This window comes from Pedobacter antarcticus, from assembly GCF_900112985.1.
Taxonomy (GTDB): domain Bacteria; phylum Bacteroidota; class Bacteroidia; order Sphingobacteriales; family Sphingobacteriaceae; genus Pedobacter; species Pedobacter antarcticus.
In genome coordinates this window covers 1-115,343 of the sequence record NZ_FONS01000001.1, presented here as the reverse complement: position 1 = coordinate 115,343, position 115,343 = coordinate 1, and the positions used below count along the sequence as shown (strand labels likewise).

Genomic DNA, 115,343 nt, shown 5'->3' with positions numbered 1-115,343 from the left:
TAAAGCAGCATTACAGGCTTCAATAACGTGTTTTCTGCTCAGTCCTATACCATTCGGTCCTTTATTCTCGGCTCCGAAAAACACCTTGCTGGATACTATAAAAGTATCTCTTTCCCAGCCATGGTTTTTTAGAGATTTGCCCATTACGATTTCTGATTTTCCTTCTGCATAGCCCTCAGCATTGTCAAAAAAATTGACTCCGGCATCATAAGCTACACCCATCAATTCATCTGCTGTCTCATCACTAATCTGCTGTCCGAAAGTCAGCCAGCTACCAAGAGATAATGCACTAACTTGTAATCCCGATTTTCCTAGTCTTCTGTATTCCATTTTCTAATTATTCTTTGTAAATTATTTGTATAAATAAATCATACCCGTATAAAACAGTCGGATTGCAGAATAAGTTTTTTTAACAGATGTTTTAACTGCGATGAAGCTTTTAGTATTGTTATGGTTTCGTTAAGGTTAATTCCGGAATTTGTCCGCCCTTTCTTCGGATTTCCTTCGGACTTCCTTCGGTTGGCCGCGAAAAAAGTCGGAAGGAAATTGGGGTGAAATCCGGACTTATGGTTGGCATGAATTAAACAGTGGTTAATAAATGCCGGATTAAATGTCTTTTTAGTTTATTTTTGGGATCTCAGTGTTATCGCGATGTAATTTTTGTGAAACGAAACACATGCTGTATATTTTAAATTCCTAATTTGTAGCCCAATTATGATTAACGCGTTCATCAGTATCGGGAATATATTTAACCGGCTATTAGTCAGGGAGAAGAATCCAATTAATCAGGCCCGTATAAAAATGCTTGCCTATATACTGGTTTTGTACACAATATTTACAGCTACCTTAATTGTAGCCTATATCTTGGGAGGAGAAACACTACATCTGATTCGGGTTAGTATAATTTTCGCCGCAAGTCCTTTACTTATTGCGATTGCCTATTATACCTACGCTTGGAAAATAGTGTCCCATATCGTCCTTGGCCTCATTACACTCGCAATATGGAGCAATCTGACTATTTATGTACAGGGGGTTAATATAGAAACGCTCCAGTTTATCTGGCTGGCCTGCGTATTGGGCTTTTATATGCATGGTTTAAAGTGGGGATGGTTTTATGCAGTTATTAATATACTTCCAGTTTTATTATATACCGCTACCGATTATAAAACTTATTTTTATTTAACATCAGGGCCCCATAAGGTAAGCCAGTTAACTTATCTTTTTGTTATTACTTATAATTTCTTTCTGATCCTTTTTCTTCATCATTATTTTTTTCAGGCTTTTAATCAGAATTTTATTACGCTTACGGAAACAAAAAATGAGCTGAAGGAGCTTAATGAAAAATTGAAAAACACGTTGTATGAGGTTGGTAAATTATCAAATGCAAGAATGGACTTCCTATCGACGATGTCTCATGAACTTAGAACGCCATTAAATGGAGTAATAGGTATTTCTAATGCCCTACTGCTGCAAAGCCCCCGGGAAGACCAAAAGGAGAATATAGCGGTGCTTAAATTTTCTGCAGAGAACCTGCTCTCACTTATTAATGATATTCTTGACTTTAACAAATTTGAATCCGGTAAGGTAGAGCTGGAAAATATTCCATTTGACCTGGTTGTTCTTATTAAAAACAATATCCTGAGTATCAAACCCAGGGCACAGGAGAAAATGTTAGATCTAAATCTGATCTACCCTGAAGAACTCGGACAGATCCGTGTAATCAGTGACCCTACGAGATTAACCCAGGTCTTATTAAACTTATTAAATAATGCAGTTAAATTCACAGAGAAAGGGACCGTTGAGTTAGCTCTTGTTATCATAAAACAGGTTGATGGGGAGGTCTCTGTACGTTTTAAAGTTACCGATACAGGTATTGGTATAGCTGCCGAGAAACAACAGGAAATTTTCGAACCGTTTATACAGGCCAGTTCCACTACAAATCGTTATTTCGGCGGTACCGGACTTGGGCTGCCGATCGTAAAAAAAGTTCTGACCATGTTTAATACCAGTATTCAGATTAATAGTACGCCAGATCAGGGCACACAGTTTTATTTTGATATTGACTTTATTTCTCAACCTGCAAGCAAATTTGTTTTGCCCGAGCATACGGCGACAGGGGAGGAACTTGCTGGTCTTAAGGTACTTGTTGTAGAGGATAATCCGGTTAATGTATTGGTGATCAGAAAAACACTAGAACAGTGGAATATCCAGCCAGTCATTGCAGAAAATGGGTTGATCGCCTTGAAATTATTGGAAACAATGGATTTTGATATTGTTTTAATGGATTTATATATGCCAGAGATGGATGGTTATGAGGCGACCACCTGCATCCGTAGTTTAAAGGATCCTATCAAATCTGCTGTGCCAATTATAGCCTTAACTGCGAGTTCAAATATAGATATTACAGATAAAGTCATTCAGGCAGGTATGAATGATTATCTGTCAAAGCCTTTTAATCCAGATCATTTATATCAGAAACTAACTCGGTTAATTAGGCCGAAGGGAACAGTTAAAATTCCTCTTCCAGATAAATCTCATGGACTAAAAACTTCACTTTAGCCAGTGGCTCAAGTAACTCGGTGATTTCTTCTGAATCTATAGGGTATATAGTTTCCTCAGAGTCAGGGATTTCAGAATCAGGGATCAGCTCGAAAAACTGCACCGGCAGACTACTCTGCAGTTCAACCAGTTTAATGTATTTCACGCCATTACTAATCCAGTCTTTTAAGATTTGATGGTTAAATTGCTGATATGGATTTCTTTCCTGGGACATAACACTGAATGGTTTAAGAGCGGGTAAAGCTAAATATTTTCCTGCTAACAGTGGTTCTTCAACAATCTTTTGTCTAATCCGGTATATTCGGGTAGCTTTATTATAAGTCAACAAAAATACCGGATCATGAAAATTCTAGTTATAGAAGATGAAAAGCCTTTGCAGGAGAGTATTAGCAGTTACTTTCAGGAAGACGGTTCTCGGTGCGAAGTTGCTTCGACATTTCGGGAGGCATCTGAAAAAATAGGATTATATCAATACGACTGTATACTTCTTGATCTTGGTTTGCCTGACGGCGACGGGCTAAAGTTATTGCAGGAAATTAAATCTCTAAAGAGAAAAGAAGGAGTGTTGATCATTTCTGCGAGACATTCTTTAGATGATAAGCTGGAAGGACTGGATATGGGGGCAGATGATTATTTGGTAAAACCCTTTCATCTTTCTGAGCTTCGTGCAAGAGTGGCGGCTATAGTTCGCCGTAAGAAATTTGATGGTCAGCAGCAGATCATTTTTCAAGAAATTCAGATTGAACTGAGTTCTATGCGTGTTCTGGTGCATGGAATGCCTGTGGTCTTAACCAAAAAAGAATATGATTTGCTAATCTATTTCATTTCTAATCAAGGAAAAGTTGTGACCAAAAATGCAATTGCAGAACATTTATGGGGAGATGATATGGACCTGGCAGATGATTACGATTTTATCTACAGTCATATTAAGAACCTTAGGAGAAAATTAACTGCTGCAGGCGCTATAGAATGCATACACTCGATATATGGGATAGGTTATAAATTTGGAATCTTATGAAACTTTCCAGTCGGTATAATCGCGTCAATCTCGTTATTTCATTGTTGGTTTTACTGCTTACTGGAATAATCTACTATTTTTTGATCCATCTGATTTTAAATGCCAAGCTTGATAAAGATTTGGAAGTAGAAGAAGAGGAAATTATACGGTATGCAGCAATTTACAAGAAATTGCCTCTGCCCGGAAACTATCTTGATCAACAGGTGTCTTTCAAGGAGCTACATCCTGCTGACACTGGCATCAGAGAATTTAAAAACACGGTTTACAAAAATGAGCCTGAACATGTTGTTGAGCCCGGCAGGGGGCTGGTTACCAGTTTGGATCTTAACGGCAAGACCTACGAAGTGACTATTATTAAATCCAGGCTGGAGTCCGAGGGGTTGGTAAGAATGATCCTGCTGATTACATTGGCAGTGACTGGATTGTTGTTATTTACTCTTTTTGTTATCAACAGATTTATATTGAGTCAGTTATGGAAACCTTTTTATGCTGTTCTTGATCAGATGAAAAGTTTCAATCTTGTTAAATCTCATCAGCTTCAGTTTAAAAAAGGCGAAGTAGATGAATTTGACGAACTTTTTGATTCTGCTAATCTGATGGCGTTACGTGTTCAGCAGGATTATAAAGAATTGAAGAACTTTACAGATAGTGCAGCCCATGAAATGATGACACCGCTGGCTATTATCAGATCTAAACTGGATACACTTTTACAAACAGGCGAATTTAATGATAAGCAGTATGGGTTACTGGATGATGTATATCGTGCTATAAACCGGACGTCTAGACTAAATCAATCCTTGCTTTTACTGACAAAGATTGAAAATAAACAACTTCCTGAAAGTAAAATTTATCCTATGCATGACCTTTTGCAGGAAAAAGCGCGACAGTTTGAGGAACTTTTCGAGAAGAAAAATCTCAGGCTCGATCTGGACATTAATCCCACATCTCTTGTCATGAGCCGTTATCTTGCCGATATATTTTTTAATAATTTATTGAGTAATGCAGTCAGGCACAATTATCAGGGTGGACGTGTATGGGTAAAGTCTTCAGGTGATTTCATTCTTATCGGTAATACGGGTAGGTCTGAAGAGCTTGATGAGAAGCACTTCCAAAGATTTTATAAAGCTGCAGATTCTGAGGGGACTGGTTTGGGGCTGGCTATCTGTCTTGAGATCAGTGTACAGTACGGCTATAAGTTTACTTACGAGATGATTGATGGAAATCATACTTTTAAGTTATTCAATCCAGCATCTCTATAAATCTTATACTTTGTTGCCGGTTCTGCTTTTGGGTTCTTGTGTCATTGTAAACAGAAACAGCTGGTTTTTTGTTATTACTTTTTAATACCCAGCTATGCAGAATCAAAAGAAGAAGATTAAAAGAACGGCGGTTCTTCTAAGTATCTTATCAAAATACGGTTTTGAAGAATTAATGGTTAGAACTAATTTTAGGCATCATTTCACTGTGGAGCCTCCTGCTGGTTCTGGCTTGGATTCTCAAGTGCCTTCTTTAAATGTTTATGAACGGATACGAATCGTCCTGGAAGAGCTAGGCCCCACATATATTAAATTTGGACAGGCTTTTAGTGACCGGGAAGACCTTTTGCCGGCAGAGCTAATTACAGAACTGAAGAAACTGCAAGACAAGGTCAAACCAGAAGAGTTGGACGTGAAGCAATGGGTCGCAGATGAACTGAATATTATACCGGAAGATTATTTTAGTGATATTGACCCTATTCCTATTGCCTCTGCGTCAATTTCACAGGTTTATACCGCAGTACTGATTACAGGAGAGAAGGTTATTATTAAGGTCAAAAGGCCAGGTATCCGGGAAATCGTAGAAGCTGATCTGCTGATTATGAAAGATTTCGCGCGATTACTTGTAAATTATAATGAGAGTTTCAGAAAAATAAATCTGGTGCAGGTATTGGAAGCTTTTGAAAAAGCTATCATTAACGAACTATCATTTTTGCGCGAAGAATCGAATATGGTACAGTTTGCCAGAAATTTTAAAGGCCACCAAAAGCTTCATCCCGTGCTGCCTTATCCGGAGTTATCGAATGATAATATCTTGTGTATGGAGTATATACACGGATTAAAAATTACAGACCGGGATGCACTGGTGAAAGAAGGATTCGATCCAAAAGAAATTGCGGCGACCGGATTGGATTTGTACCTGACTCAGATAATGGAGCATGGATTTTTTCATGCCGATCCACACGCTGGAAATCTATTCGTATTGCCTTCGGCCCAAATTGCATTTATAGATTTCGGTTCGATGGGAAGTATGATGCCTTCGGATAAAGAATTGCTTGAAAATTTTATCGCTCATTTCATGGCAAGGGATGCGAAAAGATTAATCCCTACGATTAAAAGGATGGCTGTTCGTTTTAATATCACCGATGAGAAAAAGTTAGAGCGTGACATCCATGGAGTTTTTGAGTTGCTCAGTGGAAATTCCCTGGCCAATATAGACGTAAAAGTAATTCTCAAAAGCTTCTCCGCAGTTCTGAATGATAATGAGATCCTGATGCCCGAGCATATTTACCTTCTGGTACGCGGAATTGTCTTGATTGAAGGAATAGGACGTAAGCTTGATCCTGAAATGAATATAGTGGAAAGTATGCGTCCCTATGTGGCTAAGATTATCAAAAAAAGATTAAGTCCGGAATATTTGATTGACAAGGGGATGGAGACATTGCGCACTTTTGGTGAAGGCCTGACAGAAATCCCTGAGAATCTGAAAAATATTGTGAACAAACTGGATAGTGGTGAGTTGAAGATAGTGCAGGAGATCAGAGATTTTCCAGCATTTAAGAATGCTGTAGTTAATGGTTTCAGTAAGCTTTCGTATGCATTGATCATTACTGGTTTTGCAATTGCCTCGTCATTAATTATACAGGCAGATAAAGGTCCGAAAATTTGGGAGATTCCAATTCTGGGCTTTGCAGGTATCTTGATTTCTGGTATAATGGGCTTAATATTCTTAATTTCATTCTGGAAAAAAGACAGTTAAGTGTGCATTGATTTGGCATTGGGGCCTTAATCGTATTCCAGCTGCCTGGTCTGCTTTGTATGTTGAATAAAATAGACTGAAATTAAGAAGAGTAAAATGCAGCAGCTTAACGGGACTGTCGAGATTAGCGTTACATGCATCCAGGTCTCCACGGTGGAATATGTACTCCAGCTGGCTACGCGGGTTTCGAATTCTACATAATTAACGGCATACCAATATATAACCAGGGCACCCGCATAGATGAAGGACTGCCTGCGTTTTGTAATTTTATTATTCTCAGCAAAGTAAAAAACTGAACTGATGATAACCACTGCATAAAGACACAAATACTCTATATAGGAAAGAGGAGACTGGTTCATATCAACCCCTGAAGGGGTATCCGGGGCGGCCCACAGTACTTCAATAAATGTAGTGGAAACGGCAGCCAGATTAAGTAAAAGTAGTTTTTTTAGCATGAATAGGTTCAGGATGCTTCTCAACCAAAATCATGCCTTTTTATAAAATTGGCTGATTTGTCAGTTTGTCTGAAATGCTGTTTTAAATAAAGTGTTGCGTAAATTTGATTTATCAGTTTAAATAATAACCGAAGAATTTAGAAAAGTTATAAAATATGAAAAACCTGAAAATAGGCTGGGTAGGCCTGGGAAATATGGGAAATGTCATGGCGGCAAATATTCTTAAAGCGGGGTACGAATTACAGGTTTTTAACCGCAGCAGGGGAAAGGAAGATGAACTTGTTTCTGCTGGCGCGGTTTCTGCGGCCGGATTAGAAGAATTGGCCCGGGATTGCGATATTGTGTTTACGATGTTAGCGGATGATAACGCTGTTAAATCTGTATATGAAGATGGGCTGCTTTCAGGTATCGGGCAAGGAAAACTACTGATTGATATGAGTACAGTAGCTCCGGCCACTTCTGTTTATCTGGCTGGATTGTGCCAAAGCCATGCAGTAAGTTTTCTGGATGCTCCAGTATCAGGTAGCGTGCAACCAGCCACTGAGGGTACTTTAATTATTATGGTAGGTGGCGAGTCTGAAGATTATCAGCAGGCCTTACCTTTATTTGAGGTGTTAGGGAAACTTTCTTTACATCTTGGTGGGCATGGGGCTGGCAGTTCTGCTAAAGTGGCAATTAACTACTTGTTGGCTGTCCAGACGCAAGCCCTGGCAGAGACAGTGCTATTCGCCCAGCGTAATGGTATTGATAAGGAGCGTATGCTTCAGATCGTTAACGAGGGGGCGTGTGGCAACAAGATGTCGCAATTAAAAACACCCTCTATAATTAAGGGTGAGTTCCCTGCTGCCTTTGCGCTGAAGTATATTGTAAAGGATCTCAAACTTGCCAAACAGGCAGGTCTTGATGCCCCGCTTGCAAATCCGGTACTGGATACTTTTTCCGCTGCGATGCAGTCGGGTTTGGGTAATGAAGATCTGATGGCTGTTGTAAAATATCTGGATAACAAAAAATAAATTTTACATTTCGCTTTCGCCCGTTAATTCAGAATTAATCCAGAATTGAGTTCTACTATTGCATAAAAGACCATCTTTATGTTTAATAGACTAATGAAAGGTAGATATAGCGTATTATTTGCGTTTATAGTTACCTTTTTACTGGTGTCATTTCTAGTGCGTACCGGATTACTGGTAGTTTCTGTCTCCAAAGCAAGTTTCAGCTTAACGGATATATTGCATTTGTACCTTCTGGGTTTTGTGTATGATTTTGGCGTTTCGCTATTTTTAACGCTGTTTTATAATCTTTATCTTCTATTTTTACCTGTGAGGTGGAATAATAGCAGAGGAAATAAAACGATAACTTACATTTTTATCTTCCTGTTATTACTCATCTCTTTCTTTTCTTTTTTTGCTGAACTCACCTTTTGGCAGGAGTTTGAAAGCCGATTTAATTTTATTGCTGTAGATTATCTCATTTATACTTATGAAGTTATCCATAATATCAATGAATCTTACCCGCTGCCTTTACTTTTCTCTGGCGTATTGCTGTTGGTGGCAGTGGTCTTATTTGTCTTTTCGGGAAAGCAGGTTTTTAGAAATTCTTTTCAATCAGTTATGCCATTTAAAAGCAGGCTGGGTATTTCATGTTCGTTATTAGGTATACTCATGCTGTATGTATTGTTTCTGAATAATTCAACGGCCGAATCTGGTGCCAACCGGTATAGTAATGAGCTTTCCAAAGCCGGGATCTATTCTTTCTTTGCAGCATTTAAGAATAATGAGCTGAACTATAATGATTTTTATGCTGTGATACCGGAGGATAAGGCCTATAAATTGATGAAAAATGATTTGCAGGATGGGAAATTTGTCGCTGTTGGCCATACTATTAAGAGGAATATAGCTGGAAATGGAATCCTTTACAAGCCAAATGTGATTATGATAACAGTGGAGAGTCTAAGCGCTGATTTCATGAAACATTTCGGAAATAATCAAAATCTCATGCCGGTTGTTGATGCACTTGCAGACAGCAATTTGCTCTTTACAAATATGCTGGCTACAGGGACACGGACGGTAAGGGGCATGGAAGCTCTTACACTTTCTATTCCGCCAACTCCAGGGAATAGTATTGTAAGAAGAGCACATAATGAAAATTTAAACACCGTCGGGGAGATTTTTAAAAATGCGGGTTACAGCCGTACTTTTTACTATGGTGGGGACGGGTACTTTGACAATATGAATGAATATTTTGGAAGTAACGGTTTTGACATTACTGACCGGGGACGAAATATTAAAATGGGTGATTCGTATCTGACTAAACGTACCCTTATTCAGGGCAAACAAGTGCATTTTGAAAATGCCTGGGGAATAAGTGATGAAGATCTGTTTGATGCAGTAATCAGGGGGGCAGACCAAGCTTATAAAACCAGGAAGCCGTTTTATAATTTCGTGATGACAACTTCTAATCATCGTCCTTTTACTTTTCCAGCGGGAAGAATTGATATAGCCGGGGGGAGCAGGGAGGCTGCTGTACGTTATACAGATTATTCAATTGGCAGGTTTCTGAAGCAGTTAGCTGAAAAGCCATGGTATGGAAATACAGTTGTGATAATCGTAGCGGACCATTGTGCCAGCAGTGCAGGTAAAAATGAGATAGATATCAGTAAATATCACATTCCTTGTTTGGTACTCAACCTGCCAGGAAAAAAAAAGCAGGTTATTGATAAACTTTGTTCGCAGATAGATCTTTACCCTACATTATTCAAGCTGTTTGGCTGGAGTTATCAAAGTAATCTTTTTGGGCAGGATGTGCTGGATCCGTCATACTCACCGCGTGCGGTATTTGGTACTTATCAAAAGTTAGCCTATCTTAAAAATGACAGCCTGGTTATTCTGGGGCCGCAGCAGAAAGTCGAAACATTTCTTTACCGGAAGAGCGGAAACGAACAGATACCTCATTCATTGCCCCCGGCTATAACAGACAAGGCTATAGCTTATTATCAGACCGCTTATGATTTATTTAAAACAGGTGGGCTTCGTCAGTAAACTGCACCTTATAAAAGGAGATTAATTAATACACCGGTTAATGCAGCAGACGCAAAACTAACCAATGTACCAACGAGTATATACTCAGTTTTAAGTTGGGTGTTTACTTCTTTTTCACTGAAACGGAGAATAGACTTTGCTGTCATTAGAAAACCAATCGCCGTATATTGTGCCATGAGTACGAATGTGAGAATTAGAATCCGTTCGCAGATACCAATCCATTTTCCGGCATTAGCAAGTCCAAGTTCCTGTTCTTCTGTTTTTGGTATTTCAGCTGGAATACTGTCTTCGATGATTAGCTGTTCCGGAGTTGTATTTCTGGTTTTCTCCCGGCTGATCTGATCTCTCCATTTTTGTGTTGCCTTCCCAATGATAATGCCCAGTGGCCAGCTGACAAAAGTATATCCGGTTGCCACGATCCAGAATAAATCCCTTTTAAATAACTGATGTGTAAACAGTGGAATTTCACCCCAGCGTCCTTCAACAGATAACCAAAGGATAATAATTACAAAAACATGGGCGATCTGATCTGCGATGAAGCTGGTGAAATTATCTTTTCCCGCTTTTGCTTTGATATAATCTATGCATAAATGCGTACTGAAAATGACTGTGGGGATTATCCAGTTATCGTATCTTCCGGATAAGATATAAGCGACTACTGTCGTCACTACGACATGAAGATAAAGCTTGCCCGATTTTCCCTTTTTTAATTCTCTGTCTTTCACCCAGCTGTTGGGCTGAAGAATGAAATCTGTCAACAGGTGTGCAATCAGTAATCTCAGTAACAGCGATATTTCCATTATTTCTGTGTAGCTAAATTTCCAATATAGTTAATGGCAGGTTCAAATTCTTTCCAGCCGGCAGATTTTAATCTGCTGTTTACAGAAGGCTGGGAGAGTGATAATGCAGCTGCAATCTCTTGCTGGGTATGACCGTCAAGCAGCATAAGGATAACCTCTGCCTGCCCGGTAGTCCAGCTGCCGATATATTTATTCATGAAGTTAAGAATAATTTCTATGCCTTTGTTCTTCTCCTGATCATTGGTATGTATGGTAAGATATTCATGTTCTTTCATCTTATCAAAATTTCTTCCTGACAAATGAAATGCTTCCCCGTCTGAACTCAGTACATTTTTCCCCTGATAGGAGATTGCTCCGATGCCTATAGAAATTCTGCTGCTTATGGATATATGAGCCGTAGGATCTGAGTTTGTTTTAAACCAGCAGATTAGTTGGATGCTTTTAATAATTGCTTTAGTCGGGTCGTCAAAAAGTACCTGGTAACTGTCTCCTCTGAACATTTCAGCATTGCTCTTTTTCTTTGTCCAGTTCTTGATCAGTATTTCTGTACTTTCAACCAATTGCTTTCTCTTTATCGGAGATAATTTAGTGAAATTGATAATATCTCCGGTAATTACTGCTTGTGTTTCCATCACGGTAAGTTAAATACAACAACAATATAGTGTTTTTAGTCTATATTTTGAATATATAGAGTAATTTATCTATAAATCTATATTATAGTGTTTTTGATCTATACATGATCATTTATATAAACATCATCTTTTGTCTCCCGGTAGCGGAAAAAAAAACAAGAAAAGTCTTTCTACATCGGATTATGTATCCTATATTCGCGCTGTTTATATTAAATCTAAATAAGGATAGAGCCTTAGGAGACATAATTGACAATGCGAACAAATTATAAAATAATATTATGAAAACAATTAAAACCTTATTGGTCCTGGCTGTCATGCTGGTTATTTCTAACTCTAGTTATGCGCACGCCCTGTGGATTGAAGCAAATTCAAATGGCCAGAAAGGAAAGAGCCAGGAAGTTAAGATCTTTTATGGTGAATTTGCTACTGGTGAGATCGAACCAGTTAATAAATGGTATTCGGATGTAAAAGAGTTTACATTATGGCTTATTGGTCCCGATCAGAAACGTGAAAAAGTCACTGTTAGCCAAAAAGATGATCACTTTGTAGCGCAGTTCACACCTGAAACAGATGGCGTATATTATCTGACTGTAGTACACGATGCGAAGGAAATTGCGGGTAAAACTAAATATGAATTTTCTTCTGTTGCTGCTGTCAACGTTGGTAAATCGGCTGTATCCGGACACAATCATATCGAAAATTCTTTAAAAGTTATTACTTCTCAAACGCAGGCTAAAGTGTCATCGCCAACGAAAATACAAGTGTTTATGGACGGAGCTCCACAAGCTAAGGGTAAAGTAATCGTGACTTCAGAAAACGGCTGGGCTAAAGAATTCACCGCAAATGAAGCGGGTGAAATAACTTTCTCACCAATTTGGAAAGGGAAATATGTTCTGGAAGCAACTAATTTCAAAAAAGGAGAGGGTGAGCTGCATGGTAACGCCTATGAAAGTACATGGCAGGGTGCAACAACAGTAATGTATGTGCTATAAATATTAATTCAAAGATCCCATGGAAAGAGACGGCAATCTCAAACCATGGGGCTCTCTATTCTGTAAGACAGCTGAAACTGTCGTACAACGCTTTTACAAGCGTCAACTCCTAAATGACATTAAAAGTTATATGCAAATTAAGCAATTATTACTTGTTATATTGTTGATCTTATTTCATAATCAGCAGTTAGTTGCGCAGCAGAATGCAACTCAAAAATTCTCAGGAACGGTAAGCTCGGACGATGGTTTACCTATACCTGGTGCTACTGTTAAAATCGGAGAATATATTCGGGTTACAGATAATAAAGGTGAGTTTTCCTTTGATCAGATCATACCCAAATCTTATACGATTTCTATTGTATATATCGGCTTTAAGCCTATTCGTAAGTCCATAACTATTGGCGAAAAACAAAAAAACAGAATTGAATTTGTAATGGATGCTACCACACATGAACTAAAGAATGTTGATGTAGTGGGCCGGACAAAAGTAACTGAAGTTAACAGGCAGGCTTTCAATGTGACGGCTTTAGATGCGACTAAAATGCATAATTCTACCCTGGATATTGCAGGTGCACTCGACAGGGTCGCAGGTGTCCGTGTCAGGGAAACAGGAGGCTTGGGTTCTAACTTTAATCTTTCGCTAAATGGTTTTTCTGGAAACCATATTCGTTTTTTTCTGGATGGTGTACCCATGGATAACTTCGGTTCTTCTTTTCAGATTAATAATATCCCGATTAATATTGCCGAGCGTATAGAGGTTTATAAGGGAGTCGTACCTATGTGGTTAGGTGCAGATGCACTGGGTGGAGCTGTTAACATTGTAACCGGAGACCGCTTTCGTAATTATATAGACGTATCCTATTCTATTGGTTCATTCAATACGCATAGAAGTGTTATTAATGCTGCGGCAACTTCCAAATCTGGATTTACAGTTCAATTAAATGCATTTCAGAATTTTTCTGACAATAATTATAAAGTTACTGTAGATGCGTCTGACATTAATACTGGACAATATTCTCCTGGAACAAGGGTAAAACGCTTTCACGATCAGTACCATAACGAAACTGTAATTGCCAATGTTGGTGTAGTGGACAAATCTTTTGCAGATAAATTATTATTTGGCGTAACGCTCGGGCAAAACTATAAAGAGATTCAGACCGGCGCCAGGATGGTCTCTGTTTTCGGACAATGGCACCGTCGTGGTAATATGATAATGCCTACGTTAAAATACCAGAAAAAGGATCTGATCAAAGGTCTGGATCTGAATTTTAATGCGAATTACAATTTCGGTAAAGAACAAAATATTGATACGGCTTATCGGCGATATGACTGGTTTGGAAATTACAAACAGTATGAGGGTAAAGGTTCTGAAAGAACAAGAACAATGTACAAATATGGTAATAACGCCGGTTTAGCAACAACGATGCTAAACTATAAGCTGAATGACAATCACTCTTTTGCTTTAAGTAACGTGTTTTCTACTTTCGACCGCAAGGGCTCTGATGAGATCAACCCATCCAATAATGCCTATGAGCAGAAGCAGAAAACAAATAAAAACATTTTGGGGCTGGGCTATATGTTTAATACGGCAGACCATTGGAGTTTAAATCTTTTCAGTAAATATATTATTCAGAATTCCATTGTAGGGCAGCAAAATTTGAATCAGACAACTACTCAAAGCCAATTTGGCTATGGATTGGCGACCAGCTATAATTTCAATAGAAATCTTCAACTGAAAGCATCTTATGAAAAAGCAAACAGGATGCCTGAAGCTACTGAGATATTCGGAGATGTAGAAAATTTTGAAGGAAATTCGAATCTGAAGCCAGAAGTTAGTGACAATGTAAATGTTGGTTTAATGTACTCATTTTCATTGCAGGATGTCAACAGATTCTCCATATCAGCAAATGCGATTTATAGGAATGCAAGCAACTTTATCTATTACCAGTTTAACCAGAACCAGAGCAAATTAGTTGCTGGCAACAGAGACGGGGTAACCAATTTTGGTGGCGATATAGAGGCCCGGTATTCTTTTAAAGACTGGCTTACAGCCGGTGTAAATGTAACCTATCAGAATATTATAAATCAACAGGAATATGAGGGAAATCCTCCGGTTTTAAGTCCGGTTTATAAGGACAGAATGCCTAATATTCCTTTCTTATATGGAAATGGTGACGTTGCTTTTTCATTTAAAAATGTAGGCAAAAAGGGCAATAACCTAAGTTTTGGGTACAATTTGCTTTACGTACATGCCTTTTATTTATACTGGCCCAGCAGAGGTACATCTGGTGATAAATATGGTATCCCTAAGCAATTATCACATGATGTCAATTTACTTTACAGCTTAAAAAATGGGCGTTATAACATTTCAGCTGAATGTAAGAACCTCAATGATGCCCTGCTTTATGATAATTTCAGTTTACAGAAACCAAGCAGAGCATTCTACCTCAAATTAAGATACTTCATTAACAAGACTGCCTAATAAACAACGGTCTCAAGACTAATACAAATCTCATCAAATACCATAACAATAAATGAAAATGAAATCTACTTTAAAAAATGCATGTTACGCAATGGCTCTTATAGCCGGAATTTCTTCTTGTTCAAAAGATAAATCGAATGATCTAATATCAGAGAATAAAGGGAATTATATATTAACAGTTACTCCGGTCGCCTCAACAGGAGTCGCAGATTATTTGCTTACAGCCGATAACTTAGAATCCGGTACACTTTCTACTGCTGGAAATGGTTTGGAGCAGGATGGTACGTTTCGTTATTATGTGACAACAAACAATAAATTTTTCAGCATGCTGTATGGCCAGGGAAACCCGGGTGCTGTAACTACCTATAATATTCAGAACGGGAAATTATCTAAATTATCTAATTTTCAAACTGAAACGGTTCAGGCATTTGCTCCGGTAAATAATGACCTTTTATTGGTGAAAATTCCGAGAACATATGGCAACAAAGCAAACTGGTACCAAGTAGATACAGATAAATTGCTAATTACTAGTGAAGGCCAGTTAGATGTCGCCAATTTAACAGGTAATGGCGAAACAGCACATTTCTCCTGGTTAAAACAAGTTAACAATAAGGTGTTTGCACCATATTTTTCTATTAAGGCTTGTTGTGCAGACGGCTTCGGTACAAATTATCCGGATAGTGCCTGGGTAGCTGTTTATGATTATCCGAGCATGAAACTAGAAAAAATTATCAAAGACAATCGTACCAGCTTCATCGGAAGATATTTCGTGGACGGCTTGGGCGTATTAGAAAATGGAGATACTTATGCATTTTCAAGTTCTGTGGCAACCACCGGAGGTGTATTTAGCTCTAAAAAGCCATCAGCAATTACACGTATTAATGCTGGTACTACAGAATTTGATCAAAACTATTACTTTAATTTTCAAGATGCATCTGGTGGAATGAACATAACAAACTGGATTTACATTGGTGGTGGGAATTTTGTAGTGAATGCAACTACAGCCGCAGAAAAAGGCGCATATAATACAGGCGTTCATATTGGGATCGTTAATGTAAATAATAAAACGTTTAAAGCGGTAACCGGTATGCCTGACCTTGATAAGATCGGAAGTGTAACTGATCATAACTTTACGCCTAAAGATGGCAGAACGGCTTATATGGGGGTAACATTAAAAGACGGAAGCAGCTTTGTATACAAAATTGATGCAGTGACAGCGACTGCTACGCAAGGACTTAAAGTTGAAGGCGGTACAATTACTTCCATCAGTAAATTATAAGAATTAATCTCTCTGTTCAATTGATTAGCCCGCTGATGTGAATTGGCGGGCTAATCATCATTTAAATCTTATGTATACTACAATCGTATTACTGCTTTTTGTTGCCTTTTTGCTCTTGTATAATCTTTCCAAAAAAAGCAAATGGGAAACGAAAACTGACTGGGTGGTTAAGATGGCCTCACAACCGGTGCTGACCAGAGTTATAAGTTTTTCAATGATGTTAATCTCCTGCCTGATTCTGATCTGTATAAATGGTTTGGCTTCAGGAATTTTTGGCTTTATTGTGATATTGATGGCCATGGGTAGTTTAATAGTCCTTTTATTTCCTTTCCATTATCTCTCGACTAAGCATGTAGTGATCTTATACGTGCTGTTTGCCGGTTTAGAACTTTTTATCTTTTAATATGCCTGCTAATAAAAAATACCTGACTAAATCTCCTGTCCAGAGGTTTCTTAAAATCACAGCTGGTGTAATCGGAGGATATGCAGTTATGATATCCTTTCATCATTTGTTCGGTTACATTTTTGAGCCTAAAGATGTAGTTATTACTGCCGGAATTACCGGATATATTCTTTGGGCGGTTCTCTTATTACTGGCTTTTTTAGCTGAAAAAGCTTGGAAAATATGGCTATACTATATATTGCTAACCGTCCTTTTCGCTCTTCCAATTTTATTGAAATTATAATCTAAATCATGAATATCAGAAAGTATAATATTTATTTTCACACCCATACGATAAGCGGTATTATTATCTGTGCTCTGCTTTATGTTATATTTTTTGCGGGCTCTTATTCCTTCTTTAAAAAAGAGATTTCAGCATGGCAAAGTAATACTTCCTACAGCGCACACGAGAATCAGCCTGTTGTTTACAATAAACTTCTGGACTCTTTAAATCAGAAACATAATCTGACCGGCAGGGACATCTCACTTTACTTTCAGCAACATACCTTTGACAGTTATGTGGATATGTCTGCCTCTAAAGACAGTACACTTGTACCGAAGAAAAAGCATGCTGAAGAAGTTGGAAAAGGAAGAGGCAGAGGTCGTGGCAGAGGCGGGGATGGTGCGTATTTTAAATACAACTTCATTAACGGCAATTCTTCAACTTATCAGCAATCTTATGATATGGGTGAGTTTTTATACAGACTCCATTTTTTAGCACAGCTAAATTCAGTACCTGTTAGATTAGGAACCCCTTTTGGTTATCTATTGGCGGGAGTGGTTTCATTTATCTTCTTGTTTGCCTTGATTACAGGTTTAATGCTGCACTGGGATAAAATTGTATCTAACTTTTTCATATTCCGGCCTTGGTCAAAGGTAAAGACCGTATGGACCGACGCACATACCGCATTGGGAGTGATTGGCTTCCCATATCAGTTTATTTACGCTATAACGGGTATTATCCTGATTTTTAATGTGGTAATAATTACGCCGTTCAGCACAATTTTTTACGGTGGAAAAGCAGATAAGCTGTATCAGGACCTAGGTTATTCTGATTCACGGGAATACAACTATTCTTATCATGCACTGAATAAGAAAGTAGATGTGAACTCTTATGTAGACCGTACTAAGAAGTTATGGAAGGACCCCTTCATTCAGAATGTTTCCATTAAAAACTATGGTGATACGTCTATGCATATCATTATAGAAGGTACTGCAAATAAAAAGGAAAGTTTTGCTGGTACCGGTAAAATTATTTATAAGGTAGAAAACGATCAGATAGTCTTTCATAAGTCACCTTTGACTGATGTAACGTATGTAGACAAGGTTCGTAGTCTGATTTACAGATTGCATTTTGGAGATTATGGGGGGTATGCATTGAAAATAATTTACTTCGTATTAGGTATAATGGGATGTGTGGTTATTATTTCCGGCATACTTGTCTGGCTAGTTGCCAGAGACAAAAATAATATTCCGGCCTACAAGCGTAAGTTTAATTTCTGGCTTGCAAATATATTTTTGGCCGGTTGCCTGGCTATGTTTCCTGTAACTGCATTAACCCTCGTTGCAGTAAAGGTTAATGGCGCAGCGGATCAGGACTTTATCTACCATTTCTATTTCTATAGTTGGTTGATACTTGGAATGTATTATGTTATTCGTAAAGATCTGAACCGCACAAACCGGGAAACGATTTTACTGGGAAGTATATTCAGTTTATGTATTCCAATAGCGAATGGAATTTGTACGGGTAACTGGATTTGGAATACCTATGCATCGGGTGCCGTGGATATTCTTTTTATCGACGTTTTTAGTATTGCACTGGCTATGATTGGTTTTATCAGCTTTTATAAGATTCGTCAGAGACAGAAAAAACAGGCTGAAACTACGTAGAGATATCTTATTAATAATTTCGTAAGGTGTGAGGTCAATAGGTGTATATTGAGCTCACACCTTTTTTCTTTGCAACATTTCAGGATTCGCTTTAATCGTATGTATTCAGTCGTTATTTTTTACATTTGAATTTAATCTGGCAAAATGAAAATAATATCGGTAAATGATTTCTATAAGGATGTTTCTGCCGGAGCACCGGATTTGAACAGCAAGGAAATCGGACATTTCGATGTGTTCGACCTTAAAGCACTTATTGCTCAAATGAAAGGTAAACCCGAAATGCCTTATAACCGCCGGGCATATTATAAAATCAGCCTGATTTGCGGGAAAGATACAGCTGAGTATGCAGATAAAATAATCGAGATTGATCAATACGCATTATTGTTCGCTACGCCTAAAATCCCCTATAACTGGATTCCTATGGGGCCAGACCAATCTGGTTATTTCTGTATTTTCACGGAAGATTTCTTAAATCCAGGCCGCAATGGCGTTTCCATTGACGAATTACCCATATTTAAAGCGGGAGGGTACCCAGTTTTCGAGGTTTCTTCGGAAAGAAGTGTTGAAATTGCACTGATCTTTAAAAAGATGATCAGTGAGTTATCATCAGCCTATACTTTCAAATTTGACTTGCTACGTAATTATATTTTGGAACTGATTCATTATGGTCAGAAATTACAGCCAGCATCTGCTTCATATCCAATGCATACTGCCTCTGCAAGGGTGTCTTCTTTGTTTGAAGAGCTCCTGGAGCGGCAGTTCCCAATCGAATCAGTCGGGCAGAAACTCCAGTTACGCACAGCTAAGGCTTATGCTGACCGGTTGTCTGTACATGTCAATCACCTGAATAAAGTTTTAAAGGAACAGACAGGAAAAACGACAACCGAAATTATATCAGACCGGATAATCAGGGAGGCCAAATTACTGCTTAGACAAACAGACTGGAACATTTCAGAAATAAGCTATTGTCTTGGATTTGAAGAGATTGCACATTTCTCCAATTTCTTTAGAAAACAAACCAAACTGTCTCCAGTAGAATTTCGTTCCTGATCTAAACCTGAATTTGATAATTTGAATTTTGCAAACAATGGATTGATGTTTGCAAGCAGCAATGTGGTAAAATATCGACTTTTGGGTTTATAATATCATTAATTCATATCAAATGGCAGTTTTAAACAAAATCGCATTAATTACTGGTGGGAGCCGTGGATTAGGCAAAGACATGGCAATAAGTCTTTCTAAAAAAGGAATAGACGTAATATTAACCTACCATTCTAAAAAGGACGAAGCGCAGGACGTCGTAGCCGAGATTGAAAAGAATGGACAGAAAGCACTGGCAGTCCAGCTGGATACAGGCAATGTAAAGAGCTTTGACTCCTTTTTTGTAGAGTTATCATCTCAGTTGCAAAATAAATTTCAGGCTGAAAAATTTGATTTTTTAATCAATAATGCGGGTGTCGGGCTCGGTGGTGCTTTTTTGGATACCACAGAAGATGAGTTTGACTTGTTATCGGCTATTCATTTCAAGGGTGTATTCTTTCTCACCCAAAAAGGGGTCGCACTGATTAATGATGGTGGTAGAATAATTAATATTTCAACAGGATTAACCCGCTTTGTGGGATCCGGACTAGCGGCATACGCGAGCATGAAAGGAGCAATTGAGGTGCTTTCAAAGTATATGGCTAAAGAGTTGGGTAAAAGAGGTATCGCTGTAAATGTTGTCGCTCCAGGAGCTATTGAGACAGATTTCGGAGGTGGAGTTGTACGGGATAATACACAGGTCAATCAATATCTGGCTAATGCTACTGCACTAGGCAGGGTAGGGCGCGCAGATGATATTGGTGGGGTTGTAGCTTTTCTTTGTACTGCAGATGCAAAATGGGTTAATGCTCAGCGTATTGAAGTTTCTGGTGGTATGAATCTGTAAAGTACGGGACAAAGGGCCGGAAGTAGAATACAGATTTTCTCCATAATTGGCATATAGTTTAGCGGTAAATCTTGTATTTATGCGTATTAAACTTCTGTGTTTATCTCTTCTTTTCTACATTCTTTGCCCCGTTATTGGCAAAGCACAGGTAATTGATTCACTTGCTTACCGGCCTAAAGTTTCTTCTTTTATTATTCCTGCCGTGCTAGTCGGATATGGGCTGGTATCACTCTCCTGTAATTCTCCCATCCGTCATCTGGATTTTTCGACGCGGAATGAGCTGCAGGAAGACCATCCTTTATTTGCCGCTCATGTAGATAATTATCTGCAATTTGCACCCGCTGTCGCCGTCTATGGACTTAACCTGGCCGGTATTAAGGGTAAACATTCGTTGGTAGATGCTACCGGTATTTACTTGCTTTCAGAGGCGATTATGAGTGGAACAGTTTTTTCCGTGAAGCGTATGACCAATCGGGAACGTCCGGACCACAGTGGCTTTAATTCATTCCCATCTGGCCATACTGCTAATGCATTTGCCGCCGCAGAGTTTCTGATGCAGGAATACAAAGACGTTTCTCCCTGGTATGGATATGCAGGATACACAGTAGCGACCGCGACCGGGGTCCTAAGAATGTATAATAATAAGCATTGGTTAAGTGATGTGGTCACTGGGGCCGGTGTAGGGATTATATCCACCAAGCTCGCCTATATAATCTATCCTAAACTTAAAAAACTTGTGGTTGGAACTAAGGCGCAGCAGTATAATCTTATTCCTGCATATCAGAATCATACGTTTGGTTTGGCCTTTAATGCGAGGTTGTAAGTTATATAATCGGTACACTTACAGAACCATTAACTAATATTTTGAAAACAAATGCACCCTTTAAAAGATTGTAGGTATTACTTTATCAATTCAATTAAGTATGCCTGAAGGTCCGTCTATTGTTATTCTAAAAGAAAAGATGTCTTATCTCAAAAATAAAGTTGTAGCTGAGGCTTCTGGTTATGCTGATGTGGATATGGAAGCAATTGCCCATCGGAAGATTCTGGATTTTAAAACATGGGGAAAGAATTTTTTTATTTGTTTTAGTGATTTCAGCATCAGAATACATCTGGGATTATTTGGAAGCTACCAGTTTCATGAGCCCAAAAAAGTGAATCCAAAATTGGCACTTCATTTCAATGATGACAGTGTTTATTTTTATGTATGTACGGTGCAACGCATTGATGTACCCCTTGATACATTGTATGACTGGACAGCAGATGTGATGAATGAGCAATGGAGTGCAGTAAGCGCACTGGAAAAGCTGAAAAAACATCCTAATAAGAAAATATGTGATGTACTGCTGGATCAGAAGATATTCAGCGGGGTTGGAAATATCATTAAAAATGAGGTGCTATTTCGGGCGAAGGTTCATCCGGAGAGTATTGTTCAATATATTCCTTTAAAAAAACTGGAGAAAATCACAGAAGAATGCCGGAATTATAGTTTTGATTTCCTCAAGTGGAGAAAACGAAACGAATTAAGCCGGCATTATGAAGTATATCAGCAACAAGAACTTAAGGGGACCGATCAGGAAGTGACAAGAAAAGATACAGGAACAACCAGACGTACTAGTTACTTCATAGAGGGGATACAAAAGCTTTATGTGCATTAATTCCAAAACCATTTAATACCGGACCTGTTTTACATAAAATTCAAATTATGTATAGAACAGTTGTAATTACGGGTGCCTCTAGCGGTGCAGGAAGAGCAATAGCTTATGAATTTGCTCTTCAAAAGGATAATCTGGTTTTAGCTTCCAGAAACATCGATGAACTTGAGGAAGTTAAAGCAGAATGTGAATCAATGGGTGGAACGGCTATTTGTGTGTATACAGATGTAACCAGTTATGGAGATGTGATAAACCTGGCCTCAGCGGCTGCCGATTTCGGTGGAAATATTGATATATGGATTAATAATGCCGGCGTACTGGCAGCAGGTTCTTTTGAAGATACTCCGGTTGAAGTGCTAGACCAGGTTATTCGTACTAATCTAATGGGATATATTCATGGAGCACATGCAGTACTGCCATATTTTAAAAGTCAGGGGCGGGGAGTATTGATTAATAATATTTCTATCGGAGGCTTTCTGCCGGTTCCTTATGGTGTTGGATATTCTGCAAGTAAATTTGGTCTGAGAGGGTTTTCGGCGTCCTTACGCGCCGAGCTGGTTAACTTTAGCGGGATACATATATGTGATGCCTATCCTGCATTTTTAGATACACCAGGTATTCAGCATGCCGCAAATTATACGGGCAAGAGTATTCGGCCTGCACCTCCTGTTTATGATCCTGCAAGGCTTGCAATTGCGATAGCAGAACTCGCAGCCCATCCAAAATCTGAAGTTATGGTAGGAAGTGCTTCCATTTTACTCCGCTATGCCTATGCTGTATTTCCAGCTTTAACCAGCAGAATTACCGCTAAGGTGATTAGTACTTATCTGAACCGCGCAGAACCCATAGAGAAGATTGACGGGAACATTTTTAATACTGTTAAATATGGAAACGCGGTACATGGAGGATGGGGTGTCCCGGGAAAACCAAAAGCGCATAGAAAATATATTGCAGCTGGATTATTGATGCTTTCTGCAGCTGGACTAATGTTGCTCCGCAAAAAATAAAACGCTAAACTGATATGTAATTAGGGTATTGACTCTTAACCTTGAAGACGAATAGAATCAGTCGCGTCTAATTCGATGCCTTGTTTTTAGGAGACAGCTTCACATGATAGCAAAAACGTAATGCTTGATTGTGTGGCAGGCTCCATAATCTCACTATTCGTATTTCAAGGCCCTAACCGGGTTTCCTTTTGCTGTTTGATAGGATTTGATACTTATTGTCAATAATGTAATCAGTACGGAGATTAGTGATGCAAAGCAAAATGGCCATATATTAAGCTGTATCCGGTAAGCAAAGCCTGAAAGCCAGTGCGAAACGAATAAATACGCCAATGGCCAGGCAAGAACATTGGCGATTAACACCATCGTCATAAATGAACTATTCAGCATATTAACCAACTCGGTTGTAGATGCACCCAGCACTTTTCTGATCGCAACTTCTTTAGTTCTTTGCACGGCAACGAAAGAAATCAGTCCGAAAAGGCCGATAAAAGAAATTGAAAGGATCACCATTGTAGATATATTAAAAATCATTCCTGTAATTCTTTCATTTTCATAGTAATTCTGCATTTCATCATTTAGAAGATTAACATTGTAGATTGAATTGGGATAGTTTTCATTCCATAAAGATTCAATATCCTTCATGCTCTGCATTAACTCCAGACTATTCATTTTAATTGCCGCAGTATAATATTCGCCTTTTTGAGGATAAATGGCGATAGGCGAAATATTCTGCTGTAATGAGAGATCGTTATAATCTTTCACAACGCCTGTTATAGGCATTTTATAACCATTGGTAATCAATTCCTTTCCAATAGCCTGTTCAGGGTCTGAGATATTCATCTTTTTTAAGAATGTTTCATTGACCACGCAGCCATTTATAGTATCACTTTTTTTAAAAACCTTTCCTGCGATCAGTTTTAAACCGAATAATTCAATATAGTTTTCATCTGCTTTGGAGTTTCTAAGTTCAAAATCCTGATTTTTCTTTCCATCATAACTGAAATCGGAAGTTGTGATATCATTTGATAAAGGCGCACCCTGACAAAAACTAACATTTTCTATGCCTGTGATTTTTAGTAGTCTTTCTTTGAATGAACTGTATTTCAGTTGACTGAGACTGTCAGAAGGCAAATTGACTAAAGCCACTGCGTCTGGGTTGAAGCCTAATGGTTTTTCTCGTAAATATTTCATTTGCTTCATGATAACCAGCGTACCAATGATCAGTATAATACTTATAGAGAATTGGAAGATAACAAGAACTTTTCTCAGATTCAATCCATTAGAGTTTATTGAAATCTTATTTTTTATTGCCAGAACAGGGTTGAAATTTGAGATAACAACAGCAGGATAGAAGCCTGCTAAAAAGCTAATGGTAATTACCAATACAGCCATGAAAAGGAAAATTATCGGATCACTGAATAAGCTCAGTTCGACTTTGCCTTTGAAAAGATTCTCCATTGCAGGTAAACTTAGTTCTGTAATGACACAGGCGATTAATAAGGCGATCAAAGTAATCGAAAATGTTTCTGTTAAGAACTGGATAACCAGCTGTTTTCTTTCACTGCCCATGACTTTACGAACGCCGACCTCTTTTGATCGGTTAACAGCTTGTGCGGTAGCAAGGTTTATAAAGTTGATACAAGCGGTGAGTATTAAAAATAAACCAATCAGACTAAGTCCGTAAATTTCTTTTCTGGTGATAGAGCTTTCTGCAAAACTTCCATACTTGTCATTAAAATGAATATCAGCCAGCGACTGTAATTTATTTTCCTGATTTCCTAAAATTTGCTGGTTTTGATAATGGTTTTTATTAAAACGTGCGATTGGCGCTTCTAAATCAGCAGGGGTTAACCCTTTTTTCAACAGAACATAACATTCCATCGCGGAATTGACTCCATCCCAATTAATGAATTTTTTGCTGTTAAACGTTTCATAGCTGATTACGATCTCTAATGGCAAACTGCTATTTTTAGGAATATCCTTAAATACTCCGGTAACAAGCAGATTTATTTTACCAAAAAGAAAGCTCTTACCCATAGCGTTGTCAGTGCTTCCATAAAATTTCTTTGCCATATTCTCTGAAAGAATGACCGTATTAGGTTCGGACAACGCCAGTTTTTGATTACCGGCGTTGAAAGGAAGATCGAATATTTCAAAGAATTCCGGATCGGTATAATACACAGATTCTCGTGTTTTGAGTACTATCTTACCACTTTCATCTTTGATATATATAATTCCTCCTCTGCCGATCACGGGGGTGACTTTATCCAAACCGGAAATTTCGTCTTTGACTGCCTGAACAAGCGGTAACGGGATTCCTTTTGAATAATCCTCAGTGCCAGAATAGTTCCAATGGGTGACAAACCTGTAGATCCTATCCCCATTTTTGTGACCTTTATCAAAACTCAGCTGATAATTCAGGAAAACAAAAAGAAGCATACAGCCAGCTATGCCTATGGATAAACCTGTTATGTTAATTAAGGTATATGTTTTGTTTTTCCAGAGATGACGCCACGCAATTTTTAGATTCAATCGAAACATAATACGTTTTTTTCTAATCATCTAAAAGCTATGCCACTATCAATTGTAGTTTTAAATAATTGATAACTAGCTGTTTATGTATAGTGTTCATTTTTTATCGTACATTTTCGGACAAGAAATGAACAATTTCGTACAGTTACTTTCTTGTCCAATGATTTGCCCAATTTTTAATAGTCTGGTAATTTGAGAAGCAAAAAAAAGTTATACCAGTGAAAATTGTAATCCAGCAATAGATTAGTTTTACACCACTGATATTACTGGCGAGCAGGTAAAGGATCAGTGTGGGTAATATCGCAACTACCAGACATACGAGTAAGGATATAATCAGTGGCGCTATCAGATGGTCGATTACTGCAATTAATTTTATTTTCCTGAAGATAAACGCAACAAACGTGAGGCCTAGAACGCCAAAAATTATTGCTGCAAAGCCGTACATCAATACCTGCTCAGGATGTTGGTTAATACCACTTTCATATCCGAAAAACTGATTAAAGTTGAATCCCATTGTAAGTTTTTTCTTCCTGCGAAATGATAAACAGATTCTTCTGACGGTACCCTAGTAATCCGGCCAAAAGTAAATTTGGAAACTCCTGTATTCCGATATTATAAAGGTTCACACTATCATTATAATACTCTCGTCTGTCTGCTATTTTATCTTCCATTTGTGAAATCCGCTTTTGAAGTTCAAGAAAGTTATTGTTCGACAACAACGCAGGGTAATTTTCAGAAACAGCGAATAAGGATTTGGTTGCCTTAGCCAGTTCACTAGAATTTGCTATTTTTTCATCAATTGTTGTCGAATTCATGAAATCAGTTCGTAATCTGGTTAGATTCGTTAACATAGATTTTTCGTGTTCCATATAAGCAGAAGTGACCTTTACCAGTTCGGGAATTTCATCGGCTCGTTGCTTGAGAATCACATCTATATTCATGAATGCTTTCTCGATATTGTTTTTAAGCATGACCAGCTTGTTAAATATGCCGATGAAAAAACTCAGGGCGATTATTACTAGTAATAATCCGACTATTAATGCGATGTTTTGTGCAGTCATAATTGCTTAAGATATAATGATATATATGATTATAAGTGTAATGAAAAATAAGGTAGTAAAAAAGGATTTGTATAAAGGGGTGAACTTATTCTTAATGGCCACTTCATGAGGAAATGCAACCCCGAATACCCCATGATGATCGTCTTTCTGAATTAACGTTTCACCGTTATTACTGGTCGCCTTTCCAATCAGCAGAAGATAATCGTCATTTTTAAGGTAGGTTTCATAATATCGTTTATCACCACTTTCTACTTCTTTGTCTACCCGCTGTATATAGTAATCGAGCCCATCGCCATTAACTAAGACAGAACCGGTTTCATCTTTGATTCTAAAAGTACTTGTTTTTCGTTCAGAAAATATATTACTCCATGTGGTATTTCCATCTTTATCACGCCTACGCTGTTCTATACGAATGGAATACCCTATACAGGGCGTTTGAAAATGAGGTGAGATTAAAGGTTCTAACTCAATAAGGTCCCCGGCAACTTCGACCAAACCCATTGCTACAGCATTCATTTTTGAAGTCGGTAATATCGCCTGTAATTTGTAAAAGCGTGTTCTGGAAGTTGGGAAAAAGATTGAATCAAGAATAAATATTAGCGGTATGATGAGCAGCAATAATGATAATTTGCCTTCAGAATATAACCAGAACCCTATTATTAGAAATCCAAACACACCTATCGACTGGATCGAACGTTGAAATTTGCCCTTCTTCGGTGTTTGATATTTATCATTAAAACGCTTGTCGGTTTCTTTATTCTCCTTACTACTTCTGAAAATTGAAATGACCATTCCAATTACTCCGATTAAGAAGATTGATACAAATAATAAACTTACAATTAGTAAAGCCCACCCAGGACGGACCAGATACGCTATAACAACCAGAAGCGGATGTGTAATGAAAAATAGGTATTTAGGACGGATGTTAATGTTGTATAATCCCTTGAAAATCAATGTGTAAAATAATGCAATACCCTCACTGAAAATAAGAAGAAATATTAGGACCGGTGTATCGATCTGCTGGCTGCTGAAGAATTTTAATAGTTCGTTCATAGATATTGGTTCAGCTTTAATTTCGGAATATCAGTTCAAGTTCCTGCGGCAGACTTCTGCGCAAATTGGCTCTTTCCTGGTCAGTAAGTGGATTATTAGTTAATCTTATTTTAGACAGTTTCTTCAGTTTTCCAATCTCAGTTGGAAGAGTTGTAAATTGATTATTGCTCAAGTCTAATTCGGTGAGATTTGGGAAGTTAAAAATTTGTGTGGGAAATGAACTTAAATTCTGTCCACTCAAGTCCAGATTAAAAACGAGTTCAGGAAATTGTAGTGCTTCCTGTAGATTATTATATTCAGTCTTATCAATTTTACGGGATTTTCCTTCGAATAACTTGCCCAAAAGAATTAATAAAAGTACAGCCAGAAAAAATATGCAAAGGAAGACTGCCCAGACAGGAGCATCGTCTTTTTCATGAGTAAAAATTCGTAGGTAGATAAAATAACCCATTCCACCCATCATGCCTAATAACATTAGGAAACCTATTCCGACAAATAACGACATCATTACGGAAATTGCAGAAAAAGTTCTTTTAGACCTGCTATAAAACCAGCCAAGACCTGCGGCTAACACCCAGAATAGAACAATTGCAGCTCTTATAAGAGTGTTGCCATTTTCAAAGAATGTAAGACTAATCATACCGGGCAACATTAATGCAAACCAAATAAGTATGGAAACGAGGAATAAAATGCCGTTTCCCGATTTCTTCTTTTTTACGAGCCACAATTTTGCAAGTCCAATAGACAGCAATGAGATTATCAGAAATAAATAACCCGCGGAGGTAATTTGAAGGAGGAGAGCTGATGTAGTCATATAGAATTTTCAAACTAACAAAAACTAAGCCGGGCCATTGTTTTAGGCTACTTTAAGTTAAAAAATTCTTGTGTTGTGGAATATTTTTTTGGTTTTTGTCCGATGTATCTCTCGAATATCCTGGTGAAGTGACTTAAATTGGAGAATCCCATTTTATAACCTGCTTCGGAAACGGACATGTTCTTCTCTCTGATTAGGTAGGCGGCCTCTTTTAGCCGAAAAGATTGATAATAGCTGTAAATGCTATTGCCAAAAATCTGTTTGAAGAGTCTTTTCATTTTACTTTCACTCATACCTGCAGCAATAGCTAATGTGGGTAAATTCGGAGAGATATTTAGGTCTGCAATTATTTGATTCCTGATTTTATATATATTCTTCACATCATTTACATTTAACGGGTATGCAGCAGCCCGCTGATTTCGTAACAGTTCTGAAAATAAAAGATATATTAATTTTTCCGCCTGAAGTCTGCTGTGAAAATGATGTAGTTCTTTCGGTATCTGTTCATTTATGAGTCCGTTTGCTACTGAATGCATTTCGGGCGATATAATTTGCTCGTAAATATAGGGTTGCTGTCCTGATATGATGTTTTGCAGAAAGGCATCATCCGGACCGGGCTTTAGCAATTCTTCCAGCAGATCTTTTTTGACAGCAATAATTATCGTGTCAACTTTTGAATTTGCAGGAAGAAAAATCTCTGAATCCATTCCGGCAGATGCGATTTGGATATATGGCGCAGAGTGATGTTCACCCTGCTTTTGGCTAAAGAAATTGTGAAACGCCAGCACAACCATTTCGTTGACATTACCGGTTACCAGTCTTCTGAATGTAAAGTCGTCTTTCAGCTGATACAGTCTGATCATTATTTTTAACCGGTTTCCTAGATCTATACCTCTGAGATATCCCGAACCCATATTTTCTGGTATCGTAAGTACTCCATCGTTTACCGTCGTACCCAGCATGTCAGCAAACGCCTGCAATAAACCGACATCTCCATTGACTTTAAATTCCAATATCATATTTTGGTCGTTTAGGACTATTTTTCGCTTTAATATAGCTATTTTAATTGTTTATGTCTTCTGACCTTTGGTTTAGTAAAACAGAAACGATGAGTAATAAATTGACAAAAGGAAAAAGTATTGCTATTATTGGCGGTGGTCCGGGGGGCTTGATACTAGCCCGACTTCTCCAGATGAAGGGTGTAATGGTAAAAGTTTACGAAAGAGACCTTGATAAGAATGTGAGGCAGCAGGGAGCGACTCTGGATCTGCATAATGAATCCGGTTTAAAAGCATTGCAGGATGCAGGACTAATGGAGGAGTTTATAAAAAACTATCGTCCAAATGCAGATTTATTGCGTATAGTTGATAGGAAAGGGAATATCCTGACAGATCAACATACCATATTGAAAGATGATACAATCACATTCGGTCATGCGCATTTCCGCCCGGAAATAGACCGTGGCCCGTTAAGGACTATTTTAATTGATTCACTATCTCCGGAGACTATTATCTGGAATTGTCAATTTGTAAATATGGAGCCTTCAGGTGACGGCTGGCAAATCAGCTTTAAAAATGGAAATACAGTTTTTGCAGATATTGTCATCGGTGCTGATGGAGCTAATTCAAAAATTCGCCCGTATATGACTGAAATTAAGCCGTTTTATTCAGGGATTACAGTTATAGAAGGCTTGATCCATGATTCCGCAGAAAAAGCACCGGATATTCATGCCCTGGTAAAAGAAGGTAAGGTGTTTGCATTTGGCAACGATCAGTCAATCATTTTGAGTTCAAAAGGTGATGGAAGCACTGCATTTTATTTCGGTTTTAAGGCCGCAGAATGCTGGACAAAGACTTGTGGCTTGGATTTTACAGATCGGGAACAACTGCTTTCATGGTTTAAAGAAGAATATAGCGATTGGGGTGGCATATGGGACGGAATGATTACCAGTGCTGAAAATTTATTCATTCCAAGACCACAATATTGTATGCCATTCGACCAGAATTGGAAAGCTGGAGCCAATATCACAATGCTTGGAGATGCAGCACACCTGATGCCACCATACGCAGGAGAAGGCGTAAACATGGCGATGCTTGACGCGTTGGAATTAAGCCAATGTCTGGTTAACGAAGATTTTGACGATTTGCAGACTGCAATAGCATTTTATGAAAAACAAATGCGAACCAGAGCCGCTGAGGTTGCGATGATAACTATGGACTCTACAGCAATGCTACATTCGGATGAAGCTATACCATTTATGACCGGTGTGCTCTCCTGATAACTAGTTTAAACGTTTACTCTTAAAGGTAAGGATTGTTTTTCTTTGAAAATTGAAATCATTATTTTTGAACAGTAATTAGAGTATGATGGCGGAATCTGAGGAAAGAAATAAGTTTAAAAAACTAGCCGGGCAGTTGCATTGCCCAAGCGGAGATGATGGTATAAAAACTGCTGATCAGATGGCACAAAGCAACAGTAATATGATTAGCCAAACGATCCAATCTTTGAAAATAGGGCCGGATGACATCATATTGGAGATTGGGCCCGGTAACGGAAGCCATCTGCCTGAAATATTAAGTTTGAATGGTACTGTGAGATATAACGGGGTCGATATTTCATCTACGATGGTTAATGAGGCGATTAAACTTAATCAGTTACCTATTCAGCAAGGCAGAGCTGACTTTGGATTATCAGATGGCGATTTTCTGAATTTTAAGGATGCAATCTTTACCAAAGTGTTTAGCGTTAATACTCTATATTTCTGGCAACACCCTGTCGCATATGCCAGGGAAATACTCCGGGTACTGATATCTGGAGGACATTTATATCTTACATTTGCCAGTCGCGATTTCATGGAAAAACTACCTTTTACAGCTTATAATTTTAAGCTTTATCACGTGTCAGAGGTTTCTGATATCCTGAAAAGCGCTGGATTTGAACTCGGAAATCTCAGCTCTTTTACCGAAAAAATAAGAAGTAATGCCGGTATGGATGTAGAACGGGAATTCTACATCCTGGAAGCAAAAAAACCTGAATAATCAGCATTCAACTATTGTAAATTCGGTGGTAAGGGCTTCAAGTTTCTTTTTGCATAGCTTTTTAGTGAGCGCGGTGAAGTCAAGGCCTAATTTATAAAGGTTTATTGCATCCTCTTTTTTTACACTGAATGTTTCACTATAACGAGCCCTTGAATAACTTCTGGTCAATATATCGAAGAGTTTTTTTCGTTCCGCTCCACTTGCCAGATAGTGATCGTAAGGATCGTCTGAGAAGCACCGGCATAGTTTGAGCAGACGATGAAGGTGATGGATATCGGAGCGATATTGCATAAATAGGGTAATCATCGCGATACAGCATTGCTCAACCACCTGATGTAGCAAGAACGTGCAAATTGCATACTGCTCATTATTAAGGCAAGTTTCAGCACCTGAAAGGAAAGCGTTAGCTAATGCATATCTTTTCTCAAATTGAATTTCTGTGTTTTCTACATCCCGGGGAAGCTGATCAGGTATACTAATATCTGAAATAGGGGCTCCATCCATACTATATAATACTTTGCCTGTTTTCAATACAGTAGTAAAAAAACTATTATAGCTAAAGACCGCATCCTGAACTGCCTGCTTCCCATGGCATAGAGTTATTATATCTCCAAATTCGAAATGCAGATTACAGAATTCCTGGCAATCATGAAGCGAACGCCTGGTATTTTGGGTGATTATAAGCAGGCAGCAATCAAATCGTTGCACGAAGTCGGTTCTTTGAAAGCAACTTTCTGCCTGTTCCCACTTGGTTTTTTCGGCAAATAATATAATTTGATAAGGCTGATATTTTTCTGCAATTAATTGGATAAGATTCTTAAACTCTTTTGCTAGTGTATTGTTTGATATTATCATGGCTTCGTTCATGATAGCTAATGTAATAAGGTGCTATTGTTTAATAACAGTTTTAGTATATGATTATATGTTTCATTATAACTATTGTCTCAAAAATTTGAAATTGATTGTTTACGTTAAGTAAAATCTGGTTTCAATATCATTAAATATTATTTCTGTTTTTATTTTTGCTTAATCAACTATTTTATTTAAATGATTAAACATTTTTTTTCTGTAGTGACGTTTGGATTTTTCTATCTCCTTTCATTACTACCATTCTGGTTGCTGTACATAATGTCTGATATTATATTTGTGATAATCTATTATATCTTCAGGTACAGACGTAAGGTGGTAGATGAAAATCTATTTTACGCTTTTCCCGAAAAAACAGAAAAGGAGCGGGCATCAATCCGTATTAAATACTATCGTTACCTGACTGACCTTATAGTGGAGAGTTTAAAACTATTAACTATTTCTGAAGCTGAAGTAAAAAAAAGAGTATATGTTCCTAATGCGGAGTTGATTACAGATTATTTTGCTGGAGGTCAAAGTGTTTTGGGCATATTGGGACATTATGGCAACTGGGAGATGGGTGCCCTGCGATTCAGTCAGCTATTCGCTGAGCGGCGTGTTATTGTGTATAAGCCCTTAAGTAATAAATTCTTCGACAATATAGTTATTCGGATGCGGTCAAGGTTCGGAGCAACTTTAGTAGAGATGAAGAGTACTATGCGTAAACTCATTAGCTATAAAAATGAACGTACAATTACTGTCCTTGTTGGAGATCAGACCCCGTCTAAGCCGGAAATAAAATATTTTACTAACTTTTTAAATCAGCAGACAGCGGTATTTCTCGGAGTAGAGAAACTGGCAAAACTCACGAATAGTGTTGTCGTGTTTTGTGATGTCAGAAGAATTCGTAGGGGATATTACCAATGCACGTTTATACCAATGTTTAAAAACCCGAAAGAAACGAATACGTATGAGATTACTCACGCGCATGTAAAGTATCTGGAAGAGGTCATCAAAGAAAAACCCGAGTATTGGTTATGGTCACATAGAAGATGGAAATTTAAACCGGAGGATATGGTTTAATCATTATATGTAGTTTTTACCAAAACCTTATTTCCGATTGTATTTTATAAATTTGTTACATGGTCAATTCAGAAAATATTGGTGATTTTTATAAGAGAGTACCACAGGCTAATCCTTATGGATTGTCGCTGAACAATACCGGGTCGGGACATTTTAATGTTTTTTCGCGTGAAAACTGCTCTATAGTTACACCTTACAGAAGGCGTGATTTTTATAAAGTAACACTTCTTATCGGCCAGGGAAGATTATTTTTTGCCGACAGATGGGTTTTAATAGATAAACCTGCCTTACTGTTCTCTAATCCGCTCATCCCGTATTCGTGGGAGGGGGATGCACAGGGGCAGCTTGGTTGGTTCTGTTTATTTAGTGAGGCATTTCTCATGCCATCAGAACGCCTGGGAAGTTTGCATGAATCTGCTTTATTTAAAATTGGTGGTAACCCTGTTTTCTTTGTTAATGAGGAACAGCAAGATGAAATATCAGTTATCTTCAGGAAGATGATGCAGGAGATGGAGTCGGACTATGCACATAAGTATGATGTTTTACGTAACCTGCTTCAGTTGCTTATTCATGAGGCCATGAAGATAAACCCCATTGGTAATTACCAACGCCATCACAATGCGGCAGAGCGGATCACATCGCTCTTTATTGAACTTATGGAGCGTCAGTTTCCGATCGACAGTCCCGGCAGCTACCTTAAAATAAAAACACCCAAGGACTATGCTCTTCATCTGTCCGTCCATGTTAATCATCTGAATAGGGCGGTAAAGGAGTTTACAGGAAAAACAACGTCAGACCACATCGCTGCAAGGCTGATTACGGAAGCGTGGGCACTATTAAAACATAGTAACTGGAATATTTCAGAAATCGCTTACAGTCTGGGTTTTGAGTACCCACCATATTTCACGAATTTCTTCAAAAAGAAAACTGGTGTTTCACCAAATGAAGCCAGGAAATCATTCGTTTAAATACAGCATTTTAAGCCTCAATATGCTGTTTTCGGTACTGACTAGGAGTAATTCTGCTGACGTCTTTAAACTGCTTGCTAAAATGAGCCCAGCTATTATATCCGCTTTCGTAACAAATATCTAAAACTGGTTTATTAGTTTCCCTTAGTAATTTACAGGCATGACCAATTCTAATTTCTTTGATGAACTCAAAATAGCTCTTCTTAATATTTCTCTTAAAAAACCGGCAGAAAGTTGGTATGGACATGCTCGTTATTCCGGCAATCTCCTGTAAAGAGATAGGACTCAGGAAGTGTTTAAACGAGTAATCAATAATTTCTTCGATAACTGAATTTTCTTCGCCCCCGGTCATAGCGTCAAAAGCCTTAGTGATAATTTTGTATTCGGGGGATACACTTATTATTTGAAGGCAAGTAATTAAAAGTAACAGGCGGTCAATTCCTTCAGTATATTCTAGTTTCCTGATTAGTTCTTCAATTGAAATCAAAAGTTCGTTTTGCAGTTGGATACAGGTGTCTTTATTATCCAGATATTTGGATATGTTTTTTAATTCTGGCAGGTCCAAAAATACACGTCCCAGGAAATCCTTCTTAAAATGAATAACAATCGCGCTTCCAACCGTCTCCTGGTTAGATTTGCGGAACCAGTGTGGTAGATCTGGACTGAGGAAAAAGATATCGCCCTTTTTATAATCCCCAATATAATCACCAATTAAAGCTGTACCATTTCCAGCGGTTATCAATATAAGCTCACATTCGAGATGTTTGTGCCAGGCAGTCTCAAAGTCAGGAGTTTTGTAGGTGCGGCAGGCGAAAGAATTATATTCTTCAATGTGTATCTTCTGTATCAGTGTCCTCATATATTCAAATGCGTTTAAAAAGCTTAATTAATAAAGGGAAGTTTATCAACTATCTGCTCATAATATTAATGATTTTGCCTGAATAATGATCAGATAACATATTTTTTTTAAAATATACCAGTTGAGTTGAGGCTTTTTTAATCAGTAGATTTAAAAAACCAAATAAGCTTGTATGTATAAAATTAACAATCGTTGATCATGGGAAATCAAACATTTGATGCTATCGTTATAGGTTCCGGCATTAGCGGAGGCTGGGCAGCTAAGGAACTTTGTGAAAAAGGACTTAAAGTTCTGATGCTTGAAAGAGGCGGACCTTACGAACACGTCAAAGACTATAAATCTGCACAAAAGAACCCTTGGGAATTTGAACACCGTGGTGGTACTACCGCTGAGCAAAGAAAAAAATATCCGGTAATACACCGGGGTTGGGCGGCATCCGAGGGAGTAATGGACGGTTGGGCGAACGAAACAGACTGTCCTTACACAGAGACTAAACCTTTTACATGGTGGAGAAGCTATAGAATGGGTGGACGCTCAATTTTATGGGGAAGACAATCTTACCGCTTAAGTCCCATGGATTTTCAGGCTAATGAAAGAGAAGGTGTAGCCGTCCCCTGGCCAATTGGATATGAAGATGTTGCGCCGTGGTATGACTATGTAGAAAAATTTGCTGGAATAAGTGGTTCGGTAGAAGACATCGCGCATTTACCGGATGGACATTTTTTACCACCAATGGAATTAAACTGCGTAGAAAAAGATGTAGCCAAACGGCTTAAAGCACATTATAAAGATAACAGGCACCTTATTATAGGAAGAACGGCGAATCTTACTGCTGAAATTCCTGGAAGAACCAAATGTCAGTTTAGAAACCGTTGCTGGGAAGGATGTCCTTTCGGTGGTTATTTCAGTACTCAGTCTTCTACTTTACCCGCAGCAATGAATACCGGGAATCTTACAGTAAGACCCTATTCATTGGTAACGCAGATCCTATATGATAAAGATACGAAAAAGGCAAGGGGCGTGGAATTGCTCGATACCGAAAATAACCAGACTTATGAATTTAACAGCAAGATAGTTTTTCTTTGTGCTTCAGCTCTAAATTCAGCATGGGTCTTATTTAACTCTGCAACTGATATCTGGCCAGGAGGTTTAGGTAGCAGTAGTAATGAATTGGGACACAATATTATGGATCATCACTATAATATTGGCGCTCAAGGAACGGTTGAAGGGTTTGAAGATCAATATGTATTTGGAAAACGTGCAAATGGGTTCTATATCCCGAGGTTTGCAAATCTCTCCGGAGATAAACGAGATTACCTGAGAGGATTCGGTTACCAGGGAAGTGCGAGCCGGGAAGGGTGGAGCAGGGAAGTTGCCGAATTAAATATTGGCGGAAATTTTAAAGATGCACTGACAGAACCTGGTAAATGGACAATTGGTGCTACTGCATTCGGTGAGATCCTTCCGTATCACGAGAATAAGATCACTCTTGACCCTAATAAAAAAGATAAATGGGGTTTACCAGTACTAAATATGGATGCCGAATTAAAAGAGAATGAATTGAAAATGCGCAAAGATATGCGCAAAGAGATGGAGGCCATGTTCGATGTCGTAGGAATAAAGAATATAACGAGCTGGGATGGCGGACATGCTATGGGACATGGAATTCATGAAATGGGCACAGCGAGAATGGGCCGTGATCCTAAGACATCGGTTTTGAATAAATGGAATCAGGTCTGGGATTGTAAAAATGTATTTGTGACAGATGGCTCCTGTATGACTTCTTCTGCCTGTCAGAATCCATCTCTTACCTATATGGCATTAACAGCGAGAGCTGTCGATTACGCTGTTAATGAACTCAAAAAAAATAATCTCTAAGTATATGGATAGAAGAGAACTTTTGAAAATGATAGCAGTTGTGACAGGTGGTGCACTGATTGGGGGAAGCTCCCTATTAACAGGTTGCGAAAGACCGGGAACCTATACTAAACCCATCGGATTGTTTAAGCCTGAAGATCAGGAATTCCTGGATGAGGTTGCTGACACCATCTTACCTGCAACTCAAACTCCTGGTGCTAAATCTGCTAATGTGGGATCTTTTATGGCACTTATGGTGACCGACTGTTACGAAGATATTAACCGGAAGATTTTCTATGATGGAATTGGTCTGCTGGACACGGCTTCGGAAAAATTAAACGGCGTGGTGTTCATGAAAGCTACTCCTGAACAGCGGCATACTTTATTGGTTCAATTGGATCAGGAAGCCAGAGAACATCAGCAGAAAATGAAAGAACAAAAAGATCTGCCTGCACATTATTTTACGATGATGAAACAGCTGACCCTGGTCGGATACTTTAGCTCTGAAATTGGGTGTACAAAGGCGTTACGTTATACCCCTGTTCCTGGTCGATACGACGGATCTGTACCTTATAAAAAAGGTGATAAAGCCTGGGCGTAAACCAGACTCAAAATATATCCTTTGAAAGCTCAGATCCCGATGGGATCTGAGCTTTTTTATTGAGAGTAAATCAATTTAGATCTTCAAAATATTAGGATTTTCAAATATAAAACCGATCTTAAGCCAAGCTTTGCATGCAAATGCGCCAATATAAACGTATGGACCCTTTTAGATTCGCGAGATTTACCTTTTTGGTAATTTTTCTTGTTCTATTCTTTTCTCAAGTAGTATTTTCTCAAGAAAAGGACCCCCGGATAGCTATTATACCTGTACCGGCAGAGATGTCTGTAAAATCAGGTTCTTTTATTATCCAAAAGAGTACACACATCTTTTACGATTCTGCAGTAAGTGACCAGAGCCATACTTTCTTTAATCAATATTTAAATCTTATTGCCGGCTTCCGTCTTGGAACCACCACTTCAGCCGACACTCACGGTAATATTGAATTGCGAGTAGATTCTAAAATGGTTGTGCAGCCGGAGGGATATAATTTACAAGTGACTGATAAGCGTATAATAATTACAGGACACGATCCCGCCGGTACATTTTATGGCTTGCAGACTTTACAGCAATTGTTGCAAAAAGACAAGAATGCACAAATATCCGTTCCCCTGGTGACCATTAATGATTATCCAAGATTTACTTACCGGGGTATGCATCTGGACGTAAGCAGACATTTCTTTCCGGTATCTTCAATTAAGAAATGGATTGACGTACTGGCATTGTACAAAATAAACACTTTCCACTGGCATTTAACGGATGACCAGGGCTGGCGGATAGAAATAAAACAGTTCCCAAAACTTCAGGATATTTCCAGTAATCGTTCAGAGACGATTCTCGGGCATAAAAGATCAGATCCGCATATTTTTGATGGAAAACCGTACGGTGGATACTATACACAGAATGAGATCAGAGAAATTGTCAAATATGCTTCCGACCGCAACATCACAGTTATTCCTGAAATCGAAATGCCGGGCCATGCACAGGCCACACTCGCTGCGTATCCGGGGTTAGGGTGTACTGGCGGACCTTATCCAACAGCAACTTACTGGGGTGTATTCGAAGACGTTTACTGTGCCGGTAAAGAGGAAACATTCGATTTTCTTGAAAAGGTACTCGATGAGGTACTTTTACTTTTTCCATCAACATATATTCATATCGGAGGGGATGAATGTCCTAAAACAAGATGGCAGAAATGCCCGTCTTGTCAGAAACGAATTAATGATGAAAATTTAAAGGATGAGCATGAACTGCAGAGTTATTTTATCAGGCGAATAGAAAAATATCTTGCCGGCAAGGGACGTAAGATAATTGGATGGGATGAGATTTTAGAAGGAGGGCTTGCACCTTCGGCAACTGTGATGAGTTGGAGAGGACTCGAAGGAGGAATTGCTGCAGCGAAGATGAAGCACGACGTAGTGATGACCCCTGAAAAATTTGTTTATCTGGACTACTATCAGTCGCTTTATGAAAACGAACAAGTTGCAGCAGGACGGTATACCCCCCTTTCAAAGTTATACGGATACGAACCAATACCGGCCGAATTAGATGAAAACGAAGCTAAATATATAAAAGGAGTACAGGCTAATCTCTGGTCTGAATATATCAATAACGATCAGAAGGCAGAATATATGATGTTTCCGCGTATGCAGGCGTTGGCTGAAATAGCATGGTCCGGTAAATCTCAGCGGGATTATCCAGGTTTTCTGAAAAGATTAAGATCACAGGAACATATCCTGCAGACTCTTAATGTAAACTATTTCAGACATTTTGATGAAATCAAAGGCCAAACAGTTTTTAAGGCAAACAAGCCATTCTTGAGTTTGCAGACGGATTTGCCTGGTGCAGAAGTAAGATATACAACGAATGGAGATATACCAGGGCGGAATAGTTTTCTTTATACAAAACCGATTATTATCAACAGGAGCCAAACGATACGGGCAGCGGTATATGGGTCGGGAGCTGATTCTACGAGAGTATTTACGCAAAATTTCAATATCAATAAAGCTACTGGCAGGAGTGTACGACTCTCAAACCCCTCCGCGGGAAATTTCACACCCGAATATATGGGTGTTCTGGTTAATGGGATTACTGGAAGCCCATTGTATAACGATGGGGAATGGACTGGGTTCAGCGGAGATGATCTAATTGCTACCGTAGACCTTGGAAAGCGAGTAAGCGTGTCTGTAGTCGGAATCAGTTTATTAAAATACCATTGGCAAAAAATGTGGGAGCCTGATCTTCTGACTTTTGAAGTCTCATCGGATGGAAAAACCTTCACCGAAGTATTCAGACAGCAAGAATTTAAAAATGAAGGTGTCAATACAGTAAGAGCCAGGATAAAGCCTGTATCAATACAATACGTTAGGGTAAAAGCACGCAATAAAGGAACTATTCCTGAAGGATCTTATGGTGCAGGGGGAAAAGCAATGCTGCTTGCAGATGAAATTTATATCAACTAATTGAAAATATGACTATTATAATTGTTCTTTTAAGTATTTTATTACTGATCGTAATGGTTTCTGCCTTGCGAATCAACGCATTCATCTCTTTCCTGGTAGTGTCTATTCTGGCAGGCATTCTCCTTGGCATACCTCTGGGTAAAGTAACTGCTTCTGTCGAGAAAGGAATGGGAGATGTTTTGGGTTCTTTGGCCATCATCATAATTATCGGTGCAATGCTCGGTAAGCTGGTTGCTGAAAGTGGGGCAGCTCAGAAAATCGCATCGGTTATGATGGATATCTGTGGTGAAAAGTACATCCAATGGGGTGTAGTTACTACAGGTTTTCTAATTGGAATACCATTGTTTTATGGAATTGGATTTGTGCTGATGATTCCACTTATATTTTCGATTGTTTATAAGTATAAGCTTCCTGTAATTTACATCGGTTTACCGATGCTTGCTGCGTTATCTGTTACACATGGCTTTCTACCGCCACATCCGTCGCCATCGGCACTGGTCATTCAGTTTAAAGCGAATATGGGGTTGACGCTTTTATACGGACTGATAGTCGCGGTACCAGCTATTGTTATCGGGGGACCTGTTTTCTCCAGGGTATTAAAAAATATACCATCTAATCCGTTAGCGTCATTTGTACCCGTAGAAGTTCCTGAATCATCCCTGCCTGGTACTTTCAACAGCTTTTTTACTGCGCTCTTACCGGTACTCCTTTTATTGGGTGCAACTGTGTTTGCTTTGATTCCAAGCTCCGATCCGGCAGTGGCAGAATTCTTTGCATTTGCGGGTAGTCCAACTATTGTAATGCTTATCGCTTTGTTTTCTGCCACATTAACCCTTGGCGTATTTCAAGGTAAAAAAATACCATATATCATGGGGATTTATGGTGATGCGATAAAAGATGTTGCAATGATCCTGCTTATTATAGGTGGGTCTGGTGCACTTAAACAGGTATTGGTAGATAGCGGGGTAAGCGAACAGATTGCTGTTTTACTAAAGGATTTGCACATGCAGCCTTTGTTTTTAGGCTGGATGATCGCTGCCATTATACGCTTCTGCGTTGGTTCAGCAACTGTTGCAGGATTAACGACTGCCGGAATTATACTGCCCCTGATGAATACAACCCATACCGATCCAAACCTGATGGTTCTTGCTGTTGGCGCTGGTAGTTTAATGTTCTCTCATGTCAATGATTCTGGATTCTGGATGTTTAAGGAGTATTTCAACCTAAGTATGAAGGACACTTTTAAATCCTGGGCAGCGATGGAATCAATTGTTGGTGTAGTTGGCTTATTGGGTGTACTTTTACTAAATCAAATACTTTAGATATATTTTATGGAAAATTTTAATGCAGACGAACAATTTGAAAAATTAGGTTTGGTTTTACCTCCAGCCCCGACTCCACTGGGTGTTTATAAACCTTATCTGATAGATGGAAAATATCTTTATTTATCGGGACATGGGCCGGTAAATCCAGATAAAAGCCTGATTATTGGTCGAATCGGCGATGATATTAATCAACAGGACGGGAAATTGGCTGCCAGACAGGTTGGACTGACTATGCTTTCTACTATTAAAACGAATTTAGGTAGCTTAAATCGAGTAAAGCGGGTTATCAAGGTTTTGGGTATGGTTAATTGTACACCGGATTTCGAAAAGCATCCTTTTATTATTAATGGCTGCAGCGAACTTTTTGCACAGGTTTGGGGTGAAGAAAATGGTATCGGTACAAGAAGTGCCGTAGGATTTGGGTCTTTGCCCGATAATATCCCTGTTGAAATTGAAGCATTATTTGAACTGCACGACTAAATATCTATATGTTGGAAGAGAAACCCTGGTACACTATTACTAACATCGCACAGCTGGATTCTCCTGCATTAGTATTTTACGCGGATCGGATTACAGAAAATATAAAGCGGTTAAAACGAAATATCAAGGATATACCCAGATTAAGGCCGCATGTTAAGACGCACAAATCTGCAGCTGTGACCTTGTTAATGATCGATGCAGGTATTACTAAATTTAAATGTGCTACAATTGCTGAGGCCGAGATGCTGGGTATGTGTAAGGCACCTGACGTTCTATTGGCATATCAGCTTACCGGGCCGAAAATAGACAGGTTTATTAAATTAATCAGGTCTTATCCTGACACACAGTTTTCCTGTTTATTTGACAATGAAATTTCAATCGTGGAATATGCTGCTGCCGCAATAGCTGCCGGACTTGAACTGAACGTTTTTGCTGACCTGAATGTAGGAATGAACCGCACAGGGATTTTACCCGGAGAAGCATGCTTAGAAATATATAAAAAGGCCTTTGATACACCCGGTCTGATCGTTAAAGGGTTTCATGCATATGACGGGCATATTCACGACGCATCCTGTGAGGTAAGAAAGGAAAAGTGGCTGCCAATCTGGAGAACCTTGTGTCAAATGGAAAAACAAGTGCTTGATTCAGGGATGCCGCGGCCTGTAATTATAGCGGGCGGAACCCCGACTTTTCCTTTTTATGCCGGGGAAGATTTTGTAGAATGCAGCCCGGGAACTTTTATACTTTGGGATAAGGGCTATCAGGACGCTTTTGCAGAACAGTTATATTTAACTGCAGCAGTAGTAATTACGAGGGTTATTTCTCTGACACAAGACAACCTTGTGAGTCTGGATCTCGGTCATAAATCGATCGCTGCAGAAAATCAACTGGAGCGAAGGGTCTTCTTTTTAAATGCGCCAGATGCCGTATTTGTGAGCCAGAGTGAGGAGCATCTGGTTCTTGACCTGGGTGCTAAACATGGGTTTTCTATAGGTGATGTATTATATGGATTACCTATTCATATTTGCCCTACTGTCGCTTTATATAACTATGCCAGTATCATTTATAATCAGGAAATTAACGATGAGTGGGAGATAACTTCCAGAACTAGAAAAATCACTATTTAATCAGAAGTATGTTTACTATCGATGCACATTTAGATTTGAGTATGAATGCCCTGGAATGGAACCGCGATCTGCGTTTACCGGTAACATCCATTAACCAAAGGGAAGAAGGCTTATCAGATAAACCTGACAGGGCAAAGGCAGTAGTGTCTTTGCCAGAATTAAGGAAAGGAAAAATTGGACTTGTAATAGCGACACAAATCGCAAGATATGTGGCACCTGACAACCATCTTCCTGGCTTGCATTCTCCGGAGCAGGCCTGGGCACAGACCCAGGGCCAGCTTGCCTGGTACAACGCTATGGAAGACGCTGGAGAGATGGTGCAGATTAATAACCTTGAGCTTTTGAACGAGCATATCTCTCGATGGACGAACAATGAACTTTCAGATGCCAGTAAACCAATAGGCTATATACTTAGTCTGGAAGGTGCAGATTCTATAATTAATATTGACTATTTGCATAAAGCGCATGCTAAAGGCTTAAGGGCTGTTGGTCCGGCGCATTATGGCCCCGGGAGATATGCCCAGGGAACAGATGCCACAGGTTTAATGGGGCCGAAAGGGCATGAGTTGCTTCGTGAGATGGAGAAGCTCAATATCATTTTAGATGCGACGCATTTATGTGATGATAGCTTTTGGGAGGCGCTTGATCACTTCAATGGTCATATATGGGCGTCACACAATAATTGCCGTTCACTCGTTAATCATAACCGTCAGTATAGCGACGAACAGATTAAAGCATTAATCGAGAGAGGAGCCGTAATTGGGCTTGCTTTAGACGCTTGGATGATGGTTCCTGGATGGGTAAGAGGGCAATCAACACCCAGGGGGACTGGATGCAATCTCGAAGTAATGATTAATCACCTTGACCATATTTGCCAGATCGCGGGCAATACTTTACATGTCGGCGTTGGATCGGATCTCGACGGTGCTTTTGGCAAGGAGCAGTGTCCATATGATATCCAGAGCATAGCTGATTTGCAGAACATCCCCGCTATAATGGAAAAGCGCGGTTATACACAATCAGATATAAACAATTTAATGCATGGTAACTGGTTAAGATTCCTGAGAAAAGCCTGGAGCTAATTTTTATACTAAAACTTATTAATAAACGCCGGTATTCTTTTTTAAACAAGATGCCGGCGTTTGAATTTTATAAGGTTTATAAAACAAGTTTAGCTTGTTGTTTGATTATTATAAATATCTGCTTGATTATTATAAATGCCGCTATTCGTTGTATTGTACTTTTGAGTCATTGATTTACCCGGCCAATTAAGGATGGGAAATAATCCGCAGAATTCGAACAAATAATAATTATCAATTATGAAATACAGAAAATTAGGTAAGACAGGAGAAGAATTATCATCATTGGGTTTAGGTTGCATGGGAATGAGCTTCGCTTATGGTCCGGGAGACGACAAGGAAAGTATTGCGACACTGGAAACGGCAATAGATCTTGGAATCAATTTCTGGGATACAGCTGATATGTATGCTAATGGAGCGAATGAAGAGTTAATTTCGAAAGTATTGGTGCCGAACCGGAATAAGGTTTTTATTGCAACCAAATTCGGATTTCGTTATAAGGAAGATGTCGTACGACCAGGGAACAGTAATGGGACGTATTTCGATGGTTCACCTAAGTGGCTGAAACAAGCAGCTGAAGCTAGCTTAAGGCGCCTAAATATCGATGTAATTGATCTGTATTATGCGCATCGTATAGACCCGAATGTCCCGGTGGAGGAGATGGTCGGCGCGATGGCAGATCTGGTGACAGAAGGGAAAGTTCGCTATCTTGGATTAAGTGAAGCGTCTCCGGCCTCCATTCGTAAGGCACATGCAACACATCCGATCGCAGCTTTACAAAGTGAATATTCATTGTTCACCCGCGATGTCGAAGGAGAGATCTTAAGCACAGTGCGCGAACTGGGGATCTCATTAATTCCATATTCTCCATTAGCAAGAGGTTTAGTAACTAGTACTTTACAGGTTGAAAATCTCGATGATACAGATTTTAGAAGATCTTTGCCACGTTATCAAGGAGAATTTGCTGAAAACAATAATAAATTGGTGCAGGAATTTGCAGTCATTGCGCGGCATAAAGATTGTACACCTGCGCAACTTGCTTTAGCCTGGGTACTTGCTCAGGGTGAAGATATTATCCCGATTCCGGGAACAAAAAAACGAAAGTATCTAGAGGAAAATGCAGGCGCAGTTGATATTTCATTGAACGGTGATGACTTAGCCAACATCAACCAGCTAATTAAACGTTATCCAAATGTGGGGGCACGCTACAGCGAAGGAGCGATGAAATTAGTTAACAATTAATCACTTATTTGACAACCCACAGCTGATTCATATAGAGCAGCTGTGGTTATTCCGTTAGCTGAAATTGGTTAAGCAATAATTAGTATCAATTATAATTTGGGTAGTTTTGGTGGATGAAGAAAACCATTTGTAGTATTGTCCTTCTTTTGATGTTCCACATTGCCTCAGCGCAAAACAATACGGTAACCGCTAAGCCATTTATTCTTGGTAATATAGAGACTATTAAATCTGTTACTCTTTCAGAGAATAGAACGCTTAATATTTATTTGCCGGAAGGATATAATCCGAAAGACAGCACCAAATATCCGGTGGTCTATTTGCTTGATGGGTCGGCAGACGAAGATTTCATACAAGTCGTAGGTTTATATCATTACAACAATTTTCCGTGGATTAACAGGGTTCCTAAATCAATCATTGTAGGAATAGCTAATGTGGATAGAAAAAGAGATTTTACCTATCCTACTAATATCAAGTCCGACCAAAAGACATATACCACTTCCGGTCATTCTGATAAATTTATAGCTTTTATTGAAAAAGAACTTCAGCCCTATATTGAAAAAAGATATCATACAAATTCTTCAAGAACCATTATAGGACAATCTCTAGGAGGACTGGTAGCAACTGAGATCCTATTGAAAAAACCAAAACTTTTCAACTCCTATATAATCATTAGCCCGAGCTTGTGGTGGGATAACGGTTCCTTATTTGGCTTGAATGGCGATATATTGGATAAAAGTTTTACGGATGAGACCAAAATTTATATAGGGGTAGGGAAAGAAGGCCTGGCCCCATCTGAGGCTCCTCATGTAATGGAGGTCGACGCCAATCTCCTTGCAGAAAAAATAAAAGGAACCAAAAGTGAAAATCTAAAAGTGTATTTTGACTATTTACCTAGCGAGGATCACGCCACAGTAACACATCAGGCAGTTTTTAATGCTTTGAGATTGTTAAATCCAAAACCCACCAATATTAAGTAGCCCGCTCTTTCAGGATTATTTTGTCTTTATATATTGAGTATTTTTCTTCTGTTTATAACGTGAAAACAAAACCAAATAGGACTGGTTGTGTTTCCAGCTATATCATATTAAATAAAGACTAATGAAAAAGATCTTAATTGTGCTTACATCTCACGAACAGATGGAAAATACAGATAGTAAAACAGGCGTATGGCTCGGAGAATTTACAGATCCCTATTATGAATTTATAGATGCAGGATACCGGATTACGCTTGCGAGTCCACTCGGTGGCAGGCCACCAGTTGATCCGATGAGTGAATTGACTGAAAACATTACCGGTTCTAACCGGAGGTTTCAAGACGATGAAATCGCTAAAACTGCATTTGAGCGGACAAATGTGTTAAGTACGATTCATGCTGAAGACTATGATGCAGTATTTTATCCTGGCGGGCATGGCCCAATCTGGGATCTTGCTACAAATGAAGCCAGCGGGAAACTTATACTCGATTTCTATCATTTGGGAAAGCCCGTTGCAGCGGTGTGTCACGGTCCGGCTGCACTAATTAAAGCAGCGGAACTGCAGCCAGGATTTCTGACCGGAAGACATATCTCAGCTTTTACAAACACAGAAGAAACGATGGTTGGACGAAGTAATAATATTCCGTATAAACTGGAAGATCGTCTCAAAGAATTGGGTGCAGAATTGAATTCATCCGTAGTTCCTTTTATGAGCCATATAGAAGTTGATGGTTTACTGATAACCGGGCAGAATCCATTATCTGCGGGGCCAGCAGCCAAGGCTTTGATAACGCAGTTGGAAGCCCAGACGGAGGAAACCTCTTAATTAATTAGATATTCTGTCGGTTTTTTAGAAGGTTTAATGTTTTATCATCTTTGCTTCCGTCATAAAATTTATTCAATACTTGAATAAATACAGGGTTCGTCAATGGTATTTCTGCGAATAATGTCATGGAAGATTTGAGTTTTAGATCGTCTGGATGACCAAAAATAGTGTTTGGATCGTTTTTATTTAACTTTAATAGTTCATTACAAATTTCAACTAATCTGCTTCCCAGTAAAGGATGGCTTAAGTAGGTGTCCGCCTCGTTAAGATCGGCTAAAGCATAAAATTTTGAGGTCTCTGTATTTCCCAGTCCTTGTAATTGCGGGAATATATACCACATCCAATGACCCTGCTTTCTTCCTGCCTTAATCTCTTTTAGCGCTATCTGATAGTCTCTTTGCTGGGCATCAATAAATCTTTCTAAGTTTCCTTCTTTCATGATTATTTCAGTTTTTTTTCTAACAAATAAATCCTGGTCTTGTTTAGTTTTAAAAATAGACGTTGAATTTGTTTAATCGCATTTTTTATATTTTGCTTTTAGCCCGGCCGACGTTTAATGAAATTTAAATCTTAAACATATTTATGAAGAAGCGACTCCTTTCAGGGCTTAACCTGTTTATTACGACTGGTATTATTTGCTCATTTTTTCTGTTCCAATCTTGTAAGAAAAATCGCTCAGATATTGGTGAAATTGTCTTTAAGGAAACAAAAAACAAGGTTTTCAAAGATATACCAGATGAAAAAATGGCAACCTTTCTCAAAAAGGTATTGAATGCGAAGCAAGAACAATTGCGCAACCCCAAATTAATCACGTCATTTTATGAGCAAAATGGTTATGAACCTGTTCTTATTAAACGATACTTGCCGGATGGGCAACTAAAAGGGCTGACAAATTATCTTGCTAAAGCGGGAAACCACGGTTTAGCAGCCAGTATGTTTGATGCAAAATTATTTTCATCCCTAATAAACAGGGTTTATGATAAGAGTAAAGTTGCTGATATAGAAGATGCTTGCCAAACCCTCGCAGAGATGGAAATCGCGGCTGCAAATTCTTTAACCTCTTATAGTAATGCGATTGTATTTGGTGCAATAAGCCCAAAAAGAATTTATGCAAATTATTATACCCAGACCAGCCGTCCGCAGGACAACGATATGCTTAAACTTTTTGAACTGGATAATCTTAGTGAATATCTGGACAGCATTCAGCCTAAAGATAAATCGTATTTAGCCCTGCAAAAAGCCTTAAATGAAGGTGTTATCGCGCCTGGTATGAGCAAAGAAGAGACATCCAGACAACTGGCGGTAAATATGGAACGCATGCGATGGAAAGTTGAAAAAGGAGAGGGGAAAAGTGTCTGGGTGAATATTCCTGATTACCGTCTGGACGTTATGGAAAAAGGTACGTCATTATTGAATATGAAAGTCTGTGTCGGTGAGGGGAGAGATCTCAAAAAGACAGTGGATCTGAAGGAATATGATGAGCAGGATCTCAAGAAAGATCGTCCATTTTCCCGCGAGACGCCCCAATTATCCAGTATGATTTACAGCGTGCAGGTAAATCCAGTATGGAATATTCCGGAAAGCATTGCAACTAAAGAAATATCCAGGCATGCATCTGCAGACCGCTATTATCTATCTAATAATAACATAGACGTATACGAAAACGGTAAACTGATTAAAGATTCTGAGACCATTGACTGGTCCAATGGTTCCGCCGGAGGAAAGTATACCTTTAAGCAACGTCCGGGTGAGGAAAATTCGCTTGGTAAAATTAAATTTCTGTTCAAGAATCAAAGTTCTGTATATCTACATGATACACCCGCAAAAGCAGCTTTTGATAAATCGGACAGAGCTTTGAGTCATGGGTGTATCAGATTAGAAAAACCATTGGAACTTGCGCAGCAATTATTTGGAGAGGGAGAAAAATTTCAACTGATTAAGAAAGAAATGGCACTAACGGCTAATCAAAAAGCAAAAGATATTGCTTTGCCAGTTAAAATACCGGTTCATCTCACCTATTTTACCTGCTGGGCAGACGAGTTAGGGGGTTTACAATTCAGAAAGGACATCTATGGACTCGACGTTGTATTGTATTCGTATTTAATGAAACTTGGACAGGGATAGCATTTAATTCGAATTATAAAAATCGGGCAAACAATTTCCAGTTTTTGTTCTTATATGTGCCTGAGTCTCGCCTGAATAAACAGGCACTCTCATTAACTTATGAGCCAAAACTTAATGCAAAGAATTGCTATCCTTGGTGGAGGACCTGCTGGTTTGTTTATGTATAAAAGACTTTTAGAGTCCGGTAATACAAACGTTGAGATACAAATTTTTGAAAGAAAAAGCTATTTGGGCGCGGGCATGCCATACAGTATTGAGGGGGCGAATTCGGAGCACATCACAAATGTTTCAGATAATGAGATTCCTGTCCTGTTCAGTTCTATTGAAGATTGGGTGAAGACTGCACCGGAGGAGATTTTAAACTTATTTGGCATCGATCCACTTAACTTTAATGAATACAAAGTTTTGCCACGCCTTTTTTTTGGTAAATACTTGTCAGCTCAGTTCGAATTACTCCGTCAGCAAGCGGAGAAAATCGGAATCCGTACAATCGTAAATTTGAATAGTGAGGTTACCGATATTATAGACCATCCTTCTCGGGGGAAGGTTGATGTTTTTATTGCAGATACCGGTAAGCAATCCTTCGACACAATTATAATTTGCACGGGGCACAATTGGCCAAAGAAATACGAAGGAAAGGTTTCTGGTTATTATGATTCACCTTATCCACCTAAAAAACTTGCGCTTCAACTCAATCATCCTGTTGGAATTAAAGGCTCTTCACTTACGGCTATTGATGCAATCAGGACTATGGCCCGGTTCAACGGAGAATTTGAAACTGATAATAATGGAAGGGTGAGTTATGTATTAAACTCAGATAGCCCGGAATTTCGTCTGGTGATGCATTCGCGAAATGGATTATTGCCGGCGATCCGTTTTCATCTGGAAGATTCACATTTGGGAAAAGAAGTGCTAATCAGTCGTCAGGAAATGAGAAATAACATTCAGCATAATGGTGGATTTATCTCATTGGACTATATTTTCGAAAAAAACTTCAAGCAGCTCTTTAGGGAAAAAGCTCCGGCATTCTATGCGAAAGTTAAGGATATGGCGCTAGAAGAATTCGTAGATACAATGATGGGTATGCGCGAAGAGATCGAGCCGTTTACGTTATTCCGAAAAGAATATGTGGAGGCCGAACAATCTATTGAAAGAGAGGAATCTATTTATTGGAAGGAGATGCTGGCAATATTGAGTTATGCCATGAATTATCCCGCTAAATATCTTTCTGCCGAAGATATGCAGAGACTGCAGAATGTGCTCATGCCACTTATTTCAATTGTAATCGCATTTGTACCACAGAGTTCTTGTAAAGAGTTGTTTGCGCTGCATGACGCTGGTGTTTTAAGTATTGTAGCAGTTGGCAATGAAAGTGAGGTTAGTCCTGGAGAAACAGGCGGTGCAGTCTATTTATATAAGGATGAAAGTGGAAATGATATCAGTATACATTTTCAGACTTTTGTCGATTGTGTTGGCCAACCGCATCTGTCATTTCAGGATTTCCCATTTAAAGGGCTGGTCAATGCCGGTGCAGTTAGCCCTGCGATGTTACAATTTCAATCTGAAGATGCCGGGAGGGCAGAGCAGGACAAGGGGAATGAAATGGTAATAAAAGATAATAATGAAAAGTATCACCTGATAGTGCCTGGTGTAACAATTAATGATAATTTCCAGATTATTGACCGTTATGGTAAAACTAATGAGCGGATTTATATTATGGCTGTGCCCTATATTGGTGGATTTAACCCCGATTATTCAGGCATAGATTTTTGCGAAGCAGCGTCTGAAACTATTATGAAAAGCCTTTCAGGAAATGAAGCACCGGAACTGGTATAATTCAGGTCTATGTACCTGAATCCCTTTTCCGGCCATTTCTGCGTTGTTTGGTTACTTTTTCGGTAGCGCTGGTAAGCTTTTTAATATATATATGTTTGATATTTGGCTTACCACTATCTCTTTCATCTACTTCAAAACGGTTCGTGCTTTTAATCAGCGGAAGCAGTTTTGAAAATCCATAGTTCCTGGAATCAAAGTCAGGTTTTTTCTTAATCATAAGGTTGCCTAAATCACCAAGATATGCCCATCCGTCCTCGTCTGCCAAATCTGTTATACTGTCCGTGAATAATTTAATAATTGATGGGTCTACTTTATTCAGTGGCTGTATTGCAGTTGTCTTATTAATTGATGTTTCCGGAGACGAACTAACCTCTTCTGATGGAACCGGATTTCGGTTAAGAATTTCTATGTAAATAAACTTATCGCATGCTGTAATAAATGGGAGCAAAGTCTTTTTTTCTCCTATACCAATCACTTTCATTCCTGCTTCCCTAAGCCTTGTTGCCAGACGGGTAAAGTCGCTGTCGCTTGACACAATACAAAAACCATCAACTTTACCGGTATAAAGAATATCCATGGCGTCGATAATAAGTGCACTATCACTCGAGTTTTTTCCACTTGAATAACTATACTGCTGGATAGGCGTAATTGCATTTTCCAGCAGAACTTTTTTCCAACCTGAAACGGTTGGTTTTGTCCAATCGGCATAGATTCTTTTAAAAGTTGGTGTACCATATTTTGCAATCTCTTCGAACATTTCTTTTACGTTGGCGTAGGGTACATTATCGGCATCAATTAATACCGCAAGCTTTAAATCTCTGTCAATTTTCATAGTATATACTGGTAAGTCTTGATAAGATACATTTTTTGACTCAAATATGCTGGGGATTGGTCCTTAAATACGAAAAGCAGGGTAATAAAACCCTGCTTTTCGTTAAATACACATTTTGGGAATAAACCCTACATGTGTGAATTATAAGCTACATAAGCTCCTATTAACATGGATACTAAGAAAATCCAAAAAGCAAATGTGATTACGTTCTTTTTATTTTTTATTAAATCCATAATAATATATTTTAGTTTTTAATTTAATGCCCAGTCCAGAGCTTTATACAAGCCGTACCCGGCAAGACCCCCTGCAACAGCAGATCCTACATAGATTGCGCCAACTACAAGAAGAGGAGCAATTCCGCCTTCCGTTTCCGTCAGTTCTTCCTGACTTAAACTATTTAAAGAAAAGATTTTCTCATCAATTGCTTCTAATGAATTCATAGGTATTAGGTTTAAATGATAAAATAGGTTAATTTTTAAATTATTGTGCGGCTACTGCGGCGCCTATGCCCATTCCGGCTAGAAAAACTGCACCCGCACCACCAGCTACCTGTGCAGCTGTAAATGAAACACCCCAAATTACAAGAGGAATAAAACCTCCGTCAGTGTTCATTAAATTGTCTGAATCTAATTCCTCTACGTTTAATGTCGCTAATTGTAAATTTTCCATTTTTTTTAATTTAAAATTTAAGTTTCTACTCTGTTAAAGGTTTTCGAAATTCCCTTGTGTTGATCAACATATCTAAATTAGCTTTACTCAATGCACAAAAAAAGCATTGGGAAAATTATTTGAAAAAAAAGATTGACCAGCAGATATGGCTTTTAGATCGGCTTCTTCAATGGATTCAATCTGGATTTTGATCTGGAATGAATATTCATATTTATAGTAATAACTACAGCAGATTCTATCGAAACATATCGGCGCACCTTTAATTTTCATATACTCTACCATCCTTGCTAATCTGGATACCGAAATGTTTAATCTTTTAGCCAATTCACTTGGGGTTCCGGTTCTTCTTTGCTTTATTAACTTATCAATCAGATTAATTCTGTCGATATACTTAAATAGTTGCATAATGTTGTTTTTAAAGATTAGATTTTTCAATTAACTGTCTCACTTATATAATAATTTAAAAGCTTTTTATTGAAATAGCAGCTGTACTTCGAACTGATCAGATCACTCTGGGACTGCAGGTAGTTGTTCCTGGAATTATTTAAATCATATATCGTGCTGCGTCCCGCTTCGTAACTCTTCTCGGTGTACTCCAAGGCAATTTTACTACTGCTAACGACTTCCTTTGCCGCTAAATATTTCTGATAATTGGATAGCCAGTCAAAGTCGGCACTTTCGACTTCTATTCGGATATTCTCTTTCTCTAGCTTCTGTTGGTTCAGCATTTGGTTTTTCAGGAAGTCATTTTGTTTAATCTGAAGCTCAGTTTTTCGTCTGTTATAAATAGGTATATTTATAGTAAGTGCTATTTGCTGAGCGAAGTTGTCCTTTGTCTGCCTGAAAAAGTTGAAATGCTGCCCTGCACCGATAGCGCTGAAATTGGTTGTACCCAATGTTGCCCTTCCGGATACAGTAGGGTAGTACTGTGTTCTGAGAAGTTCAGTATCGTATTCTACTCCCTTGATCAGATCAGTATATTTTAACAGAGACGGCTGCACGCGATACGATTTCTCCAGTAAATGCTCGCGGTTATAAATCATTGCATTAATTTCAGTCTCGCTGACTTCGCTATTCTGTATTTCAAATGAAGTATAATCATTTAGTTGAAGTAACTGCGCTAACTGCATTAGTGATCTTTTTACATCTATTCGAGAAGATTCAAGTTTTTGTTTTTCACGTGCAAGATTTGCTTGTGCCTCATACTGGACAGTAAGCGCAGTACTTCCAGCCTTTGTTGTAATTACGGCTTTTTCAAATTGTCTGGATGAATAACTTACGGCAGCTTCGGTCATTTTCACAATCTCCTTGTTTAGTAATACGTTAAGGTACTCCTGTATAACTTCAATAATTAAATTTCTGTTTTCTATTTTTACATCAAATTCAGATAATCTAACATCTATTTTAGACCGCTCTATCTGTTTTTTAAGCTTTCCCTTGTTGAAAATCGTGATTTCGGAAGCAACACCCATGCTGTTATTCAGGTTATCATTTCTTTGTGTATTACCAAAAACATCTTGTGATTGCCCGAAATTCGAGTATGCATTTACATAGCCATTTATATCTGGTAATCTTGAGTTTTTAGCCTGTTTGACACCTATTTGTTTAATATCATTTTCGATCCTCTTATTTTTAATATTCAGATTATTTTCTTCAGCGTACCTAATACAGTCGAGTAAACTCCATGTTTTTTGGGCAAACATGATATTTTGGATCCCCAATAAAATGGTTATAATCAGATAAACTCTTAACATGCGATCTTAGTTTGAAAGTGATAAACTTTGTTTGCGCCACATCTCTTTATAAAATTCCCCGCTTTCTAACAGCTCCTTATGAGACCCTTGCTCCAGAATCTGACCATCTTTTAATACATATATAATATCTGCATGTGCAATTGTACTCAGTCTGTGGGCTATAATAATCATAGTCTTTCCCTGGTCTTTAAAGGCTTTGAGTGTTTTTTGAATTATTTGTTCTGACTCTGTGTCGAGAGAAGAAGTAGCCTCGTCCAATATCAAAATCTCCGGATTTTTATACAGTGCTCTTGCGATAGCAATACGCTGTTTCTGGCCACCTGATAATAATGCGCCGTTTTCTCCTAAATAGGTCTGAAAACCATTCGGTAGTTTTTCTATAAAAGACAGTATACCAATACTTTTGGAGATATCTAAAATCCGCTGGACATCGGGAAAGTCTTCTCCAACAGCAATGTTTTCGATAACATTGCCTGAAAATAAATCAATCTGCTGAGGTACTACCGATACCATATTCCTCAATGAGAAATTGGAGATATAATTGACGTCGTAATCACCTATTAATAATTTCCCTTCTTTAATTGCATACAAATTTTGAAGCAACGCAGCGATAGTCGTTTTACCAGAACCACTTTCCCCGACAATTGCAGATGTTTTACCTTTTTCAAATACACAGTTAAACTTCTTGAATATATCGGCCCTGGATCCATAGCTGAACGAAACATCTCTGAAATAAATATTACCTACATTTTCAGGCTTTAAATCGATTTTATCCTGTTCATTTTCTTCTCGGTCAAGATCCATAATTTCAAATAGACGATCGGAAGCGATCAATGCATTTTGAATTGTTTTGTTCATGCCGATCAATTGTGAAACCGGACCTGTAAAATAGCCTATCAATGCATAGAATGATAGAAGCTCCCCAGGGGTGATCACACGGTCAATTACATATTTTGCTCCAAACCACATTAATATTATAGTAGATAAACGGGACAGGAAATCTGCCGCATTTGCCGAGAACAGGCTATTCATTACAGATTTATAGATCGTTTTTAATAAAAGGCTGAATCTGGTATCGGTCTTATTATTGGAATATCCTTCTACACCGAAAGTTTTGATCGTTCTGATTGCATTCAGGGACTCTACCAAATGCGATTCGAGTTCAGCACCTTCTTCCATCAATCTACGTTCTACCTTTTTATTCAGTTTATTGGAAATCCAGTATACTAGGAAGTAGAAGGGAATAACGATTGCAATGATCAGTGCAAGTTTCCAATAGTAGGTGAACATGAGAACGAAAGAGAAAATAATGATAAAAATATTAACAAGCATCTGAATAGATACATCATTAATAAATGCCCTTATTTTTACTGCATCATTGACACGTGAGATTATTTCACCAACCTTCATTGTATCAAAAAATCTCTGTGGCAACGTTAAAAGATGTTTATAATATCCCAGGATGAGGTATCTGTCTATTCGCTGACCAGTTTGAAGAATCAAAATACTTTTAAAAGAGCCTATAAAAATCTGGAATAGCAAGATGATCACCATGCCTCCCGATAGCAGGTTTAACAGACGTATATTACCATCAATCAGTACATAATCAGTAATTTTCTCAATATAAATGGAAGTAGACAAACCCAGGATTGTATACACAATGGCGCCGAAAATAGCCTGGAAAACAATAGATTTATGTGGTTGTATAAGATTCCAGAATCTACTGAAATTATTAGTTTTCTCATTTCTCTGCTCAAAGTATTCATTAGGTTCCAGCAGGATCAATACCCCAGTCCAGACTTTAGCAAACTCCTCAACTGTATACTTTACCAGCTTGCCGTAAGCAGGGTCCATTACTGTTACAATACCTTTATCTACTTTATAGATTACCACATAATGATGTAATTGCTGTTGTACCACTATGTGAGCGATAGCAGGCAGAGGTATTTTATCTAAAGCATCTACACCACCTTTAACACCTTTAGCATTAAACCCCATGTTGTTCAAACCCTGGATCATGCCCAGTACGTTTGTTCCTCTGGTATCAGTATGACAGAGCTGTCTTATTTTAGCAATAGGCAATTTCAGACCATAATTCGCACCAACAGAAGACAAACAGGCGGCTCCGCAATCTTTTATATCATGTTGTTTGATCAGACAACCTTTCTGCATGTTCTTATATTATTTTGGGGTTAAACCAATCATCTACTTTATCAAATAATAACTGCCAGAGCGTACGGTCGATCAGATAGAATCTAGCGGTAAAAGTCTGCCCCTTGGTTATATTTCCTTTATATCCATTTTTTAGTTCCAGAAAATCTTTGTCTATAGTACACCTGACCTTGAAGAAATGCTCACCTGTCTGAGAATTTGAAACGATATTTTTGTCGACATCAAAAACATCACCATCAACCATTCCCCATTGGTTGTAATTATAGGTGTCTATCTGAAATTTGACTTTTTGTCCTTTTTTAATAAATCCGATATTGGAAGGGGAGACCATACATTCGGCAATTATTTTGTCTTCAGGAGATATTTCTACTATTTCCTGACCCTGCAGTAAATAGTTCCCTTGTTTTACACCAGAATAATTTACCAAACGGCCATTAACGGGTGACTTAATTATATAATTATTAATTTCAATATTCACACCTCTCAGATCTGTATTTACAGAATTAAGGTTCCTCTGAATATCAAATTTCTGCGCCTGCCATTGTGCGAGTTGTTGCTGTTCAATAGATCTCTTCTGAACAACCAGCTGCTCGTAGTTAAACAGGCTTTTCTCATATTCAGCTTCCGGGATCACACCCTGCTGAAAAAGATGTTTATTCCTTTGCAGCTCTTTGCCGGAGAGCTTACGTTGTGTCTCAATTTCTGCTAGCTTTTCTAGCATTGCTGACAACTCTTTTTGATATTGACCGGTAGTTAACCCCGTATATTGCTTGCTAACCAGTTTGGTTAAATCTGAGTATTGGCTGGAGTAATCACTCAATAACCGGTTATGGTGATTTTCCTGATTAACAAGTTCATCAGAAATAATGACAAGGAGGGTGTCGTTCTTTTTAACTAACTGGTTGTTATTTATTATTTTACTTTTTACAACTTTTCCACTCACGAGTGAAACCACTTTCGTGTTCTCTTGTTCAGGTCGGATAATACCTCTGGAAGATACGGAGATTGGAACCCTGACAATGGGTAACAGGAACAGAATTAAAACAATAAATACTAATACTCCTAGGTAGATTATGCGCGTTTTCACAGGATATACAGATCAATTAGATACTGAAAATTAAAACAAAAATACTGCCAATTACTAAATTTAGCTATTAAACAATATTTGATGTTACAACAGATAAAAAATATTTATTGACTATATTTGTCTGTTTTTCAGTAAGTTGGTGAAAGCCTGCGTTTTAAATTGCGGAGAATTAATTGGTGTTTTTAAACTAGTGTTTTGATAGATTTTTTTGTAAAATGCTGAAGGAGTATATAGTTTTTTGAAAAACTATACAGTTTTATAATCGGTTTTATTCACCAGTTGGGTATTGAGTAATTATCCTCAGTAGGAATAAAACTATAGTAAGCTTTATAATATTCTGTGAAATATTTAGCTGCAATCTGACCTTTACCATTTATGGTGGAAGAAATCCCGATGATGATATCACCTTTTTCAAGAAGGAAATAATCATAAGAAAACTGTTTCCTTGGTGTTACCCAGCGTTGCAAAACCATCTTATCGTTTTCAATCTTATAGTAACCTTCAAACAAAGTCGCGCTTCCTTTTTTCTTGCTTTCTTCGATCCGTTCGTTAAATGCCTGGACGTAAGCTTCACCAGTGGTGAGTTTGTGTTCCGGATCTAAAATCAGGTTTACTTGTCCGCCTGGGTAAAACTTATAGATTTTTCGTTCAGTTGCAACTCTTTCAGTACCTCCGTTTTGATTGGTCCAGATTTTTACCAGGACATATACACCATCAGTTCTTAATGGAGAGGTATTTACTAGTTCAAAATCAGGGTTATAAAGAGAATAATCAGCTTTGGTCATATGTTTCCGGTATCCACAGGATATAAATACAGTGACTAATAAAAGAGTAAATATTGATTTTATCATGCATACTTGATAAGTGGTGCTTTCAGATTATTAAAAGGATCTTTCCTGTTTTTTACTTAGAATTATATCGTCAACGTAAAATACAATAATATATAATCAATGTTAAAAATTCAGGTCATTTGTCTGCTGTATCTGGCTTGGCAGGCAATTAAACCGGCAGTGGGAGCGTTCGTTCGATCTTTAACTTATATTTGACAAAATATCTAAAAGATGAATGAAACGCCAAAGCGCTTCGATAGAATTATAGCGATCCTTATTCAATTACAATCTAAAAGAATTGTTAAAGCACATGAGTTAGCGGAACGGTTTGAGGTTAGTTTGCGTACAATTTACCGGGATATTAGAACTTTGGAAGCATCAGGCGTTCCATTGTACAGTGAGGCTGGAATTGGTTACTCTCTGCTGGAAGGCTACCGTTTACCTCCCGTTATGTTTACACGTGAAGAGGCCAGTAGTTTTATTGCTGCTGAGAAACTGATGCAAAAATTTATCGATAAAGAGCTTGGCAGTCACTATGCATCAGCGACTTTCAAGTTGAAAGCCGTTTTGCACAACTCAGATAAAGATTGGGTTTCCAGTATCGAATCCAATGTCCTGATGCAACCTGCATCCCAATTGTTTAACGAAAAATCGCCCAATACTTTAGCTTTGCTTTTTAAAAGCATCGCTGAGAAGAGCCAGGTTATCTTGCAGTATAAAACGGCCGATGCAGAAGAAACTATTGAAAGAACTATAGAACCTGTAGGAGTTTTTCATGATAACAATAACTGGTATACGCTGGGGTATTGTCATCTGCGTAATGATTACAGGCAGTTTCGGGCAGATAGGATTCAGGAGATTTATACAACAGAAATACCATTTACCATCGTACATCAGCCACTCGAAACATATTTAAAAAAGGATAAATCAATCTGTCCGACTACTAAAGTGCGGATATTGGTTGATAAAAAGATAGGGAAATATCTTGAATACGAGAAAAAATATCACGGCCTTGTATCCGAGCAGATAATTGGGTCAAATATAGAAATGACTTTTCTTTCACCGGATTTAGAAAATGGTTTTGCGCGTTGGTTTCTGATGTTTGGAGATTATGCCATTATCTTAGAGCCCGAACGTTTAAAGACAAGAGTTTCAGCGCTACTGGATAAAATGCAGTCTGATATAAAGAAGGACTCCACAAGTACTTAATCCGAAGAAGACTAATGATCTTTCAAATAAATACTTATGGAGCCCGGTACTAATTATCTTTCCCAGAAATGAGGTGGTTCGATACCTAAGGCTCTCAGATAAACGTATCCTTGTCCGCGGTGATGGATTTCATTATCTATAAAATAAAGTATATTTTCAACGATTGGAGAATTATACTGACCGAACAGGTTGAATGTCTGACTAAAATCTCCAATTGTCAGCTTACTCCAGTATTTATTAATTTCATCTGTTTCTTCATCCCATTTTTTGAGATAATCAGATTTGCTTTCCACGTTTTCGGAACTTTCCTGATAAGGCCTTTCCTTACGTTCTACAATAGCCTTAAGTGCGGGCCCACCTATAGCCAGAAGCTCGGATGTTAATGCTGAAAATGATCTCATTCCACCAATTGAAAATTCAAAGAATTCTTTTTCAGGAAATGCTTCAATTACCCTTCGGGTCAGGTTCCGGTGTCCCTGCCAATGTTTTAATAAATCTTCCGGACTGATTACTTGCGCGATAGTATTCATAATATTGTATCTTTTTATGGTTTACATATCAAAAGTAAAAAGGCCTGGTGACAACTGTTTGTCAGCATCAGTTTAGCTATCTTTTATTTAATCAAATTGATATTTATTTTTTTTATTTCAATCTTTCATTACTTTTGGCCACCCGATGAGAGTATTAGTCTTTTTTGTATCTCTGTTTTTTCTGCTGCTAGGCGGGGGGTATGATCTTTATGCAAATACACAACCTCATTCTTCAAACGGGCTTCCTGGACATACGCATTCAAAAAGTCATCATGTAAAATTTAAAAGTGCAGATCAGGATTCTAGTATCATTGAAAATTCTGAAGTCGATCTGGAAGATGAATCTCTTCATGGCGACGATGTTAAGGATGCAGCAGATAGTTATAAATTCTTATCCGGTAAGTACAGTCTACTTAATAAATGGTATGTAACACTATATAAACAGTTCATCTCTAATGAATATGAAGAGCCTTTTAAAGCCCTTCAACAATCTTACATACAATCTTCGCCACTTTATATTACACAAAGGGTACTAAGGATCTGAGCAACAATACTAATTAGTTATTGATGCTGTGAGGAATTTATTTTTCACAGGCATTCCAATCCATTCAATCGCTCATTTCCATTTTATACCATGAAGAGAATAGTCGTGTTAACGGGCTTTGCTGCCCTGTTGTACCTTTCCAGCTGTACATCCAAAAAAGAAGAAAAAAAAGAAGAAAGTAAGTTTACAGTGACCAGCCCGGTCAAAATAGATACTTCCTATACTAAAGAGTATGTTTCACAAATCAAATCGGTAAGGAACATCGAAATCAGGGCACAAGAAAAGGGTTATTTGCAGAATATTTATGTAGATGAAGGCCAATTTGTAAAAGCAGGGCAGGTTTTGTTTCGCATTATGCCTAAACTTTATGAGGCAGAACTGCAAAAGACACAGGCCGAAGCCAGAGCTGCTGAGATAGAGCTGCAAAATGCGAAGACCCTTGCAGATAAAAATGTAGTTTCTAAAAATGAACAGGCAATGGCTCAGGCAAAACTGGAGCAGGCACGGGCAGAAGTTTCATTAGCTAAGGTTCATTTGTCGTTTACAGAAATCAGAGCACCATTTGATGGCACGATTGACCGTATTCCACTTAAATTGGGAAGTCTTATAGATGAGGGCGAATTACTGACCAGCCTTTCAGACAACAGCCAGATGTTTGCCTACTTTAACGTTTCGGAGCCAGAATATCTGGACTATCAGACCAACGTCAAAGATCGTGGCGAGAATAAAGTGAGCCTGTTACTGGCGAATAATCAGCTTTTGCCACATAAGGGAAATGTGGAGATTATAGAAAGTGAATTTAATAGCGAAACTGGAAACATTGCTTTCAGGGCGAGGTTCCCAAATGCCGACAGGCTCCTTAAAAATGGGCAAACCGGTAAAATTCAAATGGTTGTTCCTCTTCATAATGCTTTGGTTATCCCCCAGAAGGCCACTTATGAGATTCAGGACAAGAAATATGTCTATGTCTTAGACAAGAATGATAAGGTACGGTCAAGGAATATTACCGTGAACAGTGAGATGCCGGATCTTTATGTAATAGGAGATGGTATTACTATAGGTGATAAAATCCTTTTAGACGGTGTACAGAAAGTAAAGGATGATGAAAAAATTCATTACCAATACCTGGCGCCCCAGCAAGTTATTTCTCATTTACGCTTAAAAGCAGAATAACCGGTTAAACTGAAGTATTATTTAAATACAGTTCCGTTCCATCTTAAAAGAAAATCAAATGTTTAACAAGTTTATACAAAGGCCGGTCCTTTCTATAGTGATATCACTCATTATAGTTTTTCTGGGGATTCTGGCTATGACCCATCTGCCGGTCACACAGTTCCCTTCCATTTCACCACCAAAGGTGAATATCACCGCAGAATATCCCGGAGCAAATGGTGAGCTCATGATTAAATCCGTTATCATACCATTAGAAAGAGCAATTAATGGCGTGCCGGGCATGAAATATATGGCTTCTGATGCCGGGAACGATGGCGAGGCTTCTATCCAGGTTGTCTTTAATCTGGGTACTGATCCAAATCAGGCCTCAGTAAACATACAGAACAGGGTAGCATCGGTAGTAAATAAACTCCCGCCGCTTGTTGTACGTGAAGGTGTGAAAATTACCCGTGAGGAGTCTAATATGCTGATGTACATTAACCTGTACAGCAAGGATTCCAAAATGGATCAGAAGTTTCTGTTCAATTTTGCCGACATCAATATCTTACCTGAATTGCGAAGAGTAGACGGTGTCGGTGTTGCCGATATCCTGGGTAACCGTGAATATGCAATGCGTGTATGGCTCAAACCAGACCGTATGCTAGCCTATAAAATTTCTGCTGACGAAGTACTTGAAGCACTTAATCAGCAGAGTCTGGAGGCTTCCCCGGGTAAAACAGGGGAAAGCTCTGGGAAACGTTCTCAGTCTTTTGAATATGTATTGAAGTATCCAGGCAGGTTTACAACAAAAGACGGATATGAAAATATTATCCTTCGTTCTAACCCTAATGGCGAAATTCTAAGGTTAAAAGATGTTGCAACAGTGGAATTTGGTAGTTCTATGTATGATATTTATTCCAATTTGAACGGAAATCCTTCAGCCGCTATCACTGTGAAACAGTCTTATGGCAGTAATGCCAGTCAGGTTATCAAGGATATTAAAGCCAGAATGGATGAGATCAAGAAAAGCTCTTTTCCAAAAGGTATGGATTATGAGATCAGTTATGACGTTTCTAAATTTCTCGATGCTTCGATAGAAAAGGTAATTCACACATTGGTAGAAGCATTCTTTTTGGTTGGATTAGTAGTCTTCCTGTTTCTGGGAGATTGGCGGTCTACGTTAATTCCTGCTATTGCTGTACCGGTATCACTAATCGGAACATTCGTGTTTATGCAGTTCTTTGGAATTACACTTAACCTCATTACTTTATTTGCACTGGTGCTCGCTATTGGGGTTGTCGTAGATGATGCCATTGTTGTGATTGAAGCGGTGCATGCCAAGATGGAGGGAGAACACCTTTCACCACTTAAGGCGACTAAAAAAGCTATGCATGAGATTAGCGGGGCCATCATTGCGATTACATTTTTAATGGCAGCAGTATTTATCCCTGTCGCTTTCATGTCTGGGCCAGTGGGTATATTCTACCGGCAGTTCTCCATCACAATGGCTACAGCTATTATTCTTTCCGGTATTGTAGCACTAACGCTTACACCGGCATTATGTGCGATGCTGCTTAAGAATAACCATGGTAAGAAAAAAGAGAAAGTAGGGCTGGATAAATTTCTTGATGGATTTAACAATGGTTTTAACCGTCTTTCAGGGAAATATCAGAAAGTACTTGGCATTATCGTTAACCGCAGGGCTGTAACTTTTGGTCTGTTGATTGCTTTCTGTACCGGCATCTATTTCTTGAATAATAGCTTGCCATCTGGTTTTATTCCGAATGAAGATCAGGGGATGTTCTATGCGATTATTCAGACCCCTCCGGGTTCGTCACTGGAAAGGACTAACCAAATTGCAGAAAGACTGCAGAAAATAGCAGAGGGTGTTGAAGGTGTACAATCTGTTTCATCTTTGGCTGGTTATGAGATTTTGACAGAAGGAACCGGCTCCAACTCTGGAACCTGTCTGATTAATCTGAAGAGCTGGGATGAACGTAAACATTCTGTAGAAGAGGTTATGAAAGACCTCGAAGAAAAATCTTCAGAAATTACCGGTGCTTCTATAGAATTCTTTCAGCCACCAGCTGTCCCTGGCTATGGAGCCGCAGGTGGGTTTGAGTTACGTTTGCTGGATAAAGCAGGATCCGGTGATTTCAAGAAGATGGAAACAGTCAGTAAAGATTTTGTGAAAGAATTGAGCAAACGTCCGGAGCTGTCTTCAGTTTTCACCTTTTATAGTGCCAGCTTTCCTCAATATATGCTGCGGGTAGATAATGATATTGCCCAGCAGAAGGGTGTGACTATTGAAAATGCGATGAATACACTATCTACACTGGTCGGTAGTAATTATGAAACCAATTTCATCAAATTCGACAGGCAATATAAAGTCATGGTTCAGGCATTGCCGCAATACCGTGCTTTACCGGAAGATATACTGAAACTGTATGTTAAAAATAACCGTGATGAGATGGTTCCATTCTCTGCCTTTATGAAGATGGAAAAAGTATATGGCTTGTCTGAAATTACCCGGCATAATATGTATAATGCCTCTGAAATCAGCGGTTCATCGGCACCTGGCTATAGTAGTGGTGCAGCTATAAATGCAATTACAGAAGTAGCTCAGAAAACCTTACCAAGAGGGTACGGTATAGATTGGGCCGGGATTTCCAAAGATGAAGTGTCCAGAGGAAATGAAGCTATTTATATATTCATGATCTGTCTGGGGTTCGTTTATCTTATTCTAGCTGCGCAATATGAAAGCTTTATCCTGCCCTTATCGGTTATTCTTTCTCTTCCTGCAGGTATTTTTGGCGCATTTTTCCTGCTGAAGTTATTTGGGCTCGAAAACAATATTTATGCACAGGTAGCACTGGTTATGCTCATCGGTCTGTTGGGAAAAAATGCAGTGCTAATCGTTGAATTTGCTATTCAGAAACATCGCGACGGAGCAACAGTACTGCAGGCTGCGATGGAAGGAGCTGCGGTTAGGTTTCGTCCGATTTTGATGACATCTTTTGCTTTTATAGCAGGTCTAATTCCTTTAGTTTTTGCTTCAGGACCGGGCAGAATAGGTAACAGGACTATCGGTTCTGCCGCTGCCGGAGGTATGCTGCTAGGTACTATTTTCGGTGTGCTTGTTATTCCTGGGTTGTATTATATATTCGGCCGAATTGCAGAGAAACACAGTTTTGTTAAAGATGAAGAAGAGAATCCATTAACCGAAGAAATCGATCATAATGTATAAAAGCCATTTAAACCGATATATACTTGCGATAGGTATTAGCGCAGCGGCCGCAGGCTGTAAGGCGCCGGCCATTGCAACTTTACCAGCTAGTAAAGCTGTGCCTGAATTTTACGGCAATACAAAAGATACAGTGAATGTCTCAAACATGCCCTGGAAGTCTTTTTTTAAAGATCAGAATCTGGTTGCTCTAATTGATACGGCGTTGAAAAATAACCAGGAACTGATGGTTACCCTTCAGGAAATTGAAATTGCTAAGAATGAAATTCGTATCAGGAAAGGAGCACTCCTGCCAACAGTAGGTGCAAGAGTAGGCACCGGTGTTGAAAAAGTGGGGAGATATACCAGTCAGGGTGCGGGCGATGCCAGTACAGATATTGCACCTGGCAAGGAAGTTCCGGATCCACTCACAGATTTATCACTTTCAGCATACGCAAACTGGGAAGTGGATATCTGGAAGAAACTACGGAACTCAAAAAAAGCTGCAGTGAGCAGGTATCTATCCAGTATTGAAGGGAAAAACTTCGTGTTGACAAACCTTATAGCCGAAGTCGCTAATTCCTATTATGAATTGATGGCGCTGGATAGTCAGTTAGAGATTGTAAAGCAGAACATAGAGCTGCAGAAAAATGCACTCGAAATAGTAAAGGTCCAGAAAGAAGCTGCAAGAACAACTGAACTGGCTGTTCAAAAGTTTCAGGCAGAGGTATTAGCATCCAGAAGCCTGGAATTTGATATCCTTCAGCAAATCCGGGAAACAGAGAATAAAATAAATCTTTTACTTGGCCGCTATCCTGAACCGATTAAAAGGGATAAAAGTAGTTTTCTGGATTTACTACCTTCGGCCGTTAATTCGGGTATTCCTTCACAATTGCTGGCGAACCGACCAGATATTAAGCAGGCGGAACTGGAGCTTACAGCTGCGAAACTGGACCTGAAAGTCGCTCGTGCAGAATTTTATCCATCTCTGGATATTTCTGCAGCAGTAGGGTTGCAGGCATTCAAACCATCTTATCTTTTCAGGTTTCCTGAGTCCGTGCTTTATTCATTGGCAGGGGATCTTGCCGGGCCTCTCATTAACCGGAATGCGATCAAAGCAGAGTTTAACAGTGCCAATGCGAAACAGCTTCAGGCGATGTATAATTATGAGCGGATCATCTTAAATGCTTACCTGGAAGTATCCAATCAGCTTTCCAAAATAAGTAACCTGGAGAAAAGTTATGGTCTGAAATCACAGCAAGTAAATGCATTAAACAAATCTATTGAGGTGTCAAATGATCTGTTTAAATCTGCAAGGGCAGACTACTTCGAAGTACTCATGACTCAGCGTGACGCATTAGAGTCTAAATTAGAACTGATAGAAACGAAAAAAGAACAGCTGAATGCTGTAGTAAATGTTTACCGCGATTTAGGTGGCGGTTGGAAATAGAATTAGGTTAGGTTTGAGTTGACAGCCGGGCAAGAAATTGTTCGGCTGTTTTTTTATGCTGTTTAACTTTGTGATATCTTAAAGGTTAGTTTTAATGATTCTGATGTCGGACTGCATTTCTTTTAGGAGTGCGGCTATGTTTTGTATGTCCTTCGATTCTGGAATCTCAATGGTATGGTAACTGTAATATTGCCATATTTCCAATACTTCTGAAACCGGTACGACATAAGGTTTATAAAGGCTATTATAAGATTCCATCAGCAAACCATCGGGTTGTAACGTAACCTGTTTAAAAACAAAATCCTGTTCACCTTTTAAAATTACGATACATAGTGTCTGTATTTTTAGACTTTCCCAGTCTTCAAGATACTGGCATACAATTTCACAGCCATCGGGAAAAGGAAGCATAGAATCTCCTGTAGTAGGGAACATACGGAAGGTCTTTCCTTCGGGTAATGAAGGCAGGTTAAATTTAGGTAAAGCAGCAATATATTCTGGATCATTAAAGCCGGCACGATAGCCGGCTTTTGCTTTGACCGGCACATACTCCATATTCTCTTTATTGTTTTTATCCACTGAAATAGCAAGAACCCGAATCTGGCTTCCATTTATATATACATCATTTCCGGCTTCCAGTTCCCGCATTTTCAATCCCCCTAACTTGGAAAGATCTATTTTGAATAAGCTGTCAATACTGATTTTAAAGTATGCTGAGAAATTAATGATGTCTTCAGCCGAAGGTAATTTTGTCTGGCCATTTTCAATTGCACTGAGTTTAGAGCGTTTGATTTTTAATTCACCAGCCAGATCCTCCTGGCTCATTTTTGTGCGCTCACGCATGAATTTTATATTACTTCCAAAAAAAACTTTTTGATCATTCATTTTGTATTGTTATTATTGGTGTCAAACATTTGCCATTAATAATGTCAAATGTAACTATTTAATTTTAATTATTATGGGACCGGCGAATAAAGGTGAGATTATCGAAAAACTGCAAAAACAAATTCTGTCAATGCAAGGATTCAGGGAGACCGCAGCCCAGGGTGTAAATACTGGGCTAGGTGCTTTAGAAATGGCATTTCCCAACAGTGTTTTTCCAACAGGTGCAATACACGAATTTTTGAGTCCGGCAGCAGAGCATGCTGCAGCTACAACTGGATTTATGGCTGGTCTGTTAGGGAGACTTGTGGGGCAGACAGGCATCTGTCTTTGGATCGGTGCCAGAAGAACAGTGTTTGCGCCAGCTTTAAAGATCTTTGGTATAGATCCAGACCAGGTCATTTTTATAGATCTTATTAGAGAAAAAGATGTGTTATGGACTATAGAAGAGGCCTTAAAGTGTGATGCAGTTTCAGTTGTGGTAGGAGAGCTAAACGGAATCACTTTCACGGAATCCCGCCGCCTTCAGCTTGCTGTAGAGCAAAGTAAAGTAACAGGACTGATGCACTGCTTTAATCCTCTGAAAATCAATCATACAACTGCTGTTGCTCGCTGGAAAATTACTTCCCTTGCCAGTATTATGGAAGAAGGCATGCCTGGTGTAGGTTATCCGCGGTGGAGCGTAGAGTTGCTGAAGATCCGGAATGGTAAACCCGGAATATGGGAACTTGAATGGTCATCTGGTCAGTTCCGCAATCTAGATAAACCTAATCCGGTGGTTGAAATACCATTTGGAAGAACAGCCTGATATGGGAAAGCGATTTATAAATATCTGGTTTCATCATTTGATGACAGACTGGTTCGTCCGTCATAATCCCGGGCTGCAAGATGAACCGTTTGTTCTGGTTGCTCCGGATCGCGGTCGTGTAATCATTAAAGCTGCCAGTCCTGCTGCCGGAGTATTGGGTATCGAACCAGGCATGGTGGTTGCAGATGCGAGAGCGATATTACCATCGCTACAGGTATTTAATGAGGAAACCTCAAGAAAAGATAAACTATTAAATGAATTGGCAGAATGGTGTATCCGTTATACGCCAATAGTGGCATTAGATACTTCGGATGGTCTGATTCTGGACATAAGTGGATGCGCCCATCTTTGGGGGGGAGAACGGCAGTATCTCAAAGAGATCATAGCCAAACTTAAGAGCTTCGGATATCAGGTACGTGCGGCAATAGCTGATACTATAGGTGCCTGTTGGGCTATTGCCAGGTATGGCCGTCTTACTGCTATTATAGAGCCGGGTATGCAGGCAGAAGCCTTATTACCATTACCACCTGTTGCATTAAGGCTTGATACCAATGTGCTGGAGCGGATGCATAAATTAGGATTTTATCAGATCAGAAGTTTCGTCAGCATGCCTCATAATGCACTTAAAAGGCGCTTTGGCCCGATATTATTGGAAAAGTTAGCACAGGCATTAGGAGAAGTTGAAGAAACAATACAGCCTATCCGGCCCGTCCAGCCTTATCAGGAACGACTTCCGTCTCTGGAGCCGATCCGTACCGCAGCTGGAATTGAAATTGCATTGAAAGATCTTTTGGAAGCCCTTTGCATACGCCTGTTACAGGAAGGTAAGGGGCTTCGTAAGGCAATTTTTAAAGGCTGCCGTGTTGATGGTAAAATGCAGCAGATTGAAATTGGCACCAATCATCCGACCCGGAATGTCTCACACTTATTTAAACTTTTCGAACTGAAAATAAACACGATCAGACCCGGATTAGGTCTGGAGTTATTTCTGCTGGAAGCCCCTGTTGTGGAGATACTTTCAATGGAACAGGAAACGCTTTGGAATATTACAAAAGGTTCCGCAAATAAGGTAGTCATGAATCTGCTGGACCGGATCGGTGTGAGGGTCGGAATTAATGCCATACACCGGTATCTGCCAGATGAACACCACTGGCCGGAGCGGTCTGTCAGGCTTGCTGCTTCTTTACAGGAGAAAAATCCACTGATCTGGAGAACAGACTTGCCCAGGCCGGTTTGCTTGCTGCCACTTCCAGAACGAATTGAGGTTACTGCACCTATACCCGATTATCCACCCATGTTATTTCGCTATAAAGGAAAAGTGCATAAGGTACGCAAGGCAGACGGCCCGGAGCGTATAGAACAGGAATGGTGGCTGGAGCAGGGTTTACATAGGGATTATTATTGTGTAGAAGATGATACAGGGGCCCGTTATTGGCTTTTCAGACTGGGGAATTATGGTGAGGACAAGCCGGAATGGTTTGTTCACGGCTTTTTTGCTTAAACAGAACAATATGCACTATACAGAATTACAGGTTACGACTAATTTCAGTTTTCTGCGCGGAGGATCGCATCCCGAAGAAGTAGTGGAGCAAGCAGCAGCATTAGGTTATACTGCTATTGCCATTACAGATCACAATACATTGGCCGGTATTGTGAGGGGACATGTTGCCGCAAAAGCGAAAGGTATCCGTTTTATTCCTGCATGTCGCCTGAATCTTTTGGATGGTCCCAGTTTATTGGCCTATCCAAAAGACAGGGATGCGTATGGCCGCCTTTCAGGCTTGCTAACTGAAGGTAATATGCGCGCGGAAAAAGGCCAGTGTCATTTATACAAAGCCGATGTATATAAATATGCAGCAGGCATTCAATTTATTTTATTACCACCAGATACGCTGAATACTCAATTTGATTTTGATACAGATTTTAAATCAGCACTTCAGGAATATAAACAGATGTTCGGAAAAGAGCTTTATATAGCTGCAATCCGGTCTTACCAAAGCGATGACAGTAAAAGGCTGTTTCGTGTTTCGTTGCTTTCCAGGCAGTTTGACATACCTATGGTGGCTACAAATGACATTCACTATCATAACAGGGGGCGTAGGGAACTGCAGGATATCCTGACCTGTATCCGGGAAAAATGTACGATCTACACTGCGGGATTACGTTTGTTTCAGAATGCAGAAAGGTATATGAAACCTGTCCATGAAATGATCCGTTTGTTTCGTCAATATCCAGATGCTATAACACTTACCCAAAAGATTACGGAGTTATGTACGTTTTCGCTGGATACGCTGGAATATATATATCCCGAAGAAATTACCAGTGACGGCCGTTCTCCGCAGCAGGAGCTTGTCGAACTGACCTGGAAGGGAGCTAAAGAACATTTTGGAGACGAATTACCAGAAGACATCCGTAAAACGATAAATATGGAACTGGAATTTATGGAGCGGAAAAATTACGCCTCTTATTTTCTCACAGTCTATGATTATGTCCGGTTTGCGAGGGAACAACGCATTCTTTGCCAGGGTCGGGGTTCGGCAGCCAATTCTGTGGTCTGCTACTGTCTGGGTATTACTTCGGTTAACCCGAGGGAGTTCAAATTATTATTTGCCCGTTTTATGTCAGATGCCCGGGATGAACCGCCTGATATTGACGTGGATTTTGAACACGAACGTCGTGAAGAGGTTATGCAGTATATCTATAATAAATATGGGAGGGACCGTGCTGGTATTGTTGCAACGGTAACGCAGGTACATTGGAAAGGTGCAGTACGTGATGTCGGCAAGGCTATGGGATTATCTGCAGATGCTGTTGACCGGTTGTCTAAATCCAGGTATGAACTTACACCAGAATGGCTGGAGGGAAAATCAGGTTCCAGTGAGGGGTTTGATTCTAATGATAAACATTTGATGAAGGTGCTGCAGCTGACCGAAGAATATATTGGGTTTCCCCGTCAGCTTGGACAGCATACCGGTGGTTTCGTGATTACAAGGGATAAACTGTCCGATCTCTGCCCGATCTTGAATGCAAGAATGGAAGACCGGACCAATATAGAGTGGAATAAGGATGATATAGAGGCCCTTGGATTTCTGAAAGTAGATGTCCTGGCTTTGGGAATGCTTACCTGCATCCGGAAAGCATTTGACCTTGCAGAGGAGCATTACAATCTTGAACTCACTTTAGCTAACGTTCCACAGGGTGATAAGGCAGTCTATGAAATGATTAGCAATGCAGATACTATAGGCGTATTCCAGATTGAGAGCCGGGCGCAGATGTCTATGCTGCCCAGGTTAAGACCGGAAAAATTCTATGATCTGGTGATTGAAGTTGCAATTGTGAGACCAGGACCTATTCAGGGTGATATGGTACATCCTTATCTGCGACGGCGGAATAAGGAAGAGCTGATTGAGTATCCTAAAGAAGAGTTGAGGAGCATTCTGGACCGGACATGTGGAGTTCCTTTATTTCAGGAGCAGGCAATGGAAATAGCTATTGTAGCTGCAGGCTTTACTCCTGCAGAAGCAGATGGTTTACGGCGCAGTATGGCAACCTTTAAAGCGAAAGGCCTGGTTAGCCAGTATAAAGAAAAGCTGGTAGGAGGAATGGTTGCAAATGGCTATGAGGAAGAGTTTGCAAAAAGGGTATTTAAACAGTTGGAAGGATTTGGTAGTTATGGTTTCCCGGAAAGTCATGCAGCAAGTTTTGCCTTACTGGTCTACATATCTTCCTGGATTAAATGCCATTATCCTGATATTTTTGCCGCATCGCTGCTTAACAGCATGCCTATGGGCTTCTATCAACCTGCGCAGATCGTTATTGACGCACAGAAACATGGTGTGGAAATGTTGCCGGTCGATATTAATTTTTCTGACTGGGATAATACGCTGGAAGAACGTAACGGTAAATATTATAAAGTCAGACTTGGGTTTCGTCAGGTAAAAGGACTAAAAGAGGGAGAAATGAGGGTATTGGTTGGAGGGAGATATCCATCCTATAAACACATTCACACATTACTGGACACAGGAATTTCGATCATAGCACTAGAGAAATTAGCTGATGCAGATGCTTTCCGTTCAATAGGCCTGGACAGGCGTCAGGCCTTATGGGAGATCTCTTCTCTAAATGACAGACCTGTAGGCATGTTTCAGGGACAGCCCTCTGAGAGCGCTGCTGAACAACCTGTTAATTTGCCGAAAATGTCAGCTTCGGAACATGTGCTGCAGGATTATAGTACAACCTCTCTTTCACTGAAGGCTCATCCGGTTGGCTTTGTGCGTAAACAATTATTTACAGGCGGGATTCTATCGGCCCGGGAGCTTCAGCTTTGGCCAGATGGAACCCTGGTAAGAATTGCCGGGCTTGTTCTAATCAGGCAAAGACCCGGAACAGCGAATGGTATCTGCTTTATTACTATTGAAGATGAAACAGGTACTGCGAACCTTGTTGTTTTTAAGAAATTATTTGAAAAGTACCGGAAAGAAATTGTCAGGTCTAAATTGCTAATGGTAGAAGGGAAGCTGCAGAGAGAAGGGCAAGTAACTCATGTGGTCGTTAAACATTGTTACGATATGTCAGCATTATTAACAGATCTGGGTACTGTTAAGGAAGAAGATTCGTTGCTGCAGAACGTATCCTGTGCCAGTGAAGAAGATAACGGTATTTATCGTGGGAAAAATAAAAAATCATCAGTTAGTAAGGTAATCCAGGGAGAAATATTTCCAGCTGCGCGGGATTTCAAATAGAAGCGCAATAAGCATTACCCTCCACTACAGTTAAAAGTAAATAAGTGGGTAAATCTGGATTATTATGCGCTGGCTTCTAATTATCTTAATTCAAAGCCAGCGCATTAACAAGTTTCATCTTTATGCCAGATTTTCACTAAAGAAATCGATTGTACGTTTCCATGAAAGTTCTGCAGCAGCCTTATCATAACGTGGCGTTGTGTCATTATGGAAACCGTGATTTACATTTTCATAGATAAATGCCTGATATTTTTTACCGTTCTGTTTTAAAGCTGCTTCATAAGGAGGCCAGCCTTCTGTTATTCTTGTATCCAAAGAAGCATAATGAAGCATCAGCGGGGAGTTTATTTTAGGCACATCGGCAATAGACGGCTGCCCTCCATAGTACGGGACTGCAGCAGCCAGATCCTGTATACGAGTGGCCATCATATTGGATATACCACCTCCAAAACAAAAACCTACTACGCCAACTTTACCATTGCAATCTTTATGATTTTTCAGATAATTAAATGCAGCAATGAAATCTTCTTCCATTTCACCTTTATCCCGTTTACTCTGCATAGTACGACCTTCGTCGTCATTCCCGGGATAACCACCCAGAGGAGTAAGGGCGTCCGGAGCCAGTGAAATAAATCCTGCTAGTGCAGCTCTTCTTCCCACGTCTTCAATGTAAGGATTTAGACCACGGTTTTCATGAACGACTATAATGCCTCCTAATTTCTTTTTGGAATCCTTTGGTTTAGAGAGCAGGCCTTTAATAGACCCGCCGCCTTTTGGCGAAGGGTAATTAATAAAGTCCGATTTCAAACGCGGATCGCCAGGCTGAATTTGTACATTTCCTGAATAATCGGGCATCAGGAAACTCATTAATGCCGGCACTGTTAATCCTCCAACAGCATAAATAGAAAGTTTCTGCATAAAGCTACGCCGGTCAAGCCGATTGTGTGCATAGTCATCATACAAATCAAAAACTTCCTGACTGATGTCATTATTATTTATTTTGCTCATATTTCACAGGCTTAGTATTCAAAAATAATCATTCATGACAAAGGCTTGTCAGTCAGCGTGTAACAGTCTCGCTACGTTTACTAACCGATAGTTACTTTCTCTATCCCTAGCTGAGCGCTGATTAATGGTGATTTAGGGGAGAGAAAATACCCCGTTAAACTGGCAAATATAATGGGAGCAATATTTTGGAAGCCAGTCATTGTGGCGAGTAGAATTATAATGCTCACAGGTGTACGTGTAACGCAGGCATTTAAAGCCGCCATACAGCATACCGCTATCAAAGTAAGATTTTGCCCAGGGAAAACCTGGTAAATAATTAATCCCAAAACAGTGCCTGCAAAGAGTAACGGGATTATGAAGCCACCACGCCAGCCGGAGGTTACTGTAATTGCAATGGCAACCAGCTTCAGCAGTAGTAAGACTATTAAGAACCCTATCGTAAAATTACCGGTCAGAACCTGGGAGAGCTGGTCATGTCCAAAATATCGTGTAAGTGGAATACAATAAGCTATGGTCCCCAGGAAGAAGCCTCCGATAGCTAACTTATAGTAAACAGCTAATTTAATACTTTTGAAAACCAGTTTGAAATTCTTGACAAACGCGATGAAAATCCACCCTGTAGCCGCACCAGCCAACGAATAGCCGACCGCATAAAAGATGTCGCTAACTTTTGGATCTTTGTAAGCCGGGAAGTTCCAGGTGGGGCCGAGATTGAGCTGTGTAATTAATATAAAGACCAGGTAGCTCGCACAGCTGGCTACTAAGGCGGGCATAAAAGCTTTGTAATATTTAGTTACATGTCTGTGATCTAAAATTTCTAAAGCGAACAGGCTTCCACCCAGCGGTGCTCCAAAAAGGGCAGTAAAAGCAGAGGCCATTCCAGCGATCGTAATTGAGCGTATATCCTCTCCCTTAAAACCTAGTTTTCTCGCAATATAGGTGCCGGTAGAACCGACAACTTGCACGAGGGGAGCCTCTGGGCCTAAACTACCACCTGCAGAAATACAAATTAAAGAAGAAAGGATCATGGAAGGGTTATTTTTCGGATCCAGTCGTCCACCCTTAAAATGGATATTGTCTACCATCAAATCGATTTCGCCCGGATCACCGAGTTTATGGATAACTATACCTGCTGTTAAGCCTGCTATAGTCATCAGTGGAATAACATAAATTCCCTGAACAATAGCTAGAAGAGCAGTGGAATGTTCAAGCACAATCCAGTAACCGCCGGCTATAATACCCCCGATAATACCGAGTAAGGTCCATAAGAGGAAATTTTTATTGTAGACAAAGGGATTAAATTTCAGCGGGTTTTTAACTGTATCCTGTAATGTGAAAATCCGTTTGGAAGTAGAGTATTTCATTTTAAAAGGTAGTGTGTCGTTTTATTTGTATGATTTAACATTGCAAATGTAATATATAATTGTATTTATATTTGTAAATTATCTTATTTTGTATTGCATGCGCAATATAAAATGGCAGTATTTATACACGGGCAGTTAGTTAGATTGCCGTAGTTGAAGAATAATAAAGATTATTGGTAATATTGCCACAAGGCTTATTAACACAGTTAAGACTGTAAACAGGATGATAAAAGGGAAAAATAAATGCGATCTGAATACCTGCTTTTTGTGCAGATTCTGTCTGAAGGATTGGAAACCTGCAATAGATGTAAACAAGAAGAATTTAAAACTGAATAAAGGTCAGCAAGTATTCAAAGAGGGAGATCCTGTTAAAGGCATTTATTTTGTCTATAGTGGAACTGTGAAGATCCATAAAAAATGGGATGATGAAAAGGAACTCATTGTTCGTTTCGCAAAACAAGGAGATGTTCTGGGACATTTGGGCTTAGGTGGTTCTGGATACTACCCTGTTTCGGCCACTGCAATCGAAGAAGCTATTGTCTGTTTTATTGAAATGGATTTTTTAGAAAGCACCATGAATGTGAACAATGCATTCGTTATCCAGCTCATGCTTTTCTTTGCCAGTGAACTCCAGGAGTCTGAAAGACGGATGCGAAACCTTGCACATATGAGTGTAAAGGGGAGGGTCGCTCAGGCTTTACTCTCATTGCAGGAACAGTTCGGCGTTAACAAAGAAGGATTTATCAATATTGAATTAAGCAGACAAGACCTCGCCGCATTCATAGGGGCCTCATATGAGTCCTTGTTCCGAGCCATCAATGAGCTTTTAGCTGAAAATATAATTATGATTTCTGGTAAAACTATAGCCATAAATAATGGCAGCGCCTTTGACCTGTTCAGGATTCAACATTAACCAAAGGTTAATAAAGTCATGTGCTGGTTTCATCAACATTTGCTGCACACTTTGTTCGGGGTTTGTTCGTACTTCCTTCATTGTTCCTTCAATCGGAATTGAAGAAATAACGAAGGAATAATGAAGGAAATTTTAACGAGGTTCGATACAATGACGAAACACACCTTATCGTCCGGGGATAACCCGAAGTTTACCCAAAGAGAGTAGTGTCTAAGAAAAAGACTCATTTATCAATTCCATATTAAGCACAGCACCAGTAACTGAACCATTATATACAGCGTTGGCGATAGAGCGCATTGGACTTATATTGTCACCGCAAGCGTAAATGCCCGGAATGGTAGTTTTCATAAACATATCTGCCTTAATATGACCTTGTTCAGTCATCTCACAGCCTAAATCTTCAGGAATTGAACAATGCTGAGTAAAGCCAAGTCTCGCGTACAAAACATTTAAATTAGCCTCTGCACCATCATTAAATATGATTTTTTCGATTTGGCCATTTTCATGAACGATCCGTTTCACTACTTTTTCTTCTATAGTAAAACCATGCTCCTGCAAAATTTCAGTCTGGGCAGCGGTTAAGTCAGATTTACCGTTAGTGTATAACGTCAGGTCCTTTGTCCAGTTAGATATTAGTTTAGCGGTTTCAAATCCTAAGTCCCCATTTGCGAGTATCCCGGTTTTTTCATTCTTATATTCGTAACCATGACAATAGGGGCAGTGTATGACAGAAATTCCCCAGCATTCTGCAAAACCCTCAATCGCAGGCATACTATCGCTAATTCCGGTCGCAAAAACCAGCTTTTTGCCTAGAAATGATTTGCCTGATCGCGTACTAATTTCAAAGCCAGAATCTGTTTTTATTCCTTTGACTGCTAAATCTGTCAGGAATTCAACTGTTTTATATTGCGTTAATTGCTCCTTTGCGATAGATAGGATTTCTGTCGGTGTAGAACCGTCCTGCGTAAGGAAGTTGTGTGAATGTGGCGTTTGCTGGTTACATGGTTTTCCGCTGTCAATAATAAGTACATTGCGTAATGCGCGTCCAAGACACATACCAGCAGATAATCCGGCACTGCTTCCGCCGATTATAATCACGTCAAAATTTGTAGTTTTTTCCATTTTTTTAAAAATTGATGTCCTTTAGCTGAATTAATAATGGTTAAGCTCAGCGAGACTTTCGCCAAGAAAGTGTTTAATGCACTGATTAACTGATCCCGATACTTTTACTGAAAGAATACCAGGCAAATTTTTTGATATTATTAGGCGCTACATTACCAGAACTTATTGACCTGAGCGTAGTATTAATCATACCACTAAATAATTCATAGATCCACTCAGGAGTGAGTTCGCTGGTTATGATATCTTGCTTCTGTAAAGCAATGATCAGTGCAAGCCACCGGCTATTAATATCATCGTACTCGCGGTTTTCTTCATTACCTGCTGATGGTTGGTAATCAGATCTTTGGTATGTTTTATCAAAAAAAGCATATTTACTCCCACAATCTATGCCTGCGTATAAGGTTAATTCCAATTGCTTTAACGGAACAGTACTCGCTTCAAAGGCAGCATTCATCGCAGCTTTACAAGTCAAAGCCATTTCCTGCCTGCAAGCTTCAAGTAATATTTTTCTGTCTTTAAAATAGCGGTAGAGTGTACGCGGGGTTACTTCTGCTTTGTCCGCTACCATGTCAAGTGTCCCGGACGGGTCGTTGTTAAACACAATTATCGCTGCGTCAATAATTCTTTTCTTAGTCACTTCCATGTCGCAATAATATGACATATTTTATTTAAGTGCGACATATGTCTGTCATAAATACAAATGGAAACTCCAATCTAATTCGATTTTTTTTCCTTACCTACGTAACATACCTCTGCTTATGAGTGTCATAGCAGCATATATCATCTAACATGGCTCTCATAATAACAAACCTGACCAAAAAATACAATACACAGAAACCTGCACTTACGGATTACTCCATTAACATTAATAAAGGAGTTTTAGGTTTATTAGGCCCGAACGGCGCCGGAAAATCAACACTAATGAAGATCATTGCGACTATTAGTAAACCTTCATCAGGAACATTGTTATTAGATGGTGCGGACATTGTTCAGAAACCGGATACAATTCGCAAAGTACTCGGTTATCTACCGCAGGATTTCGGTGTGTATCCTAATCTTAACGCCTATGAGTTTCTGGAGTATATAGCCGCTATGAAAGGTATTGGTGGTAAAAGGCTTCGGCAGCGTATAGATTTGCTGTTGGAGGGTGTCAACCTTACCGCCGATGCCAAAAGGCCGATAGGAACTTATTCAGGTGGTATGAAACAGCGGATCGGGATAGCACAGGCATTGCTTAATGATCCTAAAGTATTGATATTTGACGAGCCCACGGTTGGACTCGATCCGGAAGAACGGATGCGGTTTCGCCAGCTAATTTCCGATCTGGCACACGATTGTATTATTATCCTGTCATCGCATATTGTATCAGATATTGAGACTATTGCAGACGAGGTGGCTATTATGCAGGATGGTAAGCTAATCACACATGCACCACAGTATGATATTATCAAACAAGCCGAGGGCCGGATATTTGAGGTGCTGCTGGAAACTAATACACTTAATCAATTTAAAAATCAATACAAAGTGATTGATACGGCCCGTCAGAGCGATAGGATAAAAGTACGTTATATCAGTACCAAAGATAATGTAGCTCCTGAATCAATCTCCGTTACAGCCACGTTAGAGGACGCTTACCTGTTTTTAACCCATAAAAACGGCTAAGCTATGCAATATCTCTACAACATTATAAAAGCCGATTACCTGCAGCGTACCCGTAGCTATTCATTTTTGATAACATTGGCGGTTACCGTCTTCATAGCTTACTCATTTGTGCCGCCGGATACCGCAGGTTATACCACCTTAAGCGCTTCGGGGTACCGGGGAGTTTACAACTCAGCCTGGGTAGGTTACGTATCAGGGATTATGACTACTGTTATGTTATCTTTCTATGGTTTCGTGCTGGTTAACAGTGGTATTAAAAAAGACATCGAAACAGAAGTAGGTCTTATTATAGCCACCACCTCTCTTACTAATTTTAAATATCTGCTAAGCAAGCAGATCAGTAATTACCTGGTATTGCTAACTATTACCGGTATTACGTTTATGGTAAGCATTGTTGTGTTTCTCGTGCGCGGAACAGACCAGCCATTTATTCTGGCTAACTTTATTCTTCCTTATTTATTCTTCGCTATCCCGGCGTTATTTGTAGTAGCCGCTTTGGCTGTGACAGCAGAAGTTTTTCTGGGTAAGCGTAGTATTCTGCAGTTTATAATATACTTTCTATTATGCGGTGTCTGTATGTCATTTATCAATAATAAAGGCGGTAATGACTCATCCGGTGTTTTTGATCCATTTGGTTTAAGCCTAATCAGTAAAAGTATTACCCAACATATTAATACCAATTTTCACGAAAATATCAAGTCTGTATCATTTGGCTTTATTTTTAATGGGCACAAAACCTATAAATTTTTTGAATGGGAGGGCCTTAACTGGACATCTGTATTTATATTCAGTCGCGTGGTCTGGATAGGCTTTGGATTACTTTTAATATATATATCCTCTCTTTTTTTTCACCGGTTTGATTTCAATCAAGCTGTAACCAATAAAAAAAAGAAACTCCAGGCATTAGCATCCCTTAAACCCGTCCAGTTAATTAATCCGGCAGGAATAACCAGGGGTATATTACCGCCACTGTCATTTAACTATGGGATTTTTCCGCTTATCAGAACTGAGTTTTTATTACTGATAAGGCAGGGTAATAAATGGTTGTGGTTATTGAATGCAGCTTTATGGGGAGCTATGTTTCTAGTTCCCTTTGATCTCGCCTATAATTATCTGCTGCCGGTGTTATTGTTTTTGCAGGTGACACGCTGGTCAGAACTGGTTACTAAAGAGAAAACTAACCGGATTCATTACTTTGCGTATGCATCATATAAACCCTTACAGCGTATGCTACCTGCTCAAATTATAGCCGGTATATTATTAGCGATAAGTTTGTCTTTACCCGTCATTATTCGTAGTATATCAGCTTCTAATATATATGGTGTTGCGGGCCTGCTCAATGGGGCAACGCTAATTGTATTACTAGCGGTAGCGCTTGGTATATTAACAGGGGGCAAAAAACTTTTCGAGATATTTTTCTTTCTGCTTACCTACGCAGTGATTAATAAAGTGCCGCTAACGGATTACCTGGGCAGTTTGCCAGCTCATCATACACCATTTTTCATATTGACTGTTTTAGCGATGAACCTAGCCCTGACCGGAGTTCTCTTTTTAGCCAGAGCTTATCAGATCAGGCACTTATAACTAACGCATCTTTCGCACCTCTATAGGTGCTCGTACTCATTCCTTTATGCCTTTTAAAAAACTTATTCATATGACTTTCGTCAGCAAAGCCAAATTCCTCTACAAGCTCATTAATCCTACAATCGCTAAAATTTAATCTGTATTCAATGAGACGAAGACGGTAATTTGCAATAAAATGCGTGATAGTTTCGCCGCATGCCTCTTTGAAATATACACTTAGATAATTAGTAGATACACCGAATTTACCGCAAATAACAGGCGCTTTCAATTGCCCTGGCGAGTAAATATTCGATTGGATATAATTTATAATGTCGACGATCTTTTTATTCGCGTGTTCTTTAATATTGGCGGGTTTAAATTTAGCTATATTCCTTGCTGCTATTACAATCAAGGCATTGATTAAATGTTGATTAAGGTCATTATTATACAGATCATTGTATTTAATATTATGCAGGATTGATCCTACGATTGAGTTAACAAGTAATTTGTCATTCGCATTTTCAATAATGCATCCAGATACATGGGACGCATTATGCAGCAGGCATTCGATATGATCAATACTCTTCCATTGGTATTCTTTAATATATCCTTTATTAAAACGGATAATCAGAAATTCGGTTAGTGTTTCTACATAAAAAGCATGATAATCATTTGGTGTAATCAGTAAAAATGAACCAGCCTGATAAGTTATACGATTTCCGTTTACTTCATGCGATCCGCTCCCAGACACAATATGAACGAACTGGAAAAAATTAAATGAGCTGTCTGTCATCGGACACTGATCCGTCTGGCTGTAGATTATTTCCACCTGATGGTGCATACTTTCTTTTCTCATCATACAAACATACCTAATTATACCAAAATAGTACTGATAACAAACTGATTTTCCGGTCTATTTTTGCTCGATGTAGCGCTCCAGAAATGAGCCTATTCACAAATCAAATAGCATACACAATTAAAAGAACTAAAATGAATCAAGATTCAGTGTTATCAAAACAGCTACCATTTTTAAAATTAGTTCCGTTGGCTTTAGCGGGTTTTGTTGCAATAATGACCGAAACCATGCCGGCTGGTTTACTACCAGAGATAGGAGCAAGCCTGGGGATAAAGGAATCTTTAGTCGGGCAGCTGATTACACTCTATGCCCTGGGGTCTGTAATGGCGGCAATTCCAATTATTTCAGCGACGCTTCACTGGCCAAGAAAACGATTGCTATTAATGGCCACGGTCGGTTTTTTTGTATTTAATGCAATAACTGCTTTATCGACTAGTTATATACTTACTTTATGTGCCCGGTTTATAGCGGGTATGGCAGCGGGAATTACATGGGGTCTATTGATCGGGTATTCAAGGGGTATCGTACACCCGGGTATGGTTGGAAGGGCTATAGCGGTAGTGGGTGCCGGACAGCCAGTTGCTTTAGCAATAGGTCTTCCATTGGCGGTATGGCTTGGTAAAGTTTTTAGTTGGGAGGGTGCTTTCTGGACAATGTCTGCATTATCTTTATTACTTATGATCTGGATGATCATTGCATTACCTGATGTCAAAGGATTGGTACCACAGAAAAAATTAAGTGCTTACCGTGTATTTATGCTCGGGGGTATAAGGCGTATATTGCTTATTATGTTCATGTGGATACTGGCCCATAATATTCTTTATACTTATATTTCACCTTATCTCTCTGATTTTGGCCTCACTGACAGGGTTGATTTAATATTGCTGATCTTTGGTGTATCATCCCTTATAGGAATTGGTATAGTAGGTATTTTAATTGACAGGTGGCTTATTCTTCTTGTAAAAGTAAGCTTGCTGGCATTTGCCATGGGCGCATTTTCACTAGTTATAGCTAATCAATTCCAACCTTTATTATACTTTGGCATAGCTTTGTGGGGAATTTCCTTTGGAGGTGTGTCTACATTACTTCAAAAGGATATGGCAGATCGGGCCGGTGATAATTCTGATGTCGCACAATCTATGTTTGTGACTGTATTTAATCTGGCAATTGCAATCGGCGGTATTACCGGCGGGGTTTTGCTGGAAAAACTAGGCGCCTCATCTTTTCCTTGGGCAATCATATTATTTTCAGCACTGATATTTTTTTGCTTGTCTAATCGAAAACGAACAGCTCCAAAAAACACACAGGTGCCAGTGAATAGGAATATCTGATGTTATAGGTTGAGCAGATTTCAACAGAGCTATCTTTATTTGTTATTTTTGCGGACTACCCCGACTGGTTTTAACCTCTGAATGGCGGGAAAAGATATCTAATATGATAAAGAAGAGTATCTCAAAGAATTTACTATTGATTGCATTTACCTTTATCGGCTCCTATGCGACAACATTCGTTATACTCCCTTATTCGTATTGGCAGAAATATATTGATTTACCAGTTTTCAGAATAGTAGCCGATGTTCTTATAAATTTGGCCTTTTGTATAGCTATTCTCGCAATAAGTATGCTGATAGACAGAAGGCTCAATAAAAAAGTCCCATGGATGATCCATCCTTTCAGACGTCTGCTCACTCAGGTGTTTTATCAGATTATAGGAGTACTGTTCTTTATCATATTATTATCAATAACTTATTTAATAATAGTCGGAGTTGCTGTGGATCCCCGATTACCGGCACTTGGCCTGAGAGAGGCGACATATACAATTATATCCATCATACTTTGGGCTTTGGTAGTTAGTGCCCTCACTACTGGTGATTATTTATTGAGAAACTGGAAGACGGCGACCAGGAAGGCAGCCGAATTTGAGATTAAGGCTGCACAGCATAAACAGATGGCGGCCGAAATAGAACTCGAGGCACTTAAATTACAACTTGACCCGCATTTCGTTTTTAATAACCTCAGTGTACTCGCAGAATTGATATTGAAAGACCAGCAGCTAGGATATGACTATACGGAGAATTTCGCTAAAGTATACCGTTATCTTTTAACAAATTCTAAAAAAACACTGATCAGTCTGCGTGAGGAACTTAGGTTTCTTGATGCTTATCTTTTTCTAATTAAGAATAGGATGGGGGGCGGAAGTGTCTTTCAGATTAATATTGATGAGTCTAAACTCGACATGCTGATACCTCCGGTTACGCTTCAGCTGTTCATAGAAAATGCATTAAAATATAACCGTACAGAAGAAGATAATCCTTTAGTTGTGAACATCTATTCTAATGATGACGATGAACTGGTGGTCTCGAATATATTACTACCGCTGATTAAAGAAAATAAATCTACTGGCATAGGCTTAAAAAATATCATCGATCGATATGCTTTATTAGGTGGTAGAAAGCCAGTTGTAGAGAGAGATGATGAAAGTTTCACTGTAAAAGTCCCCCTTATTATTGAATATAATGAAGAAGATATTAATTCTGGAAGATGAAAAACCCAACTCAGACCGGATACAACGCCTGATGCTAAAAATCAGACCAAATATTCAGATCGTTGGTGTTTTAACTAGTGTAAAGAAAACCGTAGACTGGCTCTCTGAAAATGAATGTCCCGACCTGATCATAATGGACATACAACTGGCAGATGGTATAAGTTTCGAAGTCTTTAACCTGGCAGACGTGACATGCCCGGTGATTTTTACAACTGCTTACGATGAGTATGCTATCAAAGCATTTAAATACAACAGCATAGATTATTTGCTCAAACCAATTGAGAAAGAGCAGTTGGAAGCGGCCATTGTCAAATTTGAAAAGTCTGTGCAGCAATCAAATTTGGAATACCCCCTGATTGAGGAACTGATTGCTCAGATCCAGCCAAAGGACTACAGAACTCGTTTTCTGCTTCCCTACCGGGACGGCTATAAAAAAGTGAGTGTCGAGGATATCGCTTTTTTCTATTCTAATCTGAATATTAGTTATGCAGTTCTTTTCAACGGAGAGCAAAATGTCGTACCGCATACCCTGGAAACTCTGGAGCAGGAATTAGAACCTAAAAACTTCTTTAGAGTAAATCGTCAGTATATCGTACATGTCAATTCGATAGAAAAAGTTCATAATTTCTTCAACGGTAAGCTTAAACTTAAGGTGAAAAACTGCGCAGATGACGACCTTATTGTCAGCAGAACAAAAGCTCCTTTGTTTAAAACGTGGCTTGACTATTAGCCGGGGTCAACTCAAGAGACCCGTTCGTCAATTCAGCAGATATTTTCGTTGTTTCACTTAACTAGTCGTATTAGCGAGGTTAGCTACCGATAACTTTGAGGCATCAAAACAATAATAATATCAAAATGATGACAAAAACAAATGCAATGGCCGACTTAAAGTTGAAAATAGTTGGTCAGAAAATCAAAGTTGCAAGTATTGAAGAAACAATGTCCGGATTTCAAAATTATGGGGTAAAGACGCTATTAGTCGTTTGTCTGTTAGTCGCATCACTTCATGTATCTGCTCAGAAAGTAGCAGTATTAGATGCCTTTTCCAAAAACAATATCGATGAAAGTATTCTTGATCCGAACAATCTTAAGCAACCAGAAGACTTTGCCTACGAACTGAAACAAACAGTGATTGCCGCTGGTAAAGAAAAAACTACCGTGGCAACCTATGACCCATCCAATCCAAAGGAAAAGCAATGGACCGTAGTATCTATAGAAGGGAAATCTCCATCGAAGTCGGAGATTAATTCTTTTAGAAAAAATCAGAATCAACCAGACGACGCGAGCAAAATAGACGACGCAAGCTACGAGATTGAGAAGCAAACATCAGATCAGCTGGTTATTAGCTACAAGGTGGATCCCGGAACTGTTGCTAAAAAAGCTGCGTTTTTGAAAGATTGCAGGTCATATATGACTATCAATCTAAGAAGTAAAAAACTGGAACAAATACAAGCACTGAATGAAAAACCGGTTAAAATCGCGATTCTTAAAGCCGATAAATTAGATCTTACCTTAAAATACACCTGGAATGATCAGGCGAAGCGCTACGTGACTACGACTTCAAACCTCGGTATTCAAGCTAAATTTCTTGGTCAGTCTGCTGATATACAGACCATTTCGGAGTATTCAAACTATACAAAAAAATAAGAATTTTACGCCTTCTGAGCCCCTTGCAAAAATCAGGTTTAAGTTTTTCTGTGCCCAAACTTTATAAGCTCATCCAGGTTAATAAGAATTGCACAGGGGCTCATTTGTCACATACCCCTACAGATCAATATGTTAGAATATTTCATTCTTCTCAGCGATTAGTTTGAGCACATATTCCATTTGCGTGTCCCGATTCTGCATAAAATCACTGAAAGTAGGCCAGACTGTATCATCGGGAATAATGCCCCTGCCTATTGGCTGATCTGACTTTACCGGTGCATCCTGCTCAACAAAAACCGTAGAGAACTTAGTCTTTAATTTTGAATGGGGAAGTTCATATATTAATGACATATGGCCGTTATGACTATAATATCCTCCAACTGTTTCTACGCCAACAATGGTTACGTTGCGTGCATAAGCTTTTACCAGCGAAGCCAGGTGAGAAGCCGCAGATGCTACATTTTCATCAATGAGTAAATAGAGCTTCCCTTTAAAACCAGGTTGCTTAGGGTGATAAACCGGATTATACTTGACGTTCTGCAAGTTCTTACCATTCCGTAATGCGGGGAAATAGTCCTTCAGCATTCGCTTCCCGTCAGCTTTATCTGCCGAATCCATTTTTACTGCAGTAGATATTCCCCAAAAATATTTTTCATATGGAATCCCGTTATCAAATATAGTATAGGCCAGGGTATTTTCTTTGAAAGTGGAATCCGTCAGGTACATCATCGGTTGTTCATAAGTAGGATCACTGCCGCCGGGATTGCCACGAATATCCAGAATCAGATTAGGTATATTGTTGTCGCTAAGTGAGCGGAATACACTGTCGATAAACGCAACATATATTGGAAATGCCGGATCGTCTGTTCCAGATGCCATGGAAAATATCCGCAGGTTTAACAGACCAGTCGATGGATTCACCATCTTAAAACTGTACTTGGGCTGCACATTGTAATCAATTATACTATCGACAGGCGCACTATGTCGCAAGGTGAGGTTGGCTTTTCTTTCTTCGAGCGATACAGCTGGTACCGTCACGGTTTGCTGTTCAGTCGTGCCAGGGGGGATAAATCCGATGGTGAATTTATCATTGATCCCATACTCATAAAGATAACGTAAACCATAACTTCCGTTTACACTTCCCGATAGCTTCTGTGTCTGGCTAAAACCGTCCGCCGTTAAATATTTATAAAAGGACTGCATCAGCTTCTTGTCTGTAATGCCATTAATACTAGTCACCCGGGACCCTAAAGGGATTTTGTCTGTTTTGCTGTTAAAAACCATATTTCCCTCAATATATTTAAGCGCAAATGGAAAGAAGCCGCGCTGCTGATTAAAATACCTGACCAGGCTGGCCTGAGGTTCTGTATAGTTGTGGCAACTTCCTTCAAAATCAGTCAGCTGCAAAATTATTTTGTAAAAATCGAGTGTGGACATCGGCTTACGCACCTCTCTAAAAGCCCATTTATAGATACTATCAATCTGTTTTTGAGTCCGATATCGATAAAGACCAGAATTAGTTTTTTTACGGATATCAAGGAACACCTCAAGGTCCTTCTTCATCTCTTTTGGATGAAGCTGCTGGTTGTATACAGACATGCTGTCGACAGGTTGTTTGGGCTGCTTTAAAGAATTCGCAGCTGACTGTACCCATCCCTGATGCATCAGTAATAGCAAAAACAGTACTTTTTTCATGTGATTTTCGAATATTCAACGTTAAATTACAAAAACCTGCAGAAAGGTTGGTAGTTTAATCAATAATTACGAACTAATAACTGCCTGGATAATTTGAATATTCATATCAGAAAGCAATTGATCTTTTAAATTTTTTATAACATCTAATGAACGAATTAAAAAAAGAGGCTGCAAGAGCGGCTTTACCCTTTTTGAAACCGAATCAGATCATTGGATTGGGCGCTGGGGCTACTATAGGTCACCTCGTCGATCTGATCTACAAGGAAATAGCCTTTAAAGATTCCATAAGTTTTGTGACTCCTTCATTGCCAACAGCTCAGCTCCTTCAAAATTGCAGTTTGGCCTGTCTGGACTATGCTGACTTAAGTAAAATAGATTATCATTTCGATGGCTGTGATCAGGTTGATGAAAATCTAAATGCCTTAAAAAGTGGTGCCGGTATTCATACTGAAGAGAAAATATGCGCTGCTATGGCACAGGAATTCATTATCCTGGTGGATAAGGATAAATCTGTTCACGTTCTCAATACAACTTTTCCTCTGTGTGTAGAACTACTTCCTAAAGCACTGACATTTGTTAAAAGCACTGTAGAATCTTTATACTGCGAGCAGCAGGTAAGATTAAGCTTGCGTATAAATGACAAGGTAAATGACCCCGTTATCACAGCTAATGGCAATTTCCTGCTCGATGTATATTTTGATACCATGCCGGATCTCGGCGAGTTAAATAAGACGATTAAATCTTTACCAGGCGTTATAGATCATTCCTTATTTTATCAAATAGCATCTAAAGTTATTATAGCAGCGTCAGAAGGGGTGCGGATTTTGAAAGCCAGATGAAAGGGTAGGATTTCGTTTACGCCCCTCGTAACTTAAGATTGTAGGAGGGGCGTAAGAAGTGCTATCTTCTGCAGATTACTGGATCATTCTGGTTGTATGGAATAACCTTCGAGTATATCGGAAATCTCCTGTATTATCTTCGTACTAAAAGTATGTCTGCCTTTTAACCACCTTTCTATTTCTTGTGAATTGATATCTAGGGAGACAGCCAGGTCATTTACCGACAGTCCTTTATCAGCTAACGTTTTCTCGGTTTTACCGGCAATATCTAGATTCAGTTGTGCTAATTCTTCTATAGCAGGGTTCCCGCTTTCTTCCAGCCAGATCGACGCAAAATCGTTCTTTTCCATTTGTTTCTCGTAATCGTTTAAAGTATTCCGGGCCTTCAGCACGGTGTTCATTTCGGCGGCAAATTTAATGATAATACTTCTGTTATTGCAAGCACATAGGAATTGAGTGTTGATCCCAGTGATTCAACCTTTGTCTAAAGACCTGCATCGGTGTTTATTTTCTTTTGTTTTCTAAATTGATAAACTGAGCCAACAATAAATAATACTAAGATAATAAGCAGTGTTTTACCTATTACCGGATCAGTTGAGTCGCTCGCTAAAGGATGGCCGATTGGAATACGCGTAAAAGTTTCGTTAATGGTAGGAAGCCACGATAGAAAAAAGCTGAATGACAGGAAAAAGTTCTCAAAATACCGGCTCCGGTTGCTCCCTTTTTTCTTTGAATAGAGAAAGTAGGCTACACATACAAAAATCAAAATTAATATCGAAAAGACATGTCCTGGATTAAATCCACCATGTTTTGAAATACCTAATGCGGTTAATGAAGTAATTACAGTTCCGTAAAAATAGATCTTCCCATATAATTCTGCCAAATTGATTTTGCCGTATTTTACATACGATATGACTGCAGTAGCAATGGCAAGTATGCCAATGATTGTGTGAAAGATCCCTAAGTTTGAAAGTCCCATGATTTAGATTTTAGATTGTTTGATTTGAATAGAATATGATTAACATATAGTTAATAGTCAGTTATTCATATCACAAAGGTGTCAAAGGAAAGAGGAAGGAACTTTGTGGATTGGCTCAATTATTTGGCAATTTGGGTCATGCACTCTCCAGCCAATTTATCTAACTTTGGCATTTTCGTTCGTATATTTCTAATTATAGATTTTCAAAGTGATGGTTACAAGTGATCTGCTGCAACAAGTGGCTTTTATTAAAGAGATTGATAAATTAAAATATATCCAGCGCAGGACTAAATTATTTAATAGTGAAAGGCATGAAAACGATGCAGAGCATAGCTGGCATTTAGCAATGATGACACTAGTTTTGGCAGGGCACTCTGATAAGCCTATTGACGTGCTTAAGGTACTGAAGATGGTGCTGATTCATGATTTAGTAGAAATAGATGCGGGTGATACTTTTATCTACGACACCTCAAAAAACCACTCCAATACAGATGAGGAACGCTTGGCTGCAAACCGTATTTTTGGAATATTACCGGAATTACAAGCTCAAGAATTTATCGCGATATGGGAAGAATTTGAAGAAGGGATCACTGACGATGCTAAATTTGCCAGAACTATGGACAGGTTTGAACCACTACTGCAAAATTCCACTAATAATGGTGGTACCTGGGCGGAATTTGACGTGGAATATCATACTGTTTATAATAAGAAAAAAGCCATTCAGGATGGTTCGTCTTCAATTTGGACCTATGCTGAGCACTTATTAAATGATAGTGTAGAAAAGGGGATTCTCAGGAAAGATATGCCTCCTGAAAAGCAGGAATAGAGCTGCTCTGAATACATCAATGAAAATCAGCTGGAGAACGATAATGGGCAGCAGCGATCGCTGCTTATGGCTTGTGTTTTAGTTTTAGCCGATAATTAGTTGGCGTAACCTCATATCTATCGTGAAAGCTTTTAGTGAAATTTGCCAAATCATTAAAACCACAATTAAAGGCAATGTCTGTGATCCGGTTACCAGAAGCTAAAAGTAGTTCTGCAGCTTTTTCCAGCCTTTGGGTTTTAATATAATTTGCAGGGGTGTCACTATACAATTTTGCAAATTCTCTTTTAAATGATGAAACACTTAAATTGGCTTTTCGTGCCAATTCTTCGACCCCAACCTGTAAAAACAGGTGCGCCTCTATTATTTGTTTGAAAGTATAGGTTACCGGCGAAAAAAGCTGTGATAGTATTACTTGTATCGATTCGGCATTGCGAGTTTGTGATAGTAACAGGATGATTTCTTTCAATTTTAAAATTAAGATATCATCATTTACCAGGGATGGGTTTTCAAAATAAAACAAGAGCCCCTCAATGTACTTCTGTATCAGAAAGTCATTGTTTATTTTTTCACTTGACAGATTGGATATTATACTCCCTGGACGTTGAAGCAACATAGGAAGTTCTCTTTCGTATATTTTCTTTAAGATATCCGGGTGAAAAGTAACGATTACAATTTCTCCATTACTATTTGAACCGGCATTATGTATTTGTCGTCCCGAGTTTATGCAATTTAGAAATAACGAGTAATTAGTTGGAATATTTACGTGTACATCATCGGATTGATATTGCATCTCACCCTCATGCATATATAAAAAGCAGGCTTGTTCTGATACAGGGAATGCAAATTTAAAAGGAGGTTGTAATACTATCTTTTGGATAAATGATTTCCCAAATAAGTCAATTTTCTTATAGTCTATTACCATAGTTATTAGCCAAAGTGAGGGGTTGGTACGATCTCAGATCTGAATGGTAAAAATAGCGGATTAAAATTCATTAGATGAACCCAATTAAAAAATGAATTGTCCGATTTTTCTGGCAAAATCACCTAAGTCGGTAAAGTTCGTATTGGATAATATGATAATTGTCACATCATCATTTAAATAGTGGAACCAAGCAGCGTTCGCTCCCATAATCCTTCCGTACCTTTCCATACGCTTATATTTTACGTCTGGTCCTTTACCACCTCTAATCCAGACACTATATCCATATTCATCCAATCCGGGAGTGAGCAGCTGATCGAGAGTTTCCTGCCTAATCAGTTTATAATTAAAAAGAGCATTATTAAACTTAATTAGGTCTGCTGTACAAGAATACATGGCCCCGGAAGCAGAAAAATCTTCGACGAAGACAGGGAGATTAGGAATTATACTTTGGGTTGCACTTCTGTAATACGGTGTAGCCAAGCCTTTTATCAATTTATAGTGCGAAAGTAAGCCGGAGTTACTCATATTTAAAGGAATGAGAATTTGATGATTTAATATCTGCTCGTATGACATCTTATACAGCTCTTCCAAAATTCTGCCTAAGATCATATATTCCCCATTGTTGTAATCGAATTTTTTCCCCGGCTCATTAACGAGTGGATCTGAGCAAAATTTGCTAACAATTTCATCTAAAGTATATGGGACATGAAAGAATCCTATACCGTATTTCATGAAATTGGCGTCCTTAGCAGTATCTATATTCTTCATTCCAGAGGTATGGTTTAACAACTGGTGGATAGATACTTTCTTGCCAGCTTCACCTTTATAGGCGGGCAGATAATCAATGATTTTTTTATCTAAATTAATCTTTCCTTTTTCAACCAGCTGAAGAATTAAAACGGCCGTGAATGTTTTGGTAATTGAGCAGACCTGATATACCGTTTCATTGGTTATTGGACTGTTAAATGCGCGTTCAGCAATTCCAAAGCTTTGATGATATAGGAGGGGTGCTGACCCTTTTTGCACCAAGATGGTTCCATTAAAATCATGCTCGCTGGCGTATTTTTCTACAAAGTCATTAAGGTTTTTATTTTGGGCAAACAGGCAGGGATTAATTAATAAAAAGCAAACAACGATTAAATAGTATTTCATGAATGAACAGGTTTAATTCCTCTTATAAGACACCTGAGTAAAACTTAAGTTGCACCCACTTAAATTTATGGATGAAAACATTTGCAAGGAGATCTGTTTCTAAATCAATTACTAAACTAGCTTAAAAATTGTCTCTGCCGGTGTATTTAAACTCCAAATTATATTAGGGTAACATAGTCGCTCCAGAGGTTAAATAATGATAATGAAACGCTATTGTTGAGTTAACAACACAGACCTACTTTCGTGGCTTAATAACCCATTCATGCAATGCTAAAAAGCCTGTTAAAGCACAATTTATCAATTATCTATCTATTCCTATGTGTGATACAAGCGGCAGATATAGTTGCACAGACAATACCAGCGACCCCGGTACAGAAGAATATCCAATCCCCTGAGGTTGATAAATTTGGTGCTGTAACGTTCAGGTTTCTGGCGCCAAATGCAAAGAAAGTAATGCTGATTATGGACGACGCCAAGCCCAGAAAAATGTCTATTGATACCGCTGGCGTATGGAGTTATCTGGAAACGTTCGCTCCTGACGTCTACCGGTATTCATTTGTTGTGGATGGTAATAATATGCCCGATCCAAACAATCCTTACATAAAACCTTTATTTAAAAGAGCATTAGGTCAAAGCCTGGTACATGTACCAGGACCTTCGACTTTAAGCTGGGAAGTGAATGATGTACCTCACGGGGTTTTAAGTCAGCATTTTTTTAGATCTGCAATAATCGGTGACCAGCGTGACATGCGTGTGTACACACCGCCAGGCTATGATCCTAAACGTCCGGAACCTTATCCGGTTCTATATCTGTTCCACGGTATTACCGACGAAACGAGCGCATGGGTTACCGCAGGACGTGAGAATATCATTATGGACAACCTGATTGCGCAAGGAAAGGCGAAACCTATGATAATTGTCAACACACTTGGATATGGAGCTCCGGAGATGTTTGATCCCGGAAGTGGGGTACGAAATAAGCAATCCTATGAAAAGAACGAGCGGCTTTTTGTCGCAGCAACCCTCAAAGAGGTCATCCCGATGGTCGAAGGATTTTATAATGTGGGCAAAACAAAAAAATACCGCGCTGTTGCTGGACTGTCAATGGGAGGAGGACAGTCGCTTGATATCGGACTGAACCACCCGGATGTTTTTGATTATGTAGGAGGCTTCAGCCCGGCAGTAATTCTGCTCGATCCGGATTATACAAAGGCATTCCCCAAATTGGATGAATCAATTAATCAAAAGCTTAGGCTGATCTGGATTGCAATTGGAAGAGATGATTATCTAACACCGTCAGTCAGAAAGTATATCGAGTGGCTGAAGACTAAGAATATCAGCTTTGAGTATAAGGAGTCGGACGGGGTGCATAGTTACCAGGTATGGCGCAGATACTTATCAGAATTTACACCTTTGCTTTTCAAATAAAGCAGATATTCAGTCAATCAAAGTATAAAACTGTCGAAAGAAAAACAGGCTATATTTTTGGGGCGGTTGAACTGGCCGGCAATTCAGGGGAATTCAGATGCTGTTTACTAAATAATTATGGATAATTTTGCAGTGAAATACAATCCAATTTTGAAAACAGATCTTTTCCTTGTTACACCTCCTTTTACACAGCTGAATACGCCGTATCCTGCCACTGCCTATATCAAGGGTTTTTTGAACACTAAAAATATCTCTTCAACACAGGCCGATCTGGGTATTGAAGTGATCCTTGCCTTATTTTCACGTAAAGGATTAGAAAACCTTTTTTTACATGCAGAGGGGCGGGCCGACCAATCCAAAAGTCCAAATGCGAAACGGATTATTGCTTTAAAAGAGGAATATATCAAATCAATCGATGCGGTAATCGCTTTTCTACAGGGCAAAAACCCAACCTTAGCTTTGCAGATTTGCCAGGAGGATTATCTGCCAGAGGCATCCAGATTTACGCAGTTAGAGGAATTGGACTGGGCATTTGGCTCAATGGGAACGCAAGATAAAGCGAAACATTTAGCGACGCTGTATCTGGAAGATATATCGGATTTCATTATTGAGTGTATCGACCCCAATTTTGGTTTTAGTCGTTATGCCGAAAGATTAGGCAGGAGCGCAAATTCATTTGATGAGCTGTATGGGGTACTGAATCAAGGTTACACCTATATGGATGAAATTCTCGTTAAAATCTTAGCAGATAAAATTGCCCATATCCAGCCTAAACTATTTGTCATTTCTGTTCCTTTCCCAGGAAACTTGTATGCCGCTTTCCGGTGCGCGCAATTTGTAAAGCAACATTATCCTGAAATAAAAATAGCAATGGGTGGCGGTTTTGCCAATACAGAATTGCGCTCCCTTTCTGATAACAGGGTATTTGAGTTTTTCGATTATATCTCCCTGGATGATGGAGAACTACCACTAGAACTGATCTTTAATGCTATTATAAATGATACTCCATTTAACCTGTATAAAAGAACATTTGTACTGGAGAATGGTGAAGTAGTTTATAAGAACGATGCGTTAAGAAGTGATTATAAGCAATTTGACGTAGGTACGCCGGATTATAGTGATTTGCATTTAGACCGTTATATTTCAGTTATAGAGATCGTGAATCCGATGCACCGGATGTGGAGTGATGGACGCTGGAACAAGCTGACAATGGCGCATGGCTGTTATTGGGGGAAATGCACCTTTTGTGATATTTCATTGGATTATATTAAAGTCTACGAACCTGTTGCAGCTAAACTTATTGTAGATAGAATTGAAGAATTAAGTGCGAATACCGGTCAGAATGGCTTTCACTTTGTAGATGAAGCAGCTCCGCCTGCGCTGATGAGGGAAGTTGCACTCGAAATTTTACGAAGAAAAATAACGGTGACCTGGTGGACAAACATCCGTTTTGAAAAAAGCTTTACCAGAGATTTAGCTATTTTACTTAAAGCCTCAGGTTGTATCGCCGTGTCAGGCGGTTTAGAAGTCGCATCTGATCGGTTGTTAAAGCTGATTGACAAAGGAGTATCTGTTGAGCAGGTAGCTCAGGTTACCCGGAACCTTACTGAAGCAGGAATATTAGTTCATGCTTACCTGATGTATGGTTACCCAACCCAGACAATTCAGGAAACTGTTGACAGTCTGGAAATGGTCAGGCAATTATTCGAAGCAGGAGTAGTGCAATCAGGCTTCTGGCATCAGTTCGCGATGACTGCTCATAGTCCTGTTGGCATGTATCCAGAAAGATTTGGTGTAGTTAAAGAGACCGAAACTATAGGAACCTTCGCTAATAATGATATCAATTATATTGATAAAACAGGTATCGACCATGATAGGTTTAGTTTCGGCTTAAAGAAATCACTATTTAATTTTATGCATGGCATTTGCTTCGATTATAAATTACAGGAATGGTTTGATTTTAAGATTCCCAGAACAACTATTTCAGCAGATTTCATTGAAAAGTCTTTAAAGGATGATCATAAACTCAATACGAAACCAACTGCTAAGGTAATTTGGTTAGGAGGGAAGCCCGAGCAGGAGCATTTTTCCAGATATAAAAAAAATAAGGCAATCGAAATGATGATCTTAACTTTCCACGATAAAAAGGAAAGCTTCAACATCCAAACCAGTCGGGAAGAAGGAGAATGGCTCTCTGCTTTCTTGCAGAAAATTGCGGTTTCTAATACTAAGGTTTATACTTTTCAGGAAACCAAAGCTGATTTTGAGACTACAATGGAACATTTTGAGCTGTTCTGGTATTCCGAGCCGGTTTATAGTTTAAGAGATTTTGGACTATTGGTTTTATAATAGTTTATAGCAGCTAGCCGGGTGTCTTATTAACCTTTTTATATACATATCTGACATTATACCAGGCAGCCTGGTCATTTACCGATTTCATGTCTGCAGGACTCTTAAACATATATTCACTATCGTTGAAATATTTTGATGAATTAACTAATCCATCTCTATGTCCATTCTCTGCAAATACGGAAGGCGGGCTAACTTTTTGAAAAGAATAATAAGACCCATAATGCTCAATTCTATCGGCTTTTTTTAATCCATATAATGCCCAAAAGCTGGCATATCGATTCCACTGGTAAATTGTATCATTACTGATTTTATATTTAAATGCATTTTTCTCATACTTTGCAGGTCTTTCAAAAATACTGTCATTTCTGACGATTAAAGTGTCATACTTTAAATCTGCCAATTTATCTTTGTTCCAAAATGATTCGGGCTCCTCAGTCGCGGAAACGTCTTTACCTCCACTATTAGAACCTTTAAAGACCTTAAAATCTATTGTTTCTTTATTTAAAAGCAGATAAACTGATTCTTCTAGTTCTGGCTTTTCAGGCGCAACATTTTCGATGCCATTTTTACTGCAGGCATTGAATATGATCAACAACATACCTAAACAGGCGAGATAATTTAGCTTCATTTTTGCAGGATTTATTTGGTTAGTGCTTGCATCTCTCACAGTTAATAAAGTTTTATTACCCCTGAGTTTAATAAGACGCGAAACGTTTATTAACCTAAGGTATATATAATTAATGTCTTTTGGTTAAAAAACATTAAAGAGCTTTTAGTAGCGTTCAAACCATGTGACATTAAGTGAGCCTCAAGACATTTTCTCGAACACCTTTCTGTATGATTTAAAACAAATAATTAATTTGGCCGATGAACTAGATGACAGGTAATCTATGTTCTCAAATAAAGATCACTGCAGTTTCACACTATAGGGCGATGGATATTTTCTGTACATTATATGTGCTTATAAATACCAACAATAACCAATGATAGAAAATCAAGTAAATCAAAATAGCTGTATCATTCAGGAATTCAACACAACTACTATCAATCGACTTGGTGGAGCAGCTATGTATTCCATCTATCTTTTACAAGGAAGGGGAAAGGTAACTATAGATTTGGTGGAATACCCTTTTGAAGGTAAAATTATACTGTTTGCAACTCCTTATCAAATGGTTTCTTTTAATGTAGAACAGCCACTTAAAACCAGAATACTGCAATTTCATGGTGATTTTTATTGTATAGAATATCATAAAAAAGAAGTTGCTTGTAATGGTCTTTTATTTAATAATATATATCAGCAACCCTACATAAACCTCGAGCCAGCTAGTTATATTGAAATAGATTCTATTTTAGAAAAATTGTCTGTTGAATTGCAAAACTCATCTTTATATACCGCAGTAGTGCGAGCTTATTTACAATTGATATTAGCATTATGTAGTAAAATCAAATCGGAACACAATGTGATTGATGAGGGAAAGAATATACATCATCCAGTAGTGAAATTTAAGACCTTATTGGAATGCAATTTTAATAAAGAAAGACAACCTTCTTTTTATGCTGACCAAATGGGTATTTCGCCAAATAATTTTTCTAAAATATGTAAACAGCATTTTTTAAAATCACCATCAACCCTTATTCAGGAAAGAGTTATTTTAGAGGCTAAAAAGTTGATTCATTTGAGTTATAAAAGTATGAAACAAATTGCTGTTGAGCTAAATTTTGACGATGAGAATTATTTTAGTCGCTATTTTAAAAAGCATACAGGTGTTACACCCAGTGCATTTCGGAACAACGTTGGGATATCTATAGTTGCAGATTTGTCCAGATAATATCCATATCTGTCCATTGTAAGCAGGGCGGGGGCTACTTAATTTTGCTATTAAATTATAAACATTTAAAGCGATAACCGATGAACATGTTAATTACCCTAGCCAAAATACAAAGTCAGTTTTTTAATTTAATGAGAATGGCCATTTTTATCGTGATGGTATGGATTGGCGGACTTAAAGCTTTCCAGTATGAGGCAGATGGAATTGTACCGTTTGTTGCAAATAGTCCGCTGATGAGTTTCTTTTACAATGGTAAGCCTAATGAATATAAAGTGCACAAGAATAAAGAAGGAGAAGTTGTCGAAGATAATATTAAGTGGCATACCCAAAACGGTACTTATGGCTTTTCATATGCATTAGGCACCTCCATTGTAATTATTGGTTCATTAACTTTATTAGGTATTTTTAATACGCGTATTGGATTGGTGGGAGGTTTGCTCACTGCCGGTATGTCGTTGGTCACCCTTACCTTTTTAATTACGACACCTGAAACCTGGGTGCCTAATTTAGGCGGGCCAGAGTTTGGCTTTCCTTATTTGTCTGCCGCGGGGAGATTAGTAATTAAAGATGTTATCATGATGGCTGGCGGTCTTTTGTGTGCATCTGACTGTGCTAAAAGATTATTAGACCAAAAGAAGTAATTGATGCATATTTTAGTGTTTTCCTTAAAAATCCTTGTAATCTATTGATTTTCGGGGTAAAAATGACTACTTTTTGATTTAGACATTAACTATGCTATACTCATTCACTTCTCGCAGGTACTATCCTGCACTTTTGCTGTTATTAATCTTCATATTAATGGGACTAGATACAAGAGCACAATTGTTTAATCAGGATAGCCTGAAATTAATATCCCGGCAGTTCTCCTTTACAGAAGGGCCGGCAGTGGACAAAAATGGAGATGTTTATTTTACTGACCAACCCAATAACAACATCTGGAAATATAGCACTGAAGGTCATCTCTCGCTTTTTAAAGATTCAGCAGGTCGTGCAAATGGATTGTACTTTAACCGTCGCGGTCAGCTGCTTGCCTGTGCAGATGAAAAAAATGAAATCTGGTCAATAAGCAATAGCGGCAAAGTTACCGTCTTGCTGTCAGATGTGGACGGAAAGAAACTGAATGGTCCCAATGACCTTTGGGCAGATAGCAAGGGTGGCATCTATTTTACAGACCCTTATTACCCTCGCGACTACTGGACCAGAAAAAAGCCGGAAATAGAAGGACAGAAAGTTTATTACCTGCCACCGGGAAAAGGGAAAAAGCCTGTGGTAGTGGCTGATGACGTCGCTAAACCAAACGGGATCGTAGGGTCGCCTGATGGCAGATACCTGTATGTTGCAGATATTGAGCGAAATAAAACTTACAGGTATACCATTGAACCTAATGGTAAGCTCAGCGGACAGAAGCTAGTCATTGACCAGGGATCTGATGGGATGACACTGGACAACGAGGGTAACATTTACCTGACTGGAAAAGGCGTCTTTATTTACAGTCCGGCAGGTATCCTGATAGGTCATGTCGAAGTAAAAGAGCCCTGGACAGCAAACGTTTGTTTCGGCGGTAAAGACCGTACGGATCTGTTTATCACTGCATCAACTGCAATTTACATGCTTCCGATGCGTACCAAGGGCGTAGATTGAGGTAGATTTAAAAACCGTGACAAGCACGTAAGGGAGTTGAACATATATGTTCTTTACCCTTATGATTACTTCTCTGTCTCTTTAAATTCTTTAATCAACGACTCGCCGTTCATACAGTAGCGAAGGCCACTTGGTTTCGGACCATCCGGGAATACGTGCCCCAAATGCGCATCACACACATTGCATTGCGCTTCTATGCGGACCATACCATATGAGCCATCTTTGATGTACTTGACCCTATTTTCCTGGACAGGTTGCGTGAAGCTTGGCCAGCCAGTTCCAGATTCGAATTTTTCAGTGGAATCGAAGAGCAAAGTGTTGCAACAAACACAGGAATAAAGCCCAGCGTCGTAGCTTGTGCACAGCTCATGACTGAAAGAAGCTTCTGTACCATGTTTACGTGTCACATAGAATTGTTCGGCAGTAAGTTGCGCTTTCCATTCTTCTTCAGTTTTCTCCACTCTTCTTTCAGGTGCGTGATTGCCGTTATCGGCCAAATCGATTACATTATCCCAGTTAAGCATAATTTTAGTTTTAATGTTACATAAATATTATTGATCCTTGTATTTATTCACCTCTGCCATTTTTAATAGCGCAGGATTGATATGCCATTTCTACACTAGAAACATCCACCCCTTATGTTATTGTCTTCTTTTTATTGTTGCTAAATTTCATTGTCAAGTTGCAATGTCATGTTGGATAGTCTGCAATTTATTGTAATTTCCTAACCAGGCATGATGTTTAATTTGTTGGTTTTTTCGATATCCATGGAAATCAACTGATCTATCCTTTTATTGATTTCAGCTCTGCTTTGAACACCCGTAAATTGGTCAACTACTCCGCCATTCTTTATTAAAAATACAGCTGGAATACTTCTAACACTAAACTTTGTTGCCAACTCTGGATTTTCTTCCACATTAATTTTCGCGATCACGATGTCTTCCGCATAGTCGTTGCCTACTTCTTCTAAAACAGGTAATAACGCTCTGCATGGCCCACACCAGTCTGCATAGAAGTCAAGCACTACCGGTTTGTCACCAGCCATAATTTGTTCAAATTCTGTATTGTTGCTAATCATTTTCATAGTAAAATCTGTTTAAATGTTATAAACTTATTGTTATTCAAGTATTTGGAATTGTATTGAGCTTATATTCACGTCGTCATTGGCTTAGTATGATTGGGCGAGTATTCCTTACAATTTATTTTTTTGCTTAAAATCTCAGTAGTTATAATATCTAATGGAAAGCAGCTTGGTCGCACTGAAAAGCAAGGAATATGTATGCACTGGTCCAACTGCACATTGACCGTATTTTGATTTCGTAAAGGACGCCTTGCTCGTTTACCATATTCTAAATATCAGTTAATGAACCGGCAACTTCCATGAAAAAATTTTATGGAAAAATGAAAAATGTGCCGAATCCCAAATTATTAGAAAAATTGTCTAATGAGTTCAAGTTATCGAACATCAATTCCTAACAATTATTGTTTTTGAAAATGTCGCTTCAACTGCTGCAGTTTATCAAAAATCAATGGAGGATAATTTCCGTGAAATTTATGACAGTCTCCACAAAGTTCTAATTTTAAATTAGCAGATTCGTCCAGATCGGTATAGGGAAATATGCTAAATGTGAGTTCATGCTTCATGAGGTCTATATAAAATAATTTATCGTTCTCATTGATATCCGCATGACCGATTCTATCAAAAATATTTTCTGCTATTCTCAGGATACTTAATATTTCCCGCACCCCATCTTGTTGTAATAGCTGTTCGGCATTGTGCAGATCTATATTCATATCTTCGATATCATCAATAAAACAACGAATGGCCCGTCTGCCATGTACGACCTGGATGCCATTAGTACCCTCAAATTTATTTTCATAGCTAAAGCTATTTATATTATTTTCCAGGAAAGTGTAAAGCTCATGCACATGCTTAACTCCACGCTCCTGCATTTCTTTACTATTCTCATCGTTTATTTGCATTTGCAAAATCGAGTTCGCATTAATTTGTGCCCGCAACGCCCGATAAAGCAATACGAACCCAACAATTTGTGCTATTGGATTAGCGACACCGCCAAATGCATCGCCTACAGGTCCGTACTCCTTCAGATGTCCTAACGGCAGTAACGGAAGCATTAAAGGAACTATTATGGTCAAAAGAATTCCTATAATTAGGAGGCTGATGACAATATTACTTTCGGAGTTATTTTTCAACTTCATGTTTTTTATATATTATTTACATTTCATGCTTCCTGTATTTGACTTCGCATGTTAAAGATTGCCCGTCAAGGAAATTGGATTATGTGAAAAAAATTGAAGGCCGAAGTCCAGGTAAAAAAAGCGCCTTTATTAACGCCTCATTCATAGAGGGTTTTAATATTAGTAGATATTGTATAGAACACTTATTGGTCTTTATCAGCTTAGTCGACTGAGGAACAAACTCCTTACAGTTCATTTTACATTTAAATTCATAAATACCCTAAGCCTGCCTCACACTGCCCGGACAAATTGAATTCTACTAGGTAATTTTAGCCAAAGAAAGCACTATCACTTACTGACTACGGAAAAAGCAAAAATTTCAAAAACGCGCAGGAGGTACTTGATAGTGATTCAGCAACATAGCAGTAGTGTGATCTCGAATTAGCCGTAGGTCAATTACCAGCAGAGCAGGGCTATTCCATAATTTAAGAAGATATTGAAGTCGGTCAATTATTAAAACGCTAGTAAACGCATAGAATAAATTTAAAACTGTGATTCCGATTCATGCCAAATATATAGCAATTGAAATTTAATCTTCATTTAAAGACTGATCCAGTTTTGTATCGACTTGTTTTTGAAGTTGTTCCTTAAATTGATCGTCTAACTTTAGCTCAATTCCCCGGGGGTTGAATAACTTCTTGACAAACTGGTTGATTATTAAACTTTGTTTCATGAAGATATTACACATTTCACAACCTTTAAGATGAAATTCCAATTCTAACGTTTCCTTAAGTGTGATATTTCCTGTTTGTCGCTTTTCAATCAGGAACGTAGCTTTTTTGCAATTATTAACCATCTCGGCCATATCCTGATCACTTACTTTTTTCATACCATCCATAATTATTTCACTAAATCCAGTTCCTTTGAAGGCATTCTCTCAAGCTTACTTTTGCCCGGTGACTGATAACCCAGAAGTTTGAAGTGGTCAGATTCAACTGAGCGCAAATTGTTTCGCTTGTTTCCTCATCAATATGTTTCATCGAGAATACCGACTTCCATAAAGGGGGGAGTTTTTTCATACAAGCTTTCAGTATACTGTCGAATTCCTTATTTTCCAATTCAAGAGGTTCTTCTATGCCAAAAGACTCTGGATAATGTTCTTTCTTCCAATGCCCATTACTTTCGAAAAATTCATCGTTATCTAAACCATTAAGTGAAATCGACTGTTTATTTAGGGCCGTTGACTTTTTGCGATAAACATCAAATATCTTATTTTTCAAAATGGCGGTAAGCCAGGTTTTTTCAGAACTACGTCCATCGAACCTTTCCCAACTTTCCAATGCTGCTAGAAAAGTTTCTTGCACTAAATCTCTTGCATGTTCATTATCATCTATTCGTGTATAAGCGTATCTATATAGGTAATCGGCATAATTGCTTACCCAAAGACTCGGGCCCACATCTGTTAATTCTGGTGCTTTGGTATTAGTAGGCATATTTCATATTTTTATGAACCGCAAGGAATTTACGCAAAAATATCAAACAACAGGTTCGATAATGAAGTACTAGTTTGGCAAAGAAGACCCAATAGAGCCATCAAGACGCAAGAAAAAGAGACCAAGCGAAAATCAAAGAATTATGGGATAAGAAGATAATTCAGGTTTGTCAGTTTATAGTTTTCGATGATATATGCATTTTACTAACAATTGCTCTTGTACAGTTTTTAATAATTCGATGGCATTTTTTATACTGTAGCGTTAAACTTTGGGTAAGCTGTAACCGTTGTGATAAGGGGCCAGCAGGTATTTATCGTTGATCTGCTGGTCTGTAAACTCGTGTTTGGCATTATCCCATGATAATTTTTGTCCGCTTCTGAAGGCAATATTCCCCATCTGGGCGACGGTAGCTACATGTGCAGCATCCTGTATAGAACAGTTCAGTTCTTCTTTTTTTCTGGATCTAACCACACTAAAGAAATTGACCATATGATTGTCCAGTCCATTATCTGAGGATTTAACAAAGGGCTTGCTAACTTTATTGCCGCTTATCTTTTCTTCAATGACTTCCCAGCCGTCCCTGTTGAGGATAAGCGTGCCGTTGTTACCGATATAGGCAATCCCATGGTTGCGGTTATAAGAGCCGTTATCTATGCCCATGGCAGAATCCCATACCATGTTGAACTTGTCAAACTCATATAAGGTAGTCAGCGTATCAGGAGTTTCTTCATACAGATCGGGGTAGGCAAAGCGGCCACCTAATGCAGATATGGTTTTTGGTACAGGTGAATTCATACCCAGCAAGCCATAATCCAATAAATGCACTCCCCAGTCGGTCATTAACCCACCGGCATAATCCCAGAACCAGCGGAAATTGAAGTGATATCTGCTGGCATTGAATGCTCTTTTATTCGCCGGCCCAAGCCACATCGCATAATCTACACCAGCAGGAGGTAAGGTATCCGCTACTATGGGAGCAGGTTTCATCCAGCCCTGGTAACACCATACTTTTACAGTTCTGATATTTCCCAACTGGCCGCTCTTTACGAAATCAACAGCATCTTTAAAATGTTGCTGACTGCGCTGCCATTGACCTGCCTGTACAACCTTATTGTATTTTTCCTGCGCTTTGACCATGGTACTGCATTCGATGATAGAGTTGCCGACTGGCTTTTCGACATATACATCTTTACCCGCCTGTACAGCATGAATCATCATCAAGGCATGCCAGTGATCGGGTGTCCCGATAATTACTGCATCGACATCTTTATTATCAAGTAGCGCACGATAATCTTTATATCTTTTTACTTTTGCGGCGTCAACATTCATCGACTTTAATTCGGCCATCCTTTCGTCAAGCACATTGGCGTCACTGTCACACAGGGCGATCAGGTTTACTCCCGGTACCTTGAGGGCAGCTTTGAGGTCAGACCATCCCATGCCTTTGATTCCTATAACACCAATATTGATTTGGCTGTTTGCACCAATAGTATTATTGAAAAGGGCATAGGCAGGATTGTCTAACGCGGAGAGTATGGCAGTGGTTCCCACTGCGGTTGCAGCGTAGTTGAGGAAATTTCTACGGTTTAGCATTTAATTTGATTTGTGGTTCATACTGGAAGTAAATTACAAAATAATTAGCGGAGCATCCAAGACATATAGTTAAAATTAATAAGAATGTACCGATATATTTGTTCTTGCAATAACATACTAACACTTTTATCGTGATCACGATTTAATAGTGAGGAAAAATTTAGGCGAACAAGACTTTAGAATACCTACCTAGATTTTGGTGATTTTGTAGGTATGTAGTCCACTCACCCCTAATACATGAAATTTCAATGAATTACACTATATATAACATTGACAATGACTGAACTAATTCTAGTTTATGCAAAACCGTGCTCGTAATTAGTATTTGGCTTTTATGTATAATGGATTGATCCCTTATTCTTAAATGGCACGTTTTTACAAGTTACATTCTGGTTAGAAACGTATACTTAGAAAACGTAACTTATTAAGAATTTACTTATGAAAATAAGCTAATTTAAACGCTGCAAACCGCTCTCTTTTTCTGCTCACCAATTTTAGACTTTGTAACCTTCACGGGTTCGGTTTATGGTATAGCCATTCCAGGGAAAGACAATTTTAGGGAAACAAAGTATAGCTAAAAGGCTTTCAGATCAAACGCATATTTCTGGTAGCTGATTAATTCTCTTGCAGGTTCGTTTTCTTTCCATGCAGGTTCATTGTGACTTATATCTACAACTTCCTTGGTAGTACTTCCTTTAAAGTGTCCAAGGACGCTTGACAGTACTTCGAGTTCAATTTTACTGAAATTGTCCATATAATCATCTGCCTTTCCGATTATCTTTTCGCCGTAATTTCCATCGCTGAATGCGATCTGTGTGATATTTATCTTTTCATCATCACAAAGTTTAATGTACATCTTGTCATATTCGGCTGGTACAGGCCCATAGGGGATAGCCTTGTAGGTTATACCTGTCATGGAATGTGCAGTCCTCTTATACATCAGAAAATCACTATAAAAAAGCAATTTGTTAACCTTGGTTTTATAGGTGTCCAGTTTACTTGAAAAATAGGAAATAACCTTCGCAATCTTTGAAAGATCTGGACTTTTATAGCCATTGTATTCAGAGGGTTTATGATTATGGAATATTTTTTCCTCAAACATAGTTTCCCATAGCGCCCTGTTTTCCTGCTCTTGGATTTTCTTGATATTACTGGTAATCCTATTAATTTCTTTTTCGCTAAGAAAATGGATACTGGCCTCAACTTGTGATAGGAAAGAAATTGGCTTTTCTATAGTGGAAATCAATCTGCCGTTCGATACAGATGGCATTTCGCCATTTTCATATAAGCGGTATGTGTTTGTTCCCAGTCCAAGAATCTCGGATATCTTGGATGCTGAAATTCCGTATTTTTCTCTGATACTTGTGATTTCTTCTGGAAATGGAATTCCATACCTTTCTCTATACTGGTTATAAACTTGATTCATGTTTATCTCATCCAGTTCTGTATTAGTGAATGCCTCCTGGGTCTGGGTGCATTCAAAATAGTGATACCAAATCCGAAACTCTTCCTTCCTAAATTTGAGATCAACTTCTTTATACTTGCGGAGCATTGGCTTTTTGTTGAATGGGCTGGTCATAATTCTCTTTTTAAAGGATAGCTCATGGGGTACTCTGCCAAATGAAATGAAATGCAGATGGCTGGGTCATCTTTAGGTCCCATAGATATCTTAATGTATACTTCTTGTTTTTTATGTGTTCTTCCAAAAATCCACATACTGGCAATGCCATTAAGGTCATCATCAACAGGGCCTTCGGAATAATCTATGGCGACTACTGCCTCAACTATCTGACATCTTTTCAGTGGGGTAAGCTCCATGTCTAAAAGCGCTTGAGTATTTTTTTGTCTTGAATCACGGAAGAAAATACCGAAAATCTGCGCTTTCGTTTTAAAATCTCTAAGAAAATTTTCTACATCATGAATAGTAGCCAATATATTTTTTTTAAATAAATTTTAAAGGTGCATTATCCAATTCTATCGGCGAGTTACTACACTTCATCTCGCTAGTTACCAAAAACTAAATAGTGTCGAACAAATATAGCTAATATAACTATACAGTTGTATTACTATTTTAATTATGTATTAAATGCAACTTTAAAGTTATAAAAACGAACTGTTATTTACTTTGGGACAAAGACCAAAGCGCAACTAGGGGTGGAGACTATGGTCCAATTACAGAAGTATCTGTGTGATTTTCAGATAGTGCAGGATAAATGCACTGGGCAGCTCATGGAGACCACCTAAACAAGAAACGGAAATTTCTTAATATGGCCAGCTATTGTTAGTTTAAAAAGCGTCCTTTGAATTGATTAGGAGTGATGCCTACCTCTTTTTTAAACAGACGCGAAAAATACGTTGTGTTTTCAAATCCAAGCAAATGCGAAATTTCAGAAATATTCAGGTCGCCTTCAGTCAACATATTTTTCGCTTCAGCAATCAAGAAAAGATGAATCAGCTCCAATGCCGTTTTTCCTGTTTCCTGTTTCAGTACGTCGGTTAAATAACGTGAAGATATATGCAGCTTTTCTGCCATAAAAGCCACTGTTGGCAAGCCGATATCTTTCATTTTTCGCTCTTCAAAATTAGCGGTAAGTAATTCATTGAACTTTGTAATTGTTGAGCCGGATAATTGTGTGCGATTTATAAACTGCCTTTTGTAAAAGCGCTGTGCGTATTTAAGCATGGCGTCAAGATGACTGATAATTATAGAGTTGCTCAGTTCATCGGTATTATTTTTATATTCTTTCTCAATGCTAAAATACAGATTCCAGATGATGTCCTCTTCTGTGGGGGAAAGGTGCAGAGCCTCATTCACCTCATAGTCGAAATAACTATATTTCTTGATTTCATTGTAAAAGGCAGTTCCTGTTAAGAAGTCTTCATGGATCAGAACTAGAAATCCCTTCTCCTCGAGTTCTACATTTTTAAAGGCTACTTTCTGCCGGGGCTTTACAAAAGACATTGAACCACGGTCATGGTCATATTTCGTTTTACCGTATTGCATGCTGCCCGATTTCAGTTTCTTAAATCCTACGATATAAAATTCAGAAGAAAATTCGAGTATGCTATTTCCGTCACAGGTGCCCCGTTCACCGTATGCCACACTAAAAAGAGGGTGTTCCGGAGGTGTAACGCCAAGCGCTTCATGCAGTTCGCTTATTTTGGTAAAGTGTTTCATTTTTTTAACCATATAAAAAGACTGAATCTGGTACATTCAGATTCAGTCAATGTCAGTTTTATATTAACCATGTGCTGCCAGAGATATGTCTTGCCATGATTCCCATGTTTTAAGACGTTCTTCATAAGTATGCTTTATCCAAGGTAAAGCAATTTTACCCAGAATTAATCTCAATGGCGGGTTTTCAGTATCTACTAAGCCTAAAATTGCTCCCGCTGTAGCTGTAGGGTTACCAGAATCTTGATCTCCTGCGTGCTCATAAAAATCTTTTCTTATCGCATCGTAAGCAGAAAGGGACGAACTTACCGCAAGGGAATTGCTTCCAAAGAAATCTGTTGCGTATCCGCCGGGTTCTACTATAGTCACTTTTATACCAAAACCACTTACTTCGCTAGCTAATGTTTCCGTAAGACCTTCGACAGCGAATTTAGCAGCACTATATATCCCCATTAATGGCACTGTATTAATTCCCAATGCACTTGAAAGCTGAATAATTTGCCCTGATTTCTGCTCCCGCATAATTGGTAAAACAGCTTGAATGGTCCATAATGAACCGAATACATTAGTTTCGAATTGCGCCCTTACATCTTTCTCGTCTAGTTCTTCTATAGCCCCGACCTGCCCGAATCCTGCATTATTTATCAATACATCAATTACTCCAAAGTGGTTTTTTGCTGCTTCAATTGCTTCAAAACTTGCGTTTTTGTCCGTAACATCAAGTTTTAACACCAATAAGTTTGATGGAAATTCCTTTATCAATGCTGCTAATGCATCAAGGTTACGCACTGTTGCCACTACATTATCACCACGTTTTAGAAATGCTTCTGCCCAAATCCTTCCAAAACCACGGGATGCTCCTGTTATTAAAATTGTCTTTGCCATTATGTTATTTTTATCTATTTGATATAGGCAAAATTATGCGGTTAATAAGCATTATAATGATACAGAAGTAGGCAATAATGATACTTTTTAACGAAATTCTATCCCGCTGATAAATTTAAATTTTATATGCTTTTAAATCCATAGGACTTCCCCAAAGGAAAGTGTAATCTATAATAGATACTTTCCTTTGGGAAAGCACTATCTTTTTGTAAGTATGTTAACCGTAAATTTGTATTCTTTATCAATTAGGCGTTCTGATAGCTGGAAGTAATAATGAATTCATGAATAACAGAAAAAAATTAAAACTGGCTGCGATTATAGAAGGGACAGGTTGGAACCATACGGCTTGGCAACATCCCGATATGCCGGCAGATGCAAGTGAAAATATTGACTTTTATGTTAAACAGGCCAGACTTGCGGAAGATGCGAAATTTGAAAGTTTATTTTTAATTGATGTGAGCCACGTTGGAGCCGGAAATTTCCCGCATTATCTGAGTATGTTCGAAGGTGTTTCTATAATGTCTGCTTTAGCTATGAAGACAGAAAGAATAGGACTGGCATTCACTGCCTCGAGTTCTTACACTGATCCTTATAATATTGCCAGACAAGCATTGTCTTTAGATAAAATAAGTAAGGGACGAGCGTCGTTAAATGCTATTACCTCTAATCCCGGTGGAATGGTTAACTTCAGTCGGGGACACCTGTCCAGGTCAGATCAATATCCAATGCACAGAGAGTTTTTAGAAATTCTTATGCATTTGTGGGATACATATGAGGACGATGCATTTATAAGGGATAAAGAAAACGGGATATTTTTGAATCCAGAAAAAATGCATTTAACAAACTATAGCGGGAAATATTTTTCTGTTGAAGGCCCCCTGAACTTGAGTAGATCTGTTCAAGGAAGGCCTGTTTTGTACACAGCAGGAACTTCCTCAACATTTGTAGATATTGCAACCACTTACACAGACGGTGCTTTTATAGGAGGGTTTACAAAGGAAGCTGTAGAGGTTACCTCAAACGCACTGAGACATAAATTAGAGGAGAAAAATAGAGACCCCTATAATTTTATTATCGCAACCTCTCAGAATCCAATCGTAGGACGCACAGAAGCAGAAGCGCATAAAAAGTATTTAGAATTGGTGCAGCTGAATCCATATCAAAGAATTCCACCACCTTTATTTTTTGGGTCAGCCGAACAGATTGCTGACGATATTCAAGAGTGGTATGAAGAGGGGATTATGGATATGTTGATGATCAAGCAAGACCATCCTCACGGTCTACGAGATTTTATTGAATTGGTAGTACCAATTTTGCAAGAAAGAGAAATTTTCCATACTGACTATGAAGAACAAACTCTCCGCGGAAATCTTGAGCTACCAAATCCATCGTTTAGAAAAATTTAATATCGAATACTTATCAACCAACTCTTTTCAGAATAGGGGTAAGGTTCAATTAACTATCTTTTTATAAACCAATGCTATCATAAAAAGTAATTTTTATTAATTAATATCCAAAAAATGAATAAACAGGTTGCTCACTCTATTTTAGAACTTGCCATCGTCTCAAAAGACAGTACTTTCAAACAAACATTGAATAATTCTCTCACGTTGGCAAAAGTGGCGGAAGCAAATAATTATAAACGATATTGGTTCGCCGAACATCATAATTCTGATGCTGTAGGAAGTAGCGCTACTTCTATTTTAATTGGTTATGTAGCTGAAAATACCAAACAGATAAGAGTTGGCTCAGGTGGTATTATGCTGCCTAATCACTCTCCCTTAATAATAGCAGAGCAATTCGGCACCCTTGCTCATCTATATCCCAACCGAATTGATTTAGGTGTGGGTAGAGCTCCGGGCACAGATACAGTAACGGCGCAAGCTATACGATCGGATTTTATGAAAGCGGCTCAATCTTTTCCTGCAGAAATTGAAAAGATTGAGAATTACTTTTCATTAGCTAACAAAAGCGCTCAAGTGAGAGCGGCAATTGCCGAAGGAGCGAATGTTCCAATTTATTTATTAGGCTCCAGTACTGACAGTGCTCATTTAGCAGCAAGAAAAGGATTGCCCTATGCCTTTGCAAGCCATTTCGCATCGACACATTTATTAAATGCCTTAAATATTTACAAACAAGAATTTCAGCCTTCCGAATCTTTAGCGAAACCTTATACAATTGCTGGAGTAAATGTGGTTGTCGCTGATACGGATGAAGAGGCTCAGAGATTATTCACTTCTTTGATTAGAATGTTTTTCGGTGTATTGACAGGAAATTCTCAACCATTACAACCACCAACAGATATGACTGATGATCTGAAAGAGATTTTTCAACATCCAAGTTTATATCAAATGCTTAAATATTCCTTTATCGGCAATAAGGAAACGGTGAGAGAGCAGACGAAAGCTTTTCTTAAAGAAACCCAGGTCGATGAACTCATTGTGGTATCTACGATCTATGATATTAAAGATCGGATTAAGTCGACAGAACTATTTGCTGAAGTGATGAAAGATATCAATGAAACTGAAGATTAAATTAAGGAGTTATTTTAACATTTTTAAGCTTGAAATATGGCACAAAAAAAAATACACTGTGATTGTCTGGATACCATAAAACCAGTTCGGGATACGCTAGATGTAATCAATGGGAAATGGAAAATACCTATTATCATTTCAGTAAGTGTAGGGAATGATCGTTTTACAGATATCCAGGAAAGTATTCCGGGGATCACTCCAAAAGTTTTGGCTAAAGAACTTAAGGATCTGGAACAGCATAAATTGTTATCCAGAACCGTCATTGATGACTACCCGGTGAAAATCTTATACAAATTGGAGCCTTATGCAGACACGCTGACTCCACTCATTTATGCACTTAAGGATTGGGGGATCAATCACCGGCAGAAAATTTTCCATGATATAGAACCCGTAAAATTGTAAATAAGAAAATTAGCTTTAGGCTACTTCTTATTGATCGAAGTGGCGAAGCGGGTTGTCATTAGCGACAAAGGCAGTGACAGCATCGCTTCTAAAGATTAAATTGCCTTTCCGCCAATTAGTTTTGGGTGCTGTTTAGGGCTGTTTTCTAATCCTACTCATTGAATTCCTTAATATTTCTTTGATACGTTTTAGATCCAATTGCTATTTTCCAAATTGCGTAATATCAATTAAGAAACATAATTATTTATGGTCTCTTAACTCCCTGATTTTTTCTAACTCAATTACGTCGATTTGATCTTTTGGTCTATTAACAGCTTTTTTATTAGCTATTAGTTGGTTGATATGCAAAAAAGGAACTTTTATATCTTCAAACACCGCAATAGATGCGAAGTCAAGACATTCCAAAAATGAAAGGGATTCTAATCCTTTCATCGACGTCATAATATCCAGTTCGATTGCGTTATCTATATAAATGCTGGTCCATCCAGGTACGAACTCCATCGTTTCAAAAGAAGGAAAATCACCGTAATCTAATTCATTAAATGCAGCCCTTAGACTTTTTCTATTATCCAGGGTATCGTACAACCAAATATCCAGGTCATCTGTACTTCGGTTAAAACCATGAAATCTAGTAGCAAATCCACCAACCATAATATATTTTACATCATGATTATTTAACGACCCCCAAAATCGCAGTAATACTTCGTCTAAAACATCCATATAAACTACTTATGAATAATCACGGCCTTATTGAAAAGATTATTTGTGCGTAACATTTTGGTAAAGAGTTTAAGTTTATCAAAATCAGAACGAAATACATCTTTAATTAAACGCTCATTATCAGACAATTCGGTAACGCATGTTTTTGGAAGTTCGTTAAGATTGTCTTTAGTTTCTTTTTTCATATCGCTCCTAAATTATATTGCAATTTACAAATACGATCTGGATTTAACAATCTCGCTTAGGTATGATGACTAAGTTTAGTGGTGCCCATAGATGTTTTCAAATTTATGAAAGGCTTCCTGTCGTTTATATAGATCATAAATCACGAATGAAGTTGAAAGCAGCAGGAAATAGAAATATCATTTAATGTAAAAAGCCTCAATTTTCATTGAGGCTTTCGTGATCCCGCTGGGATTTGCACTTAGTGCTAAAATCAGCGTTTAAATAGTATTTTATGCTATTTTCGATTTTAACTCACCTAATCGCTCACCATCCTTTTCGATACGTTTTAGCTGCAATTGCTATTTTAAATATACGATTTTTTGGATTAAATTTCAAAGTGCTTTACAAAAAATTAGATTGGAATTTTACTAACAAAACTAGAAACGGTTAAACGATGTACATTAAGAATTCGCCCAATTGCGCTAAATGATACCTTTTTATCCAGCAACTCTTGTATCTTCTTCTCTTGACCAGTCAACTTAGTTCTTGCAGACCTACTTCCTTTTGGACGACCAAGGATTACACCTTCAGCTCGCTTTCTTGCTAGAGCTTCTTTAGTACGTTGTGAAATCAGATTTCTTTCAATTTCCGCTGATAATCCGAAAGCGAAAGCAAGTACTTTGGAGTTTATATCACTCCCGAGACGATAGTTATCTTTGATAGTCCATACTTGAATATCTCTATTCATGCACTCATTTAAAACGCCCATTATCATTAATAAATTCCTGCCTAATCGAGACAATTCAGAGCAAATTAGTATATCTTCCTTTTTCATCTTTTTGAGAAGTTTGCCTAGCTTCCTTTCATCAACACTTTTTGCACCGGAAATAGTTTCTTCTATCCATTTATCAACAACGAAATTGTGTTTACCACAAAACTGGTTGATTTCGTATCGCTGATTCTCTACTGTTTGTTTATCCGTACTTACTCTAATGTATCCGTAAATCATAATATAATTCTGTTTAAATAAACTGTAAATGTATTGTTTAAAATAAACCAAAACAGTTTAAATAAAAACATGCTATTATTATCGACAGCATATCAGCGTTTTTTTTAGACAAAATAAAAATACAAGTACTTATATCGGTTCCGATAGCTGGGTAGTTTTAACGTCTTTAGAGAAGCAAATCAAAGACAAAATACAGTTGATAGGAAAACCACTAAAAGATTGGGATATTAATATCTATCGTGGTATATTAACAGGATACAATGAAGCATTCATAATTGATGAAAAGACCAAAAATGATTTAATATTTGAAGATCCCAAAAGTGCCGAGATTATACGACCGATACTTAGAGGTAGAGATATCAAGCGATATGCTTATGAATTTGCTGATAAATACATAATTACTACTTTCCCAAGTTTAAAAATTGACATTAACATATATCCTGCTATAAGGCAGCACCTTATGAGCTTCGGTCATGATAGGCTTAGGCAAACTGGTGATACTGGAGCAAGAAAAAAGACTAGTAATATGTAAAAGTGCCGAGATTATACGACCTATTTTACGTGGCAGGGACATAAAAAGATATTCTTATGAGTTTGCAGATTTATGGCTAATTAACATTCATAATGGTCTAAAAGAAAATGGCTTAAAACCAATAGACATAAACGATTACCCTATTGTAAAAAAACATTTAGATAAATCATATTCTCAGCTATCTAAGAGGACAGATAAGGGGGATACTCTCTATAATTTGAGGAACTGTGCTTATATGGAGGATTTTTATAAACAAAAAATCGTGTACCCAAATATGACTAAGTTCTTACCATTTTATTTAGATGATAAGGGTTTTTTACAGAATGACAAATCATTCATGATAATAGGGGAAAATATAGCTTATCTGACTGCATTCTTAAATTCCTCATTATTTAAATATTGTTTTATTGATAATTTTCCAGAGCTACAAGGCGGCACAAGAGAACTAAGAAAAATATTTTTAGATAAAATTCCAGTTCTGCAAGTTTCTGAAAAAGTTAATCTAGAATTTGAGAAAAGAGTTATGAAACTCCAAGAATTGTTTATGAATAAATTATCCACCAAGCAAATGGAAATTGAAATCGATGAAAAAATTTTTGATTTGTACAGTTTAACAGAAGAGGAAAGAAAAATCATAGGATTTATTGAGATTCAATAAATTCAATTTCCTCTGTCGTCAGATCGCAGATTTCGTAAATATACTGGTTTATTAATTTCTTTATTGCGGGATCTCTTTCTAATTCAGATGCAAAAAGTATAAATTTTTTATTTTGATCTTCAGTGATTATGGGAATATTTAGCTTTTCAATGGTAAATTTTGACCACTGTGAAGTGCCGACCCCTGTCGTAGTTCCAATTTTAGAAAACAAATATTCACATAACGGGGAGTTTAAAAAACAAAACAAATACTCAAGCTGGTCACCACTCATTAAGTAACATTTGTTGTTTACAAAAAAATGATCTTGATTATCCAGCGCAAAATTAGACCTATCTGAGATCTCCCCCCACACGATTTTTTGTTTATAAAAATCCTCC

The 115,343-nt window shown here is 38.6% G+C and carries 108 protein-coding genes (1 of these 108 running past the window's edge); 60 read left to right on the top strand and 48 right to left on the bottom strand.

Annotated elements, in window-relative coordinates; genetic code table 11:
• Nucleotides 1-330: the 5' end (the start) of a potassium channel beta subunit family protein gene (locus BM192_RS00545; RefSeq protein WP_037440134.1), read on the bottom strand. It extends 654 nt beyond the left edge of the window; the window shows 330 of its 984 coding nt (coding positions 1-330); its start codon is at nt 328-330; its stop codon lies off the left edge, out of view.
• A gap of 384 nt (nt 331-714) precedes the next feature.
• Between BM192_RS00545 and BM192_RS00540 the strand changes: the two genes are divergently transcribed.
• Nucleotides 715-2,559 carry a response regulator gene (locus BM192_RS00540; protein WP_051759816.1) on the top strand — a complete coding sequence of 615 codons (1,845 nt, stop codon included), beginning with the start codon at nt 715-717 and terminating at the stop codon, nt 2,557-2,559.
• On the opposite strand, the gene BM192_RS00535 is transcribed toward BM192_RS00540, so the two are convergent.
• On the bottom strand, nt 2,510-2,773 hold the full coding sequence (locus tag BM192_RS00535) for a hypothetical protein (RefSeq protein WP_037440162.1): 264 nt from the start codon (nt 2,771-2,773) through the stop codon (nt 2,510-2,512). The two genes, BM192_RS00540 and BM192_RS00535, sit on opposite strands and share 50 nt — an antisense overlap.
• A gap of 126 nt (nt 2,774-2,899) precedes the next feature.
• Between BM192_RS00535 and BM192_RS00530 the strand changes: the two genes are divergently transcribed.
• From BM192_RS00530 to BM192_RS00520, 3 genes are all read left to right on the top strand, one after another.
• Nucleotides 2,900-3,577 (top strand): response regulator transcription factor, encoded by a 678-nt coding sequence (locus BM192_RS00530; RefSeq protein ID WP_037440132.1) that lies wholly within the window; start codon nt 2,900-2,902, stop codon nt 3,575-3,577.
• Nucleotides 3,574-4,836: a sensor histidine kinase gene (locus BM192_RS00525; protein WP_037440130.1), complete on the top strand. Its 1,263-nt coding sequence runs from the start codon at nt 3,574-3,576 to the stop codon at nt 4,834-4,836. The genes BM192_RS00530 and BM192_RS00525 overlap by 4 nt, the downstream gene beginning before the upstream one ends.
• 94 nt (nt 4,837-4,930) lie before the next feature.
• Entirely contained in the window at nt 4,931-6,592 is a 1,662-nt protein-coding gene (locus BM192_RS00520; protein WP_037440128.1) for an ABC1 kinase family protein, read from the top strand.
• A 26-nt stretch (nt 6,593-6,618) separates the two neighbouring features.
• Here BM192_RS00520 and BM192_RS00515 read toward each other — a convergent pair whose 3' ends face one another.
• Nucleotides 6,619-7,047 carry a hypothetical protein gene (locus BM192_RS00515; RefSeq protein WP_037440126.1) on the bottom strand — a complete coding sequence of 143 codons (429 nt, stop codon included), beginning with the start codon at nt 7,045-7,047 and terminating at the stop codon, nt 6,619-6,621.
• Between the two features lie 155 nt (nt 7,048-7,202).
• Between BM192_RS00515 and BM192_RS00510 the strand changes: the two genes are divergently transcribed.
• Both BM192_RS00510 and BM192_RS00505 read left to right on the top strand, forming a co-directional pair.
• Nucleotides 7,203-8,060 carry an NAD(P)-dependent oxidoreductase gene (locus tag BM192_RS00510; protein ID WP_081857497.1) on the top strand — a complete coding sequence of 286 codons (858 nt, stop codon included), beginning with the start codon at nt 7,203-7,205 and terminating at the stop codon, nt 8,058-8,060.
• A gap of 78 nt (nt 8,061-8,138) precedes the next feature.
• Nucleotides 8,139-10,085 carry an LTA synthase family protein gene (locus BM192_RS00505; protein WP_037440124.1) on the top strand — a complete coding sequence of 649 codons (1,947 nt, stop codon included), beginning with the start codon at nt 8,139-8,141 and terminating at the stop codon, nt 10,083-10,085.
• A gap of 8 nt (nt 10,086-10,093) precedes the next feature.
• Here the strand turns inward: BM192_RS00505 and BM192_RS00500 are convergent, their stop codons facing one another.
• Nucleotides 10,094-10,885: a DUF3307 domain-containing protein gene (locus BM192_RS00500; protein ID WP_037440122.1), complete on the bottom strand. Its 792-nt coding sequence runs from the start codon at nt 10,883-10,885 to the stop codon at nt 10,094-10,096.
• Nucleotides 10,885-11,517: a helix-turn-helix transcriptional regulator gene (locus BM192_RS00495; protein WP_037440120.1), complete on the bottom strand. Its 633-nt coding sequence runs from the start codon at nt 11,515-11,517 to the stop codon at nt 10,885-10,887. Before BM192_RS00495 ends, BM192_RS00500 begins: the two co-directional genes overlap by 1 nt.
• Nucleotides 11,518-11,795: 278 nt before the next feature.
• Here BM192_RS00495 and BM192_RS00490 point away from each other — a divergent pair, with 278 nt between their 5' ends.
• The 11 genes from BM192_RS00490 to BM192_RS00440 all read left to right on the top strand — a co-directional run bounded on the left by BM192_RS00490 (nt 11,796) and on the right by BM192_RS00440 (nt 23,191).
• A complete protein-coding gene (locus tag BM192_RS00490; protein WP_037440118.1) occupies nt 11,796-12,509 on the top strand; it encodes a DUF4198 domain-containing protein in 714 nt (237 codons plus the stop codon).
• A gap of 19 nt (nt 12,510-12,528) precedes the next feature.
• A complete protein-coding gene (locus BM192_RS00485) occupies nt 12,529-14,991 on the top strand; it encodes a TonB-dependent receptor (RefSeq protein WP_234797475.1) in 2,463 nt (820 codons plus the stop codon).
• Nucleotides 14,992-15,049: 58 nt separating this feature from the next.
• Entirely contained in the window at nt 15,050-16,270 is a 1,221-nt protein-coding gene (locus BM192_RS00480) for a DUF4374 domain-containing protein (protein ID WP_037440158.1), read from the top strand.
• A gap of 70 nt (nt 16,271-16,340) precedes the next feature.
• Nucleotides 16,341-16,673, top strand: coding sequence for a hypothetical protein (locus BM192_RS00475; RefSeq protein WP_037440117.1), 333 nt, complete (start codon nt 16,341-16,343; stop codon nt 16,671-16,673).
• Nucleotide 16,674: 1 nt separating this feature from the next.
• A complete protein-coding gene (locus BM192_RS00470) occupies nt 16,675-16,956 on the top strand; it encodes a hypothetical protein (protein WP_037440115.1) in 282 nt (93 codons plus the stop codon).
• An 8-nt stretch (nt 16,957-16,964) separates the two neighbouring features.
• Nucleotides 16,965-18,602, top strand: coding sequence for a PepSY-associated TM helix domain-containing protein (locus BM192_RS00465; protein WP_037440113.1), 1,638 nt, complete (start codon nt 16,965-16,967; stop codon nt 18,600-18,602).
• 144 nt (nt 18,603-18,746) lie between these two features.
• A complete protein-coding gene (locus BM192_RS00460) occupies nt 18,747-19,652 on the top strand; it encodes a helix-turn-helix domain-containing protein (RefSeq protein ID WP_170844834.1) in 906 nt (301 codons plus the stop codon).
• 112 nt (nt 19,653-19,764) lie between these two features.
• The gene (locus BM192_RS00455; RefSeq protein WP_037440111.1) at nt 19,765-20,529 is read left to right on the top strand and encodes an SDR family oxidoreductase; all 765 of its coding nucleotides are present in this window, start codon (nt 19,765-19,767) and stop codon (nt 20,527-20,529) included.
• Nucleotides 20,530-20,608: 79 nt separating this feature from the next.
• A complete protein-coding gene (locus BM192_RS00450) occupies nt 20,609-21,352 on the top strand; it encodes a phosphatase PAP2 family protein (RefSeq protein ID WP_037440109.1) in 744 nt (247 codons plus the stop codon).
• 100 nt (nt 21,353-21,452) lie between these two features.
• Nucleotides 21,453-22,187, top strand: a complete 735-nt coding sequence (locus tag BM192_RS00445; RefSeq protein WP_037440107.1) for a hypothetical protein — start codon at nt 21,453-21,455, stop codon at nt 22,185-22,187.
• A 47-nt stretch (nt 22,188-22,234) separates the two neighbouring features.
• Nucleotides 22,235-23,191, top strand: a complete 957-nt coding sequence (locus BM192_RS00440) for an SDR family oxidoreductase (RefSeq protein ID WP_037440105.1) — start codon at nt 22,235-22,237, stop codon at nt 23,189-23,191.
• 153 nt (nt 23,192-23,344) lie between these two features.
• Here the strand turns inward: BM192_RS00440 and BM192_RS00435 are convergent, their stop codons facing one another.
• From BM192_RS00435 to BM192_RS00410, 6 genes are all read right to left on the bottom strand, one after another.
• On the bottom strand, nt 23,345-25,732 hold the full coding sequence (locus BM192_RS00435; RefSeq protein ID WP_037440155.1) for an ABC transporter permease: 2,388 nt from the start codon (nt 25,730-25,732) through the stop codon (nt 23,345-23,347).
• 136 nt (nt 25,733-25,868) lie between these two features.
• A complete protein-coding gene (locus BM192_RS00430) occupies nt 25,869-26,237 on the bottom strand; it encodes a hypothetical protein (RefSeq protein ID WP_037440103.1) in 369 nt (122 codons plus the stop codon).
• Nucleotides 26,221-26,784 carry a LemA family protein gene (locus BM192_RS00425; protein ID WP_037440101.1) on the bottom strand — a complete coding sequence of 188 codons (564 nt, stop codon included), beginning with the start codon at nt 26,782-26,784 and terminating at the stop codon, nt 26,221-26,223. The genes BM192_RS00430 and BM192_RS00425 overlap by 17 nt, the downstream gene beginning before the upstream one ends.
• Before the next feature lie 6 nt (nt 26,785-26,790).
• Nucleotides 26,791-27,837 carry a hypothetical protein gene (locus BM192_RS00420; protein WP_074963858.1) on the bottom strand — a complete coding sequence of 349 codons (1,047 nt, stop codon included), beginning with the start codon at nt 27,835-27,837 and terminating at the stop codon, nt 26,791-26,793.
• 16 nt (nt 27,838-27,853) lie between these two features.
• A complete protein-coding gene (locus tag BM192_RS20605) occupies nt 27,854-28,651 on the bottom strand; it encodes a leucine-rich repeat domain-containing protein (protein ID WP_051759814.1) in 798 nt (265 codons plus the stop codon).
• A gap of 47 nt (nt 28,652-28,698) precedes the next feature.
• Nucleotides 28,699-29,670 (bottom strand): helix-turn-helix transcriptional regulator, encoded by a 972-nt coding sequence (locus BM192_RS00410; RefSeq protein ID WP_037440096.1) that lies wholly within the window; start codon nt 29,668-29,670, stop codon nt 28,699-28,701.
• Nucleotides 29,671-29,759: 89 nt separating this feature from the next.
• Between BM192_RS00410 and BM192_RS00405 the strand changes: the two genes are divergently transcribed.
• Nucleotides 29,760-30,929, top strand: coding sequence for an FAD-dependent oxidoreductase (locus tag BM192_RS00405; protein ID WP_037440151.1), 1,170 nt, complete (start codon nt 29,760-29,762; stop codon nt 30,927-30,929).
• An 85-nt stretch (nt 30,930-31,014) separates the two neighbouring features.
• A complete protein-coding gene (locus BM192_RS00400) occupies nt 31,015-31,689 on the top strand; it encodes a class I SAM-dependent methyltransferase (protein ID WP_081857496.1) in 675 nt (224 codons plus the stop codon).
• Here the strand turns inward: BM192_RS00400 and BM192_RS00395 are convergent, their stop codons facing one another.
• Nucleotides 31,690-32,556, bottom strand: a complete 867-nt coding sequence (locus BM192_RS00395) for a HEPN domain-containing protein (protein ID WP_037440092.1) — start codon at nt 32,554-32,556, stop codon at nt 31,690-31,692.
• 180 nt (nt 32,557-32,736) lie between these two features.
• Between BM192_RS00395 and BM192_RS00390 the strand changes: the two genes are divergently transcribed.
• Together BM192_RS00390 and BM192_RS00385 are read left to right on the top strand one after the other, a co-directional pair.
• Nucleotides 32,737-33,618, top strand: a complete 882-nt coding sequence (locus BM192_RS00390) for a lysophospholipid acyltransferase family protein (protein ID WP_051759812.1) — start codon at nt 32,737-32,739, stop codon at nt 33,616-33,618.
• A gap of 59 nt (nt 33,619-33,677) precedes the next feature.
• Nucleotides 33,678-34,586, top strand: coding sequence for a helix-turn-helix domain-containing protein (locus BM192_RS00385; RefSeq protein ID WP_037440090.1), 909 nt, complete (start codon nt 33,678-33,680; stop codon nt 34,584-34,586).
• A 10-nt stretch (nt 34,587-34,596) separates the two neighbouring features.
• Here the strand turns inward: BM192_RS00385 and BM192_RS00380 are convergent, their stop codons facing one another.
• On the bottom strand, nt 34,597-35,445 hold the full coding sequence (locus BM192_RS00380; protein WP_037440088.1) for an AraC family transcriptional regulator: 849 nt from the start codon (nt 35,443-35,445) through the stop codon (nt 34,597-34,599).
• Between the two features lie 198 nt (nt 35,446-35,643).
• Here BM192_RS00380 and BM192_RS00375 point away from each other — a divergent pair, with 198 nt between their 5' ends.
• The 10 genes from BM192_RS00375 to BM192_RS00330 all read left to right on the top strand — a co-directional run bounded on the left by BM192_RS00375 (nt 35,644) and on the right by BM192_RS00330 (nt 47,418).
• The gene (locus BM192_RS00375) at nt 35,644-37,323 is read left to right on the top strand and encodes a GMC oxidoreductase (protein WP_037440086.1); all 1,680 of its coding nucleotides are present in this window, start codon (nt 35,644-35,646) and stop codon (nt 37,321-37,323) included.
• A gap of 4 nt (nt 37,324-37,327) precedes the next feature.
• On the top strand, nt 37,328-37,903 hold the full coding sequence (locus BM192_RS00370) for a gluconate 2-dehydrogenase subunit 3 family protein (protein ID WP_037440147.1): 576 nt from the start codon (nt 37,328-37,330) through the stop codon (nt 37,901-37,903).
• Between the two features lie 134 nt (nt 37,904-38,037).
• The gene (locus BM192_RS00365) at nt 38,038-40,365 is read left to right on the top strand and encodes a beta-N-acetylhexosaminidase (RefSeq protein ID WP_316930981.1); all 2,328 of its coding nucleotides are present in this window, start codon (nt 38,038-38,040) and stop codon (nt 40,363-40,365) included.
• A gap of 8 nt (nt 40,366-40,373) precedes the next feature.
• A complete protein-coding gene (locus tag BM192_RS00360; RefSeq protein WP_037440081.1) occupies nt 40,374-41,687 on the top strand; it encodes a gluconate:H+ symporter in 1,314 nt (437 codons plus the stop codon).
• Between the two features lie 9 nt (nt 41,688-41,696).
• The gene (locus BM192_RS00355; RefSeq protein ID WP_037440079.1) at nt 41,697-42,170 is read left to right on the top strand and encodes a RidA family protein; all 474 of its coding nucleotides are present in this window, start codon (nt 41,697-41,699) and stop codon (nt 42,168-42,170) included.
• An 8-nt stretch (nt 42,171-42,178) separates the two neighbouring features.
• The gene (locus BM192_RS00350) at nt 42,179-43,297 is read left to right on the top strand and encodes a D-TA family PLP-dependent enzyme (protein ID WP_170844833.1); all 1,119 of its coding nucleotides are present in this window, start codon (nt 42,179-42,181) and stop codon (nt 43,295-43,297) included.
• 8 nt (nt 43,298-43,305) lie between these two features.
• On the top strand, nt 43,306-44,379 hold the full coding sequence (locus BM192_RS00345; RefSeq protein WP_037440077.1) for a dipeptidase: 1,074 nt from the start codon (nt 43,306-43,308) through the stop codon (nt 44,377-44,379).
• 237 nt (nt 44,380-44,616) lie between these two features.
• Entirely contained in the window at nt 44,617-45,618 is a 1,002-nt protein-coding gene (locus BM192_RS00340; RefSeq protein WP_037440075.1) for an aldo/keto reductase, read from the top strand.
• A 113-nt stretch (nt 45,619-45,731) separates the two neighbouring features.
• Complete coding sequence (locus BM192_RS00335) at nt 45,732-46,595, top strand: alpha/beta hydrolase (protein ID WP_037440073.1); 864 nt, start codon at nt 45,732-45,734, stop codon at nt 46,593-46,595.
• Between the two features lie 121 nt (nt 46,596-46,716).
• Nucleotides 46,717-47,418: a type 1 glutamine amidotransferase domain-containing protein gene (locus tag BM192_RS00330; RefSeq protein ID WP_037440071.1), complete on the top strand. Its 702-nt coding sequence runs from the start codon at nt 46,717-46,719 to the stop codon at nt 47,416-47,418.
• 4 nt (nt 47,419-47,422) lie between these two features.
• Here BM192_RS00330 and BM192_RS00325 read toward each other — a convergent pair whose 3' ends face one another.
• Nucleotides 47,423-47,857 carry a DUF1810 domain-containing protein gene (locus BM192_RS00325; protein WP_037440070.1) on the bottom strand — a complete coding sequence of 145 codons (435 nt, stop codon included), beginning with the start codon at nt 47,855-47,857 and terminating at the stop codon, nt 47,423-47,425.
• Between the two features lie 143 nt (nt 47,858-48,000).
• Between BM192_RS00325 and BM192_RS00320 the strand changes: the two genes are divergently transcribed.
• Together BM192_RS00320 and BM192_RS00315 are read left to right on the top strand one after the other, a co-directional pair.
• Nucleotides 48,001-49,542: a L,D-transpeptidase family protein gene (locus BM192_RS00320; protein WP_081857495.1), complete on the top strand. Its 1,542-nt coding sequence runs from the start codon at nt 48,001-48,003 to the stop codon at nt 49,540-49,542.
• A gap of 99 nt (nt 49,543-49,641) precedes the next feature.
• Nucleotides 49,642-51,378: an FAD/NAD(P)-binding protein gene (locus tag BM192_RS00315; RefSeq protein WP_037440065.1), complete on the top strand. Its 1,737-nt coding sequence runs from the start codon at nt 49,642-49,644 to the stop codon at nt 51,376-51,378.
• Nucleotides 51,379-51,385: 7 nt separating this feature from the next.
• Here BM192_RS00315 and BM192_RS00310 read toward each other — a convergent pair whose 3' ends face one another.
• The 8 genes from BM192_RS00310 to BM192_RS00275 form a co-directional block, all read right to left on the bottom strand.
• The gene (locus BM192_RS00310; protein WP_081857494.1) at nt 51,386-52,210 is read right to left on the bottom strand and encodes an NYN domain-containing protein; all 825 of its coding nucleotides are present in this window, start codon (nt 52,208-52,210) and stop codon (nt 51,386-51,388) included.
• A 251-nt stretch (nt 52,211-52,461) separates the two neighbouring features.
• A complete protein-coding gene (locus BM192_RS00305; RefSeq protein WP_037440062.1) occupies nt 52,462-52,650 on the bottom strand; it encodes a class IIb bacteriocin, lactobin A/cerein 7B family in 189 nt (62 codons plus the stop codon).
• Nucleotides 52,651-52,690: 40 nt separating this feature from the next.
• Nucleotides 52,691-52,879, bottom strand: a complete 189-nt coding sequence (locus tag BM192_RS00300) for a hypothetical protein (RefSeq protein WP_037440060.1) — start codon at nt 52,877-52,879, stop codon at nt 52,691-52,693.
• Between the two features lie 87 nt (nt 52,880-52,966).
• Nucleotides 52,967-53,284, bottom strand: a complete 318-nt coding sequence (locus BM192_RS00295; RefSeq protein ID WP_074963857.1) for a hypothetical protein — start codon at nt 53,282-53,284, stop codon at nt 52,967-52,969.
• 26 nt (nt 53,285-53,310) lie between these two features.
• The gene (locus tag BM192_RS00290; RefSeq protein WP_037440058.1) at nt 53,311-54,633 is read right to left on the bottom strand and encodes a TolC family protein; all 1,323 of its coding nucleotides are present in this window, start codon (nt 54,631-54,633) and stop codon (nt 53,311-53,313) included.
• A 6-nt stretch (nt 54,634-54,639) separates the two neighbouring features.
• On the bottom strand, nt 54,640-56,805 hold the full coding sequence (locus BM192_RS00285) for a peptidase domain-containing ABC transporter (protein ID WP_037440056.1): 2,166 nt from the start codon (nt 56,803-56,805) through the stop codon (nt 54,640-54,642).
• A gap of 4 nt (nt 56,806-56,809) precedes the next feature.
• Nucleotides 56,810-57,892: an HlyD family secretion protein gene (locus BM192_RS00280; RefSeq protein ID WP_037440054.1), complete on the bottom strand. Its 1,083-nt coding sequence runs from the start codon at nt 57,890-57,892 to the stop codon at nt 56,810-56,812.
• 272 nt (nt 57,893-58,164) lie between these two features.
• Nucleotides 58,165-58,743 (bottom strand): hypothetical protein, encoded by a 579-nt coding sequence (locus tag BM192_RS00275; RefSeq protein ID WP_037440052.1) that lies wholly within the window; start codon nt 58,741-58,743, stop codon nt 58,165-58,167.
• Between the two features lie 210 nt (nt 58,744-58,953).
• Between BM192_RS00275 and BM192_RS00270 the strand changes: the two genes are divergently transcribed.
• Nucleotides 58,954-59,931 (top strand): helix-turn-helix transcriptional regulator, encoded by a 978-nt coding sequence (locus tag BM192_RS00270; RefSeq protein ID WP_037440050.1) that lies wholly within the window; start codon nt 58,954-58,956, stop codon nt 59,929-59,931.
• A gap of 53 nt (nt 59,932-59,984) precedes the next feature.
• Here the strand turns inward: BM192_RS00270 and BM192_RS00265 are convergent, their stop codons facing one another.
• Entirely contained in the window at nt 59,985-60,461 is a 477-nt protein-coding gene (locus BM192_RS00265) for a DinB family protein (RefSeq protein WP_037440048.1), read from the bottom strand.
• A 145-nt stretch (nt 60,462-60,606) separates the two neighbouring features.
• On the opposite strand from BM192_RS00265, the gene BM192_RS00260 reads away from it, so the two are divergent.
• From BM192_RS00260 to BM192_RS00245, 4 genes are all read left to right on the top strand, one after another.
• Nucleotides 60,607-61,005 carry a hypothetical protein gene (locus tag BM192_RS00260; RefSeq protein ID WP_037440046.1) on the top strand — a complete coding sequence of 133 codons (399 nt, stop codon included), beginning with the start codon at nt 60,607-60,609 and terminating at the stop codon, nt 61,003-61,005.
• Nucleotides 61,006-61,095: 90 nt separating this feature from the next.
• Nucleotides 61,096-62,178 carry an efflux RND transporter periplasmic adaptor subunit gene (locus tag BM192_RS00255; protein WP_037440043.1) on the top strand — a complete coding sequence of 361 codons (1,083 nt, stop codon included), beginning with the start codon at nt 61,096-61,098 and terminating at the stop codon, nt 62,176-62,178.
• 58 nt (nt 62,179-62,236) lie between these two features.
• The gene (locus BM192_RS00250) at nt 62,237-65,404 is read left to right on the top strand and encodes an efflux RND transporter permease subunit (RefSeq protein WP_037440042.1); all 3,168 of its coding nucleotides are present in this window, start codon (nt 62,237-62,239) and stop codon (nt 65,402-65,404) included.
• Entirely contained in the window at nt 65,397-66,830 is a 1,434-nt protein-coding gene (locus BM192_RS00245; RefSeq protein ID WP_074586967.1) for a TolC family protein, read from the top strand. Before BM192_RS00250 ends, BM192_RS00245 begins: the two co-directional genes overlap by 8 nt.
• Nucleotides 66,831-66,908: 78 nt before the next feature.
• Here BM192_RS00245 and BM192_RS00240 read toward each other — a convergent pair whose 3' ends face one another.
• A complete protein-coding gene (locus BM192_RS00240; RefSeq protein WP_037442947.1) occupies nt 66,909-67,712 on the bottom strand; it encodes an XRE family transcriptional regulator in 804 nt (267 codons plus the stop codon).
• Between the two features lie 73 nt (nt 67,713-67,785).
• Between BM192_RS00240 and BM192_RS00235 the strand changes: the two genes are divergently transcribed.
• The 3 genes from BM192_RS00235 to BM192_RS00225 are packed head-to-tail and all read left to right on the top strand — an operon-like array spanning nt 67,786 to nt 73,259.
• Nucleotides 67,786-68,517 carry an ImuA family protein gene (locus BM192_RS00235; protein ID WP_037442945.1) on the top strand — a complete coding sequence of 244 codons (732 nt, stop codon included), beginning with the start codon at nt 67,786-67,788 and terminating at the stop codon, nt 68,515-68,517.
• 1 nt (nt 68,518) lies between these two features.
• The gene (locus BM192_RS00230; protein WP_037442943.1) at nt 68,519-70,018 is read left to right on the top strand and encodes a Y-family DNA polymerase; all 1,500 of its coding nucleotides are present in this window, start codon (nt 68,519-68,521) and stop codon (nt 70,016-70,018) included.
• A 10-nt stretch (nt 70,019-70,028) separates the two neighbouring features.
• Nucleotides 70,029-73,259 carry an error-prone DNA polymerase gene (locus tag BM192_RS00225; RefSeq protein ID WP_037442941.1) on the top strand — a complete coding sequence of 1,077 codons (3,231 nt, stop codon included), beginning with the start codon at nt 70,029-70,031 and terminating at the stop codon, nt 73,257-73,259.
• A 120-nt stretch (nt 73,260-73,379) separates the two neighbouring features.
• On the opposite strand, the gene BM192_RS00220 is transcribed toward BM192_RS00225, so the two are convergent.
• Both BM192_RS00220 and BM192_RS00215 read right to left on the bottom strand, forming a co-directional pair.
• On the bottom strand, nt 73,380-74,267 hold the full coding sequence (locus BM192_RS00220; protein WP_037442939.1) for a dienelactone hydrolase family protein: 888 nt from the start codon (nt 74,265-74,267) through the stop codon (nt 73,380-73,382).
• Between the two features lie 80 nt (nt 74,268-74,347).
• Nucleotides 74,348-75,631 (bottom strand): chloride channel protein, encoded by a 1,284-nt coding sequence (locus tag BM192_RS00215; RefSeq protein ID WP_037442937.1) that lies wholly within the window; start codon nt 75,629-75,631, stop codon nt 74,348-74,350.
• 223 nt (nt 75,632-75,854) lie between these two features.
• Between BM192_RS00215 and BM192_RS00210 the strand changes: the two genes are divergently transcribed.
• Entirely contained in the window at nt 75,855-76,544 is a 690-nt protein-coding gene (locus BM192_RS00210; RefSeq protein WP_037442935.1) for a Crp/Fnr family transcriptional regulator, read from the top strand.
• A gap of 210 nt (nt 76,545-76,754) precedes the next feature.
• Here the strand turns inward: BM192_RS00210 and BM192_RS00205 are convergent, their stop codons facing one another.
• Both BM192_RS00205 and BM192_RS00200 read right to left on the bottom strand, forming a co-directional pair.
• Entirely contained in the window at nt 76,755-77,666 is a 912-nt protein-coding gene (locus BM192_RS00205) for an NAD(P)/FAD-dependent oxidoreductase (RefSeq protein ID WP_037442933.1), read from the bottom strand.
• Between the two features lie 85 nt (nt 77,667-77,751).
• Entirely contained in the window at nt 77,752-78,327 is a 576-nt protein-coding gene (locus tag BM192_RS00200) for a TetR/AcrR family transcriptional regulator (protein ID WP_081857538.1), read from the bottom strand.
• A gap of 128 nt (nt 78,328-78,455) precedes the next feature.
• Between BM192_RS00200 and BM192_RS00195 the strand changes: the two genes are divergently transcribed.
• On the top strand, nt 78,456-79,328 hold the full coding sequence (locus BM192_RS00195; RefSeq protein ID WP_037442930.1) for an ABC transporter ATP-binding protein: 873 nt from the start codon (nt 78,456-78,458) through the stop codon (nt 79,326-79,328).
• 3 nt (nt 79,329-79,331) lie between these two features.
• The gene (locus BM192_RS00190) at nt 79,332-80,912 is read left to right on the top strand and encodes a hypothetical protein (protein WP_037442928.1); all 1,581 of its coding nucleotides are present in this window, start codon (nt 79,332-79,334) and stop codon (nt 80,910-80,912) included.
• Here the strand turns inward: BM192_RS00190 and BM192_RS00185 are convergent.
• On the bottom strand, nt 80,899-81,750 hold the full coding sequence (locus tag BM192_RS00185) for a helix-turn-helix domain-containing protein (protein WP_234797472.1): 852 nt from the start codon (nt 81,748-81,750) through the stop codon (nt 80,899-80,901). The genes BM192_RS00190 and BM192_RS00185 overlap by 14 nt on opposite strands.
• A gap of 131 nt (nt 81,751-81,881) precedes the next feature.
• Here BM192_RS00185 and BM192_RS00180 point away from each other — a divergent pair, with 131 nt between their 5' ends.
• The 4 genes from BM192_RS00180 to BM192_RS00165 all read left to right on the top strand — a co-directional run bounded on the left by BM192_RS00180 (nt 81,882) and on the right by BM192_RS00165 (nt 85,938).
• Nucleotides 81,882-83,078: an MFS transporter gene (locus tag BM192_RS00180; RefSeq protein ID WP_051760103.1), complete on the top strand. Its 1,197-nt coding sequence runs from the start codon at nt 81,882-81,884 to the stop codon at nt 83,076-83,078.
• Nucleotides 83,079-83,181: 103 nt separating this feature from the next.
• Nucleotides 83,182-84,291 carry a sensor histidine kinase gene (locus BM192_RS00175; protein WP_037442924.1) on the top strand — a complete coding sequence of 370 codons (1,110 nt, stop codon included), beginning with the start codon at nt 83,182-83,184 and terminating at the stop codon, nt 84,289-84,291.
• On the top strand, nt 84,263-85,021 hold the full coding sequence (locus tag BM192_RS00170) for a LytR/AlgR family response regulator transcription factor (protein WP_037442922.1): 759 nt from the start codon (nt 84,263-84,265) through the stop codon (nt 85,019-85,021). The genes BM192_RS00175 and BM192_RS00170 overlap by 29 nt, the downstream gene beginning before the upstream one ends.
• Before the next feature lie 125 nt (nt 85,022-85,146).
• A complete protein-coding gene (locus tag BM192_RS00165; protein ID WP_037442921.1) occupies nt 85,147-85,938 on the top strand; it encodes a hypothetical protein in 792 nt (263 codons plus the stop codon).
• Nucleotides 85,939-86,070: 132 nt separating this feature from the next.
• Here the strand turns inward: BM192_RS00165 and BM192_RS00160 are convergent, their stop codons facing one another.
• Nucleotides 86,071-87,633 carry a S41 family peptidase gene (locus tag BM192_RS00160; RefSeq protein ID WP_051760099.1) on the bottom strand — a complete coding sequence of 521 codons (1,563 nt, stop codon included), beginning with the start codon at nt 87,631-87,633 and terminating at the stop codon, nt 86,071-86,073.
• Between the two features lie 146 nt (nt 87,634-87,779).
• On the opposite strand from BM192_RS00160, the gene rpiA reads away from it, so the two are divergent.
• Complete coding sequence (gene rpiA / locus BM192_RS00155) at nt 87,780-88,472, top strand: ribose 5-phosphate isomerase A (protein ID WP_037442919.1); 693 nt, start codon at nt 87,780-87,782, stop codon at nt 88,470-88,472.
• A gap of 83 nt (nt 88,473-88,555) precedes the next feature.
• On the opposite strand, the gene BM192_RS00150 is transcribed toward rpiA, so the two are convergent.
• Together BM192_RS00150 and BM192_RS00145 are read right to left on the bottom strand one after the other, a co-directional pair.
• Nucleotides 88,556-88,873 (bottom strand): helix-turn-helix domain-containing protein, encoded by a 318-nt coding sequence (locus tag BM192_RS00150; RefSeq protein WP_037442917.1) that lies wholly within the window; start codon nt 88,871-88,873, stop codon nt 88,556-88,558.
• A gap of 83 nt (nt 88,874-88,956) precedes the next feature.
• Nucleotides 88,957-89,451, bottom strand: a complete 495-nt coding sequence (locus BM192_RS00145) for a membrane protein (RefSeq protein ID WP_037442915.1) — start codon at nt 89,449-89,451, stop codon at nt 88,957-88,959.
• Nucleotides 89,452-89,662: 211 nt separating this feature from the next.
• Between BM192_RS00145 and BM192_RS00140 the strand changes: the two genes are divergently transcribed.
• Complete coding sequence (locus tag BM192_RS00140; RefSeq protein WP_037442913.1) at nt 89,663-90,277, top strand: HD domain-containing protein; 615 nt, start codon at nt 89,663-89,665, stop codon at nt 90,275-90,277.
• A 64-nt stretch (nt 90,278-90,341) separates the two neighbouring features.
• Here the strand turns inward: BM192_RS00140 and BM192_RS00135 are convergent, their stop codons facing one another.
• Nucleotides 90,342-91,199, bottom strand: a complete 858-nt coding sequence (locus BM192_RS00135) for a helix-turn-helix domain-containing protein (protein WP_037442911.1) — start codon at nt 91,197-91,199, stop codon at nt 90,342-90,344.
• An 84-nt stretch (nt 91,200-91,283) separates the two neighbouring features.
• Nucleotides 91,284-92,351, bottom strand: coding sequence for a serine hydrolase domain-containing protein (locus BM192_RS00130; protein WP_051760098.1), 1,068 nt, complete (start codon nt 92,349-92,351; stop codon nt 91,284-91,286).
• Between the two features lie 267 nt (nt 92,352-92,618).
• Here BM192_RS00130 and BM192_RS00125 point away from each other — a divergent pair, with 267 nt between their 5' ends.
• A complete protein-coding gene (locus BM192_RS00125; RefSeq protein WP_037442910.1) occupies nt 92,619-93,779 on the top strand; it encodes an alpha/beta hydrolase-fold protein in 1,161 nt (386 codons plus the stop codon).
• 117 nt (nt 93,780-93,896) lie between these two features.
• Complete coding sequence (locus BM192_RS00120) at nt 93,897-96,128, top strand: B12-binding domain-containing radical SAM protein (RefSeq protein WP_201771397.1); 2,232 nt, start codon at nt 93,897-93,899, stop codon at nt 96,126-96,128.
• Nucleotides 96,129-96,141: 13 nt separating this feature from the next.
• Here the strand turns inward: BM192_RS00120 and BM192_RS00115 are convergent, their stop codons facing one another.
• On the bottom strand, nt 96,142-96,759 hold the full coding sequence (locus BM192_RS00115) for a hypothetical protein (RefSeq protein WP_074963856.1): 618 nt from the start codon (nt 96,757-96,759) through the stop codon (nt 96,142-96,144).
• A 355-nt stretch (nt 96,760-97,114) separates the two neighbouring features.
• Here BM192_RS00115 and BM192_RS00110 point away from each other — a divergent pair, with 355 nt between their 5' ends.
• The 3 genes from BM192_RS00110 (at nt 97,115) to BM192_RS00100 (ending at nt 99,601) form a co-directional block, all read left to right on the top strand.
• A complete protein-coding gene (locus tag BM192_RS00110; protein WP_234797471.1) occupies nt 97,115-97,960 on the top strand; it encodes a helix-turn-helix domain-containing protein in 846 nt (281 codons plus the stop codon).
• 86 nt (nt 97,961-98,046) lie between these two features.
• Nucleotides 98,047-98,601 (top strand): DUF417 family protein, encoded by a 555-nt coding sequence (locus BM192_RS00105; protein WP_234797470.1) that lies wholly within the window; start codon nt 98,047-98,049, stop codon nt 98,599-98,601.
• Nucleotides 98,602-98,758: 157 nt separating this feature from the next.
• Nucleotides 98,759-99,601, top strand: a complete 843-nt coding sequence (locus tag BM192_RS00100) for an SMP-30/gluconolactonase/LRE family protein (protein ID WP_234797469.1) — start codon at nt 98,759-98,761, stop codon at nt 99,599-99,601.
• Between the two features lie 65 nt (nt 99,602-99,666).
• Here BM192_RS00100 and msrB read toward each other — a convergent pair whose 3' ends face one another.
• The 10 genes from msrB to BM192_RS00050 all read right to left on the bottom strand — a co-directional run bounded on the left by msrB (nt 99,667) and on the right by BM192_RS00050 (nt 108,946).
• Nucleotides 99,667-100,125, bottom strand: coding sequence for a peptide-methionine (R)-S-oxide reductase MsrB (gene msrB / locus BM192_RS00095; RefSeq protein WP_037442905.1), 459 nt, complete (start codon nt 100,123-100,125; stop codon nt 99,667-99,669).
• Between the two features lie 200 nt (nt 100,126-100,325).
• Complete coding sequence (trxA, locus tag BM192_RS00090) at nt 100,326-100,685, bottom strand: thioredoxin (RefSeq protein WP_051760095.1); 360 nt, start codon at nt 100,683-100,685, stop codon at nt 100,326-100,328.
• Nucleotides 100,686-101,080: 395 nt separating this feature from the next.
• Nucleotides 101,081-101,821: a hypothetical protein gene (locus BM192_RS00085; protein WP_037442903.1), complete on the bottom strand. Its 741-nt coding sequence runs from the start codon at nt 101,819-101,821 to the stop codon at nt 101,081-101,083.
• Nucleotides 101,822-102,389: 568 nt separating this feature from the next.
• The gene (locus tag BM192_RS00080; RefSeq protein ID WP_037442957.1) at nt 102,390-102,689 is read right to left on the bottom strand and encodes a hypothetical protein; all 300 of its coding nucleotides are present in this window, start codon (nt 102,687-102,689) and stop codon (nt 102,390-102,392) included.
• A gap of 19 nt (nt 102,690-102,708) precedes the next feature.
• A complete protein-coding gene (locus BM192_RS00075) occupies nt 102,709-103,293 on the bottom strand; it encodes a sigma-70 family RNA polymerase sigma factor (protein WP_051760091.1) in 585 nt (194 codons plus the stop codon).
• 261 nt (nt 103,294-103,554) lie between these two features.
• The gene (locus BM192_RS00070; RefSeq protein ID WP_037442901.1) at nt 103,555-104,886 is read right to left on the bottom strand and encodes a Gfo/Idh/MocA family protein; all 1,332 of its coding nucleotides are present in this window, start codon (nt 104,884-104,886) and stop codon (nt 103,555-103,557) included.
• Nucleotides 104,887-105,460: 574 nt separating this feature from the next.
• Nucleotides 105,461-106,465: a type II toxin-antitoxin system antitoxin SocA domain-containing protein gene (locus BM192_RS00065; RefSeq protein ID WP_037442899.1), complete on the bottom strand. Its 1,005-nt coding sequence runs from the start codon at nt 106,463-106,465 to the stop codon at nt 105,461-105,463.
• The gene (locus tag BM192_RS00060; protein WP_051760089.1) at nt 106,462-106,818 is read right to left on the bottom strand and encodes a hypothetical protein; all 357 of its coding nucleotides are present in this window, start codon (nt 106,816-106,818) and stop codon (nt 106,462-106,464) included. Before BM192_RS00060 ends, BM192_RS00065 begins: the two co-directional genes overlap by 4 nt.
• A gap of 349 nt (nt 106,819-107,167) precedes the next feature.
• Entirely contained in the window at nt 107,168-108,064 is an 897-nt protein-coding gene (locus BM192_RS00055) for a helix-turn-helix domain-containing protein (protein WP_037442951.1), read from the bottom strand.
• Nucleotides 108,065-108,127: 63 nt separating this feature from the next.
• Nucleotides 108,128-108,946: an SDR family NAD(P)-dependent oxidoreductase gene (locus BM192_RS00050; RefSeq protein WP_037442895.1), complete on the bottom strand. Its 819-nt coding sequence runs from the start codon at nt 108,944-108,946 to the stop codon at nt 108,128-108,130.
• Between the two features lie 281 nt (nt 108,947-109,227).
• Between BM192_RS00050 and BM192_RS00045 the strand changes: the two genes are divergently transcribed.
• The 3 genes from BM192_RS00045 (at nt 109,228) to BM192_RS00035 (ending at nt 111,882) form a co-directional block, all read left to right on the top strand.
• A complete protein-coding gene (locus BM192_RS00045) occupies nt 109,228-110,352 on the top strand; it encodes an LLM class flavin-dependent oxidoreductase (protein WP_037442893.1) in 1,125 nt (374 codons plus the stop codon).
• A 114-nt stretch (nt 110,353-110,466) separates the two neighbouring features.
• On the top strand, nt 110,467-111,480 hold the full coding sequence (locus BM192_RS00040) for an LLM class flavin-dependent oxidoreductase (protein WP_037442891.1): 1,014 nt from the start codon (nt 110,467-110,469) through the stop codon (nt 111,478-111,480).
• 36 nt (nt 111,481-111,516) lie between these two features.
• Nucleotides 111,517-111,882: a winged helix-turn-helix transcriptional regulator gene (locus BM192_RS00035; protein WP_037442889.1), complete on the top strand. Its 366-nt coding sequence runs from the start codon at nt 111,517-111,519 to the stop codon at nt 111,880-111,882.
• Between the two features lie 240 nt (nt 111,883-112,122).
• On the opposite strand, the gene BM192_RS00030 is transcribed toward BM192_RS00035, so the two are convergent.
• Both BM192_RS00030 and BM192_RS00020 read right to left on the bottom strand, forming a co-directional pair.
• Nucleotides 112,123-112,602: a hypothetical protein gene (locus BM192_RS00030; protein ID WP_037442887.1), complete on the bottom strand. Its 480-nt coding sequence runs from the start codon at nt 112,600-112,602 to the stop codon at nt 112,123-112,125.
• A 577-nt stretch (nt 112,603-113,179) separates the two neighbouring features.
• The gene (locus BM192_RS00020; RefSeq protein WP_037442883.1) at nt 113,180-113,776 is read right to left on the bottom strand and encodes a master DNA invertase Mpi family serine-type recombinase; all 597 of its coding nucleotides are present in this window, start codon (nt 113,774-113,776) and stop codon (nt 113,180-113,182) included.
• A gap of 196 nt (nt 113,777-113,972) precedes the next feature.
• Between BM192_RS00020 and BM192_RS20825 the strand changes: the two genes are divergently transcribed.
• A complete protein-coding gene (locus BM192_RS20825; RefSeq protein WP_074963855.1) occupies nt 113,973-114,308 on the top strand; it encodes a hypothetical protein in 336 nt (111 codons plus the stop codon).
• The gene (locus BM192_RS00010; RefSeq protein ID WP_212611575.1) at nt 114,271-114,966 is read left to right on the top strand and encodes a TaqI-like C-terminal specificity domain-containing protein; all 696 of its coding nucleotides are present in this window, start codon (nt 114,271-114,273) and stop codon (nt 114,964-114,966) included. The genes BM192_RS20825 and BM192_RS00010 overlap by 38 nt, the downstream gene beginning before the upstream one ends.
• Here the strand turns inward: BM192_RS00010 and BM192_RS00005 are convergent.
• Nucleotides 114,950-115,343, bottom strand: a 394-nt coding sequence (locus tag BM192_RS00005) for a TaqI-like C-terminal specificity domain-containing protein (RefSeq protein ID WP_212611574.1), incomplete at its 5' end; no start/stop codon positions are given. The genes BM192_RS00010 and BM192_RS00005 overlap by 17 nt on opposite strands.

Coding starts and splice junctions, on each gene's coding strand:
- BM192_RS00480 (WP_037440158.1), top strand. CDS start 15,050: ATGAAATCTACTTTAAAAAATGCATGTTACGCAATGGCTCTTATAGCC.
- BM192_RS00300 (WP_037440060.1), bottom strand. CDS start 52,879: ATGGAAAATTTACAATTAGCGACATTAAACGTAGAGGAATTAGATTCA.
- BM192_RS00375 (WP_037440086.1), top strand. CDS start 35,644: ATGGGAAATCAAACATTTGATGCTATCGTTATAGGTTCCGGCATTAGC.
- BM192_RS00085 (WP_037442903.1), bottom strand. CDS start 101,821: ATGAAGTTGAAAAATAACTCCGAAAGTAATATTGTCATCAGCCTCCTA.
- BM192_RS00400 (WP_081857496.1), top strand. CDS start 31,015: ATGATGGCGGAATCTGAGGAAAGAAATAAGTTTAAAAAACTAGCCGGG.
- BM192_RS00135 (WP_037442911.1), bottom strand. CDS start 91,199: ATGGTAATAGACTATAAGAAAATTGACTTATTTGGGAAATCATTTATC.
- BM192_RS00105 (WP_234797470.1), top strand. CDS start 98,047: ATGTTAATTACCCTAGCCAAAATACAAAGTCAGTTTTTTAATTTAATG.
- BM192_RS00230 (WP_037442943.1), top strand. CDS start 68,519: ATGGGAAAGCGATTTATAAATATCTGGTTTCATCATTTGATGACAGAC.
- BM192_RS00170 (WP_037442922.1), top strand. CDS start 84,263: ATGAAGAAGATATTAATTCTGGAAGATGAAAAACCCAACTCAGACCGG.
- BM192_RS00345 (WP_037440077.1), top strand. CDS start 43,306: ATGTTTACTATCGATGCACATTTAGATTTGAGTATGAATGCCCTGGAA.
- BM192_RS00405 (WP_037440151.1), top strand. CDS start 29,760: ATGAGTAATAAATTGACAAAAGGAAAAAGTATTGCTATTATTGGCGGT.
- BM192_RS00455 (WP_037440111.1), top strand. CDS start 19,765: ATGGCAGTTTTAAACAAAATCGCATTAATTACTGGTGGGAGCCGTGGA.
- BM192_RS00250 (WP_037440042.1), top strand. CDS start 62,237: ATGTTTAACAAGTTTATACAAAGGCCGGTCCTTTCTATAGTGATATCA.
- BM192_RS00465 (WP_037440113.1), top strand. CDS start 16,965: ATGAATATCAGAAAGTATAATATTTATTTTCACACCCATACGATAAGC.
- BM192_RS00295 (WP_074963857.1), bottom strand. CDS start 53,284: ATGCAACTATTTAAGTATATCGACAGAATTAATCTGATTGATAAGTTA.
- BM192_RS00115 (WP_074963856.1), bottom strand. CDS start 96,759: ATGAAGCTAAATTATCTCGCCTGTTTAGGTATGTTGTTGATCATATTC.
- BM192_RS00210 (WP_037442935.1), top strand. CDS start 75,855: ATGATAAAAGGGAAAAATAAATGCGATCTGAATACCTGCTTTTTGTGC.
- BM192_RS00260 (WP_037440046.1), top strand. CDS start 60,607: ATGAGAGTATTAGTCTTTTTTGTATCTCTGTTTTTTCTGCTGCTAGGC.
- BM192_RS00380 (WP_037440088.1), bottom strand. CDS start 35,445: ATGAGGACACTGATACAGAAGATACACATTGAAGAATATAATTCTTTC.
- BM192_RS00535 (WP_037440162.1), bottom strand. CDS start 2,773: ATGTCCCAGGAAAGAAATCCATATCAGCAATTTAACCATCAAATCTTA.
- BM192_RS00205 (WP_037442933.1), bottom strand. CDS start 77,666: ATGGAAAAAACTACAAATTTTGACGTGATTATAATCGGCGGAAGCAGT.
- BM192_RS00385 (WP_037440090.1), top strand. CDS start 33,678: ATGGTCAATTCAGAAAATATTGGTGATTTTTATAAGAGAGTACCACAG.
- BM192_RS00255 (WP_037440043.1), top strand. CDS start 61,096: ATGAAGAGAATAGTCGTGTTAACGGGCTTTGCTGCCCTGTTGTACCTT.
- BM192_RS00490 (WP_037440118.1), top strand. CDS start 11,796: ATGAAAACAATTAAAACCTTATTGGTCCTGGCTGTCATGCTGGTTATT.
- BM192_RS00350 (WP_170844833.1), top strand. CDS start 42,179: ATGTTGGAAGAGAAACCCTGGTACACTATTACTAACATCGCACAGCTG.
- BM192_RS00245 (WP_074586967.1), top strand. CDS start 65,397: ATGTATAAAAGCCATTTAAACCGATATATACTTGCGATAGGTATTAGC.
- BM192_RS00110 (WP_234797471.1), top strand. CDS start 97,115: ATGATAGAAAATCAAGTAAATCAAAATAGCTGTATCATTCAGGAATTC.
- BM192_RS00310 (WP_081857494.1), bottom strand. CDS start 52,210: ATGAAAATTGACAGAGATTTAAAGCTTGCGGTATTAATTGATGCCGAT.
- BM192_RS00215 (WP_037442937.1), bottom strand. CDS start 75,631: ATGAAATACTCTACTTCCAAACGGATTTTCACATTACAGGATACAGTT.
- BM192_RS00485 (WP_234797475.1), top strand. CDS start 12,529: ATGGAAAGAGACGGCAATCTCAAACCATGGGGCTCTCTATTCTGTAAG.
- BM192_RS00420 (WP_074963858.1), bottom strand. CDS start 27,837: ATGAACGAACTATTAAAATTCTTCAGCAGCCAGCAGATCGATACACCG.
- BM192_RS00080 (WP_037442957.1), bottom strand. CDS start 102,689: ATGAAAAAAGTAAGTGATCAGGATATGGCCGAGATGGTTAATAATTGC.
- BM192_RS00270 (WP_037440050.1), top strand. CDS start 58,954: ATGAATGAAACGCCAAAGCGCTTCGATAGAATTATAGCGATCCTTATT.
- BM192_RS00055 (WP_037442951.1), bottom strand. CDS start 108,064: ATGAAACACTTTACCAAAATAAGCGAACTGCATGAAGCGCTTGGCGTT.
- BM192_RS00530 (WP_037440132.1), top strand. CDS start 2,900: ATGAAAATTCTAGTTATAGAAGATGAAAAGCCTTTGCAGGAGAGTATT.
- BM192_RS00195 (WP_037442930.1), top strand. CDS start 78,456: ATGGCTCTCATAATAACAAACCTGACCAAAAAATACAATACACAGAAA.
- BM192_RS00435 (WP_037440155.1), bottom strand. CDS start 25,732: ATGTTTCGATTGAATCTAAAAATTGCGTGGCGTCATCTCTGGAAAAAC.
- BM192_RS00425 (WP_037440101.1), bottom strand. CDS start 26,784: ATGACTGCACAAAACATCGCATTAATAGTCGGATTATTACTAGTAATA.
- BM192_RS00235 (WP_037442945.1), top strand. CDS start 67,786: ATGGGACCGGCGAATAAAGGTGAGATTATCGAAAAACTGCAAAAACAA.
- BM192_RS00075 (WP_051760091.1), bottom strand. CDS start 103,293: ATGCCTACTAATACCAAAGCACCAGAATTAACAGATGTGGGCCCGAGT.
- BM192_RS00070 (WP_037442901.1), bottom strand. CDS start 104,886: ATGCTAAACCGTAGAAATTTCCTCAACTACGCTGCAACCGCAGTGGGA.
- BM192_RS00185 (WP_234797472.1), bottom strand. CDS start 81,750: ATGATGAGAAAAGAAAGTATGCACCATCAGGTGGAAATAATCTACAGC.
- BM192_RS00430 (WP_037440103.1), bottom strand. CDS start 26,237: ATGGGATTCAACTTTAATCAGTTTTTCGGATATGAAAGTGGTATTAAC.
- BM192_RS00500 (WP_037440122.1), bottom strand. CDS start 10,885: ATGGAAATATCGCTGTTACTGAGATTACTGATTGCACACCTGTTGACA.
- BM192_RS00265 (WP_037440048.1), bottom strand. CDS start 60,461: ATGAATACTATCGCGCAAGTAATCAGTCCGGAAGATTTATTAAAACAT.
- rpiA (WP_037442919.1), top strand. CDS start 87,780: ATGAACGAATTAAAAAAAGAGGCTGCAAGAGCGGCTTTACCCTTTTTG.
- BM192_RS00525 (WP_037440130.1), top strand. CDS start 3,574: ATGAAACTTTCCAGTCGGTATAATCGCGTCAATCTCGTTATTTCATTG.
- BM192_RS00165 (WP_037442921.1), top strand. CDS start 85,147: ATGATGACAAAAACAAATGCAATGGCCGACTTAAAGTTGAAAATAGTT.
- BM192_RS00190 (WP_037442928.1), top strand. CDS start 79,332: ATGCAATATCTCTACAACATTATAAAAGCCGATTACCTGCAGCGTACC.
- BM192_RS00220 (WP_037442939.1), bottom strand. CDS start 74,267: ATGAGCAAAATAAATAATAATGACATCAGTCAGGAAGTTTTTGATTTG.
- BM192_RS00160 (WP_051760099.1), bottom strand. CDS start 87,633: ATGAAAAAAGTACTGTTTTTGCTATTACTGATGCATCAGGGATGGGTA.
- BM192_RS00360 (WP_037440081.1), top strand. CDS start 40,374: ATGACTATTATAATTGTTCTTTTAAGTATTTTATTACTGATCGTAATG.
- BM192_RS00410 (WP_037440096.1), bottom strand. CDS start 29,670: ATGATATTGGAATTTAAAGTCAATGGAGATGTCGGTTTATTGCAGGCG.
- BM192_RS00130 (WP_051760098.1), bottom strand. CDS start 92,351: ATGAAATACTATTTAATCGTTGTTTGCTTTTTATTAATTAATCCCTGC.
- BM192_RS00395 (WP_037440092.1), bottom strand. CDS start 32,556: ATGAACGAAGCCATGATAATATCAAACAATACACTAGCAAAAGAGTTT.
- BM192_RS00445 (WP_037440107.1), top strand. CDS start 21,453: ATGCCTGAAGGTCCGTCTATTGTTATTCTAAAAGAAAAGATGTCTTAT.
- BM192_RS00030 (WP_037442887.1), bottom strand. CDS start 112,602: ATGGATGTTTTAGACGAAGTATTACTGCGATTTTGGGGGTCGTTAAAT.
- BM192_RS00140 (WP_037442913.1), top strand. CDS start 89,663: ATGGTTACAAGTGATCTGCTGCAACAAGTGGCTTTTATTAAAGAGATT.
- BM192_RS00335 (WP_037440073.1), top strand. CDS start 45,732: ATGAAGAAAACCATTTGTAGTATTGTCCTTCTTTTGATGTTCCACATT.
- BM192_RS00225 (WP_037442941.1), top strand. CDS start 70,029: ATGCACTATACAGAATTACAGGTTACGACTAATTTCAGTTTTCTGCGC.
- BM192_RS00540 (WP_051759816.1), top strand. CDS start 715: ATGATTAACGCGTTCATCAGTATCGGGAATATATTTAACCGGCTATTA.
- BM192_RS00355 (WP_037440079.1), top strand. CDS start 41,697: ATGGAAAATTTTAATGCAGACGAACAATTTGAAAAATTAGGTTTGGTT.
- BM192_RS00305 (WP_037440062.1), bottom strand. CDS start 52,650: ATGAATTCATTAGAAGCAATTGATGAGAAAATCTTTTCTTTAAATAGT.
- BM192_RS00520 (WP_037440128.1), top strand. CDS start 4,931: ATGCAGAATCAAAAGAAGAAGATTAAAAGAACGGCGGTTCTTCTAAGT.
- BM192_RS00325 (WP_037440070.1), bottom strand. CDS start 47,857: ATGAAAGAAGGAAACTTAGAAAGATTTATTGATGCCCAGCAAAGAGAC.
- msrB (WP_037442905.1), bottom strand. CDS start 100,125: ATGCTTAACTGGGATAATGTAATCGATTTGGCCGATAACGGCAATCAC.
- BM192_RS00125 (WP_037442910.1), top strand. CDS start 92,619: ATGCTAAAAAGCCTGTTAAAGCACAATTTATCAATTATCTATCTATTC.
- BM192_RS00180 (WP_051760103.1), top strand. CDS start 81,882: ATGAATCAAGATTCAGTGTTATCAAAACAGCTACCATTTTTAAAATTA.
- BM192_RS00470 (WP_037440115.1), top strand. CDS start 16,675: ATGCCTGCTAATAAAAAATACCTGACTAAATCTCCTGTCCAGAGGTTT.
- BM192_RS00120 (WP_201771397.1), top strand. CDS start 93,897: ATGGATAATTTTGCAGTGAAATACAATCCAATTTTGAAAACAGATCTT.
- BM192_RS00020 (WP_037442883.1), bottom strand. CDS start 113,776: ATGATTTACGGATACATTAGAGTAAGTACGGATAAACAAACAGTAGAG.
- BM192_RS00285 (WP_037440056.1), bottom strand. CDS start 56,805: ATGCAGAAAGGTTGTCTGATCAAACAACATGATATAAAAGATTGCGGA.
- BM192_RS00475 (WP_037440117.1), top strand. CDS start 16,341: ATGTATACTACAATCGTATTACTGCTTTTTGTTGCCTTTTTGCTCTTG.
- BM192_RS00370 (WP_037440147.1), top strand. CDS start 37,328: ATGGATAGAAGAGAACTTTTGAAAATGATAGCAGTTGTGACAGGTGGT.
- BM192_RS00365 (WP_316930981.1), top strand. CDS start 38,038: ATGCAAATGCGCCAATATAAACGTATGGACCCTTTTAGATTCGCGAGA.
- BM192_RS00515 (WP_037440126.1), bottom strand. CDS start 7,047: ATGCTAAAAAAACTACTTTTACTTAATCTGGCTGCCGTTTCCACTACA.
- BM192_RS00065 (WP_037442899.1), bottom strand. CDS start 106,465: ATGACCAGCCCATTCAACAAAAAGCCAATGCTCCGCAAGTATAAAGAA.
- BM192_RS00145 (WP_037442915.1), bottom strand. CDS start 89,451: ATGGGACTTTCAAACTTAGGGATCTTTCACACAATCATTGGCATACTT.
- BM192_RS00450 (WP_037440109.1), top strand. CDS start 20,609: ATGCGTATTAAACTTCTGTGTTTATCTCTTCTTTTCTACATTCTTTGC.
- BM192_RS00050 (WP_037442895.1), bottom strand. CDS start 108,946: ATGGCAAAGACAATTTTAATAACAGGAGCATCCCGTGGTTTTGGAAGG.
- BM192_RS00275 (WP_037440052.1), bottom strand. CDS start 58,743: ATGATAAAATCAATATTTACTCTTTTATTAGTCACTGTATTTATATCC.
- BM192_RS00390 (WP_051759812.1), top strand. CDS start 32,737: ATGATTAAACATTTTTTTTCTGTAGTGACGTTTGGATTTTTCTATCTC.
- BM192_RS00100 (WP_234797469.1), top strand. CDS start 98,759: ATGGGACTAGATACAAGAGCACAATTGTTTAATCAGGATAGCCTGAAA.
- BM192_RS00340 (WP_037440075.1), top strand. CDS start 44,617: ATGAAATACAGAAAATTAGGTAAGACAGGAGAAGAATTATCATCATTG.
- BM192_RS20605 (WP_051759814.1), bottom strand. CDS start 28,651: ATGACTACATCAGCTCTCCTCCTTCAAATTACCTCCGCGGGTTATTTA.
- BM192_RS00040 (WP_037442891.1), top strand. CDS start 110,467: ATGAATAAACAGGTTGCTCACTCTATTTTAGAACTTGCCATCGTCTCA.
- BM192_RS00150 (WP_037442917.1), bottom strand. CDS start 88,873: ATGAACACCGTGCTGAAGGCCCGGAATACTTTAAACGATTACGAGAAA.
- BM192_RS00035 (WP_037442889.1), top strand. CDS start 111,517: ATGGCACAAAAAAAAATACACTGTGATTGTCTGGATACCATAAAACCA.
- BM192_RS00200 (WP_081857538.1), bottom strand. CDS start 78,327: ATGTCATATTATTGCGACATGGAAGTGACTAAGAAAAGAATTATTGAC.
- BM192_RS00175 (WP_037442924.1), top strand. CDS start 83,182: ATGATAAAGAAGAGTATCTCAAAGAATTTACTATTGATTGCATTTACC.
- trxA (WP_051760095.1), bottom strand. CDS start 100,685: ATGAAAATGATTAGCAACAATACAGAATTTGAACAAATTATGGCTGGT.
- BM192_RS00320 (WP_081857495.1), top strand. CDS start 48,001: ATGAAGAAGCGACTCCTTTCAGGGCTTAACCTGTTTATTACGACTGGT.
- BM192_RS00315 (WP_037440065.1), top strand. CDS start 49,642: ATGAGCCAAAACTTAATGCAAAGAATTGCTATCCTTGGTGGAGGACCT.
- BM192_RS00505 (WP_037440124.1), top strand. CDS start 8,139: ATGTTTAATAGACTAATGAAAGGTAGATATAGCGTATTATTTGCGTTT.
- BM192_RS00240 (WP_037442947.1), bottom strand. CDS start 67,712: ATGAATGATCAAAAAGTTTTTTTTGGAAGTAATATAAAATTCATGCGT.
- BM192_RS00290 (WP_037440058.1), bottom strand. CDS start 54,633: ATGTTAAGAGTTTATCTGATTATAACCATTTTATTGGGGATCCAAAAT.
- BM192_RS00330 (WP_037440071.1), top strand. CDS start 46,717: ATGAAAAAGATCTTAATTGTGCTTACATCTCACGAACAGATGGAAAAT.
- BM192_RS00460 (WP_170844834.1), top strand. CDS start 18,747: ATGAAAATAATATCGGTAAATGATTTCTATAAGGATGTTTCTGCCGGA.
- BM192_RS00045 (WP_037442893.1), top strand. CDS start 109,228: ATGAATAACAGAAAAAAATTAAAACTGGCTGCGATTATAGAAGGGACA.
- BM192_RS00510 (WP_081857497.1), top strand. CDS start 7,203: ATGAAAAACCTGAAAATAGGCTGGGTAGGCCTGGGAAATATGGGAAAT.
- BM192_RS00440 (WP_037440105.1), top strand. CDS start 22,235: ATGTATAGAACAGTTGTAATTACGGGTGCCTCTAGCGGTGCAGGAAGA.
- BM192_RS00495 (WP_037440120.1), bottom strand. CDS start 11,517: ATGGAAACACAAGCAGTAATTACCGGAGATATTATCAATTTCACTAAA.